The sequence below is a fragment of the Micromonospora qiuiae genome, from assembly GCF_016863555.1.
Lineage (GTDB): Bacteria > Actinomycetota > Actinomycetes > Mycobacteriales > Micromonosporaceae > Micromonospora > Micromonospora qiuiae.
Window position 1 is genome coordinate 1 of record NZ_BOPC01000028.1, and the last position, 115343, is coordinate 115343.

At 71.6% G+C, this 115343-nt stretch carries 106 protein-coding genes, 3 pseudogenes and 1 riboswitch (1 of these 110 running past the window's edge); of the genes and pseudogenes, 32 read left to right on the forward strand and 77 right to left on the reverse strand.

Going from position 1 to position 115343, the window contains the following annotated elements; genetic code table 11:
* Positions 1-409: 409 nt before the first annotated feature.
* Positions 410-1696 (reverse strand): tyrosine--tRNA ligase, encoded by a 1287-nt coding sequence (gene tyrS / locus Vqi01_RS11020; protein ID WP_204034732.1) that lies wholly within the window; start codon positions 1694-1696, stop codon positions 410-412.
* Positions 1697-1800: 104 nt separating this feature from the next.
* Here tyrS and Vqi01_RS11025 point away from each other — a divergent pair, with 104 nt between their 5' ends.
* From Vqi01_RS11025 to Vqi01_RS11075, 11 genes are all read left to right on the forward strand, one after another.
* The gene (locus tag Vqi01_RS11025; RefSeq protein ID WP_204034733.1) at positions 1801-2181 is read left to right on the forward strand and encodes a PaaI family thioesterase; all 381 of its coding nucleotides are present in this window, start codon (positions 1801-1803) and stop codon (positions 2179-2181) included.
* 178 nt (positions 2182-2359) lie between these two features.
* A complete protein-coding gene (locus tag Vqi01_RS11030) occupies positions 2360-3433 on the forward strand; it encodes a Gfo/Idh/MocA family protein (RefSeq protein WP_204034647.1) in 1074 nt (357 codons plus the stop codon).
* A gap of 67 nt (positions 3434-3500) precedes the next feature.
* Positions 3501-4466 carry an NAD-dependent epimerase/dehydratase family protein gene (locus tag Vqi01_RS11035; protein WP_204034648.1) on the forward strand — a complete coding sequence of 322 codons (966 nt, stop codon included), beginning with the start codon at positions 3501-3503 and terminating at the stop codon, positions 4464-4466.
* Positions 4467-4525: 59 nt separating this feature from the next.
* Positions 4526-5662, forward strand: a complete 1137-nt coding sequence (locus tag Vqi01_RS11040) for a DegT/DnrJ/EryC1/StrS family aminotransferase (RefSeq protein ID WP_239098318.1) — start codon at positions 4526-4528, stop codon at positions 5660-5662.
* Positions 5662-6426 carry an acetyltransferase gene (locus Vqi01_RS11045; protein WP_204034649.1) on the forward strand — a complete coding sequence of 255 codons (765 nt, stop codon included), beginning with the start codon at positions 5662-5664 and terminating at the stop codon, positions 6424-6426. The genes Vqi01_RS11040 and Vqi01_RS11045 overlap by 1 nt, the downstream gene beginning before the upstream one ends.
* Positions 6427-6428: 2 nt before the next feature.
* Entirely contained in the window at positions 6429-7550 is a 1122-nt protein-coding gene (locus Vqi01_RS11050; protein WP_204034650.1) for a DegT/DnrJ/EryC1/StrS family aminotransferase, read from the forward strand.
* Positions 7551-7617: 67 nt separating this feature from the next.
* Positions 7618-8895 (forward strand): MFS transporter, encoded by a 1278-nt coding sequence (locus tag Vqi01_RS11055; RefSeq protein ID WP_204034651.1) that lies wholly within the window; start codon positions 7618-7620, stop codon positions 8893-8895.
* A complete protein-coding gene (locus tag Vqi01_RS11060; protein ID WP_204034652.1) occupies positions 8892-9917 on the forward strand; it encodes a PD40 domain-containing protein in 1026 nt (341 codons plus the stop codon). The genes Vqi01_RS11055 and Vqi01_RS11060 overlap by 4 nt, the downstream gene beginning before the upstream one ends.
* A 47-nt stretch (positions 9918-9964) precedes the next feature.
* The gene (locus Vqi01_RS11065) at positions 9965-10846 is read left to right on the forward strand and encodes a DUF6492 family protein (RefSeq protein ID WP_204034653.1); all 882 of its coding nucleotides are present in this window, start codon (positions 9965-9967) and stop codon (positions 10844-10846) included.
* Positions 10833-12056, forward strand: coding sequence for a glycosyltransferase (locus Vqi01_RS11070; RefSeq protein ID WP_204034654.1), 1224 nt, complete (start codon positions 10833-10835; stop codon positions 12054-12056). Before Vqi01_RS11065 ends, Vqi01_RS11070 begins: the two co-directional genes overlap by 14 nt.
* Positions 12053-13384, forward strand: a complete 1332-nt coding sequence (locus tag Vqi01_RS11075) for a glycosyltransferase family 4 protein (RefSeq protein WP_204034655.1) — start codon at positions 12053-12055, stop codon at positions 13382-13384. The genes Vqi01_RS11070 and Vqi01_RS11075 overlap by 4 nt, the downstream gene beginning before the upstream one ends.
* Here Vqi01_RS11075 and Vqi01_RS11080 read toward each other — a convergent pair.
* The 6 genes from Vqi01_RS11080 to Vqi01_RS11105 all read right to left on the reverse strand — a co-directional run bounded on the left by Vqi01_RS11080 (position 13337) and on the right by Vqi01_RS11105 (position 24459).
* Positions 13337-14788, reverse strand: coding sequence for a lipopolysaccharide biosynthesis protein (locus Vqi01_RS11080; protein ID WP_204034656.1), 1452 nt, complete (start codon positions 14786-14788; stop codon positions 13337-13339). The two genes, Vqi01_RS11075 and Vqi01_RS11080, sit on opposite strands and share 48 nt — an antisense overlap.
* A gap of 54 nt (positions 14789-14842) precedes the next feature.
* Positions 14843-18505, reverse strand: a complete 3663-nt coding sequence (locus tag Vqi01_RS11085; RefSeq protein ID WP_204034657.1) for a DUF4082 domain-containing protein — start codon at positions 18503-18505, stop codon at positions 14843-14845.
* Positions 18506-18828: 323 nt separating this feature from the next.
* Positions 18829-20202, reverse strand: a complete 1374-nt coding sequence (locus tag Vqi01_RS11090; protein ID WP_204034658.1) for an O-antigen ligase family protein — start codon at positions 20200-20202, stop codon at positions 18829-18831.
* The gene (locus Vqi01_RS11095) at positions 20199-21032 is read right to left on the reverse strand and encodes a GumC domain-containing protein (protein ID WP_204034659.1); all 834 of its coding nucleotides are present in this window, start codon (positions 21030-21032) and stop codon (positions 20199-20201) included. The genes Vqi01_RS11090 and Vqi01_RS11095 overlap by 4 nt, the downstream gene beginning before the upstream one ends.
* Before the next feature lie 281 nt (positions 21033-21313).
* The gene (locus tag Vqi01_RS11100; protein ID WP_204034660.1) at positions 21314-23158 is read right to left on the reverse strand and encodes a DUF4082 domain-containing protein; all 1845 of its coding nucleotides are present in this window, start codon (positions 23156-23158) and stop codon (positions 21314-21316) included.
* 329 nt (positions 23159-23487) lie between these two features.
* Positions 23488-24459: a glycosyltransferase family 2 protein gene (locus tag Vqi01_RS11105; protein ID WP_307825071.1), complete on the reverse strand. Its 972-nt coding sequence runs from the start codon at positions 24457-24459 to the stop codon at positions 23488-23490.
* Between the two features lie 23 nt (positions 24460-24482).
* Here Vqi01_RS11105 and Vqi01_RS11110 point away from each other — a divergent pair, with 23 nt between their 5' ends.
* From Vqi01_RS11110 to Vqi01_RS11130, 5 genes are all read left to right on the forward strand, one after another.
* On the forward strand, positions 24483-25304 hold the full coding sequence (locus tag Vqi01_RS11110; protein WP_504740166.1) for a WecB/TagA/CpsF family glycosyltransferase: 822 nt from the start codon (positions 24483-24485) through the stop codon (positions 25302-25304).
* Positions 25301-26302 (forward strand): glycosyltransferase family 2 protein, encoded by a 1002-nt coding sequence (locus Vqi01_RS11115; RefSeq protein WP_204034662.1) that lies wholly within the window; start codon positions 25301-25303, stop codon positions 26300-26302. The genes Vqi01_RS11110 and Vqi01_RS11115 overlap by 4 nt, the downstream gene beginning before the upstream one ends.
* A 90-nt stretch (positions 26303-26392) precedes the next feature.
* Positions 26393-27619, forward strand: a complete 1227-nt coding sequence (locus tag Vqi01_RS11120) for an NRAMP family divalent metal transporter (protein ID WP_204034663.1) — start codon at positions 26393-26395, stop codon at positions 27617-27619.
* On the forward strand, positions 27616-27996 hold the full coding sequence (locus Vqi01_RS11125) for a hypothetical protein (RefSeq protein WP_204034664.1): 381 nt from the start codon (positions 27616-27618) through the stop codon (positions 27994-27996). Before Vqi01_RS11120 ends, Vqi01_RS11125 begins: the two co-directional genes overlap by 4 nt.
* Positions 27983-28342: a PRC-barrel domain-containing protein gene (locus Vqi01_RS11130; protein ID WP_239098320.1), complete on the forward strand. Its 360-nt coding sequence runs from the start codon at positions 27983-27985 to the stop codon at positions 28340-28342. The genes Vqi01_RS11125 and Vqi01_RS11130 overlap by 14 nt, the downstream gene beginning before the upstream one ends.
* Positions 28343-28389: 47 nt before the next feature.
* Here Vqi01_RS11130 and Vqi01_RS11135 read toward each other — a convergent pair whose 3' ends face one another.
* Entirely contained in the window at positions 28390-28869 is a 480-nt protein-coding gene (locus tag Vqi01_RS11135; protein ID WP_204034665.1) for a GNAT family N-acetyltransferase, read from the reverse strand.
* Positions 28870-29102: 233 nt separating this feature from the next.
* On the opposite strand from Vqi01_RS11135, the gene Vqi01_RS11140 reads away from it, so the two are divergent.
* The gene (locus Vqi01_RS11140) at positions 29103-29990 is read left to right on the forward strand and encodes a universal stress protein (RefSeq protein WP_204034666.1); all 888 of its coding nucleotides are present in this window, start codon (positions 29103-29105) and stop codon (positions 29988-29990) included.
* Positions 29991-30024: 34 nt separating this feature from the next.
* Positions 30025-30870, forward strand: coding sequence for a universal stress protein (locus Vqi01_RS11145; protein WP_204034667.1), 846 nt, complete (start codon positions 30025-30027; stop codon positions 30868-30870).
* Between the two features lie 18 nt (positions 30871-30888).
* Here the strand turns inward: Vqi01_RS11145 and Vqi01_RS11150 are convergent, their stop codons facing one another.
* The 4 genes from Vqi01_RS11150 to Vqi01_RS11165 form a co-directional block, all read right to left on the reverse strand.
* A complete protein-coding gene (locus tag Vqi01_RS11150; RefSeq protein ID WP_204034668.1) occupies positions 30889-31512 on the reverse strand; it encodes an FMN reductase in 624 nt (207 codons plus the stop codon).
* Positions 31509-32648, reverse strand: coding sequence for an LLM class flavin-dependent oxidoreductase (locus Vqi01_RS11155; protein ID WP_204034669.1), 1140 nt, complete (start codon positions 32646-32648; stop codon positions 31509-31511). The genes Vqi01_RS11150 and Vqi01_RS11155 overlap by 4 nt, the downstream gene beginning before the upstream one ends.
* Positions 32649-32796: 148 nt before the next feature.
* On the reverse strand, positions 32797-33378 hold the full coding sequence (locus Vqi01_RS11160; protein WP_204034670.1) for a type 1 glutamine amidotransferase domain-containing protein: 582 nt from the start codon (positions 33376-33378) through the stop codon (positions 32797-32799).
* Between the two features lie 314 nt (positions 33379-33692).
* On the reverse strand, positions 33693-34298 hold the full coding sequence (locus tag Vqi01_RS11165; protein ID WP_239098321.1) for a DNA-3-methyladenine glycosylase: 606 nt from the start codon (positions 34296-34298) through the stop codon (positions 33693-33695).
* Between the two features lie 398 nt (positions 34299-34696).
* Between Vqi01_RS11165 and Vqi01_RS11170 the strand changes: the two genes are divergently transcribed.
* Together Vqi01_RS11170 and Vqi01_RS11175 are read left to right on the forward strand one after the other, a co-directional pair.
* Positions 34697-37228, forward strand: coding sequence for a non-ribosomal peptide synthetase (locus Vqi01_RS11170; protein ID WP_204034672.1), 2532 nt, complete (start codon positions 34697-34699; stop codon positions 37226-37228).
* Positions 37225-37539, forward strand: a complete 315-nt coding sequence (locus Vqi01_RS11175) for a DNA-binding protein (RefSeq protein ID WP_204034673.1) — start codon at positions 37225-37227, stop codon at positions 37537-37539. Before Vqi01_RS11170 ends, Vqi01_RS11175 begins: the two co-directional genes overlap by 4 nt.
* 207 nt (positions 37540-37746) lie before the next feature.
* Here Vqi01_RS11175 and argH read toward each other — a convergent pair whose 3' ends face one another.
* The 17 genes and pseudogenes from argH to Vqi01_RS11260 all read right to left on the reverse strand — a co-directional run bounded on the left by argH (position 37747) and on the right by Vqi01_RS11260 (position 53801).
* Positions 37747-39210, reverse strand: a complete 1464-nt coding sequence (gene argH / locus Vqi01_RS11180) for an argininosuccinate lyase (RefSeq protein ID WP_204034736.1) — start codon at positions 39208-39210, stop codon at positions 37747-37749.
* A 61-nt stretch (positions 39211-39271) separates the two neighbouring features.
* Positions 39272-39790: an arginine repressor gene (locus Vqi01_RS11185; RefSeq protein WP_204034674.1), complete on the reverse strand. Its 519-nt coding sequence runs from the start codon at positions 39788-39790 to the stop codon at positions 39272-39274.
* A gap of 28 nt (positions 39791-39818) precedes the next feature.
* Complete coding sequence (gene argF / locus Vqi01_RS11190; protein ID WP_204034675.1) at positions 39819-40745, reverse strand: ornithine carbamoyltransferase; 927 nt, start codon at positions 40743-40745, stop codon at positions 39819-39821.
* Positions 40742-41989 carry an acetylornithine transaminase gene (locus Vqi01_RS11195; protein WP_239098322.1) on the reverse strand — a complete coding sequence of 416 codons (1248 nt, stop codon included), beginning with the start codon at positions 41987-41989 and terminating at the stop codon, positions 40742-40744. Before Vqi01_RS11195 ends, argF begins: the two co-directional genes overlap by 4 nt.
* Positions 41986-42891, reverse strand: coding sequence for an acetylglutamate kinase (gene argB / locus Vqi01_RS11200; RefSeq protein WP_204034676.1), 906 nt, complete (start codon positions 42889-42891; stop codon positions 41986-41988). Before argB ends, Vqi01_RS11195 begins: the two co-directional genes overlap by 4 nt.
* Positions 42892-43015: 124 nt before the next feature.
* Positions 43016-43165: pseudogene (locus Vqi01_RS11205) on the reverse strand (bifunctional glutamate N-acetyltransferase/amino-acid acetyltransferase ArgJ); the annotation flags it as partial.
* The gene (gene argC / locus Vqi01_RS11210; RefSeq protein WP_204034677.1) at positions 43162-44163 is read right to left on the reverse strand and encodes an N-acetyl-gamma-glutamyl-phosphate reductase; all 1002 of its coding nucleotides are present in this window, start codon (positions 44161-44163) and stop codon (positions 43162-43164) included. The pseudogene Vqi01_RS11205 and the gene argC, both read right to left, overlap by 4 nt.
* A gap of 593 nt (positions 44164-44756) precedes the next feature.
* A complete protein-coding gene (gene pheT / locus Vqi01_RS11215) occupies positions 44757-47336 on the reverse strand; it encodes a phenylalanine--tRNA ligase subunit beta (protein WP_204034678.1) in 2580 nt (859 codons plus the stop codon).
* A 39-nt stretch (positions 47337-47375) separates the two neighbouring features.
* Positions 47376-48443 carry a phenylalanine--tRNA ligase subunit alpha gene (gene pheS / locus Vqi01_RS11220; protein ID WP_204034679.1) on the reverse strand — a complete coding sequence of 356 codons (1068 nt, stop codon included), beginning with the start codon at positions 48441-48443 and terminating at the stop codon, positions 47376-47378.
* A gap of 211 nt (positions 48444-48654) precedes the next feature.
* The gene (locus Vqi01_RS11225; protein ID WP_204034680.1) at positions 48655-49452 is read right to left on the reverse strand and encodes a TrmH family RNA methyltransferase; all 798 of its coding nucleotides are present in this window, start codon (positions 49450-49452) and stop codon (positions 48655-48657) included.
* A 74-nt stretch (positions 49453-49526) separates the two neighbouring features.
* Positions 49527-49919: a 50S ribosomal protein L20 gene (gene rplT, locus Vqi01_RS11230; RefSeq protein WP_204034681.1), complete on the reverse strand. Its 393-nt coding sequence runs from the start codon at positions 49917-49919 to the stop codon at positions 49527-49529.
* A 33-nt stretch (positions 49920-49952) separates the two neighbouring features.
* Complete coding sequence (gene rpmI / locus Vqi01_RS11235; protein WP_204034682.1) at positions 49953-50147, reverse strand: 50S ribosomal protein L35; 195 nt, start codon at positions 50145-50147, stop codon at positions 49953-49955.
* A gap of 20 nt (positions 50148-50167) precedes the next feature.
* Positions 50168-50773 carry a translation initiation factor IF-3 gene (infC, locus tag Vqi01_RS11240; RefSeq protein ID WP_204034683.1) on the reverse strand — a complete coding sequence of 202 codons (606 nt, stop codon included), beginning with the start codon at positions 50771-50773 and terminating at the stop codon, positions 50168-50170.
* Between the two features lie 383 nt (positions 50774-51156).
* Positions 51157-51672, reverse strand: coding sequence for a PH domain-containing protein (locus Vqi01_RS11245; protein WP_239098323.1), 516 nt, complete (start codon positions 51670-51672; stop codon positions 51157-51159).
* The gene (locus tag Vqi01_RS11250) at positions 51669-52649 is read right to left on the reverse strand and encodes a DMT family transporter (protein ID WP_204034684.1); all 981 of its coding nucleotides are present in this window, start codon (positions 52647-52649) and stop codon (positions 51669-51671) included. Before Vqi01_RS11250 ends, Vqi01_RS11245 begins: the two co-directional genes overlap by 4 nt.
* Complete coding sequence (gene hisG / locus Vqi01_RS11255) at positions 52646-53491, reverse strand: ATP phosphoribosyltransferase (RefSeq protein WP_204034738.1); 846 nt, start codon at positions 53489-53491, stop codon at positions 52646-52648. Before hisG ends, Vqi01_RS11250 begins: the two co-directional genes overlap by 4 nt.
* Positions 53492-53537: 46 nt before the next feature.
* Positions 53538-53801, reverse strand: a complete 264-nt coding sequence (locus tag Vqi01_RS11260) for a phosphoribosyl-ATP diphosphatase (RefSeq protein WP_275408773.1) — start codon at positions 53799-53801, stop codon at positions 53538-53540.
* 139 nt (positions 53802-53940) lie between these two features.
* On the opposite strand from Vqi01_RS11260, the gene Vqi01_RS11265 reads away from it, so the two are divergent.
* The 3 genes from Vqi01_RS11265 to Vqi01_RS11275 all read left to right on the forward strand — a co-directional run bounded on the left by Vqi01_RS11265 (position 53941) and on the right by Vqi01_RS11275 (position 56389).
* The gene (locus tag Vqi01_RS11265; protein WP_204034685.1) at positions 53941-54801 is read left to right on the forward strand and encodes an ABC transporter substrate-binding protein; all 861 of its coding nucleotides are present in this window, start codon (positions 53941-53943) and stop codon (positions 54799-54801) included.
* Positions 54802-54866: 65 nt separating this feature from the next.
* A complete protein-coding gene (locus Vqi01_RS11270; RefSeq protein WP_239098331.1) occupies positions 54867-55643 on the forward strand; it encodes an amino acid ABC transporter permease in 777 nt (258 codons plus the stop codon).
* 2 nt (positions 55644-55645) lie between these two features.
* A complete protein-coding gene (locus Vqi01_RS11275) occupies positions 55646-56389 on the forward strand; it encodes an amino acid ABC transporter ATP-binding protein (protein ID WP_275408774.1) in 744 nt (247 codons plus the stop codon).
* 631 nt (positions 56390-57020) lie between these two features.
* Here the strand turns inward: Vqi01_RS11275 and ribH are convergent.
* The 7 genes from ribH to rpe form a co-directional block, all read right to left on the reverse strand.
* Entirely contained in the window at positions 57021-57518 is a 498-nt protein-coding gene (gene ribH / locus Vqi01_RS11280) for a 6,7-dimethyl-8-ribityllumazine synthase (protein ID WP_204034687.1), read from the reverse strand.
* A gap of 3 nt (positions 57519-57521) precedes the next feature.
* Entirely contained in the window at positions 57522-58790 is a 1269-nt protein-coding gene (locus Vqi01_RS11285) for a bifunctional 3,4-dihydroxy-2-butanone-4-phosphate synthase/GTP cyclohydrolase II (protein ID WP_204034688.1), read from the reverse strand.
* Complete coding sequence (gene pnuC / locus Vqi01_RS11290) at positions 58787-59482, reverse strand: nicotinamide riboside transporter PnuC (protein ID WP_204034689.1); 696 nt, start codon at positions 59480-59482, stop codon at positions 58787-58789. Before pnuC ends, Vqi01_RS11285 begins: the two co-directional genes overlap by 4 nt.
* Positions 59479-60168, reverse strand: a complete 690-nt coding sequence (locus Vqi01_RS11295) for a riboflavin synthase (protein ID WP_239098324.1) — start codon at positions 60166-60168, stop codon at positions 59479-59481. Before Vqi01_RS11295 ends, pnuC begins: the two co-directional genes overlap by 4 nt.
* Before the next feature lie 2 nt (positions 60169-60170).
* Positions 60171-61232: a bifunctional diaminohydroxyphosphoribosylaminopyrimidine deaminase/5-amino-6-(5-phosphoribosylamino)uracil reductase RibD gene (gene ribD / locus Vqi01_RS11300; protein WP_204034690.1), complete on the reverse strand. Its 1062-nt coding sequence runs from the start codon at positions 61230-61232 to the stop codon at positions 60171-60173.
* 142 nt (positions 61233-61374) lie between these two features.
* Positions 61375-61548: riboswitch (FMN riboswitch) on the reverse strand.
* A gap of 57 nt (positions 61549-61605) precedes the next feature.
* Positions 61606-62652 carry a response regulator gene (locus tag Vqi01_RS11305; protein WP_204034691.1) on the reverse strand — a complete coding sequence of 349 codons (1047 nt, stop codon included), beginning with the start codon at positions 62650-62652 and terminating at the stop codon, positions 61606-61608.
* Complete coding sequence (gene rpe / locus Vqi01_RS11310; RefSeq protein ID WP_204034692.1) at positions 62588-63268, reverse strand: ribulose-phosphate 3-epimerase; 681 nt, start codon at positions 63266-63268, stop codon at positions 62588-62590. Before rpe ends, Vqi01_RS11305 begins: the two co-directional genes overlap by 65 nt.
* 402 nt (positions 63269-63670) lie before the next feature.
* Here rpe and Vqi01_RS11315 point away from each other — a divergent pair.
* The 3 genes and pseudogenes from Vqi01_RS11315 to Vqi01_RS11325 form a co-directional block, all read left to right on the forward strand.
* Positions 63671-63854 (forward strand): annotated as a pseudogene (locus Vqi01_RS11315) (IS607 family transposase); the annotation flags it as partial.
* Between the two features lie 28 nt (positions 63855-63882).
* A complete protein-coding gene (gene tnpB, locus Vqi01_RS11320) occupies positions 63883-65262 on the forward strand; it encodes an IS607 family element RNA-guided endonuclease TnpB (RefSeq protein ID WP_204034693.1) in 1380 nt (459 codons plus the stop codon).
* Between the two features lie 16 nt (positions 65263-65278).
* Positions 65279-66166: a septum formation family protein gene (locus Vqi01_RS11325; RefSeq protein WP_204034694.1), complete on the forward strand. Its 888-nt coding sequence runs from the start codon at positions 65279-65281 to the stop codon at positions 66164-66166.
* A gap of 47 nt (positions 66167-66213) precedes the next feature.
* On the opposite strand, the gene Vqi01_RS11330 is transcribed toward Vqi01_RS11325, so the two are convergent.
* The 18 genes from Vqi01_RS11330 to pyrR all read right to left on the reverse strand — a co-directional run bounded on the left by Vqi01_RS11330 (position 66214) and on the right by pyrR (position 87207).
* Positions 66214-67674 (reverse strand): RsmB/NOP family class I SAM-dependent RNA methyltransferase, encoded by a 1461-nt coding sequence (locus tag Vqi01_RS11330; protein WP_372444346.1) that lies wholly within the window; start codon positions 67672-67674, stop codon positions 66214-66216.
* Complete coding sequence (fmt, locus tag Vqi01_RS11335) at positions 67629-68555, reverse strand: methionyl-tRNA formyltransferase (protein WP_204034695.1); 927 nt, start codon at positions 68553-68555, stop codon at positions 67629-67631. The genes Vqi01_RS11330 and fmt overlap by 46 nt, the downstream gene beginning before the upstream one ends.
* 4 nt (positions 68556-68559) lie before the next feature.
* Entirely contained in the window at positions 68560-69120 is a 561-nt protein-coding gene (gene def, locus Vqi01_RS11340; protein WP_204034696.1) for a peptide deformylase, read from the reverse strand.
* Positions 69121-69224: 104 nt separating this feature from the next.
* Positions 69225-70208 (reverse strand): AAA family ATPase, encoded by a 984-nt coding sequence (locus tag Vqi01_RS11345; protein WP_204034697.1) that lies wholly within the window; start codon positions 70206-70208, stop codon positions 69225-69227.
* A gap of 139 nt (positions 70209-70347) precedes the next feature.
* Positions 70348-72339, reverse strand: coding sequence for a primosomal protein N' (locus Vqi01_RS11350; protein WP_239098326.1), 1992 nt, complete (start codon positions 72337-72339; stop codon positions 70348-70350).
* A 65-nt stretch (positions 72340-72404) separates the two neighbouring features.
* Entirely contained in the window at positions 72405-73598 is a 1194-nt protein-coding gene (gene metK, locus Vqi01_RS11355) for a methionine adenosyltransferase (RefSeq protein ID WP_204034698.1), read from the reverse strand.
* A gap of 90 nt (positions 73599-73688) precedes the next feature.
* The gene (coaBC, locus tag Vqi01_RS11360; RefSeq protein ID WP_204034699.1) at positions 73689-74900 is read right to left on the reverse strand and encodes a bifunctional phosphopantothenoylcysteine decarboxylase/phosphopantothenate--cysteine ligase CoaBC; all 1212 of its coding nucleotides are present in this window, start codon (positions 74898-74900) and stop codon (positions 73689-73691) included.
* Positions 74901-74913: 13 nt separating this feature from the next.
* On the reverse strand, positions 74914-75177 hold the full coding sequence (gene rpoZ / locus Vqi01_RS11365) for a DNA-directed RNA polymerase subunit omega (RefSeq protein ID WP_007075826.1): 264 nt from the start codon (positions 75175-75177) through the stop codon (positions 74914-74916).
* Positions 75178-75228: 51 nt separating this feature from the next.
* Complete coding sequence (locus Vqi01_RS11370) at positions 75229-75762, reverse strand: nucleoside/nucleotide kinase family protein (protein WP_204034700.1); 534 nt, start codon at positions 75760-75762, stop codon at positions 75229-75231.
* A gap of 25 nt (positions 75763-75787) precedes the next feature.
* A complete protein-coding gene (gene mihF / locus Vqi01_RS11375) occupies positions 75788-76105 on the reverse strand; it encodes an integration host factor, actinobacterial type (RefSeq protein ID WP_088962722.1) in 318 nt (105 codons plus the stop codon).
* Between the two features lie 172 nt (positions 76106-76277).
* Complete coding sequence (pyrF, locus tag Vqi01_RS11380) at positions 76278-77114, reverse strand: orotidine-5'-phosphate decarboxylase (RefSeq protein ID WP_204034743.1); 837 nt, start codon at positions 77112-77114, stop codon at positions 76278-76280.
* 77 nt (positions 77115-77191) lie between these two features.
* Complete coding sequence (locus Vqi01_RS11385; protein WP_204034701.1) at positions 77192-78466, reverse strand: adenosylmethionine--8-amino-7-oxononanoate transaminase; 1275 nt, start codon at positions 78464-78466, stop codon at positions 77192-77194.
* 285 nt (positions 78467-78751) lie between these two features.
* Positions 78752-79786 (reverse strand): quinone-dependent dihydroorotate dehydrogenase, encoded by a 1035-nt coding sequence (locus tag Vqi01_RS11390; RefSeq protein ID WP_372444347.1) that lies wholly within the window; start codon positions 79784-79786, stop codon positions 78752-78754.
* A gap of 82 nt (positions 79787-79868) precedes the next feature.
* A complete protein-coding gene (gene carB, locus Vqi01_RS11395) occupies positions 79869-83222 on the reverse strand; it encodes a carbamoyl-phosphate synthase large subunit (RefSeq protein ID WP_204034703.1) in 3354 nt (1117 codons plus the stop codon).
* Complete coding sequence (gene carA, locus Vqi01_RS11400) at positions 83215-84375, reverse strand: glutamine-hydrolyzing carbamoyl-phosphate synthase small subunit (RefSeq protein WP_204034704.1); 1161 nt, start codon at positions 84373-84375, stop codon at positions 83215-83217. Before carA ends, carB begins: the two co-directional genes overlap by 8 nt.
* Positions 84372-85703, reverse strand: coding sequence for a dihydroorotase (locus Vqi01_RS11405; protein WP_204034705.1), 1332 nt, complete (start codon positions 85701-85703; stop codon positions 84372-84374). Before Vqi01_RS11405 ends, carA begins: the two co-directional genes overlap by 4 nt.
* On the reverse strand, positions 85700-86626 hold the full coding sequence (locus Vqi01_RS11410) for an aspartate carbamoyltransferase catalytic subunit (RefSeq protein ID WP_204034706.1): 927 nt from the start codon (positions 86624-86626) through the stop codon (positions 85700-85702). The genes Vqi01_RS11405 and Vqi01_RS11410 overlap by 4 nt, the downstream gene beginning before the upstream one ends.
* Positions 86623-87207, reverse strand: coding sequence for a bifunctional pyr operon transcriptional regulator/uracil phosphoribosyltransferase PyrR (gene pyrR, locus Vqi01_RS11415; RefSeq protein ID WP_204034707.1), 585 nt, complete (start codon positions 87205-87207; stop codon positions 86623-86625). The genes Vqi01_RS11410 and pyrR overlap by 4 nt, the downstream gene beginning before the upstream one ends.
* A 314-nt stretch (positions 87208-87521) precedes the next feature.
* Between pyrR and bldD the strand changes: the two genes are divergently transcribed.
* Positions 87522-88010 carry a transcriptional regulator BldD gene (gene bldD / locus Vqi01_RS11420; RefSeq protein ID WP_204034708.1) on the forward strand — a complete coding sequence of 163 codons (489 nt, stop codon included), beginning with the start codon at positions 87522-87524 and terminating at the stop codon, positions 88008-88010.
* A gap of 93 nt (positions 88011-88103) precedes the next feature.
* Here the strand turns inward: bldD and nusB are convergent, their stop codons facing one another.
* The 4 genes from nusB to aroB all read right to left on the reverse strand — a co-directional run bounded on the left by nusB (position 88104) and on the right by aroB (position 90712).
* Entirely contained in the window at positions 88104-88514 is a 411-nt protein-coding gene (nusB, locus tag Vqi01_RS11425) for a transcription antitermination factor NusB (protein WP_204034744.1), read from the reverse strand.
* A 23-nt stretch (positions 88515-88537) separates the two neighbouring features.
* Complete coding sequence (efp, locus tag Vqi01_RS11430) at positions 88538-89095, reverse strand: elongation factor P (RefSeq protein WP_204034709.1); 558 nt, start codon at positions 89093-89095, stop codon at positions 88538-88540.
* A 97-nt stretch (positions 89096-89192) separates the two neighbouring features.
* Entirely contained in the window at positions 89193-89621 is a 429-nt protein-coding gene (aroQ, locus tag Vqi01_RS11435; RefSeq protein ID WP_204034745.1) for a type II 3-dehydroquinate dehydratase, read from the reverse strand.
* 14 nt (positions 89622-89635) lie between these two features.
* Positions 89636-90712, reverse strand: a complete 1077-nt coding sequence (aroB, locus tag Vqi01_RS11440) for a 3-dehydroquinate synthase (RefSeq protein WP_204034710.1) — start codon at positions 90710-90712, stop codon at positions 89636-89638.
* 133 nt (positions 90713-90845) lie between these two features.
* Here aroB and Vqi01_RS11445 point away from each other — a divergent pair, with 133 nt between their 5' ends.
* Positions 90846-91394, forward strand: a complete 549-nt coding sequence (locus tag Vqi01_RS11445; RefSeq protein ID WP_204034711.1) for a DUF2243 domain-containing protein — start codon at positions 90846-90848, stop codon at positions 91392-91394.
* Positions 91391-92188, forward strand: a complete 798-nt coding sequence (locus Vqi01_RS11450) for a cytochrome c oxidase assembly protein (RefSeq protein WP_204034712.1) — start codon at positions 91391-91393, stop codon at positions 92186-92188. The genes Vqi01_RS11445 and Vqi01_RS11450 overlap by 4 nt, the downstream gene beginning before the upstream one ends.
* A gap of 331 nt (positions 92189-92519) precedes the next feature.
* Here the strand turns inward: Vqi01_RS11450 and Vqi01_RS11455 are convergent, their stop codons facing one another.
* The 3 genes from Vqi01_RS11455 to Vqi01_RS11465 form a co-directional block, all read right to left on the reverse strand.
* Positions 92520-93041 (reverse strand): shikimate kinase, encoded by a 522-nt coding sequence (locus Vqi01_RS11455; RefSeq protein ID WP_204034713.1) that lies wholly within the window; start codon positions 93039-93041, stop codon positions 92520-92522.
* Positions 93038-94216: a chorismate synthase gene (aroC, locus tag Vqi01_RS11460; protein WP_204034714.1), complete on the reverse strand. Its 1179-nt coding sequence runs from the start codon at positions 94214-94216 to the stop codon at positions 93038-93040. Before aroC ends, Vqi01_RS11455 begins: the two co-directional genes overlap by 4 nt.
* Positions 94217-94334: 118 nt before the next feature.
* Positions 94335-95207 (reverse strand): oxidoreductase, encoded by an 873-nt coding sequence (locus tag Vqi01_RS11465; RefSeq protein ID WP_275408780.1) that lies wholly within the window; start codon positions 95205-95207, stop codon positions 94335-94337.
* Between the two features lie 118 nt (positions 95208-95325).
* Between Vqi01_RS11465 and Vqi01_RS11470 the strand changes: the two genes are divergently transcribed.
* Positions 95326-95736 (forward strand): winged helix-turn-helix transcriptional regulator, encoded by a 411-nt coding sequence (locus Vqi01_RS11470; protein ID WP_204034715.1) that lies wholly within the window; start codon positions 95326-95328, stop codon positions 95734-95736.
* On the opposite strand, the gene Vqi01_RS11475 is transcribed toward Vqi01_RS11470, so the two are convergent.
* The 12 genes from Vqi01_RS11475 to Vqi01_RS11530 form a co-directional block, all read right to left on the reverse strand.
* Positions 95733-96683, reverse strand: a complete 951-nt coding sequence (locus tag Vqi01_RS11475) for a glycosyltransferase family 2 protein (RefSeq protein ID WP_204034716.1) — start codon at positions 96681-96683, stop codon at positions 95733-95735. The genes Vqi01_RS11470 and Vqi01_RS11475 overlap by 4 nt on opposite strands.
* A complete protein-coding gene (locus Vqi01_RS11480; RefSeq protein WP_239098327.1) occupies positions 96680-97294 on the reverse strand; it encodes a glycosyltransferase in 615 nt (204 codons plus the stop codon). Before Vqi01_RS11480 ends, Vqi01_RS11475 begins: the two co-directional genes overlap by 4 nt.
* Complete coding sequence (locus Vqi01_RS11485; RefSeq protein WP_204034717.1) at positions 97291-97773, reverse strand: glycosyltransferase family protein; 483 nt, start codon at positions 97771-97773, stop codon at positions 97291-97293. Before Vqi01_RS11485 ends, Vqi01_RS11480 begins: the two co-directional genes overlap by 4 nt.
* 89 nt (positions 97774-97862) lie before the next feature.
* On the reverse strand, positions 97863-99125 hold the full coding sequence (locus tag Vqi01_RS11490) for a hypothetical protein (RefSeq protein ID WP_204034718.1): 1263 nt from the start codon (positions 99123-99125) through the stop codon (positions 97863-97865).
* Positions 99122-100024 (reverse strand): sulfotransferase domain-containing protein, encoded by a 903-nt coding sequence (locus Vqi01_RS11495; protein ID WP_204034748.1) that lies wholly within the window; start codon positions 100022-100024, stop codon positions 99122-99124. Before Vqi01_RS11495 ends, Vqi01_RS11490 begins: the two co-directional genes overlap by 4 nt.
* A gap of 5 nt (positions 100025-100029) precedes the next feature.
* Positions 100030-101676: a lipopolysaccharide biosynthesis protein gene (locus tag Vqi01_RS11500; protein WP_204034719.1), complete on the reverse strand. Its 1647-nt coding sequence runs from the start codon at positions 101674-101676 to the stop codon at positions 100030-100032.
* A complete protein-coding gene (locus Vqi01_RS11505; protein ID WP_239098328.1) occupies positions 101673-103016 on the reverse strand; it encodes an O-antigen ligase family protein in 1344 nt (447 codons plus the stop codon). Before Vqi01_RS11505 ends, Vqi01_RS11500 begins: the two co-directional genes overlap by 4 nt.
* 3 nt (positions 103017-103019) lie before the next feature.
* Positions 103020-104630, reverse strand: coding sequence for a lipopolysaccharide biosynthesis protein (locus tag Vqi01_RS11510; RefSeq protein WP_204034720.1), 1611 nt, complete (start codon positions 104628-104630; stop codon positions 103020-103022).
* Positions 104631-104679: 49 nt separating this feature from the next.
* The gene (locus Vqi01_RS11515) at positions 104680-106620 is read right to left on the reverse strand and encodes a hypothetical protein (RefSeq protein ID WP_204034750.1); all 1941 of its coding nucleotides are present in this window, start codon (positions 106618-106620) and stop codon (positions 104680-104682) included.
* 189 nt (positions 106621-106809) lie between these two features.
* The gene (locus Vqi01_RS11520; protein WP_239098329.1) at positions 106810-107883 is read right to left on the reverse strand and encodes a glycoside hydrolase family 26 protein; all 1074 of its coding nucleotides are present in this window, start codon (positions 107881-107883) and stop codon (positions 106810-106812) included.
* Positions 107884-107895: 12 nt separating this feature from the next.
* On the reverse strand, positions 107896-108090 hold the full coding sequence (locus Vqi01_RS11525) for a DUF397 domain-containing protein (protein ID WP_204034751.1): 195 nt from the start codon (positions 108088-108090) through the stop codon (positions 107896-107898).
* Positions 108087-108905 carry a DUF5753 domain-containing protein gene (locus Vqi01_RS11530; protein ID WP_204034721.1) on the reverse strand — a complete coding sequence of 273 codons (819 nt, stop codon included), beginning with the start codon at positions 108903-108905 and terminating at the stop codon, positions 108087-108089. Before Vqi01_RS11530 ends, Vqi01_RS11525 begins: the two co-directional genes overlap by 4 nt.
* A gap of 234 nt (positions 108906-109139) precedes the next feature.
* Between Vqi01_RS11530 and Vqi01_RS11535 the strand changes: the two genes are divergently transcribed.
* Positions 109140-109490 (forward strand): hypothetical protein, encoded by a 351-nt coding sequence (locus tag Vqi01_RS11535; RefSeq protein ID WP_204034722.1) that lies wholly within the window; start codon positions 109140-109142, stop codon positions 109488-109490.
* 174 nt (positions 109491-109664) lie between these two features.
* Here Vqi01_RS11535 and Vqi01_RS11545 read toward each other — a convergent pair.
* A pseudogene (locus Vqi01_RS11545) lies at positions 109665-111295 on the reverse strand (ISAzo13 family transposase).
* Positions 111296-111569: 274 nt separating this feature from the next.
* Positions 111570-112442: a shikimate dehydrogenase gene (locus tag Vqi01_RS11550; protein ID WP_239098332.1), complete on the reverse strand. Its 873-nt coding sequence runs from the start codon at positions 112440-112442 to the stop codon at positions 111570-111572.
* Positions 112443-112593: 151 nt separating this feature from the next.
* On the opposite strand from Vqi01_RS11550, the gene Vqi01_RS11555 reads away from it, so the two are divergent.
* Entirely contained in the window at positions 112594-113862 is a 1269-nt protein-coding gene (locus Vqi01_RS11555) for an endo-1,4-beta-xylanase (protein WP_204034726.1), read from the forward strand.
* Positions 113863-113891: 29 nt separating this feature from the next.
* Here the strand turns inward: Vqi01_RS11555 and mltG are convergent, their stop codons facing one another.
* Together mltG and ruvX are read right to left on the reverse strand one after the other, a co-directional pair.
* A complete protein-coding gene (mltG, locus tag Vqi01_RS11560) occupies positions 113892-115088 on the reverse strand; it encodes an endolytic transglycosylase MltG (protein WP_204034727.1) in 1197 nt (398 codons plus the stop codon).
* Positions 115085-115343: the 3' portion of a Holliday junction resolvase RuvX gene (gene ruvX, locus Vqi01_RS11565; RefSeq protein ID WP_204034728.1), read on the reverse strand. It continues 203 nt past the right edge of the window; only the last 259 of its 462 coding nucleotides appear in the window; its start codon lies beyond the right edge, outside the window; it ends in the stop codon at positions 115085-115087. Before ruvX ends, mltG begins: the two co-directional genes overlap by 4 nt.

Consider the following 115343-nt stretch of genomic DNA (forward strand, 5'->3'; position numbering starts at 1 on the left):
GCTACCCGCTGGTTTTTGCCGTGTCAAACCGCCTTGTGGCGCTTTGTCGTGCTTCACACCATTTTCGGGCACCATGTCCATGAACGACTACCCGTCGCTCACATTCATGGTTTCGGCAGACCGGCCGCTGCGGTGCCCCGCAAGCGCGCCCGGCGCCCTGCCGGTCGGTAACCTTACCCGGTCGGCTCCGCTCCACCAAATCCGCCTCACGGCGAACTCAGGAGCACCGCCCGAACCGGCTCGCACCAGGCATAACCCAGGCGACCCGGAGGTCATTCCCGACGCTCCGACCGCCCAAGGCTTTCGCCCCGTTCGTCCGTTCCGTCGCCGGCAGAGAGAAAGCTACGCGCCCGGCCCGTCGAACGTCAAATCCGCCGGACGCGTCCCCGGTCACACTCTCGGCGTACCACTATCTCCGCAGCTCGACGCCGGCGAACGAGCGCTTGCCCCGGCGCAGCACCAGGTACCGGCCGTGGAGCAGGTCGGCCGCCGACACGACTGCGTCGACCTCGGTGACTCGGGTGTTGTTGACGTACGCGCCGCCCTCGGTGATGACCCGCCGGGCCTCCTTCATGCTCGGCACCAGGCCGGACTCCTTCAGCAGCCCGGCCACGTCGGGCAGCTCGTCCACGTGCACCAGGCCCGCTTCGGCGAGCGCCGCGCGTAGCGTCACCGGGGACAACTCCGCCAGGGAGCCCCGGCCGAACAATGCCTGGCTGGCCGCGACCACCTGGGCCATCTCCCGCTCGCCGTGCACCAGCGTGGTCAGCTCCTCGGCGAGGGCGCGCTGGGCCGCGCGGGCGGCTGGCCGTTCCGCGGTCTCCTTCTCCAGCCCTTCCAACTCCTCCCTTGAGCGGAAGCTGAAGTAGCGCAGGTAGCGGCTGACGTCCCGGTCGTCGACGTTGACCCAGAACTGGTAGAACGCGTACGGGCTGGTCATCTCGGGGTCGAGCCAGATCGCGCCGCCCTCGGTCTTGCCGAACTTCGAGCCGTCCGACTTGGTCACCAGTGGGGTGGTGAACGCCTGCACCGGGCCGAGCCCACGCCGACGGACGTAGTCGACGCCGGCGGTGATGTTGCCCCACTGGTCCGAGCCGCCGAACTGCAGCTGGCAGCCGTACCGACGGTGCAGCTCGAAGAAGTCGTTGGCCTGCAGGAGCTGGTAGCTGAATTCGGTGAAGCTGATCCCGCTCTCCAGCCGGGCCCGGACCACCTCCCGGGCCAGCATCCGGTTGACCGGGAAGTGCTTGCCCACGTCGCGGAGGAACTCGACCACCGACATCTCGCCGGTCCAGTCCAGGTTGTTGACCAGAAGGGCGGCGTTGTCGCCGGTGTACGAGACGAAGGGCTCGAGTTGGTCGCGGATCCGCTGGACCCAGCCGGAGACCACCTCCGGGGGGTTGAGGGTGCGCTCCGCGCTCTCCTTCGGATCACCGATCTGCCCCGTCGCGCCGCCGACCAGCAGCAGCGGACGGTGCCCGGCGAGCTGGAGGCGGCGGGCCGTGGTGACCTGCATGAGGTGACCGACGTGCAGGCTCGGCGCGGTCGGGTCGAAGCCCACATAGAAGGCGGCCCCGGGGCCGTCGAGCAGCCCGGACAACTCCTCGGGGTCGGTGGAGTCCTGGATCAGGCCGCGCCACCGCAGGTCGTCGATGAGAGAGCCCCGCCCGGTCGGCGGGAGGTTGCTGTCGGTCACGGTCACCGATTCTCCCCCATGGCCCCGGTCCCGCCCTACCGGGTTCGTCCGCAACTACGCTGACGGCGCCAAGATCGAGGAGGTTTGCCGTGGACATATCCGAGATGTCGGGTGGGTTTTTCGCCCTGCTCGGGCTGGAACTGGGCGAGGTCAGCGGTGACCGGGTGACGATCCGCTGGCGGGTTCGCCCGGAGCTGCACCAGCCGTACGGCATCCAGCACGGTGGGGTCTACTGCGCGGTGGTGGAGACGGCGGCCAGCCTGGGCGGGGGCTTTTGGCTGGGCGAGCGCGGCCGGGTGGTCGGGGTGGCCAACCAGACCGACTTTCTGCGGGCGGTACGCGACGGTGAGCTGACCGCGGTCGGCACCCCGGTGCACCGGGGGCGCAGCCAGCAACTGTGGCAGGTGGAGATCACCGACGCCGAGCGCCGGTTGGTCGCCCGCGGTCAGGTGCGCCTACAGAACCTCTATCCGGAGGCCGACTGACACCGGCGAATGGAGGTTCATTCGGAAATTGCGGGCATTCCGAATGATCGAATGCGCCGACAGTGTTGGAATTCCGTCAGTGCCCTGGCGTGTCGAATGGTGATGCCGATAGCTTGCCGGACGGGCCGGCCCCAGTGGCGGGTCAATCCGTCCTGTCCGGCCAGCGAAACGGGTGCCCGTGAACAGACTTCACGCTGCCAGTGAGGGCCCGATCGGCGTCGCCGTCATCGGTGCCGGCTACTGGGGCCCGAACCTCGTTCGCAATTTTCAAACGTCTGTCGAATTCCGGCAACATTGGCTCTGCGATCTCGACAAAGAACGGGCCGAGCAGGTGCTCGGTGATCATTCGACGGTCCGGGCCACCGACGACCTGGCCGAGGTGCTCGCCGACGAAGCGGTGCAGGCGGTGGCGGTCGCGACTCCCGCCGACACCCACCTGGACGTGGCGATGGCGGCGCTGCGGGCCGGCAAACACGTGCTCGTGGAGAAACCGCTGGCGGCCAGTTCCGCGCAGGGGCGGGCCCTGGTGGCCGAGGCGGAGCGCCGGGGTCTGTCGCTGATGTGCGACCACACCTACTGCTACACCCCCGCCGTGTTGCGCATCCGCGACCTGCTGCACAACGGGGAGTTGGGCGACCTGCAGTACCTCGACTCCGTACGGATCAATCTGGGTTTGGTGCAACGCGACATCGATGTGATGTGGGACCTCGCCCCGCACGACCTGTCGATCCTCGATTTCGTTCTTCCGGCCGGGGTGGCTCCGGTCGCCGTGGCCGCGCACGGCGCGGACCGCATCGGAACGGGCCGTGCCTGCCTCGCCTATCTCACCTTGCGGCTGGACACCGGCGCGATCGCGCATCTGCACGTCAACTGGCTGTCTCCGGTGAAGGTACGGAAAATGATCATCGGCGGCTCCAAACGCACCCTGGTCTGGGACGATCTCAACCCCGGTCAGCGGCTGTCCATCTTCGACCGCGGGGTGGACCTGGCGTCGACGGAGGAACTCGGCGACGAGCAGCGCCGGGAGGTGCTGGTGTCGTACCGCTCGGGGGACATGGTCGCTCCGGCGCTGCCGGAGCGGGAAGCGCTGCGGAGCATGGTCGAGGAGTACGCCCGGTCCATCCGCACCGGCACTCCCGCGCTCACCGACGGCCGCTCGGGTCTACGCGTGCTCGCCACCCTGGAAGCGGCGTCCCGCAGTCTCGCCGACGACGGACGGCTGGTCGAGATCGGCGAATGGACCACGAGGTGACCCGGCCAGCAAGGAAACCGGACATGGTGCCGCCCGGGGGCGGCACCGATTGGAGCGGATCGCTGTCATGAGCGCGGTGGAGATCGCCGGGGCGCGCGCCCTGGTAACCGGTGGGGCGGGCACGATCGGCTCCCATGTCGTGGACGAACTCGTCGCCGGTGGGGCGGCCGAGATCGTGGTGCTCGACAACCTCGTCCGCGGCCGGCGGGAAAACCTCGCCCGGGCCCTGCCGTACGCCGGCGTGCGGCTGGTCGAGGGCGACATCCGGGACGTCGCGCTCGTGCACGAGCTGACCCGGGGCAAGGACCTGGTCTTCCACCTCGCCGCCATCCGCATCACCCAGTGCGCCGAGGAGCCCCGGCTGGCCAACGAGGTGCTGGTCGACGGCACGTTCAACGTGCTGGAGGCGGCAAGCGCGGCCGGTGTACGCAAGGTGGTGCTCTCCTCGTCGGCCTCGGTGTACGGGCTCGCCGACGAGTTCCCGACCAACGAACGGCACCATCCGTACCACAACGACACTTTCTACGGTGCGGCGAAGGCGTTCAACGAGGCAGCGGCGCGCAGTTTCCACCGCATGTCCGGGCTGGACTACGTCGCCCTGCGCTACTTCAACGTGTACGGCCCACGGATGGACATCCACGGGCTCTACACCGAGGTCCTGATCCGGTGGATGGAACGGATCGAGGCGGGCCGGCCCCCGCTGATCCTCGGCGACGGCCTGCAGACCATGGACTTCGTCCACGTCGCCGACATCGCCCGGGCCAACATCCTGGCCGCCCGCACCGAGGTGACCGACGAGGTGTTCAACATCGCCAGCGGCACCGAGACCAGCCTGCTGGAGCTGGCCCGGGCGCTCAGCGACGTCATGAAGTGCGACCTGTCCCCCGAGTTCGGGCCCGCCCGCGCGGTCAACGGCGTCACGCGCCGGCTGGCCGACGTCACCGCCGCCGCCAGCCGGCTCGGGTTCCGCGCGGAGATCGGCCTGCACGAGGGGCTCCAGGGGCTGGTCGACTGGTGGCGGGCCGAACGGTGAACGCGCCCAGCCAGCCGTCTCCGGCGCCCCCGGCATCAACGCGCACCGGAAACGGCTCGATGAGCAGCCACCGGATCCCGGTCATGATCCCGCATCTCGGTGCGGAGGAGGCGCAGGCCGCCGCCGACGCGGTCCGGTCGGGCTGGGTCGCCCAGGGGCCCCGGGTGGCGCGCTTCGAGCAGGAGTTCGCGGCGTTCGTCGGCGCCGGTCACGGGGTGGCCGTCAGCTCCTGCACCGCCGCGCTGCACCTGGCCCTGGTGGTGCTGGAGGTCGGCCCCGGCGACGAGGTGATCGTGCCGTCGTTCTCCTTCATCGCCACCGCCAACGCGGTGCGCTACGTCGGCGCGACCCCGGTCTTCGCCGACGTGGATCTCGCCACCGGCAATCTGACGGTGGCGACGGTCGACGACGCGCGGACGGCCCGGACCCGCGCCGTCATCGCCGTGCACCAGGCCGGCGTGCCGTTCGACGTCGCCGCGCTGCGGCAGGCCGCCGACCGGTGGCGGATTCCCTTGGTCGAGGACGCCGCCTGCGCCGCCGGGTCGACCGCAAACGGGCGGCCGGTCGGCTCCGGCGCCACGATCTCGGCGTGGTCGTTCCACCCCCGCAAGCTGCTGACCACCGGCGAGGGCGGGATGGTCACCACGGACGATCCGCAGTGGGCTGCCCGGCTGCGCCGGCTGCGGGAACACGGGATGAACGTCTCGGCGGCCGACCGGCACGCCAGCACCACGCCGGTGCTGGAGTCCTACCTGGAGACCGCCTTCAACTACCGGATGACCGACGTGCAGGCCGCGATCGGGCTGGTCCAGCTCGGCCGGCTGCCGGAGCTGGTGCGGCACCGACGGGCACTCGCCGCGCGGTACCACGACCTGCTCGCCCCGATCGGCGGCCTGGAGCCGGTGCGCGACCCCGCACACGGCGAGACCAACTTCCAGTCGTACTGGGTGCGCATCGACCGGGAGTACGGGGTGGGCCGCGACGACGTGCTCGCCGAGCTGGCCGCGGCGGGTGTCTCGGCACGGCGCGGCATCATGGCCGCCCATCTGGAACCGGCGTACGCCGATGTCGTCTCCGGGCCGCTGCCGGTGACCGAGCGGCTGACCCGTGACTCGCTGATCCTGCCGCTGCACCACGCGCTGACCGAGGACGACCAGGATCACGTCGTCGCCGTGCTCCGCAAGCTGGCCGGCTGATGCGCGACCTGGTCATCGTCGGCGCCGGCGGATTCGCGCGGGAGACCGCGGCGGCGGTACGCGCCGTCAACGACCTGCGGCCGAGGTTTCGCCTGCTCGGCTTCCTCGACGACGACCCGGCTCTGCACGGCACCGAGCGGGTCGGCCTGCCCGTCCTCGGCGGAATCGACCGGCTCGCGGAGTTCGGCGACACCGAGGTCGTCGTCTGTGTCGGTAACCCGCGCAACTACCTGGCCCGGCAGCAGATCGTGCGGCGACTCGCCCTGCCGGCCGACCGGTACGCCACGGTCATCCATCCGAGCGCCCACCTCGGCACGGCCTGCTCGGTCGGGCCCGGCACAGTGCTGCTCGCCGGCGCGGTACTCACCGCGGAGGCGACCGTCGGCGAGCATGTGGCGGTCATGCCACACGTCGTGCTCACCCACGACAGCCGGGTGTCCGACCACGTCACCCTCGCCTCCGGCGTACGCCTCGGTGGCGGTGCCGCGGTGCACCTCGGCGCGTACGTCGGCGCGGGCGCGCTGATCCGTGAGGGCGTGACCATCGGCGAATGGTCGCAGGTCGGCATGGGCTCAGTGGTGCTGCGGGACGTCCCACCGGGCGAGGTGTGGGTGGGGAACCCGGCCCACCGGTTGCGGGCTGCCGAGCTGCCCACACCAGCCGCGACCGGGCCGGTGCCGCAGGTCAACGGAGCACACCCGGAGCCGGAGGTCGCGCCGACGCCGGACCAACGATGGACCATGCCAACGGTCGTGGGGAGCTGATCATGCCGGGAATTCCGCTCGTCGATCTCGCCGCCGCGCACTGCGAGATCGCGGAGGAGGTGGAGGCCGGCTTCAAGCGGGTCATCGCCGAGACCGCGTTCGTCGGCGGGGCGGAGGTCGCCGCCTTCGAACGGGAATACGCCGCGTTCAGCGGTGTGCCGCACTGCGTCGGGGTGGCCAACGGCACCGACGGCCTCGAGCTGGCGCTGCGCGCCGTGGGTGTCGGGCCCGGCACCGAGGTGATCCTGCCGGCGAACACCTTCATCGCCACCGCCGAGGCGGTCGCCCGGGCCGGCGCCCGGCCGGTGCTGGTCGACTGCGACCTCCGGTCGTACCTGATCGACGTCGACGCGGCGCTCGCCGCGATCACGCCAGCCACCCGGGCGATCGTCCCGGTGCACCTCTACGGGCAGCTCGCACCGGTGGAGCGCTTGCGGGCCGGGCTGGCCGGGCGGGACATCGCCGTCGTCGAGGACGCCGCCCAATGCCAGGGCGCGACCCGGCACGGGCGGGCCGCCGGGGCCGACGGCATCGCCGCGACGAGCTTCTACCCGGGCAAGAACCTGGGGGCGTACGGCGACGCCGGCGCGGTGGTGACCGCCGACGCCGGTCTCGCCACGGCGGTCCGCCGGCTGGGCAGCCACGGCGGGCTGCGCAGGTACGCGCACGACGTGGTCGGCGTGAACAGCCGGCTGGACGGCCTTCAGGCCGTGGTGCTGCGGGCCAAGCTGGCCCGCCTGGCCGCCTGGAACACGTCGCGTCGGGCCGCGGCGGCCCGCTACCACGCGTTGCTGGAGTCGGTCGAGGTGCTGCGCCCGACCGTCCTGCCCGGTAACGAGCACGTCTGGCACGTCTACTGCGTCCGGGTCCCCGGCGACGGCACCCCGGACCGCCGCGACCGGGTGCTGGCCCGGCTCACCGCGGCCGGTGTCGGTGCGGCGATCCACTACCCCGTGCCGGTGCACCGGACACCGGCCTTCGCCGGCCTCGGCTACGCCGAGGGAGCTTTCCCGAACGCGGAACGGATCGCGCCGGAGTTGCTCTCCCTACCGGTCTATCCGCAGCTGACCGAGAAACAGCAGGAACGGATCGTCGCCACGCTGCGGGCCGCGCTCGCCGACTGAGGCCCGCAACGCGGCGTCGGTGACGGCGGGCGGAGCGGCGGAGGAATCGGGCTGGAGTGGAGATGCCGTGTACGTGACGCTGCGGGACCGCCCGGGCGGCGCCGGCCACCGGAGGGCCGGGGGTCCACTGCGTCGCGTCTCCGGGACCGTCGTGCTGCTCGGCACGGTCAGCCTGCTCACCGATGTCTCCTCGGAGATGGTGGCGTCGGTCCTGCCGCTCTACCTGACCGCCATGGTCGGCCTCGCCCCCATCGCCTACGGCGTCCTCGACGGTCTCTACCAGGGCGTCAGCGCGATGGTGCGGATCGCGGGCGGCTACCTCGGCGACCGCGGCCAGCATCCCAAGTGGGTCGCCGTGGCCGGCTACGGCGCGTCCGCGCTGAGCAGGTTGGCGATGCTGCCCGCGGCGAGTTTCGCGGCCATCACCGCGGTGATCACGGCCGACCGGCTGGGCAAGGGGCTGCGCACCGCCCCCCGCGACGCCCTGATCGCCGCGGCGTCGCCGACCGACGTGCTCGGGCGGGCGTTCGGCGTCCATCGGGCGCTGGACACCGTCGGGGCCGCTCTCGGCCCGCTCGTCGCTTTCGCCCTGCTCCTGCTGGTGCCCGGCAGCTACGACGCCGTCTTCGTGGTCTCCTTCGCCTTCGCGGTCGCCGGACTGGCGGTGCTGGTGCTCTACGTCCCGGACCTGCCCACCGCGGCTCGCGCCGACCGCCCCGGCCCGCGACAGGTGTTCACGGAGGTCACCGGAAGCAGATTGCGGCGACCGCTGCTGGCCGCCGCGCTGCTCGGCGTGCTGACCGTCGGCGACGGTTTCCTCTACCTGGCCCTGCACAGCCGGGACGACGTGGCCGCCCGCTACTTCCCGCTGCTGTACGTGGGCACGAACATCGCCTATCTGGCGCTGGCGATTCCCCTGGGCAGGCTGGCCGACCGGGTGGGCCGGGGCCGGGTGCTGGTCGCCGGTCACCTGGCACTGCTCGGCGGTTACCTGCTCGCCGCGCTGCCCGGCGGGAACGTCGGTCTCACCCTGGCCGTCCTGCTGCTGCTCGGCACCTTCTACGCCGCCACCGACGGCGTGCTCGCGGCGCTGGTCAGTCGCCTGGTAGCGGCCGGGGCGCGGGGCAGTGGGATCGCCGCCGCCCAGACCACGGTGGCGCTGGCGCGGTTCGCCGCGTCCGTCCTCTTCGGACTTGTCTGGGGCCTCCAGGGCCCGCAGCGGGCGATGCTGCTCTTCGCCGCCCTGCTGGCCGTGGCGATGCCGCTCGCCGCGTGGCTGCTACGCGACGTCGACCGTTCCGCACCGGCATCCGACGACACCCTGATCGCGGCGGCTCCGGCATGAGTGGACTGGGGCCGCGCGCGCGGCTGGCGGTGCTGACGGTGATATTGCTGACGGCCGCCGGCGGCGCGGGCGGCTACATCTGGCGCATCCGGCAGCACCAGCCGACGCCGCCGGGCGCGGCGACCGTCGCACCCGCCCGCGCCGACCTGGCCGCGGTACGTGCCGCGCCGCACGTGGTCTTCCGCAACACCGCCGTCGGCGCCGACTACGGCCGGGTGGTGATGGTCCCGCTGGCGGAGCCGGCCGCGCCGCGGGCGGTCACCCCGGCAACCTGCGACCGGGTGTACGCGACCCGCGACGTGGGGGTCTGCGTCGCGGCGGACCGGGGACTGGTCACCACCTCCCGGGCGTACCTGCTCGGCCCGGACTGGGCCCCCCGGCGCGACCTGCCGGTCGTGGGTCTGCCGAGCCGGGCCCGGCTGTCCCGCGACGGCTCGCTGGTGGCCACCACGACCTTCGTGCACGGCGATTCCTACGCCACTCCCGGGCGGTTCTCCACCCGGACAGTGGTGACCCGGGTCAACGGCGAAGTCGTCGGTGACCTCGAGCAGTTCGACCTGGTCGTCGACGGCGACGTGGTCACCGCGGTGGACAGGAACCTGTGGGGGGTCACCTTCGCCGACGACGACCGGTTCTACGCCACCGCCGCCTCCGGCGGCACCACCTGGCTGGTCGAGGGCAGCCTCGCCGCGCGTCGGGTCACCGCACTGCGGGAGGACGTCGAATGCCCGTCGCTGTCGCCGGACGGCACCCGGCTCGCCTTCAAGCGGCGCGGCGATCTGCCGGCGGGACGCTGGCGGCTGGCGGTCTACGACCTGGCCAGCGGCACGGAGACCCGGCTCGCCGAAACCCGCAGCGTCGACGACCAGGTGGAGTGGCTGGACGACCGGACGGTCATCTACGGCCTGCCCCGGGGCCGGCCCGGTACGGCCTCCAGCGACGTCTGGTCGGTCCCGGCCGACGGTCGGGGCACTCCGGTGTTGCTGATTACCGACGCCTGGTCACCGGCGGTCGTCCGGTGACCAGGATCCGACCGTCGGGCCCCGCCCGACCGACCCCGAGGACCCGCATGCCGCGACTCGCGATCATCACCCCCAGCTATGCACCCGATTTCGAACTCTGCGCGGACCTGCACCGCTCAATCCAGGCCCACTGTGTGGGGCCGGTGCAGCAGCACATCATCGTGCCGCGGCGGGATCGGGCCCGGTTCGGTCAACTGGCCGGGGCGCTGGTGCACGACGTCACCGAGTTCCTGCCGCGCTCGATGCGGAAACTGCCCGCGGTGAACGGCTGGGTGAACCTGCGCCGGCCGTTTCCGCCGCTGCGGGGCTGGATCACCCAGCAGATCGTCAAGCTCGCCGCGGCCGCCCGCTCGGACGCCGACGTGGTGCTGCTGGTCGACTCGGACATCGAGTTCGTCCGGCCGTTCGGGGTCGACCGGTTCATCCGCGACGGCACCGTCCGCTTCTACCGCAAGCCACGGGAGATCGACGCACGACTGCCGCGTCACCTGCTGTGGCACCAGGTGGCCCGGAACCTGCTCGGACTGCCGCCGGCGAAGCCGCCGTTCACCGACTACGTCTGCTGGCCGGCGCCGTGGGATCCGCGGATCGTCCGGGCGCTACTGCGGCGGGTCGAGTCGGTGACCGGTCGACCGTGGGCCACCGCGATCGGGGCACAGCTGCACTTCTCCGAGGAGATCCTCTACGGGGTCTTCGTGGACGAGGTGCTCGGTGCGCCCGCCAACTCGTACGCCACCGACGACATGCTCTGCCTGGGCTACTCTGCGGAGGCCGCGCTCGACGAAGGTGGCCTCGCCGAGCTGCTCGACCAGGTCTCGCCGGACGACATCGCGGTGATGATCTCCGCGAAGTCGGGTACCCCGCTGCCGCTGCGCCGGGCCGTACTGGCCGCCCATTTTCCGGCGGGTGAGCGTCGTGCCGTCGACTGAGACCCGGCGCCTCGGCAACCGGGGCGACCTGCTCGTCTACTTCGCCACCACGCAGTACGACGGTCCGGCCGGCACCGATCGGCACCTGGCCGACCAGCTCAGCCGGTACGCGCCGGTCATCTTCGTCGACCCACCGGTGTCCGTGCTGACCCTGCGCAACCACCCTGACCTGCGCCGGCTCGCCGACGAACCGAAGCTGCAGGTGCTGCATCCCCGGCTGGCTCGGCTCATCCCGTGGGTGGTGCCCGGAGTCACCCGTCCCGGGTTGCACCGGCTGGTCGCGCCAATGATGCGCCGGGCTACCCGGGCCGCCGTGGCCCGACTGGCGGCACCGGCGGGGCGCGGCACGGACGCCCGGCTCGCCGCGGTGGTGTCGACCAGGATCGACGACCTGTGGTCCGCCGCACCGGCCCGCCGCACGCTCTTCTACGCCACCGACGACGTCACCGTCGGCGCCGACCTGCTCGGCATGCCACGCGGGCGGATGCTGCGGCACGAGGCACGGACCCTGCGTACCGCCGATGTCGTGGCCGCCGTCTCGCCGCCGCTGGTTCGTCGGTACACCGACGCGGGATATCCGGCGCACCTGGTGCCCACCGGCTGCGACCCGGCCGCGTACGCCGACGTCGACACCACACCCCCGGCGGCGGAGGTGCGGCTGCCCCGTCCGATCGTCGGCTTCGTCGGCCACATCAACTCCCGGATCGACCTGGCGCTACTGGAGGCGGTGGCCGCCGCCGGGCATTCGCTGCTGCTGGTCGGGCCGCGGTCCCCCGGCTACCAGCCGCAACGGTTCACCGCCCTGCTGCAGCGGCACAACGTGCAGTGGGTGGGCGCGAAGCCGTTCACCGCGCTGCCGGGATACCTACGGCTGATCGACGTGGGCCTGACACCGTACGCGCAGAGCGCCTTCAACCAGGCCAGCTTTCCCCTGAAAACCCTGGAGTACCTGGCCGCCGGACGGGCGGTGGTCGCCACCCCGCTGCCGGCCACCGAATGGCTCGGCGCGGACCTGATCCGGGTCGCGGCCGACCCGGCGCAGTTCGCGGCGCAGGTCGGCCTGGCCTTGGCCGAGCCGCGCCCGGCTGCCCTCGTGGCCCGGCGACGTGAGTTCGCCGAACGGCACAGCTGGGCGGTCCGGGCCCGCCGGATCGCCGACCTGGTCGCGCTGCCCGGCGCGACGCGTGACGCATCGGAGCCGCCGACATGACGAGCCTGAACATCCTGGTCTATCCGCACGCCATGGAGATCGGGGGCAGCCAGCTCAACGCCATCGAACTGGCCGCTGCCGTCCGCGACCTGGGCCACCGGGTGACGGTGCTGGGCGAGGACGGACCGCTGCTGGACCGGGTACGGGGACTGGGTCTGGAGCACCTGCCGTTGCCGCGGCGCCGACGCCGCCCTTCCCCCGCCGTGGCGGCCCGGCTGCGGGCCCTGATCCGTGCTCGCCGCCTCGACATCGTGCACGGCTACGAGTGGCCGCCCGGCCTGGAGTCCTACGCCGCGGCTGCGGGCGGACGCGCCGCGGTGGTCTGCACCGTCATGTCGATGGCGGTGGCGCCGTTCCTGCCCGGCTGGCTGCCGCTGGTGGTCGGGACCCGCGCGCTGCAACGGCACGTCGCGGACCGCCGTCCCGGCGCGGTGCACCTGATCGAACCGCCGGTGGACGTGGCCGAGAACGCGCCGGGGCATCCGGCGGAGGAGTTCCGCGCCCGGTACGGCCTGGACGGCTCACCCGGGCAGCCTCGACCGCTGCTGCTGGCCGTGGTGTGCCGGCTGGTGCCGGAACTGAAACTGGAGGGCGTACTGACCGCCGTGGAGGTGGTGGGACGGCTGGCCCGTGAGCATCCGGTACGACTGGCCGTGGTGGGTGACGGCCCGGCCCGAGACGTTGTCGAGGAGCGGGCGCGGCAGGCGAACGCCGAGGCCGGACTGCGTGCCGTGGTCCTCACCGGTGAGTTGCGTGATCCGCGTCCGGCGTACGCTGCCGCCGACGTGATGCTCGGCATGGGCGGTTCCGCGCTGCGGGCTCTGGCCTTCGGTCGGCCCCTGGTGGTGCAGGGTGAGCGGGGTTTCTGGCAGTTGTTGACTCCGCAGAGCTGCGCGACCTTCCTCGAACAGGGCTGGTACGGCATCGGCGACGGAACCGGCGGGGCCGACCGGCTGACCGGTTTCCTGCGCCGGCTGATCGGTGACCCGCAGCTGCGTGAGTCGCTCGGGCGGTACGGCCGGGACCTGGCCGTCGACCGGTTCAGCCTGCACCGGGCGGCACGGATCCAGGAGGGGATCTACCGCTCGGCGTTGGCTGCGCGCTACGGCGAGCCGGGGTCGCTGGTGCGCGTCGCGGACGGTCTACGCAGCGCCGGTGGGCTGGCCGCGTACAAGCTGCGTCAGCGGTACGCGCGGCTGCGCGGCACCGCGGCCCGCGACGACTTCAACTCGGCCGTTCTTGCCCAGGCGGCGATGCCGATCGGGGCGCAGCCGGTCTGCTCACTCGATTCCCTCGACGGTACGCAGTGCGCGCAGTGCGGTACGTAGACGGTAGACCAGCGCGCCGATCGCGACCGCGCTGGCGGTTCCGGCCAGTCCCAGGGCCAGCAGGTCGATCGGGACGGTGCGGGTCACCGTCCACGCGGTGAACGCCACCGCCGTGGTGCCGGCGATCGGCAGCAGCAGTCGCGCCACGAAGGCGCCCGCCGCCACGCCTACCCGGCCCAGCTCATACAGGTAGACCGGAAGCACGACGAGCAGGGCCACCGCGAACTGGGCGGCGCCGGCGCCCGGCGCGCCGCCGAACCGGGCACCGTAGTAGACCGCCGGCACCAGCGCCGCCAACCAGAGCAGTTGGATGACGAAGACCGCCCGGGTGTTGGCGAGCACCACGAAGTAGTCGTAGACGAGTTCGAAGAGGATCCGCAGCATCGCCAGCAGGCCGAGCCACGGTAGTACGCCGGCGGCCGACTGCCAGGCGGAACCGTAGACGAAACGGATCAGCGGGTCGGCCGCGGCGGCCAGTAGCACGCAAACCGGCATGGTCACCGAGGCGAGCAGCCCGGCCGTGGAGAGAAAGGTGGTCCGCATCGCCGCAGGATCGTGCTGCAACCGGGCGAGGGCGGCGGGCGCCACCGCGCGGACCGGCTGCGAGAATATCGACAGCGGCCAGTTGGACAGGTTGACGGCCAGGACGTAGACGCCGAGGGGTACCGGCCCCAGAACGGCACCGACGATCACCTTGTCGATGTTGCCGACGGCGAAGACCACGATGGCCGATCCCGCCAGCGGCACACCGAAACGCAGCAACGCGGCGGCCTTGGCCCGGTCGAACCCGAGGCGCACGGCGTGGGGAGCGAAGGCGATGAAGAGCACGGCACCGGCGAGCACACCGGCGACGTGCCCGATGGCCAGGCTCATCGCGCCGAGGCCGCCGATCGCGCAGCCGATGGAGGTCAGTGCGCTCACCCAGGTGGCGACCTGATCCGCGATCATCTTGCGGTCCTGGCGGAACTCCCGTTGCAGCATCGCGACCGGCGTGGCCACCAGACCCGAAACGATCACCGCCACGGTGATCACGCGCAGCACCGGGACCGCCGCCGGGTCGCCCATCACCGCCGCGAAGGCCGGCGCACCCAGGAAACAGCCGAGATAGATCACCACGCTGGACAGCACTGAGATGGTCGCGACGGTCGGGGCGATCTCACCGGGCGGCCCGGGCCAGCGGACGATGGCCAGGCTCACCCCCAGTTCGTTGAAGCTCAGTAGGGCGAGCAGGGCCACCATCGCCACGGCGTACGTGCCGAACTCGTCGGGCCCGAGGATCCGGGCCAGGGCGATACCGATGCCGAGGGTGCTCACCCGGCCCAGCACGGTGCTGGCGAAGCTCCAACTCAAGGCCCGGCCGGCGGTCCTCAGCAGGGTCTTCTGGCTGTGCTCGGTAGCCGTCATGGAGTCTCCCTGACCGGCGGCGCGGCGCCGTGGCGCCTCGCCGCCTAGGCGGTGTCACGAACCAGTGGGTTCAAAGAAGACATCGACCCAGTAGTTGTGGTTCGAGGACGCGTTCGGGAACCCACTCGGGCCGTACCGGTACCGGGCGCCGTTGGCCGGTACGTTGAGCGGGCCCCGCTGGACGCCGCTGGCGTGAAACGAGTTGATGGTCACCGCGTAGTGCCCCGTCGTCGTGTGGTAGGAGGCGACGTACGTCGCGCCGGCGGTGATCGGTACGGGTTCGGCGAACCGCACGTTCTGCCAGCCGGATCCAGTTTCGTTGACGAATGTTGCCGGAGTTAGTCGTTGACCCGACACGGACCAGAGCGAGGCGACGTGCGGGCCGGTGTTGCCGGGTCCCTGCCAGAAGCGGATCCCGGTCACCGCACCGTCGACGTCAGTGCTGAACGCGACGCCCACCTCGACGGCGTCCGGGTCCGGCCAGGCCGCCGCGGCCGGTGCCGCCGACCTGCCGAAGATGTTCGCCCCGGTCGGCGGGCCGACCGGCCCGCTCGGCGTCGACGACGGGGACGGCGACCGCGTCGGGGACGGGCTCGGCGTCGGGCTCGATGTCGGGCTCGGCGTCGGGGTGGGGGTCGGCGCCGGCGTGGTCGGTGACGGCGTCGGGGTGGGTGTGGGACCATCGCCGGGCTTGAACAGCGGGTCCACCCAGTAGTTGGTGTTGTGGTAGGAGTTCGTCGGGAAGCCCGGCGATCCGTAGTGGTAGACCCCGTTGCCGTTGCTCGGCGCGGTGAGCGGCCCGTTGGCCCACGGCGTGTTGAAGAAGCCCTCGTCGTAGGCGTAGTTGCCGTTGGGCGCGAAGTACGAGATGACGTACGTGGTGCCGGCGCTGACCGGGTACGGTTCGGCGAAGGCGGCGGTCTGCCAACCGAGGCCGGATTTCGGACCGAAGGTGACCTGCCGCAGTGGTGTGCCACCGGCCGACCAGAGGGTGCCGGTGTGCGCACCGGTGTTGCCGGGCCCCTGATAGAAGCGCAGCCCGATCACCGTGCCGCTGATCATCGGGGTGAATTTGACTCCCAACTCGACGGCGCCGTCGTCGTCGGGCGCCGCCGGGTGCGCCGGCACCGCGTCGGCCGCGAAGAGCCGCAGCACCGACGGGTCGAGGTCGGCGCTGAAGCTCCACTCGGTCGGCGCCTCGGTCGGGTTGCCCCGGGTGTCCTCGGCGGTCACACTCGCCGTGTAGCGCTGCGCCGGCTGCAACGGCTCGTCCGGCGTGAAGGTCGCTGTCCTGGTGGAAGCATGGTAGGAGGTGCCGCCCGACACCGGGGCTCCTGCGGCGTCACGAACCGTGAACTGGATCGAGGTGGGCGCGATCGCCTTGGAGAAGACCGCTGACAGTGGGGAGTTCAGCGGTACACCCGTCGCGTTGTCCAGCGGGCTGGTCGTCACCACCGTCGGCGCGGCGTCCTCGTTCGCCACGAACTCCACGTCCACGTAGTAGTTGATGGCCTTGTCCTCCCACGAGCGGGTCGGGAAGCCGGCGGCGTACTTGAGCACCCCGTTGGGGGCGCTGGGGTACGCGCGTGGCGCGGTGAGCGGCCCCGCAGCGTGGTCAGACAGGGAGAAGTAGTAGGCGTCGGCCGCGTAGTGCCCGTTGGGCGCGTAGTACGAGGCGACGTACGTCGTGCCGGCCGAGACGCTCACCCGCCTGCTGAGGGTCAGGGTCTGCCAGCCCTCGCTGGTCTCGTCGGTGAACGTGCCGGTCGCCAGCAGGTTGCCGCCGAGGGACCAGAGACTGCCGGTGTGCGTACCGGTGTTGCCGGGGCCCTTGTAGAAGCGGATGCCGGTGACAAAGCCGGCGACCTGTGGAACAAACCGCACCCCCAGCTCGAACGGGTCGCCGTCGGTGGTGAAGGTCCGCGGCACCCGCTGCCCGAACAGGGTGCTCGGTCCGGTCAGGTTGAACTGGCGGGTCGCCGAGGCACCGATGTTGACGCTGTCGTCGATCGCGCGTACCTGGACGGCCTGGGCACCGATGCCGGCCGTGTGCAACTCGTACTCCCAGTCGGTGGTGCCGGTGGCCGGGTGCCACGTGCCGCCGCCGTTGGTGGAGACCTCGACGCCGGCGACCTGGCCGCCCCCGGTGTCGGCGGCGGTGCCCCGCAGGGTGACCTTGGCTCCGTTGGCGACCGTGGTGGTGTCCGCCGGGGAGGTGATGGTGACCGTCGGCGCCTCGGTGTCGGTGGAGACGGTGCCGGGCACGAGGTCGGCCATCAGCGTGCCGGCCGGTACGCCCATGTCCGCCAGCAGGTTGACGGTGGCCTGTTGCATGGGCCGGCTGACCGGCGCGACGGTGCCGTCGTGGTACGTGTCCAGTCCCCAGGCCCACTGGATGGTGCCGGCGGAGAAGACCAGGGCCCCGCTGGCGGCGCGGTAGAGCGTCGCGTGGTGCGTGGTGATGCCGGGTTCCGTGGTGTTGCCGAAGTCCTGGAGGTACTCCGGGGTCTCCCCCACGGTGGTGGAGAGGCGGATCAGGCCCGGCGGCCGGAAGCCGTTGTCGAGATCCTCGTTGGACTCGTAGCCGACGATGTGCGGGGCCAGGGTGGCGGTGCCCTCGGTGGGTAGCCCGGCGTTACGCCAGAATCGGTAGCGCCCCTGCTCGGCCGGCACCTGTAGCGGCAGGTCGGTGAAGTTCGCCATGTACGCGGTGCCGATCAGCTCGTTCTCGGGGCGGCCGCCGCCCTGGGCCGGGACGCTGTACCGCGGATCCCGCCAGGTGCCCGTCCACTCCGACCGGTCCTCCTCGATCCGCTCGTACGACCAGGTCTCCTTGTAGCAGACCAGGGTGCGGTACGCGGTGTCGGTGCCGTCCACGCTCGGTTCCCAACGGGTACGCCAGTAGACGTCGTTGCCGCTGAAAAAGGCGAGGCTCACCCCGGCGTCGCGGGCCGCCTCGACATTCGCGCGTTGGGGGCCGGACCAGTACTCGTCGTGGCCGGTGGAGATGAAGACTTTGTGATTGCGGATCAAGTCGCCCCGCCGGTGGGAGTCCACCCCGGTGGTGTAACTGACGTCGTATCCGTTGCGTTCCAGGAAGCGCAGCATCGGATACTCGTTGCTGAACAGGAAGTCCCGGCCCTGCTCCTCCTTGCGGGTGGTAAACGGCCGGTTATAGCTGATCTTGTACGCCCGGCCGCGCGGCCCAGGATAGAAGTTGGCGCCCCCGTACTGGTTGTAGGCGTGCCAGGTGGTGTCGGAGGTCTGGAAGAACAGGTCCGAGGTGCTGGCGTCGTCGCGGACGACGAAGGTGATGTGGCTGGCGCCCTGGGTGTCGGTCCGGGTCAACCGGGCCACGTAGACGCCGGAAACGGCCGTGACCGGCACGTTCCAGAATGCCGAGACCGCCCAGTTGCCGCAGTCGTAGAGGTTGGTGCTCGGGTCGCTGACGCACTCCGGCTGAATCTGCGGCAGCGCGACCAGCGGGGTGACCTCGCTGGTCCAGCGCGCCCCGGCGCCGCCGTACCAGCCGAGCCGGTAGATGTCGATGCGGTAGTCCTGCGCATCCGTTGCAATCTTGAAGTCGATCCGCTCACCCACGTTGACACTGATGTCCGTGGCGAAGCCCTGGATGCTCCGGTCCCCCGATCCCTGGATGTCCCACACATCGCTGTGGGTGCCTTCCCTGCTGTTCTCGCAGACGATCGGATTGTCCATCGCATCGCACTGATCGCTGTCGGCCACCATCCGCGACGCGCCGAGCGCCACGGATCCGCCAGCCCACACGACCGCCGCCGAGCAGGCTGCTACGATTCGCCGGAATCGATCAGTCTGACCTCCACGCATGATTCACTCCCGCCGTCGCCCCAGACACGACCAGGCATTTTGGCCGAGCTAACTGAGAGTGACGGTAGCGAGACAATTCCTCGGGCTGCTCCGCCAAACGGATCGTACCGCCGGGGAGAACGACGAGTCCGTTCGCTGCCCGGGCTAACTCGTGGATTATGCAATCAGCAATTCGCGTGTCGGGCTGTCGCCTATCAGGCCGCATACCACCGGGCGGTTGAGGTACGCACCGCCCGTCGTGGGTGGGTGAAGCGCCACACCGCTCCGGTCGCCCCCATCATCAGCGGCAGCAGCGTGGCGAAGGTGGTGAAGCTCAGGGAGTCGAACGTGAACCCGACAGCGATTGCGATGATCTGCGTCGAGATGAGCGCCGCGCAGAGATGTCGGTCCTCCGGCCGGCTGGCCCGACGCAGGGCGACCATCGCCAGCGCGATCGAGACCAGATGCAGCGCCGCGAGCACGGCGACGCCGACCAGCCCGCCGGCGAGCGCCTGGGCGAACCACTGGTTGTCGAGATACTGGTACTGCGGCCAGACCCAGGTGCCGATCCCCCGGCCGAGCCAGGGTCGCTCGACGAAGTAGCTCTGCACCATGTCGTACCGATCGGTGCGGGAGGTCACGCTCGGATCCTCGGCGGCGCCGGTGAAGAGTTCGACCACCGTGTTGATGAGGCCAGGCTTGAGAAACATCAGGGCGGCCAGCAGTCCGGCCCCGATCATTGCCATGTTGTACCGCATCCGCCAACTCCAGACCGGCACCATGACCAGCAGCATCAGGCCCGCTGCCAGGAAACCGGTCCGGGAGACCGTGGTGGGAATCGCCGCCGCGATGACCAGGGCGAGAATCACGAAACGCTGCCGATCCTTCCGCTCGGGAGAGAACCGGGCGAAATGGATCGCGAACGGCAGGGCCATCGCCATCACCGCGCTGAATTCGATGTAGTGCAGGGTGGTGCTGGCCACCCGGATACCGGCGCCCCGTATCTCGAAGCCGGGCACGAAGCCTTTCGGCTCGAGCCCGGGCACCATCAGATAGACGGTGACATCGGTCCAGAGGACGAACTGCAACAGCCCCACCAGGGCCATGAACGCGGCACACCAGACGAACACCCGGAAGACCAGCCGGAACCGTTCCCAGTTGGGTAGGCCGTCGGCCACGACGAGCACCACGCCGGCGAACGCCGCGACGTAGAGCATCGCCCGGTCAGCGCTGTTGGCCTCCATCGTGGTCAGGCCACGCAGGAATCCCACCGCGTAGGACAGGATCGCCCAGAGCAGGTAGAGCAGCACCACCCACCGCAACGGCTGTGGCCCCACCATGGGCAGTCGTGGATCGAACCGGACCAGGACCCACCAGGCCGACAGCAACACGGCGATGATGAGCGCCGGCCGCCCCAGGTCGGTCATGTTGGGCACGATGAGCTTCGCCGGAATGAGCATGAGCAGGCAGAGCATCAGGCTGAGCAGCACGGCGGCGTCCACCCGGGCGTACCGGCGCCGGGAGGCGTACACACCTCTTGCGACGCTGGCCGGTTCGAGGTCCGCCGGGTGCAGGAGGGACGCGGTCAACGGTGGTTACCCTCGACGCCCGGCGGCGGCCACTCCGTGCGCGGCACGATGATCGTGGCGTCGGCGGGGACCGGTTCGAGCGCTGCGGAACGGTCATCCACGCCGGTCTGGGCCGAGTTCCGGTCGGCCCATGCGGTCCGCTGGTTCACCGGTGGGGCGGCGGGCGGCGGCGCGTCGCGTCCCGGGCCGTGCGCGGCTCGGGATGCCGCCACCCGTCGCGCTCGCCGGCGCCGGATCACGGCGTCCAGCAGCACGGTCAGTGCCGTGGTGAGGAGTACGCCGATCCCGGCGATGGCGACCAGCGCCCGCTTGACCTTCGAGGTCGACTCGGTCACGTTCTCCCCGACGGTCAACCGGAGCGTGGTGATCGTCTGCTCGGCGGCGGCGCCGTAGTCGGCCTGAAGGGCGGTCACGCTCTCGCCGAAGCGCCGGACCAGTTCCTGGGTGGTCGCCGTCGCCTGCTCCTTGGTGGACGCGATGACCTCGAAGGTGACGATCGGCAGCATCTGGTCCAGGGTGAGGGTGAAGGCATCGGTGTACCCGGCGTCCTTGAGCGCCTCCACCACCTTCTGGTCCTGCACGGTGAGGATGGCCGCCTTGCCGAGCGAGGCGAGACCGAGATCGAGCCACGGATTGCGTGGTCGCGGCGCGCGGCCGTCGTCCTCCTTCGGAGTGACCGAGGGCGGGACGAGTTGGACGTAGCTGGTCGCCACGTAATTCGGTTCTATCTTGACCGCGGCGAGAACGGTCGCGGCGACCGTCAGCAACAGCAACGGACCGGCGATGTACCACCGCCGGACCAGAAGTTTGGTCAGGTCCCAGAAATCCACTACGTCCGTTACCCCCCCAGGTATGAGGGCCGACGTTTTCCGGACGTGACCCACCCACGCCGCCCATGCGTTCGCCAGCCCAGTGTCCAATCGGTATGCCCCTGGGTGCAAGGAGGCAGCCGCCGCGCGGAGCGGGAATCGACTTCGTCGTCCATCTCAGCGGGGGTCGCGATCGTGGCCAGTCAGGAATACGACAGTCAATTGCTGCGGACTGGTTTCGTGATTGCGACAGTCCGGTGCCGCCGAAGGTGGCACCGGACTACCCACCGAAGGGCTGCCGATCAGGCAGTCGGTATGATCTTGTAGATGTGGTACGAGTGCTCGCTGGCGAAGTTGTCGGTGATCATGCCTCCGCTGATCGGCACCGTCCGGTTCTCGAAGAGCACCTGAGCCTGGTTGGCGGTCAGGCCCGGCGGCAACGTGAGCCCCTGGGTGCCGGTGCCACCGGTGCGGCCCGGCATCGCGAAGAGGTAGTACGAGCCGGCGTACTCCTTGAGCATGGTGTCGAGGCGGCGGTTGAAGGTCCAGGCGTACGACTGGGTGTTGAGCACCGGCGCCAGGCCGATGATCCGCTTGTTCAACTCGGTCACCGTCGGCCGCACCGCCGCCCCGCACGCGTCCCGCAGCACATGCTGGGTGATGCACGGTCCGCCGAAGTTGTGGTTGAAGTAGATGATGCCGCGAGCCTCGTTGATCAGCGAGTTCATCACGGCCCCGGCGATCTGGGGCGCGGTGATGGTCGGTGCCGAATCCTCGGAAGCCGGATGGCCCAGTTCGACGAAGGCCCAGATCGGCTGACGTTTGCCGTCCAGCCCGTCGACCTGGCGCATCCGCTGCATCGTCAGGCCGTAGTTGGCGGCGCGGCGGCAGGTGCTCGCGGTAACTCCGATGCTGGGGCCCTCCGAGGAGGAGAGGCAGACGTTCGGGTCGGTGTACCAGTAGATGTCACTGGAGAACAGCGACGTGTAGCCGTTGACGAACCGGCTGGAGTCGCTGTCGGTTTCCCAGAACATCACTCCCTTGCCGAAGTTCGCGTAGCGCATCCGGCCGTCGCCGGTGGGCAGCTCCGCGGAAAGCCGTCGCAGCACCTCGAAGCCGCAGTCGAGCTTGCCGCCGACACAGATCTGCCCCTCGCCCGGATAGTTTCCGGTCCAGGCGCTGGCGCCAGGTCCAGCCCACATGTCGACCTCGTCGTTGAGCCACCAGGCCGTCGTCTCGGCTCCCTGGCCCGGAACGTCGGTGTCGACGACGGCGAACATGCCGTTGCGCCGAACCAGGGACAGATCGGAGTTCGAGGTCAGCATGACGTAGGTGTTGAGCCCGGCAGTGCGATCCAGGTCGACGTCGTGCTGGGTGAGCACCGACTCGTACCACACGCCGATCGGGAAGAAGTTGTGGTTGGTCCAACCCGCAGCGTTGGCCACCGGGAAGCTGGCGTAGTAGGACGGACCGCCCTCCCAGGCGACCCGGGGCAGGTTCAGTGCCGGACGAACCGGCGGGCTGGCCGTGGGTGCCCCCGTCGGTGGCGGTGAAGTCACCGACGGCGTGGTGGTTGTTGGCGTGGTGGGCGGTGTGGTCGGGGCAACCGGCGCGGGCGCGAAGACCACATCCACCCAGTAGTTGCTCGCCCGGTAGGTCTCGGTGGGGAAGCTCGACTCGCCGTACGCGTAGACACCCGCATCGGAGGTGGTCGTCAGCGGACCCGAACTGGCCTTCGCGGTGAAGTAGTTCTCCGACACCCGGTACCGCGTCGTGTGGTACGAGACCACGTAGACCTCACCGGCCTTGATCGTGACCGGCGTCGGCAGCCGCACCTCCTGCCATCCGGAACTCGTCTCGTTGGTCGAGGTCGCCGTGGCCAGTCGCCGACCTGCGGTCCACACGCTCACCGGGTGGGTGTTGCCGGAACCCTCCGCCTTGAGGAATCGGACGGCGGTCAGCGTGCCGTCGCGGGACGAGGTGAAGCGCAGGCCCACCTCGACGGGGACGAAGTCCGGATCGGTCGGCACGCGAGAGACGTCGAGGTCGGCGAAGAACGAGTAGGTGGTGGTCACTGCGGCTCTGCCCCAGGCGCCCAGCGCCGACGTGAGCACGATGACCAAAGCCGCCGCGACTGTGGCGGTCACCCGGCCGCGCCGCGATCGACGGGTCGGCAACGCAGGCTGTGGGTACGCGAGGCGAAGTGGAGCAACGGGAGAATTCGGGCTTTCCACGAAAAGACGCCTTTCCGATCAGGTACGCGCTGCCGCCGGCGTACGGTCGGCGTGAAGCCGCGATCGAGCCGGGCTCGCCGAATACGAGCGGCGGCCGCGTTCTCGCTCGTCATTGCTGTGATTTCTAACGACGCCCGACGAGCCGCCGAGATGTTCGCCCGACAGAATTAAGCGGTACTTAACGAGTATCCTGCCAACCCGTATCGCCCCATCAACGGCAGAAAGACGACATTGTCTCGGGGCTACCGTCGCGCGCGCACCGACTCCGGTCGCCCCCAACCGGACCGCGCACTCCAACCCGGTGAGCGGCGCTTTGCCTCGGCCAACAGGATGATCGCGATGTAGCAGAGCGCCGCGGGCAGCAGCCCGGGCGACCGGAGCAGCACCTGTCGCAGCCAGGACCAGGACCGCGGGCCGGGCACCGGGTCCGCCACCACGCCGTACTCGGGCGGCGCGGCCCGGAGGAATCGCCAGAACTCCGCGTTTCCCTCCCGCGCCCGGGCCACCCGGCGAATGAGATCCCCGGTACGTCGTGGCACCCGCACCTGGACCACCGCCGGTATCTCCACCTTCTCGTCGGCGCCGACGACCGCGTCGAGGAACATGTCGTCCGCGATAAGGTCGGGAAAGTCCGCGAAGCGGGACCGCGCCTCGGCGGAGAGCGCGATGACCCCCCGGCCGAACAATCGGTTGCGGAAGACGGGCAGTCGGGCGTTCACCGCGTAGTACGCGCGGACCGGCCAGGCGCTGCCCGAGGTGTCGATCACCGGCCGGGGCACCGCCGCGGCGATCCCGGGCCGCCCGACGGCAGCGGCGAGATCGTGTAACAATTCGACCGTGATCGGTGCGTCAGCGTCCGCGTAGATCCGCACATCGCCGTCGACCACCTGCTCAGCAGCGTTCATCGCCGCAGTTTTGGATGGCGTCGGTATTTCCAGAACTTGTACGCCGAATGAACGTGCAACCTCCGCTGTGTCGTCGGTGCAGCCATTGGCGACGACAACAATCTTCACATCATTGCTCAATTGTGAAGAACTCGATAGCCGACGTAGCGTGCCGGCGATTCCCGCAGCCTCATTGAAGGCCGGCATGATGACATCTATTCGCACTCTCCGATAGTGCCGGTCCGCACTGTGGACAGACAAGATGTCAAACAGCCAGGACCCGGGCCAGAGACCGAAATACGACACTGGTTGACCGCGTTGCCGCAGCATAAGCCTCGCTAGGATCCCTTTTCGTGTCGTCCGATGGGAACGGTTCCGGCTCCGGGAACCGGATCAAACTGTACGGTATTGACTTTGATCCTTTTCACGAGAAAGACGTGGTCCGGCACGTCGTCGCCGAGATCACCGCGGGCCGGGGCGGACAGATCGTCACCCCGAACGTGGACATTCTTCGTCGCGCCCGCCGGAATCAGGAGGCCCGCGCCCACGTGGAATCAGCGAGCGTGGTCGTGGCGGACGGAAAACCGTTGATCTGGGCCAGCCAGCTAGCCGGAAATCCGCTACCGGCCCGGGTTCCCGGCGCAGACCTGATCTGGAGCCTGTCAGCGGCGATGGCCGAGCAGAACCGCTCCGTCTACCTGTTCGGCGGCGCACCGGGCACCGCCAGCCGGGCGGAGCAGGCCATGCGATCCCGGTTTCCCCGGCTGCGCATCGCCGGGCATCTCAGCCCGCCGTTCGGGTTCGACGCCCGACCCGACCAGTTCGAGGCCGCCTGCGCCACCGTGGCGGCGGCCGCGCCGGACGTCGTCTACGTCGGGCTCGGCTTCCCCAAGCAGGAACGGGTGATCGCCCGGCTCCGCGCCCTGCTGCCCAGCACCTGGTTCCTGGGCTGCGGCGCGGCGATCGGGTTCGTGGCCGGCATCCACCGGCGGGCACCGCTGTGGATGCAGCAAACCGGCCTCGAGTGGGCGCACCGCCTGGCCAACGAACCGGCCCGACTCGCCCGCCGCTACCTGGTCCACGACGTTCCGTTCGCGCTGGAGCTGCTGGCGGTCACCGCGCTGCGCCGGCTGCATCGCCGCCGCGGCGGCATTCCCCGAGGAGGACGGCCGTGAACCGTCCCGACGTCTGCGTCGTGATCGTCTCGTACAACACCCGCGACCTGACCCTGCGCTGCCTGCGGGAACTCGAGGACAGCCGCACCCCGGACGTCCGGTTCGACATCGTCGTCGTCGACAACGCCTCGACCGACGGTTCGGCGGACGCGATCGCCGAACACTTCCCCGAGGTGCGGCTGGTACGACTGACCGAGAACGTCGGCTGGGGCCGAGGGGTGAACCGGGGGGCGGTCGCCGGCGACAGCGACTACCTCCTGCTGATCAACCCGGACACCGTACCGGTCGGCCAACCGGTCACCGAACTCGTGACGTTCGCCCGGCACCGGCCGCAGCATCGCGTCTACACCGGACGGACCCTGCGCGCCGACGGCACAGACGACGGCTACTCCTGCTGGGGGCTGCCGAGCCTGTGGAGTCAGTTCACCTTCGCCACCGGCCTCTCGACGGCCTTCCCGCGCCGCCACTGGGCCAACCCGGAGGGTCTGCCACGGTACGACCGGCGCACGGTACGTGAGGTGCCGGCGGTCTCCGGCTGTTTCCTGCTCATCGAACGTGCGCTCTTCGACCGGCTCGGCGGATTCGACCCACGGTTCTTCCTCTACAGCGACGACATCGACCTCTGCGCCCGGGCGGCGGCACAGGGCGCGCGGCCGGTGCTCCACCCCGGCGCGGCCGTGGTGCACGTGGGCGGCGCGTCGTCGACCTCCGACGGGCAGCGGCTGAAGATCCTCCGGGGCAAGGTGACCTACCTACGGCGGCACTGGTCACCGCTACGGTCCCGGCTCGGCGTGGGCCTGCTCGTCGCCGGTGTCGGACTGCGGGCCGCCGGCCGGCTCCTCCTCGGCGCCGACCGGTCGCGCGGAATCGACTGGGTGCTGCTCTGGCGGCAGCGCCACGCCTGGACCGCCGGCTGGCCACCGGTCGACGAGCCCCGGCCGCCGTACGACCCGGACGGCCCTCGCAACGTGTCAGCCGGCGCCAGATCGACCGGGTGAGCCCTCCGGCTCACTCTCGCCGCCAGTTCGCCCTGTATCGGGGCATATCGGCGATATGGTCTGATCGATGACCAGGTCCGCGACGCCGACATGAGGAAACTCCTCGCCGCCACGCTCGGGATCCTCTCCGCGGTCGGCGGTTTCGTGGACATCGGCGACCTGGTCGCCGCCAGCCAGGCCGGCGCCCGGTTCGGCATGGCGCACAGCTGGGTCCTGCTGCTCGGCGTGGTGGCGATCTGCGCGTACGCCGAGATGGCCGGACGGATCGCGGCGGTGACCGGGCGGGCCGTGTTCGACCTGATCCGGGAACGGCTCGGCGCCCGGGTGGCGCTGCTCAACCTGGTGGCGTCGTACGTGGTCACCGTGGTCACCCTGGCCGCCGAACTCGGCGGGGTGGCGCTGGCCGTGCGGCTGGCCACCGGCGTGCCGTACCTGATCTGGGTCCCGGTGGCCGGAGCGGCGGTCTGGCTGGTGCTGTGGCGGATGCGGTTCCCGGTGATGGAGCGGCTGTTCGGGCTGGCCGGCCTGGCGCTGGTGGTCTTCGCCGTGGCGCTGTTCTGGCTGCCCACCGACTGGGCTGCCCTCGGCCGCAGCGCGGTGAGCATCGAGGAGGCCGGGCAGGGATGGGGCACGTACTGGTTCGTCGCGGTGGCCCTGTTCGCCTCCACGGTCAGCCCGTACGAGGTCTTCTTCTTCTCCTCCGGCGGCGTGGAGGAACACTGGGGTGCCGCCGACCTGGCCGACGCCCGCTTCAGCGTGCTGGTCGGGTTCCCGATCGGCGGGTTCCTCGCGCTGGCCCTGATCGCCACCGCGACCGTGGTGCTGCGCCCCGCCGGCCTGGCGGTCACCGGCCTCGAACAGGTCGCCCATCCGGTCGTGCTGGCCTTCGGCGGACTCGGCCTGGCGATCGCGGCGTTGGCCTTCTTCGCGGTCACCTTCGGCGCCGCGCTGGAGACCGGCCTGTCCGCCGCGTACGCCGCCGCGCAGTACTTCGGCTGGCAGTGGGGCAAGCGGGTCAGCCCGCGTGAGGCGGCCCGATTTCACACCGTGCTGCTGATCAGCGTGCTGCTCGGAGTGCTCCTGCTGCTCACCGCGATCGACCCGGTGGCGCTCACCGAGTACATGTTGATCATCAGCGCGGTGGCGTTGCCGCTGACGTACCTGCCGATCCTGGTGGTCGCCAACGACCGCACGTACCTCGGCGACCGGGTCAACGGACCGTGGCTCAACACGCTGGCCGCCGCGCTGCTGCTGGTCATCCTGACCGCGTCGATCGTCGCCGTACCGCTGGCCATCGGCACCAGAATGGGGCAGTGAGAATCGAGGTGAGCCGCCAGTTGCTCGACCGCCAACTCGTCGACGTGCAGGGCCGGCTGGTCGGCAAAGTCGACGACGTGGAGTTCGCGATCGACACCGAGGGCAGGCCGTATCTGCTGACGCTGCTCACCGGGCCGGGCGCGCTCGCGCTGCGGGTCGGCGGCCGGCTCGGCCGGATGATGGCGCTGGCGGCCGAGCGGTTCGTCACGGACCGGCCGATGGCGCCGCTGCGCATCCCGTACCCGCTGGTCGCGCGGATCGACAGCGCCGTGTGGCTGCGGGTACGCGCCGAGGAACTACCCACCGCACCCGTGGAGCAGTGGCTGCGCCGTCGGCTGATCGACCGTATCCCGGGGGCTGGCCGTGCGAGCGGGTGAACTGCTGGGCCGCACCGCGTACGACGAGCGGGGACGACGGCTGGGTCGGGTGGTGGACCTGGTGGTCCGCGGTACGCCCGACGGACCGCTGCACCTGACCGACCTGGTCGTCACCCGACACTGGTACGGCCGGTTGAGCGGGCGGCTGATCGGCCCGGAGCGGCACCCCTCCGGCCCGTGGGCACTACGCGCCGCGGCCCGGCTGCTCGGCCGCAGCACCATCCAGGTGCCGATGCACCGGATCCGGCTCGATCCGCCGCTGCCCGAGCGCCCCGAGCCGCCGCCCAATCCGCCCAGGTCCGACTCGCCGACCGACCCGCCCAGGTCCGACTTCCCGCCGGCGTAGCGGTGCCTATGCCCACTCGCCGCGGCGGTGAATCCTCTCCGGATCGGTCAGTGCGGCAGTTCGAGAAGATACTCGTCGATCTCGTGGCCGCGACCCGGGGCGTACGCCCGGTCGGTGCCACGCACCACGAACCCGCACCTGTGCAGCACCGCCAACGAGGCGGCGTTGTCGACCGCCGTCCGCGCGTACAACGGCCGACGGGTCACCTCGCGCAGCAGGGCGGCCAGCGAACGGCTGGCGTACCCACGGCCCCACCGGGACCGGTCGATCCAGTAGCTGACCTCGGTCCGACCGGCTGCGGGAAACGCCAGCACGTGCCCGACCACCTCGCCGTCCACGGTCACGGTGCGAGCCACGATCTGCGGATCGGTCAGGATGCGCGCCCAGTGCGCGGCGAACGCCCGCCGGTCGGTCGGGTCCGGCGCGCCGAAGGCGGCCATCCGGTTGGCCACCGGGTCGAGCTGATGAGCGAAGAACTCCGGCAGGTCGTCCTCGCCGACCGGGCGCAGCCGGAGGTCGTCGGTCACCGCCCGACCATACGTGTCCGCCGGTGGGGACCAGTGGCCCGTCCCGAATCGGCTTTCGGCCGTCGCCTCTTCAGTGCGCTCCAGCGAGCACGCGATCGGTAGTCCTACCTTGCGGTGGGCGCCCTGCCGGGGCTGCTCCTAGGGTTGACCAGGCGGTTCACAGACCGGAAACGGCGGTGCGCGTCCGTGGCACCGCCCGGTGGTACAGGCTGACAGCGGACGAGGAGGATGCGATGACCAGCGACACGGCTGCCCCTGTCGTGGTGGGTGTGGACGGTTCCGAGATCGCCCTGCAGGCCGTACGGGCCGCCGCACGCGAGGCCGCCAACCGGCACCGCCCGCTGCGGATCGTGCACGCGTTCATCTGGCCGTTGATGCGGGTGCCGTTGGGCCCGGCGCCCGGGGCGCCCGCCGGTGCTGGCCTGCGCAACCAGGCGCAGCGGTACGTCGACGAGGCGGTGGCCGAGGCGGGCGAGGCGACGCCGGAGGTGGCCGTCGAGGGGGCGGTGGTCGAGGGCGCGGCCAGCGGCGTCCTGCTCGCGGAGTCCCGCGCCGCCGCGCTGGTCGTGCTCGGCAGCCGGGGCCTGGGCGGATTCGCCGGCCTCCTGCTCGGCTCGGCGGCCGTGCAGGTCAGCGCCCACGCCGACTGCCCGGTTCTGGTGGTACGCGGTGAGCCGCCGACGAACGGTCCGGTGGTGGTCGGTGTCGACGGCTCGGAACTGTCCCGACAGGCGGTCGGTTTCGCGTTCGAGGAGGCGGCCCGGCGTGACACGGAGCTGATCGCGGTGCACGCCTGGCTCTATCCGACCCCGGCCGGCCCCGGCGACATCCTGCCGCTGGTCTACGACCTGGACGCCTTCCAGGAACAGGAGGAGCGCGTCCTCGCCGAATCCGTGGCCGAGTGGTCCGGGCGCTATCCGGAGGTGACCGTGCAGCAACGGCTGGTCCGCGGCTCGCCGGGCCGGGCGTTGGTCGAGCAGTCCCGCACCGCGCAGCTGGTGGTGGTCGGTGCGCGCGGGCGGGGACCGCTGGGCGGGCTGCTGCTCGGCTCAGTCAGCCACGCGGTGCTGCACCACGCCGAGTCACCGGTGGCGATCGTCCGGAAGCCGCGTACGGTCTGAGGCAACGTGTGAGACGGATCTCTGGGAGAGGCCGATGAACCGACCCGTCGTGGTGGGAGTGGACGGATCACCACCGAGCCTGGTCGCCGCCGAACACGCCGCGCAGGCGGCGGTGTGGCGGTCCCGCCCGCTGCACCTGGTGCACGGCTATCTGCATCCGCTCGGCTACGGGGTGCCGATCAATCCGTACGACGTGGGGTTGCCGGCGCCCTCGGAGGACGGCCGCAAGATGCTCGAACAGACCGCCGCCGAGCTGGTCGACCGGTGGCCGGGGCTGAGCGTCGAGGTGCGGCAGGTGGCCGGTGGACCGGGCGCCACCCTGGTCGAGGAGTCCCGGCGGGCGGAGCTGGTCGTGGTGGGCAGCCGGGGCCTGGGCGGTTTCGCCGGCCTGCTGCTCGGCTCGGTCGGCACCCAGGTGGCCGCACACGCCCACTGCCCGGTGCTGGTGATCCGGCCGCCCGACGGCCCGATCCCCACCGAGGGGCCGGTCCTGGTCGCAGTGGACGGATCGGAACCGGCGGAACTCGCCGTCGGGTACGGCGCGGACGAGGCCACCCGGCGCGGCACCGAGCTGCTGCTGATGCACGTCACCGACGAGCGCAACACCGACGAGCGCAGCGCGGGCGGGGCATTGCTGGCCACGGCGGCTGCCGCCGCCCGCGGCAGCCACCCGAACCTGACCGTGACCGAACGCCTGGTCACTGCGGCAAAACCCGACCAGGCGCTGATCGAGGCGTCCGGACAGGCCGCGCTGCTGGTGGCCGGTTCCCGTGGCCGGGGCGGCTTCACCGGCCTGCTGCTCGGCTCGGTCAGTCAGGCGCTGGTGCAGCACGCCCGCTGTCCGGTGCTCGTCGCCCACCCGCACGGGCACGCGGCCTGATACGGCGGGGGTGCCGAATCAGGTTTCCCCGCCCCGGAGCAGCTGCTCGAAGTCGGTGGTGAGGGCGAACGGATCGGCCGGCCCGCTGGATGCCGGTCGCCGGTGGATCTGCTCGGCCAGTTCCCGGCCGGCACGGCCGATCCGGGTCCGCAGCGCGCCCCCCACCGTGCCGCCGGACCAGTCCTCGGGCGCGGCGAAGACCGCCGTCGGCGCCACCACCGCCCGCAGATAGGTGAACATCGGGCGGACGGCGTGCTCCAGGGCGAGGGAGTGGCGGGCGGTGCCGCCGGTCGCGGCGATCAGCACCGGCCGGCCGCCCAACGCCTCGGCGTCGACCAGGTCGAAGAACGACTTGAACAGCCCGCTGTACGAGGCGTTGAAGATCGGGGTGACGACGATCAGCCCGTCAGCGCCGGTGACCTGATCCAGCGCCTGCCGCAGCGGCTCCGACGGGAAACCGGTGAGCAGGTGGTTGACGATGTCGTGGGCGTGCTCGCGCAGCTCGACCGGGCGCAGCTCGACCGTGTCGCCGAGCCCGACCAGCTCGTCGCGGGTGGCCACGGCGAGTTGGTCGGCGAGCAGCCGGGTCGACGAGGGCTGACTGAGACCTGCCGAGACCACGGCGAGGGTGCGCAGGGTCATCGGGCCGTCTCCGGCGCCCGACCGGTGACGTCGTCGACGGCGTGGACGGTGCTGTCCTTGCCACCACCGGCGGCGGCCCGCAGCGACGCGTGCGTCGGCGCCGGCGGCACGTGGGCCGGGCGCAGCGAGTCGAACTCCTTGCGCAGCACCGGCACGACCTCCTCGCCGAGGAGGTCGAGCTGCTCCAGCACGGTCTTCAGCGGCAGCCCGGCGTGGTCGATGAGGAACAGCTGGCGCTGGTAGTCGCCGACGTAGTCGCGGAAGCCGAGGGTCCGGTCGATGACCTGCTGCGGGCTGCCGACGGTCAGCGGGGTCTGCGCGGTGAATTCCTCCAGCGACGGGCCGTGCCCGTAGACCGGCGCGTTGTCGAAGTACGGACGGAACTCGCGTACCGCGTCCTGGGAGTTGCGCCGCATGAACACCTGCCCGCCGAGGCCGACGATGGCCTGGTCGGCGGAGCCGTGGCCGTAGTGCTCGAAGCGCTGCCGGTACAGGCCCACCATCCGGCGGGTGTGCTCGGCGGGCCAGAAGATGTGGTTGGCGAAGAAGCCGTCGCCGTAGTATGCGGCCTGCTCGGCGATCTCCGGGCTGCGGATCGAGCCGTGCCACACGAACGGCGGGACGCCGTCGAGCGGGCGCGGTGTCGAGGTGAACGACTGCAGCGGGGTGCGGAAGCGGCCCTTCCAGTCGACCACGTCCTCGCGCCAGAGCCGGCGCAGCAGGTCGTAGTTCTCGATGGCGAGCGGGATGCCGTTGCGGATGTCCTGGCCGAACCAGGGGTAGACCGGCCCGGTGTTGCCCCGACCCATCATCAGGTCGACCCGGCCGTCGGCCAGATGCTGCAGCATTGCGTAGTCCTCGGCGATCTTCACCGGGTCGTTCGTGGTGATCAGCGTGGTCGCGGTGGACAGCAGCAGCCGCTCGGTACGGGCGGCGATCCAGCCCAGCATCGTGGTGGGCGAGGATGGCACGAACGGCGGGTTGTGGTGCTCGCCGGTGGCGAAGACATCGAGACCGACCTCCTCGGCCTTGAGCGCGATGGTCACCATCGCCTTGATCCGCTCGCCCTCGGTCGGCTCCCGACCGTTGGTCGGGTCGACCGTGACGTCGCCGACGGTGAAGACACCGAACTGCATGAGGCCCTCCTTGGGTGGCGGCCGGAACCTCGGCTGGCCCGGACGACCCGCACAACATACTTGACGAGTCAACTATTCCGGTGCCGGCACCTGGAGTGATTCGTGCGGCGGGGCCGGGGGAGGACCCGGCCCCGCGCACCTCAACCGGTCACACGCTGGCCAACTGCCCCGCGTGGCGGCCCTCAACGAACTCCTCGACCAACTTGTCGCAGAACGCCGGCAGGTCGTCGGGCTTGCGGCTGGTCACCAGGCCGTTGTCGACCTGGACCGGCTGGTCGACCCAGTTCCCACCGGCGTTGCGGATGTCGGTCCGCAGGCTCGGGAACGAGGTGACGGTGCGGCCCTTGACCATCCCGGTCTCCACCAACGACCACGGGCCGTGGCAGATCGCCGCCACCGGCTTCTCCTGCTGGAAGAACGCCGTGACGAACGCCATCGCGGTGGGGTTCATCCGGAGCCGGTCCGGATTGACCGTGCCGCCCGGCAGCACGAGGCCGTCGTACTCGCTCGCGTCGGCCTGGTCCACCGTGCGGTCCACCGGATACTTTCCGGCGGGGCTGATGTCGTGGTTCATGGCCTGGATCTCGCCCGGCTTGAGGGAGATCAGGTGGACCTCGGCACCCGCCTGTTCCGCGGCGGATCGCGACTTGCTGTACTCGATCTCCTCAACCCCGTCGGTGGCGAGGATCGCGACCCGCTTACCGGTCAGTGGTTGCTGGGTGTCAGCCATGATTCGGCTCCCTTCCCGGCACCGCCCCTGTCTGCGGCGCACTGGCTCGGTGCAGTTCGCGTACCCGATGCCACTTCCGGCAAACCGTCGCACGTCGCCCGCCTGGTGAGAGACAATCCCGCGATCGGGCCTGTCGAGCCGACTCCGCACTGCCCCTTTGCGCCAGTCCGGGCTGCACGCTCGTCGCACGGCGCTGCTTGGCAGGGCACGCCCTGTCGAGCTGAGAGCGTCAACGAATCACGACCTTTCGCCGACGGATACGCATAACCCTCACGTGATGGCACCAACGGTTCAGCTCGACAGCGACAGCCACATCAGCGCCGCCGCCGTGGAACGTGGCGGCGGTAGCTGCTGACCGTCGGGTCTCCGGTGATCCAGAACCGCCACGGCACGTCGTGGGCGGCGGCCACGCCGACGCGCGGGCCGGCGGAGACGGCAGCCGGCGCGACCGGGCGGGTGGGCGGAGTCAGCAGCAGCGGGCCGCTGCCGTCGAGCATCGACGTGCCGTTCGCCGTAGCGTCGATGCCGAGCGCGACCACCAGCCGAGCGGGTCCGCGAGCCAGGTCCCGGTCGGGCACCTCGCCGCGGCGCTTGCGGGCGAGGTCCAGGCCGTCGACCACTTCACCGGCGCGCAGCAGGACCGCCGCCGCCTCCCCCTCGCCCCCGCAGACGAGATTGAGACACCAGTGCACACCGAAGACGAAGTAGGTGTAGGCGTGCCCCGGAGGCCCGAACATGACCTTCGTACGCGGGGTTGGCCCACGATGGGCGTGCGAGGCAGGATCTTCCCCGGTGCCGGCGTACGCCTCGACCTCGGTCAGCCGGATCCGGACGCCGTTGGCCGAGATCTCCCAGCCGAGCAGGGTACGGGCGGTTTCGGCGACATCGGCGGCGGGGGCACTGAGCCAGGGGTGATTCACTCGTCCAGGTAACCCGGCCCGCGCGCGACCGGCAACCCACACCGTCCTTCCGTATGCCGGCTCGCGCCAGCGCATCTGCTTGATCCCAGGTGGTCCGGGATGTCATCGCGCCGATCGGCGCGTCGACAGGCGGCATTTCGAGGTATCTCCACGAACCTGTCCGAACCGTAGAATGAAGAAGCGATTTGCCAAGCTCAAGAGGACCTTGATGGTTCGAACTTCCACTGCCGCGGTTCATCACCCGCCAGCGTGCGCGCCGCACGCCCAGCGAGGCCGTGACGGAAGCCAGCGGATCGGCCTGGTCGCATGGCCGGGGCTTCCGCCTGCCGCGCCAGTACAGCCCTAGGAGACCGCCCGGCGCCAGGGATTAGGGCAGGCTTACCTTAGAGTGTCCCTTCGTGGCGTCCCCCCTCTCCTTGCTCCCAGCCGTCGAGGCGGTGCCGTTCGTCCGCGATCTGGCCGCCCATGGTGACCGTCCCGCGATCCTGACCAAGGACGGGCAGATTTCCTACGCCGACCTCGCCGGGCGGGTCGCGCGGACCGCCGAGCGGCTCGGCGTCGGCCGCCGGCTGGTGCTGGTGGTCGGCGCGAACACGGTCGACTCGCTGGTGGCGTACCTGGCCGCGCTGCACGCCGGCCACCCGGTCCTGCTGGTGCCGGACGGGCACGACACGGCCGTCGCCAGCCTGGTCGAGGCGTACGACCCGGACGTGGTGATCGGTCCGGCCGGGGGCTGGCGCGTCGAGCACCGCCGAGCCGGCTCCGCCCACGACCTGCACCCAGACCTGGCGCTACTGCTGTCCACCTCCGGCTCGACCGGCTCCCCGAAGCTGGTCCGGCTGTCACGCACCAATGTGCAGGCCAACGCCGAGGCGATCGGCGAGTACCTGGGCATCCGGGACACCGACCGGGCGGCCACCAGCCTGCCGATGCACTACTGCTACGGCCTGTCGGTGGTCAACAGCCACCTGGCCCGGGGCGCCGCGCTGGTACTGACCGACCTGTCGGTCGCCGACGCCTGCTTCTGGGAGTTGTTCCGCCAGACCCGGGCCACCACGTTCGCCGGAGTGCCGTACACCTTCGACCTGCTGGACCGGGTCGGCTTCGCCGCCATGGACCTGCCGCACCTGCGGTACGTCACCCAGGCTGGCGGCCGGCTCGCCCCCGAGCGGGTGCGCCGCTACGCCGAGTTGGGTCGGCACGCCGGCTGGGACCTGTTCGTGATGTACGGGCAGACCGAGGCGACCGCGCGGATGGCGTACCTCCCACCGGGCCTTGCGGCCCACCACCCGGCGGCGATCGGCGTGCCGGTGCCCGGCGGCGCGTTCCGGCTGGCGCCGGTGCCCGACCACCCGGATCCGGCGGTCGGCGAGCTGGTCTACGCGGGCCCGAACGTGATGCTCGGCTACGCCGAGACCCCCGCCGACCTGGCCCTGGGCCGCGCCGTCGAGGAGCTGCACACCGGGGACCTGGCCCGGCGCACCCCGGCCGGGCTGTACGAGATCGTCGGCCGGCGCAGCCGGTTCGCGAAGATCCTCGGGCTGCGGGTCGACCCGGAGCAGGTCGAGGCGCTGTTGGCCGCGCACGAGGTCACCGCCACCTGCGTCGGCGGCGACGACGAGCTGATCGTGGCGGTGGTCGCCGCCGCTGATCCGCGCCGCGTCCGCCGGCTAGTCGCCGACGAGGTGGGGCTGCCGCCGCGAGCGGTGCGGGTGCTCGCCCTGACCGAGCTGCCCCGGCTGGCCAGCGGCAAACCCGACCTGGCCGGGCTGCGCGCGCTGGCCACCGCGCCGCGCACCACCGCCACGCCGGCCGGCGACGAGCCGTCACCCACGGCACCGGTCGGCGACCTGTGCCGGCTGTACGCGGAGGTGCTCGACCGCGACGACGTGCGCCCCGAGCTGAGCTTCGTCGAACTGGGTGGCGACTCGTTGTCGTACGTCGAGATGTCGGTCCGGCTGGAGCAGGAACTCGGCCACCTGCCGGCGAACTGGCACACCCTGCCGATCGCGGCGTTGCGCGCACCGCGGCGGCCCGGTGGTCGGCGACGATCGCTGGAGACCAGTGTGGCGCTGCGGACCGCGGCGATCGTGCTGATCGTCGGCTCGCACATACCGCTGTTCACGCTCACCGGCGGGGCGCACCTGCTGCTCGCGGTGGCCGGGTTCAACTTCGCCCGGTTCCAGCTCACCACCGCCGGGCGGCGCGACCGGCTGCGACAGATCGGGGCCGGCCTGGCCCGGATCGTGCTGCCGACGGTGGCCTGGATCGGCGCGGTGATGCTGGTCACCGACCAGTACCGGCCCAGCACCCTGCTGCTGGTGCACAGCATCGTCGGCCCCGGCGACGCCACCGGGTGGCACTTCTGGTTCGTCGAAGCGCTGGTCTACCTGCTGGTGGCGCTGGCCGCGCTGCTCGCGCTGCGGCCCGTCGACCGGTTGGAACGCCGGTACCCGTTCGCCCTGCCGCTGGGCCTGACCGTGCTCGGTCTGCTCGGCCGGTACGACGTGTTCGGCTTCGACGCCCGCCACGACCTGCCGGCCGCGCTGGTCGCCGGTTGGCTGTTCACCCTCGGTTGGGCCGCCGCCCGCGCCGACAACGTCGGACGGCGGCTGCTGGTGACCGTCGCGGCGGCGCTGACCGTGCCCGGCTTCTTCGGCCAACCGGCCCGGGAGGCGCTGATCGTGGCCGGCCTCGCCCTGCTGGTCTGGCTGCCCACCGTGCCCAGCCTCGGTCTGGTCAACCGGATCGCCGGGGTGCTGGCCGGCAGTTCGCTCTACATCTATCTGACCCACTGGCAGGTCTACCCCCACCTGCGGGACTGGCCGCTGGTGGCGCTGGCCGCGTCGCTGGTCGTCGGTATCGGCTACGCCGTCCTCGCCGGGCGGGTGGGACGTTGGCTCACCCACCGCTTTTCAACATTACGTTGAGCCGGCGGCACACCAACCCCTACGCCGCCGACCCGTACGAGGCGATCGCCGTGGTGCTGGCGCTGGCCGCCGGAGCCGCCGCGCCGACGCCCGGCGAGAAGCCGGTCGACGAAACCGACCTGCTCGCCGCGCTCGCCCTCTTCCCGCATCTGCGCGCCGAGATCGACACCCTGGAGGCGGGTCTGTTCGACCTCGCCCGCAGCCGTGGCCTGACCTGGCAGGCGATCGGGCACGGGCTGGGCCTGCGCAGCGCCCAGGCCGCCAAGCAGCGCTACGAACGGCTCTCCGCCCGCACCTCCCCCACCCCCTGACCCCGCACACCCCGGCAACCGCCAGCCGGCAACGACGACCGCGACCGGCAGCAACTTCGGGGAAGATGCTGCCTCATCGGACCGGGAGGCAGCATTTTCCCCGAAGTTGCGCAGTCCCCGGCAGGTGCGGGGTTCCCCCCGGCAGGTGCGGGGTTCCCCCCGGTAGGGTGCGGGCGGTCCTGAGGGGACGTTGCTACAGGGGGTTGCTCAGCGGGGGACCACCTGCTCCGCGGCCCACTCCCGCCAGGTGGCGAGCTTGTCGGCGGCGGCGGCGAGCTGGTCGGCGACCGGGCCGGGGCCGGTCGAGCCGGGGGTGGTCCGGGCCGCGAGGGCCGAACGGACCGACAGCACGTCGCGCACGCTCGGGTCGAGGTGCTCGCTGACGGTGGCGAGGTCGTCGTCGGAAACCTCGTCGAGGGCGCAGTCCCGGGCCGCGCAGAGCGCCACCAACTTGCCGGTGATCTCGTGCGCGTCACGGAACGGCACACCCTTGCGCACCAGCCAGTCGGCCACCTCGGTGGCCAGAGAGAAGCCCACCGGCGCGGCGGCGACCAGCCGGTCGACGCGTACCGTCATGGTGGAGATCATCCCGGCCAGGGCCGGCAGCAGCAGCTCCAGGGTGTCGACCGCGTCGAAGACCGGCTCCTTGTCCTCCTGCATGTCCCGGTCGTACGTCATGGGCAGGCCCTTGAGCATGGTCAGCACAGCGACCAGCCCGCCGACCAGCCGGCCGGACTTGCCCCGGGCCAGCTCGGCGATGTCCGCGTTCTTCTTCTGCGGCATGATCGACGACCCGGTGGCGAAGGCGTCGTCCAGCTCCACCCAGCCGAACTCCTGCGACGTCCAGAGCACCACCTCTTCACCGAGGCGGGACAGGTGCACCCCGACCATCGCGGTGATGAAGAGGAACTCGGCGACGAAGTCGCGGTCGGCGACGGCGTCCATTGAGTTGGCGAAGGAGGTCCGGAAGCCCAACTCCTTGGAGACCGCCACCGGGTCCAGCGGCAGCCCCGACCCGGCCAGCGCGCCCGCGCCGAGCGGGCTGACCGCCGTACGGTGGTCCCAGTCCCGCAGCCGCTCCAGGTCCCGCAGCAACGGCTGGACGTGGGCGAGCAGCCAGTGGCCGAAGGTGACCGGCTGGGCGTGCTGCAGGTGGGTCATGCCGGGCGCGGCGGTCTCCACGTGCCGCTCGGCCTGCTCGACCAGCGCCTCGGCCAGCTCGACCAGCCGGGCGGCCACGCCCCGGGCATGGTCGCGCAAATAGAGCCGCAGGTCGGTGGCGACCTGGTCGTTGCGGGACCGGCCGGCGCGCAGCTTGCCGCCGAGGCTGCCGAGCCGTTCCAGCAGCCCGCGTTCCAGGGCGGTGTGCACGTCCTCGTCGTCGACGGTCGGGCGGAACGCCCCGGAGGCGCAGGCGGCCTCCAGGTCGTCCAGGGCGGCGAGGATGCGGCCCAGTTCCTCCGGGTCGAGCAGGCCGGCTCGGGCCAGCACCCGGGCGTGCGCCCGGGACCCGGCGATGTCGTACGGGGCCAGTCGCCAGTCGAACTGAACGCTCACCGACAGCCGCGCGAGCGCCTCCGACGGGCCGCCGGCGAACCGGCCGCCCCACAGGCTCGTCCGGTTCGCGGGGGCGTTGTTCTCGGTCAGGCTCTTGTCATCCACCCCGCCAATTCTGATGGTCAAGGCTTCACCCCACCCAACCGGGCGGCCGTTGAGCTTTCCCACTGCACGGTCATGGCGTCGTGCTCTCCCCTTCACCGTTGTCTTCCCGGCGGGCCCAGCGGGCGAGCCGTTCGCCGAGCGCCGCCCCGCCGTCCGGATCGCGGGCCACGACGAAGATCGTGTCGTCGCCGGCGATGGTGCCGACGACCTCCGTCAGGCCCGCCCGGTCCACCGCGCTAGCCAGGTAGTGGGCGGCGCCGGGCGGAGTGCGCAGCACTGCGATGTTGCCGCTGGAGTCGACCTCGTTGAGCAACTCGCGCAGCAGCCGCACGAGGCGGGCCGGTGCCGCCTCGGCGTCGCGCAGCGGCCGGTGGCCGTCCTCCGGAATGACGTAGACGGCCCGGCCGTCACCGCCCCGGGCGGTGACCGCGCCGAGTTCCTTCAGGTCCCGCGAGAGCGTGGCCTGGGTGACCTGGACGCCCTCGTCGGCGAGCAGCTCGGCCAGCTCGGTCTGCGAACGGATCTCCCGGTCGCGAATCAGCTCGACGATGCGGGCGTGCCGGGCGGTGCGGGTCAACGATGCGGCCACCGATCCTCCTCGTTCACGACTGCGCGGCTCACGGTGACTGCGCGAGCAGGAACGCCAGCAGCGCCTTCTGGGCGTGCAGCCGATTCTCCGCCTGGTCGAACACGGCGCTGCGCGGGCCGTCGAGCATCTCGTCGGTGATCTCCTCGCCGCGGTGCGCGGGCAGGCAGTGCAGCACGATCGCCTCCGGCGCGGCGTGCCCGAGCAGCGCCTTGTTGACCTGGTACGGCAGGAACGGGGTGATCCGGTCCAGGCCGTCGGCCTCCTGGCCCATCGAGGTCCAGGCGTCCGTGGCGACCACGTCGGCGTCGCGGACCGCGGCGACCGGGTCGGTGAGTACCCGCACCGACCCGCCGGTGCCGGCGGCGATCGCCTCGGCCCGGGCCACCACGTCGGCGTCGGGCTGGAAGCCCGCCGGGCCGGCGACCCGCACGTGCATCCCGGCGGTCGCGCCGGCCAGCAGATAGGACTGGGCCATGTTGTTCGCCGCGTCACCGACGTACGCCAGTTTCCGGCCGGCGGTGCCACCGCACCACTCACGCACGGTGAGCAGGTCGGCCAGCAGCTGGCAGGGGTGGAAGCCGTCGGTCAGCGCGTTGACCACCGGCACGGTGGCCTCGGCGGCCACCTCCGCGATCCGGTCGTCGCCGTGGGTGCGCAGCACGATCGCGGCCACGTAGCGGGACAGCACCCGACCGGCGTCGCCGAGGGCCTCGCCCCGACCGAAGTGGGTGACCTGGGTGTCCACCACGAGGGGATGGCCGCCGAGTTCGGCGATGCCGGCGTCGAACGAGATCCGGGTCCGCAGGCTCTGCTTGTCGAAGAGCACGGCCACCGAGCGGGGCCCGGCCAGCGGACGGTACGCGAACCGGTCGACCTTCATCCGTGCCGCCAGATCGAGCACGGCGGACTGCTCGGCCGGTGACAGGTCGTCGTCCCGCAAAAAGTGCCGGGTCATGCGGGTGCCTCCGTGGTGACGTCGCTGGAAATCCTGGTACGGACCGGCCCCTGCGCGGGCTCTGCCGGATGAGAATCCGCAGTGGCCGCGGAGAGGGCGGTGGGTAGGGCCGCGAGGAAGGCATCGGCCTGGGCGGCGGTCAGGATCAGGGGTGGGGCGAGGCGCAGGACATCCGGCTGCACCGGATTGACCAGGAAGCCGGCCGCGCGCAGCGCCTCGGCGGCGGCGGCCGACACCGGCGCGGTGAGGGCCACACCGAGCAGCAGACCGGCACCCCGGACACCGGCGACGAGCGGATGGTCGAGCGCCTCAACCCCCCGGCGCAGCCGTTCGCCGACCCGCTTGACGTGGTCGAGCAGCCCTTCGTGGGAGATGGTGGAGAGCACCGCCAGGGCGGCGGCGCAGCTGACCGGGTTGCCGCCGAAGGTGCTGCCGTGCAGACCGGGGGCCAGCAGGTCGGCGGCCGGGCCGAAGGCGAGGGCCGCGCCGATGGGCAGCCCGCCGCCGAGCCCCTTGGCCAGGGTCACCACGTCCGGCTCCACACCGTCGGCCTGGTGGGCGAACCAGTGCCCGGTGCGGCCGATACCGGTCTGCACCTCGTCGAGCACCAGCAGCGCCCCGTGGCGGGCGGTGATCTGCCGCGCGGCGGCGAGGTAGCCGGCCGGCGGGACGACCACACCGTTCTCGCCCTGGATGGGCTCCAGGATCACCATGGCCGTGGCGTCGGTGACCGCCGCCTCCAGGGCGGCCACATCGCCGTACGGAATGTGGTCGACGTCGCCCGGTAGCGGGCGGAACGGGTCGGCCTTGGTCGGCTGGCCGGTCAGGGCCAGGGCCCCCATCGTACGGCCGTGGAAACCGCCGATGGTGGCGACCACGTGGCTGCGACCGGTGCGCCGGGACAGCTTGAAAGCCGCTTCGTTCGCCTCCGCCCCGGAGTTGGCGAAGAAGACCCGCCCGGGACGGCCGGCCAGCGCCAGCAGCAGCTCTGCCAGAGCCACCGGCGGTTCGGCGACGAACAGGTTGGACACGTGCCCGAGGGTGGCGACCTGCTTGGACACGGCGGCCACCACGGCCGGGTGGGCGTGGCCGAGGGCGTTGACGGCGATGCCGCCGAGCAGGTCGACGTACTCCCGGCCGGCGTCGTCGACCACGACGGCGCCGGAGCCGGAGACCAGCGCCAGCGGCGGCGTGCCGTAGTTGTTCATCATCGACTGCTGCCACCGCTGGGTCAGCGCGCTCATGCCGGTTCTCCGTTCCGCGACGGGATCACCATGGTTCCGAAGCCTTCCGAGGTGAACACTTCCAGCAGCGTGGAGTGGGCGACCCGGCCGTCCACGACGTGCGCGGCGGGCACTCCCCCACGGACGGCCCGCAGGCAGGCCTCCATCTTGGGCACCATGCCCGACTCCAGCGACGGCAGCAGCCGCGCCAGGTCGTCCGTGGTGATCTCGCTGACCAGGCTCGACGTGTCCGGCCAGTTGGCGTACAGGCCCGGCACGTCGGTGAGAACGACGAGCTTGCGTGCCCGCAGGGCGACGGCGAGCGCGGCGGCGGCGGTGTCGGCGTTGAGGTTGTGCAGCACCCCGTCCACGTCCGGTGCCACGGTGGAGATCACCGGGATCCGGCCGGCCGCGATCAGGTCGGCCACCGCCGAGACGTCCACCGACTCGACGTCGCCGACCTGCCCGACGTCGACCGGCTGCCCGTTGACGTACGCGGGCCGCCGCACGGCGGTGAACAGTCCGGCGTCCTCGCCGGAGAGGCCGACCGCGTACGGGCCGTGCGCGTTGATCAGCCCGACCAGTTCCCGGCCGACCTGACCGACGAGCACCATCCGGACCACGTCCATCGCCTCCGGGGTGGTCACGCGCAGGCCGCCCCGGAACTCGCTGTCGATGCCGAGCCGGCCGAGCATCGCCGAGATCTGCGGGCCGCCGCCGTGCACCACCACCGGCTTGAGACCGGCGTAGCGCAGGAACACCATGTCGGCGGCGAAGGCCCGTTGCAGTTCGGGGTCGACCATGGCGTTGCCGCCGTACTTGAGCACGACGGTGGCACCGGCGAAGCGGGCCAGCCAGGGCAGCGCCTCGATCAGCGTGGCGGCCTTGGCCTGGGCGCGAGTGAGGTCGGAGGAGAGGTTCACCGGGCCGGCCTTTCGTTCACGGCTGCGGGACTCCGCTGCGCTGCGCTCCTCGCGCTCACCGGACCGGCCTTTCGGTCGCGACTGCGGGACTCCGCTGCGCTGCGTTCCTCGCGCTCAGGTCGAATGAGGCCTTGGCCCGGTTGCTGGTGAAGACCCCGGCGACCCCGGCGTCGGAGCCGTCGTTGACCACGAGGGCCACGTCGAGCACGCCGCCGGCGTTGAGGCCGGCGGCCACCCCGGCCGCCCGGAAGCCCCGGGGCACGGTGACGGTCACGGCGCCGTGCCCCAGACGGACAGGCCCGTGGTCTCGGGCAGGCCGAACATGAGGTTGGCGTTCTGCACCGCCTGCCCGGCGGCGCCCTTGCCGAGGTTGTCGAGGGCGGCGACCACGATCAGCCGGCCGGAGTCGATGTCGACGCCCGCCTGCAGGTGGCAGGAGTTGGCGCCGAGGGTGGCGGCGGTGTGCGGCCAGCGGCCCTCGGGCAGCACGTGCACGAACGGGCTGTCCGCGTACGCCTGCGCCAGCACCGACCGTGGGTCCTCCTCGGCGGCGGGCAGGGCGGTCACCGTGGCCAGGATGCCGCGCGGCATGGGCGCGAGCACCGGCGTGAACGACAGCCCGGTCGCGCCGGTGGCCTGCTTGATCTCGGGCACGTGCTGGTGGGCGCCGACCTTGTACGGCGACAGGTCACCCATCACCTCGCTGCCCAGCAGATGCGCCTTGGCGGCCCGGCCCGCGCCGGAGGTGCCGGAGGCGGCGACGACCACCACGTCAGCGGGCTGGGCGACACCGGCGGCGATCAGCGGCGCGAGGGCAAGAATGGTGGCCGCGGCGTAGCAACCGGTGTTGGCGACCCGGGTCGCCGCAGCGATCCGCTCCCGCTGGCCGGGCAGCTCGGGCAGGCCGTAGGTCCAGGTGCCGGCGTGCGGGCCACCGTAGTAGCTGGCCCAGGCGGCGCTGTCGGCGAGCCGGTGGTCCGCGCCGAGGTCGACGACCCGGGCCCCGGCGGGCAACTGCGCCGCGATGGCAGCGGACTCGCCGTGCGGTAGGGCGAGGAAGACCAGGTCGGCGTCGGCCAGTACGTCCGGCGTGGTCTCCGCGAGCGTCAGGTCCAGCCCGGTGAGATGGGGGTGGACCGCGTCGACGCGCTGGCCGGCCTGGCTGTGCGCGGTCGCAGCGACCAGGTCGAACTCGGGATGCCCGGCGAGCAGGCGAAGCAACTCGCCCCCGGCGTAGCCGCTCGCCCCGGCGACGGCGATCCGAATTCCCATACCCACCTCCGCATGACTATGCAGCGAAGGCTAGCAGCGACAAGACTGACGATGCAAGGTCATACGGCCAACCGTATGGAAATAACATCTGCGAAGGAAGATGCCTTGCCGGGTGCACGCCGCCCTCGGCTCGACGGCGAGATCCGCTTTGACCGCACGAGAGCGAAAGATTACTACCAGCGATAGCCGTTTGCACCTCATCGGTGCCGGCCCCTGGCGCACCCGTACATGCAGCAACTCCTGTCGCTGAAGCTACCGACCAACGACTACGCCATAGCGGGTAGCGGATTCAGCTTTCGACGGGCGGGTGGAAATCCTGGACGGCTGGTTCCCAGAGGTGTGGGCGGTGGACGCCGTCACCGACGAGGCAGATGTCATTGATGGGATCCGGTTCGTTCGACTGTCAGTTATGGCGGCCACCAAGATGAGACCGCGCCGGGACCGCGATCTTGAGCACTCAAGATCATGAAAGAACACGGCTGCCGGCTTTAGCCAGGGTCGCCTGGAAGAGGCAGCCCGGCTCGAGTCCGACGAGTGTTAAAAAGGGCCCCTTCCTATACACCAGGCGTTAAGAAGGGGCCCTTCCTTACACCTCAGGTGCCGCGGAGGGTGGCGTTGAAGCGGTCGGCGGCGCGGGCCACGGCGGCGTCGCGGGCAGCGACGGCCTCCTCGCCGGTGAGGGTGCGATCCGGGGCGCGGAAGGTGAGCTTGTACGCCAGCGACTTGCGCCCGGCACCCAGCTGCGCCGAGGCGTACACGTCGAACAGACGCACCGACTCCAGCAGCTCGCCGGCCCCCTCGGCGAGGGCCTGCTGCACCGACTGTGCGGGAACCGAGTCGTCCACCACCAGTGCCACGTCGATCAACGCGGGCGGGAAGCCGGAGACCATGGGCGCGGGCGTCACCGGAGGCACCGGCAGCGCGTCCAGGTCCAGCTCCATCGCGCTGGTCCGCCGGGGCACCTCCAACGCCGCCAGCACCGCCGGGTGCAGCTCGCCGGCGTGGCCGACCACCGTCCCGTCGACCAGCAGTTCGGCACAGCGGCCGGGGTGCCAGGGGGCGTACTCGGCGGCCCGCACCTGCACCCGCTCCTGCGGCACGCCGGCGGCGGCGAGCACCTCCCGGCCCGCCTCGATGGCGTCCGCCCAGCCGGCCGGCCGGCCGGCGCCCCACCAGCCGGCCGGCTCGAGGTCGCCGGTCAACACGACGGCGACGTGCCGGGGCTGGTGCGGGACCACCGCGTCGGCGGCGGCGAACTCCGCGTCGGTGGGCCGTCGGTCGACGCCCATCGCCGGCGGGCGGCCCGCGCCCGGACGCGGCTGGAAAACCGCGCCGATCTCGTAGAGGGCCAGGTCGCGCAGCCCACGACCGAGGTTGCGCTGCACGATGCCGAGCAGCGGGCCGAGCAGCGTGGTGCGCAGCAGCGGCTCCTCCTCCGACAGCGGATTGGCCAGCCGCACCGCCTGCCGGCGCGGGTCGTCGGCGGGCAGGCCGAACTGGTCGGCCAGCTCCGTGGAGACGAACGGGTGCGCCAGGACCTCGACGTAGCCCCGCTCGGCCAGCGACCGCGACACCGCCCGGTTGCGCCGCTGCTGCAAGGTCAGGCCCCGGCCGGGCGGCGCGGTCGGCAGCAGCGACGGCACCTGGTCGTACCCGTCGAGGCGGACCACCTCCTCGACCAGATCGGCCGGGTCGGCCAGGTCGGGCCGCCAGGTCGGCGGGGTGACGCTGAGCGTCTCGCCACCACCGGCGGCCACCGCCACCTCGCCCGGGTCCTCCGCCAGCCGGTCGGTGCCCCGCGCCACGGTGCAGCCGACCTGCTCGAGCAGGGCGACCACCCGGGCCGGCGGGTAGTCCACGCCGACCCGCCGGCTGGGCAGGTCGGCCGGCATCGTGACCGGGGTGACCGGCCGGACGTGGTCGATGTCCAGCACCTCGTCGCCGACGGTGCCACCCGCGTACTCGGTGAGCAGCGCCACCGCCCGGTCCAGGGCGACCAGCGGCAGGGCCGGGTCCACCCCCCGCTCCCAACGCTTCGCCGCCTCGCTGAACAGCTTGTGCCGGCGGGCAGTACGCCCCACCATCGTCGGATCCCAGTGCGCGGCCTCGAAGAGCACGTTGACGGTGCTCGGCAGGACCTCGCTGGTTTCGCCGCCCATCACGGCGGCGAGCGAGATCGGCACGCCCTCGCCGTCACCGGCGAGCGGGTTCGGCAGCCCGGTGTCGCAGATGACCATGTCCTCCGGCGCGAGCGCGCGGGTCACCCCGTCGAGCGTGGTCAGCTTCTCCCCCGGTACCGCCCGCCGGATCACCAGCGGGCCGGCGATCCGGTCGGCGTCGAAGGCGTGCATCGGCTGGCCGAGTTCGAGCATCACGTAGTTGGTGATGTCGACCGGCAGCGAGATGCTGCGGATGCCGGCGATGGTGAGCCGCCGCTGCATCCACTCCGGCGTCTGCGCCGTCGGGTCGACGCCGCGCACCATCCGGGCCGCGTACCGGTCGCAGCCGACCGGGTCGCGCACCTCGACCGGGTACGCCGGTTCGGCCGTGCCGGCCGTCGCGGGTACCCGACCCCGGTCGGCGTAGTCGATGCCGAAGGCGTGCGCCAGTTCGCGGGCCAGCCCCCGCAGCGACATCTGGTAGCCCCGGTCCGGGGTGATCTCCACCTCGACGATGATGTCGTCGAGCCCGACCACCGGACGCGCGTCGTCGCCGGGCTCGGCGACGACGTGCTCGGGCAGCACCAGGATGCCGGAGTGGTCGTCGCCCAGCCCCAGTTCCTTCGCCGAGCAGATCATGCCGTTGGAGTTGCGCCCGTACGTCTTGCGCGCGCCGATGGCGAAGCCGCCCGGCAGCACCCCACCGGGCAGGATCACCACGACCCGGTCACCGGGGGCGAAGTTACGCGCCCCGCAGACGATCTCCTGCGGCTCGCCGGTGCCGTTGGCGGCGCCCACATTCACCCGGCAGAACCGGATCGGCTTCTTGAAGCCGGTCAGCTCCTCGATCTCCAGGACCTCGCCGACCACCAGCTGCCCGGTGACCGTGCCGGACAGGTCCACGATGGACTCGACCTCGATGCCGAGGTCGACCAGGGCCCGCTCCAACTCGTTGACGGGCAGGTTGGCCGGGATGTCCACGTACTCCCGCAGCCAACTGAGAGAAACTCGCATGACTTTGATCCACCGTCTCCGTGACTCGTACCCGTCGCCCTACAGCCCGGCCCCGAACGCGCGGGTGAACCGCGCGTCCCCCTCGGCCATGTCGCGCATGTCGCTGACCCCGTGCCGGAACATCACCGTCCGGTCGATGCCCATACCGAAGGCGAAGCCGGAGTAGACCTCCGGGTCGATGCCGCAGGCCCGCAGCACCCGCGGGTTCACCATGCCGCAGCCACCCCACTCCACCCAGCGCGGGCCGTCGCGGTGCTCCGGGAACCAGACGTCGAACTCGGCCGAGGGCTCGGTGAACGGGAAGTAGTGCGGCCGGAAACGGGTCCGCGCCCCCTCGCCGAACATCGCCCGCGCGAAGTGGTCCAGCGTGCCGCGCAGGTGCGCCATCGTGATGCCCCGGTCCACCACCAGGCCCTCGACCTGGTGGAAGACCGGCGCGTGGGTGGCGTCCAGCTCGTCGGTGCGGTAGACCCGCCCCGGCACGATCACGTAGATCGGCGGCTTGCGGGACAGCATGGTGCGCGCCTGCACCGGCGAGGTGTGCGTACGCAGCACCAGCCCCGAGTCCTCGGGTGCGATGTGGAAGGTGTCCATCAGCCCGCGCGCCGGGTGGTCCGGCGGGATGTTCAGCGCGTCGAAGTTGGTCCACTCCAACTCGACCTCGGGCCCCTCGGCCACCTCGTAGCCCATGCCGATGAACAGGTCACTGATCTGCTCCATCAGCACGGTGATCGGGTGCCGGGAGCCGCGCGGCCGCCGGGCGTAGGGCAGCGTCACATCGACGCGCTCCTCCACCAGGACCCGCTCGGCCTGCTCGCGCTCCAACACCTCGGCGCGGGCGGCGTACGCCTGCTCGATCGCGCGGCGGGCCTCGTTGACCCGCTTGCCGGCGTCGGCCTTCGCGGCCGGCGGCAGCGCGCCGATCTCCCGACGGGCCAGCGAGACCGGGGCCCGGTCGCCGAGGTGCGCCGGTCGCACCGTGGCCAGCGCGTCGGGGTCACCGGCGGCGGCGAACGCCTTCCCGGCCTCGGTCACGGCCTCGGCCAGAGCGGCCGGGTCGAGCAGGGCGACCTGCTTCGGGTCGTACGGATCGTTGCGGTAACTCATGGCGTACGGGCACTCCCTCACGGCGGCGCCGGCCCTTCACGGGCGGCGAAGCGAGTCTACGGACGCACGGCTGTGCCGCAGCCCGCCGGTGGGAGTCGCGCGGAGAGCAGGTCAGGCCCGCCGCCCGCCGACACCGGCGGGCTGGCTAAACGAACGCCCTGCTGCGTTCACCATGGAGCCGTTCTCCTCGTGCTCTGCGCCTGACCTCGGGTCAGCGCTGCGCTCTCGCTGAAGCGTACAGGCAGACCGCCGCGGCCGCAGCCAGGTTGAGGCTCTCGGCCCGCCCGTGCAGCGGCACCCGGACCCGGAGGTCGGCGGCCTCGACCAGATCACCGGGCAGGCCGTGCGCCTCGGATCCGAACAGCCAGGCGGTGGGTGCGGCGAGCCGGCCGGTGTCGGCCAGGTCGTCGAGGTCGTCCTCGCCGTGTCCGGTGGCGGCGAGCACGGCCAGGCCCGCGGACCGCGCGGCCGCGACCACGGCCGCCGGGTCACGCTCACGGACCACGTCGACGTGGAACAGACTGCCGGCCGAGGAGCGTACGCACTTGCCGTTGTACGGATCGACCGCGTCCCCGGCGAAGACCACCGTGGCGGCGCCGGCGGCATCGGCGGTGCGCAGCACGGTGCCAGCGTTGCCCGGGTCGCGGATCCCGGCGAGCACGGCGACCAGCCGGGGGGCGCGGGCCAGCGCGGTGGCCAGGGGCACGTCGAGGTGCCAGCAGACGGCGACCAGGCCCTGCGGGGCGACGGTCTCGGCCAGCGCCGCGAGCGCCTCGTCGGTCACCTCGGAGACGGGTACGTCGGTGCCTGCGGCGGCTGCCGCCAGGTCGGCGTACCGGTCGAGGGCCTCGGGGGTGCCGAACAGTTCGACCACGGTGCGCGGTCGGGCCAGCGCCTCGCGGACGGCCTGCGGCCCTTCGGCCAGGAACCGGCCGGTGGCCTCGCGTTCCCGGCGGCGCTGGAGCCGGCGGGCGGCCATCACCCGGGGCGTACGCGGTGTGAAGGGCATGATGTCCTCACCGCACACACACGCGAGGCGTCCCCCGCCGGAGGGAGGGGACGCCTCGCGGCGCGGTGCGGGGATCAGGCGGCCTGGGCCGCCGCGCCGCCGGTGCCCTCGGCCTGCACCGCGGCCCGAGCCAGCTCGACGATCGCCGCGAACGCGGCGGCGTCGTTGACGGCCAGGTCGGCCAGGATCTTGCGGTCGACCTCGATGCCGGCGAGGCGCAGGCCCTGGATCAGCCGGTTGTAGGTCATCCCGTTGGCGCGGGCACCCGCGTTGATCCGCTGGATCCACAGTTGCCGGAAGTCGCCCTTGCGGTCGCGGCGGTCCCGGTAGGCGTACTGCATCGAGTGCAGCATCTGCTCCTTGGCCTTGCGGTACAGCCGGGAGCGTTGACCGCGGTAACCGCTCGCGGTCTCCAGCAGGGTACGGCGCTTCTTCTGGGCGTTCACAGCCCGCTTGACGCGTGCCATCTCAACTCCTTGCTTTGGCTCAGGTGGCGCGCGTCAGCGGCCGAGCAGCTTCTTGATGCGCTTGACGTCGGACTTGGCGACCTCGACCACGCCCGACAGCCGGCGGGTACGGGTGGAGGGCTTCTTCTCCAGGTTGTGGCGCATGCCGGCCTGCTGCTTCATGATCTTGCCCTTGCCGGTCACCCGGACGCGCTTGCCCGTCCCCGTGTGGCTCTTCATCTTCGGCATGTGGAACGTCTTCTCCCCTGCTACTCGCCGGTGGTCCCGGCGGGTCCGGCCGCCTCGGCCGGCGGCGCCTCGGTGGCGTCGGTCTCCCGCTCGCGCGGCGCGCCGCCGCGGGCCGCCGTGGCAGCGGCCTTGGTGGCGCGGTGCGGCGCGAGCACCATGATCATGTTTCGGCCGTCCTGCTTCGGAGCGGACTCGACATATCCCAGTTCCGTGATCTCGGACTCGAGCCGACGCAGGAGCCGGTAGCCCAGCTCCGGGCGGCTCTGCTCGCGGCCGCGGAACATGATCGTCACCTTGACCTTGTCGCCGGCCTTGAGGAACCGCACCACGTGACCCTTCTTGGTCTCGTAGTCGTGCGGATCGATCTTGGGCCGGAGCTTCATCTCCTTGATGACGGTCTGCTGCTGGTTACGCCGCGCTTCGCGCGCCTTCAGTGCGCTCTCGTACTTGAACTTGCCGAAGTCCATGAGCTTGCACACCGGCGGGCGCGCCATCGGCGCAACCTCGACCAGGTCCAGTTCGACGTCCGCGGCCAGCTGAAGGGCGCGCTCCAGCGGGACGATGCCCACCTGCTCACCCTCGGGGCCGACCAGTCGGACCTCACGTGCCCGGATCTGCTCGTTCACGCGTGGTTCGACGCTGATGGGGCCTCCTCGAGTCGGTTCTTCACATGGGTGGCCGACCCGTGCGGCTCCCGGCGGGAACCGGCCCGGAAAGCAGAAGGCCCCGGCGCATGCCAGGGCCCGCTCGACCGGTCGGCACGATCACAGGATCGCGCACCCGGAACCGGGACGTGCCCGGAACCGTAGACCGGACCCGGCCACCGAGGGCGGCGACTCGGGTGGGAGCAGGCGCTCCACTTTCATGACCATCCGCGCAGCTTCTTAGCAAGTGACGCCGTGCGGACAGCCTGGTCGACTCGGTAACACTACACCCTCGGTAACCGAGAGCCCAAACCGGTCTCCTCCGGGCGCGGACGTTCAGTCCGGAATTGGAGGGTGGGGGAAGGTCAGCGACCCGAGGCGCGCTCGGCGAGGGTGGCCAGGTGCGCCTGGTGCAGCCGGCGCAGGGCGCGGACCCCGTCGACGGCGAGCTGCTTGTCGGCGGCCTGGAGCGCGACCACCGGCAGCAGGTCGTCGTCGTACAGCTCCAGGGCGGCCCACGGGGCGCCTCGGTCGAACCGGATGCCCCGGACGACCTCCCAGGGCAGCTCGTACGAGCCGATCACGTTGCGAACCCGGATGCCGCGCGCGTCCGCCTTTACGCGGGGACGGGTGAAGAGCAGGACGCCGAGGGCGAAGAGGACACCGAGCCCGGCCATGGCGAACTGGTCACCACGCTGGAAGGTGCCGAAGCCGTTGCCGGTGGGCCCGGTCAGTGTGGTGGCGATCACCGCGAACAGGACCACCAGCACGACCGCCGAGATCCAGCAGACCCGCCGGATGCGTCGGGGTCGAAGACTGATCACGTCGGCGCCGACCGCTGGGCCGGCCCCCTGCCGCACTGCCTCCTGCCGCTCGCTCATGGCACCAGTCTGTCATCCCGCGCCGGCGCGGCGTCCCGCGCCACACGGAGGCCGACGTCGGGCGGGGCCGGGCGGGACCGGCGGCCGGTGATCAGCACCGCGAGCAGGGTGAGCAGCGCGCCGGCCAGCACCGGCAGCCGGGCTCCCGGCCCGTCTGGCAGCAGCACGTCCAGCAGCAGCGCGCCGGCGAGCTGCCCGCCGACGAGGGCGAGGCCGGTACGCAGCACGCCGGCCGCGCGTACCCCCAGCACCAGGCTGGCCACGATGCCGACGCCGAGCAGTCCGCCGAGGTAGAGGTGCCAGCCGGTCGGCCAGCTCACCGGCGGGCCGGTGAAGGCGCCGGCGAGCGCCGCGACCAGCAGCACCGCAGGCGTGGCGACGGCGAAGTTCACCGCGACGCCGGCGGCGGCCGAGCCGGCCGCGGAGATCCGCCCGTTGAGCGCGGTCTGCAACGCCACACCGATCCCGGCGGCCACCGTGAGCAGGAGCACGCCGACGGCCAGGTCACCGACGGGCTGGCCGACCTGGGCCAGGGCCACGGCGGCCATCCCGAGCAGCGCCCCGGCCACCCTGGGCGTGCTGAGCGGCAGCCGGCCCACCGGGGCGAGGCCGGCCCGGTCCGACGCCAGACCGCCGAGACCATTGCCGGCGACCTGGGCGATGGTGAACACCGCGACCCCTAGCACCGGGACGGCGTACGCGGCGAGCAGCACGATGCCCGCCCCGCCCAACCCGCCCAGGTACGACCACCACGGCAGCCGGGCCCGCCGCAGCGCGGCCAGCCCGGTCCGCATCGACGGCAGCACCAGCAGCCCGACCAGGACCAGCAGGGTTCCGCCGAGGTTGTTGACGACCGCGCCCAGGGTGGCGTTGCCGACCCGCTGCCCGAGTTCGGCGTTGATCGCGGCCTGCGCGGCCGAGGCGGCTCCGCCGACGGCGACCAGGATGAGCGCGGCCGCGGCCGGCGGTCGCCTCACAGCCGACAGGCGTGGATGTTGGTGACCAGGATCGCCCGGGCGCCGAGTTCGTAGAGCTCGTCCATGATCCGGTGCACGTCGTCGCGGAGCACCATCGCCTGCACCGCCACCCAGCCCTCGCGGTGCAGCGGGGAGACCGTCGGCGACTCGATGCCGGGGGTCAGCGAGCTGGCCCGGTCCAGCAGGCCGGCCGGCACGTCGTAGGCGAGCATCACGTAGCGGCGGGCCACCAGCACCCCGTGCAGCCGGCGCAGCAACTGCGCCGCCTGCGGGTGGGGCGTCGCGCCGATGCGGCGTACCAGCACCGCCGAGGAGCGCAGCAGCGGCTCACCGAAGACCACCAGACCCGCCTGGCGCAGGGTGGCCCCGGTCTCCACCACGTCGGCGACCACGTCGGCCACGCCGAGGCGGATGGCGTTCTCCACCGCGCCGTCGAGCCGGATCACGTCGGCTTTGACGCCCAGCTCGGCGAGGTGGCGTTCGACCAGCCCCGGGTAGGCGGTGGCGATCCGGTGCCCGCCGAGCGCCCGTACGTCGTCGACGTCCTCGGGGCGGGCGGCGAACCGGAAGGTGGCCCGGCCGAAGTTCAGGTCGACCACCTCCTCGGCCGGGGCGCCGGAATCGATCAGCAGATCGCGGCCGGTGATGCCGACGTCCAGGTCACCGGAGCCGACGTAGGTGGCGATGTCCTTCGGTCGCAGGTAGAAGAATTCGACGTCGTTGGGCTCGTCCCGGCAGACCAGGTCCTTCGGGTCGGTGCGCTGGCGGTAGCCCGCCTCGCACAGCATCTGGGCGGCCGACTCGGCCAGGGCGCCCTTGTTGGGTACGGCGACACGCAGCATGACGGAGTGCTCCATTCGATCGGTGTGAGGTCGACGGCGGGGGCACTCAGAGATGTCGGTAGACGTCGGCGAGGTCGAGACCGCTGGCGAGCATCAGCACCTGGACGTGATAGAGCAGCTGGGAGATCTCCTCGGCGGCGCGCTCAGGCCCCTCGTGCTCGGCGGCCATCCACGACTCGGCCGCCTCCTCGACCACCTTCTTGCCGATGAAGTGCACCCCCTTCTCCAGCGCGGCGACCGTGCCCGAGCCGGGGGTGCCGGCGGCGGCCTTGGCCTGCAGCTCGGCGAACAACTCCTCGAACGTCTTCACGGATCCGAATTCTCGCAGTCGCCCTCGGTCGCCATGTGCACCGGGTCCGGTAACAACCGATGAGCGGGACCGGCATTCCCTACCGCCATGGTGGGACACCTCTTCGACGCCCACCGATGCTGGCCGTACGCTGTCCGCCATGGTCAGCACCTCACGCATCCTCAGGCTCGCCACCGCCGCTGGCATTCTGCTCGCGGTCGGCGCCTGCTCCCCGCAGGCGACCCCCGCCCCCATGCCCACCGTGGGCGCGCCTTGCGACAAGGAGAGCCTGCCCACCCGGACAGCGGGCAAGCTCACCATCGCCACCGACCAACCGGCCTACCAGCCGTGGTTCGTCGACGACAAACCCGACAACGGCGAGGGCTTCGAGTCCGCGGTCGCCTACGCGGTGGCCGAGAAGCTCGGCTACGCCCGCGAGGAGGTCGTCTGGACCCGGGTGCGGTTCGACGCCGCCATCGCGCCCGGCCCGAAGGAGTTCGATTTCGACATCAACCAGTTCTCCATCACCGAGGAGCGCAAGCAGGCGGTGGACTTCTCCGCCCCCTACTACCTGGTGCGGCAGACCGTCATCGCGCCGAAGTCCTCCAAGATCGCCGACAAGACCGCGCTGGCCGATCTCCGCGGCGCCAAGCTCGGCGCCCAGGTCGGCACGACCAGCTACCAGGCGATCACCGACGTGATCAAGCCGACGGTCGAGCCGCAGGTCTACAACAGCAACGACGACGCCAAGAAGGCACTGCAGAACGGCCAGCTCGACGGTCTGGTGGTGGACCTGCCCACCGCCTTCCAGATCACCAGCGCGGAGATCGACGACGCGGTGATCGTCGGCCAGCTGCCCCAGGTGGGCACCCCGGAGGCGTTCGGCCTGCTGCTGGACAAGGACTCCCCGCTCACCGGATGTGTCAGCGGCGCGGTGGGGAAGCTCTCCGCCGACGGGGTGCTCACGCAGTTGGAGCAGCAGTGGCTCGCCCGGGACGCGGGAGCACCCGAACTCACGTGAGCACCAGCGCGCATCTCCTCTCGCCCGCGCAGCGGGCCCGGGTCGCGTACCGACGCCGGCAAACCATGCTGAGCGTGCTGATCGCCGCCGCCTCCACGGCGGCGGTCGGCACGCTGCTGGCGGTGGCGGTGACCGGGGCACCCGGCTGGGAGCGGGTACGCCAGACGTTCCTCGACCCGCAGATCGCCCGGGACGCGCTGCCCCGGGTGTTGACCGGGCTCTGGCTCAACGTCCGGTTGCTGGTCTGCTGCGCGGTCGCCGCGCTGCTGCTCGGGCTGCTGATCGCGGTCCTGCGCACGCTGCGCGGGCCGGTCTTCTTCCCGATCCGGGCTCTGGCGGCCGGCTACACGTACGTCTTCCGCGGCCTGCCGCTGATCATCGTGCTCTACGTGCTCACCCTCGGCGCACCCGGTCTGCGGTTGCAGGGCATGCCGTCGGTCCTGGTGCTGGGCGGGGCGGCGCTGGTGCTCACCTACAGCGGCTACCTCGCAGAGGTGTTCCGCGCCGGCATCGAGTCGGTGCACCCCAGTCAGCTCGCGGCGGCCCGGTCGCTGGGGCTGACCCACCGGCAGACCATGCGGCACGTGGTGCTGCCCCAGGCCGTCCGCCGGGTGGCCCCGCCGCTGCTCAACGACATCGTGGCGTTGCAGAAGGACGTCGGCCTGGTCGCCCTGGCCGGCCCGATCGACGCGGTCCGGGCCGCGCAGATCGCCACCGCACAGACCTTCAACTACACGCCGTACATCGTGGCCGGGGTGCTCTTCGTCCTGCTCGCCATCCCGCTGATCGCCGTCACCGATCGGGTGACGCTGCGGGCGGCTCGACGCCAGTCCGGAGGCTGACCGTGGACGTGTTGCGCTGCCGTGGCCTGCGCAAGGAGTTCGGCGGGCAGGTCGTCCTCGACGGGCTCGACCTGACCGTGGCCGAGCACCACGTGGTGGCGCTGATCGGGGCCTCCGGGTCGGGCAAGTCGACCCTGCTGCGCTGCGTCAACCTGCTGGAGGAGTTGCACGACGGGACCATCGAGCTGGACGGCGACGAGATCTCCGCGCCGGGCGTCGACCCCGACAAGGTACGCCGCCGCATCGGGATGGTCTTTCAGTCGTACAACCTGTTTCCGCACCTGAGCGTGCTGGACAACGTCACCCTCGCGCCGCGCCGGGTGCACCGGCGTTCCCGGACCGAAGCCGAGGCGCACGCCCGCGAGCTGCTCGATCGGATGGGGCTCGGGGCGAAGGCCGACGCTTTCCCGGACCGGCTCTCCGGCGGCCAGCAGCAGCGGGTGGCGATCGTGCGGGCGCTGGCCAACTCGCCTCGGCTGCTGCTGCTCGACGAGGTCACCTCGGCACTCGACCCGGAGCTGGTCGGCGAGGTGCTCACCATGATCCGCGACCTCAAGGCCGAGGGATTGACGATGGTCCTGGCCACCCACGAGATGAGCTTCGCCCGCGACGTCGCCGACCAGGTCTGCTTCCTCGACGGCGGGCGGGTGATCGAGGCCGGACCGCCGGAGCAGGTCCTCGGCGAGCCGACCCACCCCCGCACCCGCCAGTTCCTGGCCCGCATCATCGAGGCCGGCCGCCTCTGACCGACCCATCGGTAGGGGTGGCAGCAGCTCCTCGCGTGGGGAGATTGGAGAGAGCGTGAGTGCTGAGAGCGTCGCCATGGAACTGCTCGCGTCGCTGTGGCGGTAAAAGGCCTCGGCTCGCCGAGGCCCTGGAGACCGCTCCACGGCACCGTCCGCACCCGCACCACCGCACAAGACGCCGCAACTCGCGGCCCTGCGCACAGGACACCGCAACTCGCGGTCTCAATCGGCCCGGAAACCCCAACATGCCGCAACCCGCGCCGTCAACATCCCCAGGCACAGCGGCCATTACGTCTTGACACCGTCCGGACCTCACTAGTGTCGGGTTCGGCCAGTGTCGAGCTGAGTCACGCACGCTCTCGCAGGCCCGGTCGACCGATCGGCAGGTCGACCATTGGCGCGAAGCACCCACCGACGACCGGCCAGGGCCTCGAAGCCTTGCACCGACGACCGTCAGGGTCTCGACGCGTTGCACCGACGACCGATCACCGCGAGCCGTTGATGCACTCAGCTCGACAGCGCCCACATCCGACATGACAACCCTCGGACCACCACCACCACCGCAACACACCACCGGACGCCGACGGCAACAGCCGGTATGCCTGCGGGTCGACGGTGGGTGGACGTCCACCTAGGCGAAGCCGACCCGGTGGGTGGCAGCGGCGGTGACCGTGCGGATCGCCAGGGCGGCGTCCAGAGCGGCCACGGTGGCGGACCAGCCCTTGTCCTCGGTGGAGTCGGGCAGGCCGGCGCGGTCGCGGGCCTGGTCGATGGTGTCGACGGTGAGCACGCCGTGGGCGACCGGCTTGCCCTCGTCCAGAGCGACCCGGGTCAGCCCGTCGGTGACGGAGCGGCAGACGTAGTCGAAGTGGGCGGTGGCGCCGCGTACCACCACGCCGAGCGCGACCACCACGTCGCAGCGGCGGGCCATGGCCTGCGCCACCACGGGCAGCTCGACCGAGCCGGCCACCCGCGCCACCGACGTCCGCGCGCCGCACGCCTGCGCGGCGGCCACCGCCCGGTCGAGCATGTGGTCGGTCAGCTCGCCGTGCCACCGCGCGGCGACCACGCCCACGGTCAACCCGGTCGCGTCGATCGGGGCCGTGCCCGGCTCACCGAAACCCGCCATCGCCTACGCTCCGATCTCGTCGCCGGGGACCGGGCGGCCCATCGGGGCCTCGGTCACCTCGTCCAGTTGGTCAAGCAGGTGTCCCATCCGGTCCCGCTTGGTGCGCAGGTAGCGCACGTTCTCCGGGTGCGGCCGTACCGGCAGACCCTCCCGGCCGGTGACGGTCAGCCCGTAGCCCTCCAGCCCGGCCCGCTTGGCCGGGTTGTTGGTCAGCAGCCGCATCGAGCGCACCCCGAGGTCGTAGAGGATCTGCGCGCCGGTGCCGTAGTCGCGTGCGTCGGCCGGCAGCCCGAGGTCGAGGTTCGCGTCGACCGTGTCGCGGCCCTGGTCCTGCAACTGGTACGCCCGCAGCTTGTGCAGCAGCCCGATGCCCCGCCCCTCGTGGCCGCGTACGTAGAGCACCACGCCCCGGCCCTCCCTGGCGACCCGGTCCAGCGCGGCGTTGAGCTGCGGGCCGCAGTCGCACCGCACGGAGGAGAACACGTCGCCGGTCAGGCACTCGGAGTGCACCCGCACCAGCACGTCCCGGCCGTCACCGAGCTCGCCCATCACCAGGGCCACGTGCTCGGCCGAGTCGAACTCGCTGCGGTAGCCCAGCGCCCGGAACACTCCGTGCTCGGTGGGCATCCGGGCGTCGGCGACCAGTTCCACCTGCTTTTCGGTACGTCGCCGGTAGGCGATCAGGTCGGCGATGGTGATCAACGCCAGCGAGTGCTCCGCGCGGAACTTCTCCAGGTCGGGCAGCCGCATCATGGTGCCGTCGTCGTTGACCAGCTCGCAGAGCACGCCGGCCGGCCGCAGCCCGGCCAGCTGGGCCAGGTCGACGGCCGCCTCGGTGTGCCCGGGGCGCCGCAGCACCCCGCCCGGACGGGCGCGCAGCGGCACCACGTGCCCGGGCCGGGCCAGGTCGGCCGGGCCGGTACGCGGATCGGCGAGCAGCCGGATGGTGTGCGCCCGGTCGGCGGCCGAGATGCCGGTGCTCACCCCTTCCCGCGCGTCCACCGTCACCGTGTACGCGGTCTGCCGGCGGTCCTGGTTGGTGTGGTGCATGGGCGGCAGGTCGAGCCGGTCGCACTCGGCCTCGGGCAGCGGTACGCAGATGAACCCCGAGGTGTGCCGCACGGTGAAGGCCAGCAGCTCCGGCGTGGCCAGCTCGGCGGCGAAGATCAGGTCGCCCTCGTTCTCCCGGTCGGGGTCGTCGACCACGATGACGGGCCGGCCGGCGGCCATGTCCGCCACCGCCTGCTCGATGCTGTCGAAGGAACCCGTCATGCCGCGGCCTCCGCGTAGGTCGGAATCGGGGCGGCCGGGCGGGTGCGCCGCGAGGTGCGCCACCAGCTGACCAGACCCCACACACACAACGCGCCGTAGCCGAGGTACATGGCCGCCGACGGGTAGAAACCGCCGCGCAGCAGCAGCGGTACGCCGACCGCGTCCACGGCGATCCAGATCAGCCAGAAATCCACCCAGCCGCGGGCCATCCCGTACGTGGCCAGCAGGCTGCCGGTGAGGATCCAGGCGTCGGGCAGCGGGCCCCAGGAGCCGAGCGCGGCCAGCACCGGGTACGCCAGCGCGGTGCCCACGACCGCAGCGGCGAGCAGCCCCAGCCGCTCGGCGCCGGTGGCCCACCGGGGGGCGACCGCCGCGCCGCCGGTGGCGGTGCCGAGGCGGCGGGTACGCGTCCAGCGCCACCAGCCGTAGAGGCTGACGCCGAAGAAGAACACCTGCCGGCCCGCCTGCCCGTACAGGTCGTGGGCCTGCGGGGTGGCGAAGGCGCCGCCGAGGAAGACGGTGAACAGCAGCGCGTTGCCGATCATGCCCAGCGGCCACGCCCAGACCAGCCGGCGCAGGCCGAGCAGCGCCGAGCCGAGCCCGAAGACGTTGCCGACGATCTCCCGCACCAGCACCGGCGAGCCGGCGATGTGCACCTCGGCGGTGAGCAGCCAGCCGAGTGCGCCCGTCACGACGTCACCGGCCCGGGTGCGGTGCCGCCGGGCAGGCCGACCGGAGGCTCGGTGTCTGCGCCGCCGGGAAAGGCGCCCGGGGGCGCGGCGCCCGCGCGGGCGCCGAGCAGCCGCTCGACGTACTTGGCCAGCACGTCGACCTCCAGGTTGACCGGGTCGCCGACGGCCCGGGCACCGAGCGTGGTCAGCGACAGCGTGGTGGGGATCAGGCCGACGGCGAACCAGTCGTCGCCGACCTCGGCCACGGTCAACGAGACCCCGTCCACAGTGATCGAGCCCTTCTCCACCACGTACCGGGACAGGGCGGCGGGCAGCCGGAACCGGACGGTCTCCCAGCGCGGCGCGGGCTCACGCGAGAGCACCTGCCCCACCCCGTCGACGTGGCCCTGCACCAGGTGACCGCCGAGGCGGCTGCCGAGCGCGGCGGCGCGTTCCAGGTTGACCCGGTCGCCGGCGCGCAGCGCGCCCAACGCCGACCGGCGCAGCGTCTCGCCCATCACGTCGGCGGTGAACACCCCGCCGTCGACGTCGACCACGGTCAGGCAGACGCCGTTGACCGCGATCGAGTCGCCGTGCCGGGCGTCGGAGGCGACCAGTGGGCCACGGATCGCCACCAGCGATGAGTCCTCCGCGGTCGGGGTCATCTCGACGACCTCGCCCAGTTCCTCGACAATGCCTGTGAACATGCCTAGCCCTCCCTCTTGCGGGGCAACGCGGCGATCCGCAGGTCGGGACCGATCTGCGTGACGTCCGTGACCTCCAGGTCGATGGCCTCGGCGATGGTGCTCACGCCCGCGTCGACCAGGGCGGCGGGTCCGGCGCCGAGCAGCCGGGGAGCGAGGTAGCCGACGACCCGGTCGACCAGGCCGGCCGCGAGGAACGCCCCGGCCAGTCGCGGGCCGCCTTCCAGCAGCACGGCCCGCACCCCGCGCACCTGCAGGGCCGCCATCAGCGCGGGCAGGTCCACGCCGCCGTCCGGGCCGGTGCCCACCTCGGCGGCGGTGGCGATCCAGGTGGCGGCGGCGCCGTCGCGGACCTGGGCATCGGCCGGGGTACGTCCGGCCGAGTCGACCACCACCCGCAGCGGCTGTCGGATGGCCAGGCTGCCGTCGCGCAGGTTGCGCACGGTGAGTCGGGGATCGTCGGCGAGCACCGTGCCCACGCCGACGACCACCGCGTCGACGGTGGCGCGCAGCGCGTGCACGTCCATCCGGGCCGCCTCGGACGTGATCCACATGCTGGTGCCATCGGCCGCCGCCGATCGCCCGTCGAGCGTCGCGGCGAACTTCCAGATCACGTACGGCCAGCCCCGGCGCATGGCGGTCAGCCAGGCCACGTTTCCGTTCTCCGCCTCGGCGCCGCGTACCCCCAGGTCGACCTGGATGCCAGCGGCGCGCAGGGTCGCGGCGCCACCGGTGGCGACCGGGTTGGGGTCGGGTACCGCGATGACGACCCGGGCCACTCCCGCCTGCACCAGCGCGAGGCTGCAGGGGCCGGTGCGGCCAGTGTGGTCACAGGGTTCCAGGGTCACCACGGCGGTGCCGCCCTTCGCGCGGTGACCGGCCTGGGCCAGCGCCACGATCTCGGCGTGCGGCCCGCCGGCGTACGCGTGGAAGCCCTCGCCGACCACCTCGCCGTCGGCGTCGAGCAGCACACAGCCGACCACGGGGTTGGGACTGGTCGTGCCGAGCCCGCGCGCCGCGAGTTCGATCGCGCGACGCATCGCCTCGTCGACGGAGACGCTCGCCATCGCCTGGCCCCTGCCCTCTCGCTCTGCTCGCGCGGGCGGGGCAGGGGAGTCGGACGGGCAGGCGGAATCCGGGCGCGGCGACCGCCGCCCCGGTGGGCGATGCGCATGCCGGAACCCGGCGAGCACACGACCCTTCCGTCCCGCGCGCTGTCTCCCATCCGGACTGTCTGGGCGCGGCCGAAGCCGCCCCCAACCGTCGGCCCCGGAATCTCACCAGGTCCACCGGGCGGACGAGCCGCTCCCGGGTCGCGGGCTTACCACGGTCGGGCCGTGGATCACCGCCGGTTCGGAATTACACCGAGTCCCGCCAGCGCGTGGTGGGTACTGATGGAAGTCTTACACGCCGACCGGGGTGTTCGGCTACTCCGGCGAGCTACTTCACATGACGGTGGTTCGGATCGGCGACGCCGCGACGACGGTCCACCGCCACGTACGAGCCAGGTTGGCTCTTGGCCACCGTCTTCATCTCTGAGGCGATCGTCATCGCGTCGAGGGGGTCGGTGAGGCGCTTGTCGGCGTCGGAGACGGAGACCCCGATGGAGAGAGTGACCAGCGCGGCCCGGCGGATGTTGCCCCGCCGGTCCTTCAGCTCGACGTAGCCGCGCTCCCGGTCGGTGGGGTCGTAGAGCGCGTCCGCGGCCCTCTCGAAGTCCGCCGACACCTGTGAGGTGAGCGGCAGCACCTGCTCCGGGGTGCAGACGAAGATGAAGTCGTCACCGCCCACGTGACCGAGGAAGGCCGGCGGCAGCGCCACCGAGATCACCGCCCGGTGCAGGCTGCGCGCCAGCGCGGTGATGAAGTCGTCACCCCGGACGAAACCGTACCGGTCGTTGACGCTCTTGAACCGGTCGATGTCGATGTAGCCGACCGCGTAGTCGGTGCCGCTGCGGACCCGGTCGGCGATCTCCCGCCGGATGCGGCTGTTGCCCGGCAGGCCGGTCAGCGGGGAGACCTCGCGGAACTCCTTGTTACGTCGCAGGGTCGAGGTCACCCGGGCCAGCAGTTCCAGGGTGTCGAACGGCTTGACCAGGTAGTCGTCGGCCCCGGCGCTGAGCCCGTTGACCTTGTCCTGGGTCATCCCCTTGGCGGTCAACATGATCACCGGCAGCGCGGCGGTCATCGGGTCGGCGCGCAGCCGCCGGGTCAACTCCAGGCCGTCCACGCGCGGCATCATCAGGTCGACCACGGCGAGGTCGGGCCGCTGTCGTCCGACGAGGTCGAGCGCTTCCTGACCGTCCGCGGCGATGACCACCTCGAAACCGTGCAGCCGCAGGTTGAACTCGACGAAGCGGGCGATGTCCTCGTCGTCGTCGACGACGAGGATCACGTCCTTACGATCGCCGTCGGGCTCCACGTCACGCCCCGGTCGCCGCGCGCTCCGCCAGCCCGCGCAGCCGGCGTACCGCCTCGGCCGGATCATCGGCGCCGTAGACGGCGGTGCCGGCGACGAAGGCGTCGGCGCCCGCCGCAGCCGCCTGCTCGATGGTGTCGGCGGCGATCCCGCCGTCGACCTCGATGCGCAGTTCGAGGTGACCGGCGTCGACGTGCTGGCGCGCGGTGCGGACCTTCTCCAGCATGTCAGGGATGAACCGCTGCCCGCCGAACCCGGCCTTGATCGTCATGATCAGCAGCGTGTCGAAGCTCGGCAGCAGGTCGAGGTACGGCTCGACCGGGGTGTCCCGGTCGATCGCCAGCCCCGCCTTGGCGCCCGCCGCGCGCAGGTCCTTGGCCAGCGCCACCGGGTCGTCGCACGCCTCGGCGTGGAAGGTCACGTTGTACGCCCCGGCGTCGGCGTAGCCGGGCGCCCAGCGCCGCGGATCCTCGATCATCAGGTGCACGTCGAAGGGCAGTTCGGTGGCGGCCCGCAGGCTCTGCACCACCGGCAGCCCGATGGTCAGGTTCGGCACGAAGTGGTTGTCCATCACATCCACGTGCAACCAGTCCGCCGCAGTTTCGACGGCGCGGACCTCTTCGGCGAGACGGGCGAAATCGGCGGCGAGGATACTTGGCGCGATGATCGGCGGCGGTACGGTCACAGGGCCAGTGTACGAACGCGGTCATCCGCCGTCGGCAACACGGCACCAACCGGAACACCCCGTGACCCGACGGCTACCGATGGTGCAGAATGGCCCCCTTCGGGCCGATGCGGCGCAACCGATGCGGCGCCCGACTGGCCAGACGGCCACGAGGGCGGCGACACTCCATCGGGGACGGTGACCCGTAAGGTGCAGGCCGGTGGGCGCGGGAGCCGACAGCCGGGCGGCGGCTCCCGGGAGGGGGTGACAACTGCTGGCGTGTCGGTCGTCAATAGTGCTCAATAGTGCGTTGTAGTTGGCATTGTCAATCTGAAGGAGTGGGCAGTGGCGACGGGTATTTCGTACGCGACCGCGCGTCGGCGATACGAGTCCGGGACGCTGCCTGTTCCCGCGTACCGGCTTAACCGGCTGATTAGCTTCGGCGTTGAGTACGTCGAGGCTGCCCTGACCGCGCAGGTCCGGCGTTTGCTGGTGGTCGGCCCGGCAGAGGTCGATGACGACCTGGTCCGGGAGGTGACCGAGATCCTGACATCGCTGTGCGCCCGTCTGCACGCTTCGCCGGGCAGCGGCGAAGCGTGCCCGCCGTGGGTCGAGGCCGCGATTGAGGGTTCGGTGTGAAGACGATCCAGGCGTACCGATTTGCGCTCGACCTCACCGCAGGCCAGGAGCGGGACGTCCTGGCGCACGCCGGGGCCGCCCGGGTCGCGCACAACTGGGCGCTCGCGAAGGTCAAAGCCGTGATGGACCAGCGCACGGCCGAGCGTTCGTACGGCGTGCCGGACGAGCGACTGACACCGTCGCTGTCGTGGTCCCTCGCGGGCCTGCGCAAGGCGTGGAACGCCGCCAAGCCCGACGTTGCGCCGTGGTGGGCTGAGGTGTCCAAGGAGGCGTTCAACACTGGCCTCGACGCCCTCGCACGCGGCTTGAAGAACTGGGCCGATTCCCGCACGGGGAAACGCGCCGGACGGCCGGTGGGGTTTCCTCGGTTCAAGTCCCGCCGCCGCACCACAGCATCGGTGCGGTTCACCACCGGCGCGATCCGCGTCGAGCCCGACCGGATGCACGTCGTCCTGCCGCGGCTGGGGCGGTTGAAGCTGCACGAGTCAGCACGCAAACTCGGTCGCCGCCTCGAAGCAGGCGCGGCGCGGATCATGTCCGCCACGGTGCGACGCGACGGCGGGCGCTGGCACGTGTCGTTCACCGTCGAGGTCGAACGCGCCGAACGCGGCCCGGCACGGCCGGGCGTCGTGGTCGGCGTCGACGTCGGGATCACGCACCTCGCCGTGCTGTCAACCGGAGAGATGGTCGGCAACCCGCGCCACCTCGTGGCCGCGCAGCGGCGCATGCGGGCACTCGGCCGGGCGCTGTCTCGCAAGGCTGGCCCAGACCGGCGCACCGGCCAACGCGCGTCGAAGCGATGGGAGCGGGCAGCGGCCCGGCTCGGCCGCGCGCACGCCCGGGTGGCGAACCTACGCCGTGACGGCCTGCACAAGCTCACCACCCGACTCGCCACGACGTACGGCACGATCGTGGTCGAAGACCTGAACGTGACCGGCATGCTCGCCAACCGCAAGCTCGCCCGGCACATCGCTGACGCCGGATTCGCCGAGATCCGCCGCCAGTTGGCATACAAGACCACCTGGAACGGCGCAGGGCTCCTCGTGGCCGACCGCTGGTATCCGTCCTCGAAGACCTGCTCGGGCTGCGGCGCGGTGAAAACCAAGCTCGCCCTGCACGAGCGTGAGTTCGCCTGTGAGATGTGCGGTCTGGTCATCGACCGGGACCGCAACGCCGCACTGAACCTGGCCGCCCTGGCGGCGCAGTTCGACACCGCCGGGAGTGGCCCGGTCGCAGCACGTGGAGCCGACCAGAAGACCCGCGTACGCGGGCAGGTGGCCACGAAACGTGAACCCGGCACCGCATCAGCGGGTCAGACCGGGACCGTCCCGCCGCAAGGCAGGACTATCGATCGTGCGCTCACCAAAGCGCACTGAAAGGTAACGGCGAACGATGCGACGGTGGCTCGCGGCGCTGGCGCTGGCTGGCGTGACAGCGCTCCTGCTCTCCGGCTGCGTGCGGCCGGGCGGGACGGACGGGAATCTCACCAACGACTGGCCCGCGCTGCGCGCGCCGACGATGTTCGTGCCGGCCACCGACGCCTGTCTGCCCCGGGTCACCGCGATCGTGCAGGCGAGCACCTACGAGACCGTGGACTGCGCCCGCAACCACCTGGCTGAGACGGTGCACGTGGGCACGTTCGTCGGCCGGGCGGCGAAGGGTCCACGACCCGAACCGGGTTCGTCGGCACTGCGTGCCGCCCGGGCCGAATGCGACCAGCGCGCCCGGCTGGTGCTCGGTGGGGACTGGCACATCGCCCGGCTGACGCTCAACATCGCCCTGCCGTCGGTGGCGGCCTGGAACGGCGGCGCCCGGTGGTTCCGCTGCGATCTGAGCGAGACCGACAGCATCGACAACACCCGACCGGTGAACCGCACCGGCAGCCTGCGCGGGGCGCTGATCGGCGACTCACCGCTGGTCCACCGCTGCTTCGACCCGAAGCTGATCGGCAACAGCCTGAACTACATGGCCCCCGTGCTGTGCACCGAACCGCACGGCGCCGAGTTCGTCGGGGTGTACACCGAAGAGGACATGAGCTGGGAGGAGTTCAACAACTCGGCCGGCCAGGCGCACCAGCGCTGCATGGAACTGATCGCCGCCTTCGCCGACGTGCCCAACAATCCCGAGTTGCCCTACCGCGCCGGCTCCATCTTCTACCCGCCGTCGCAGCGGGAATGGGAGGAGGGCGACCGCGGGGTGCGCTGTATCTTGTGGAGCGATGACCGCAAGCTCACCGGTTCGATGCGCGGCGTCGGTCCGCAGGGGCTGCCCGTGACCTGACCGACGCGCCCGCCGGGACGATCGCGGGCCGGGTCGACGAAGGGGTCTCAGCCTCGGCGCAGCAGGGCGAGGAACATGGCGTCGGTGCCGTGCCGGTGTGGCCACAGTTGCACCGTCGGTCCGTCGCCGAGCCCCGGCATGCCCGTCGGCAGCGCCGAGCGGGCGTCGACGAAATCGACCGGCGTGCCGCTGCGGCGAGCCGCTTCGGTCACCGACACGTGGGTCTCCACGGTGTGCGGTGAACAGGTCACGTAGGCCAGCACGCCGCCGGGACGGACCGCGCGCAGACCGGCGGCGAGCAGCTCACGCTGCAACCGGGTCAGGGCGGGCAGGTCCGACGGCTGGCGCCGCCAGCGCGCCTCGGGCCGGCGACGCAGCGAGCCCAGACCGGTGCAGGGCGCATCGACCAGCACCCGGTCGAAGTGCCTCTCCGGCAGCTTCGGCTCGGCGCCGACCAGCCGGCCGTCGGTGTTCAGCACGGTGACCGGTAGGCCCCGGGTGGCGTTCGCGACCAGCCGCGCCCGGTGTTCGGCCACCTCCACCGCGGTCAACCGCGCGCCGCGCTGCGCGGCGATGGCACCGAGCAGCCCCGATTTGCCGCCGGGCCCGGCGCACAGGTCGAGCCAGCGGCCGTCCGGGCCGTCCACCGGCGCGACGGCCAGGGCGGTCGCGACCAGTTGCGAACCCTCGTCCTGGACGTGGGCCCGCCCGTCGGCCACCGCCGCCAGGTCACCGGGGGAGCCACCACCGTCGAGATAGACCGCGTACGGCGAGAAGGCACCCGGTGTGCCGCCGGTCTCGTCGGCCAACTCGACCGGGTCGGCGAGGCCCGGCCGGGCGCACAGGTGCACCGGCGGGCGTTCGTTGTCCTCGATCAGCAGCCGGGTGGTCTCACCGAGGTCGCCACCGAGCGCCTCGGCGAACGCCCGGACGATCCACTGCGGATGGCTGTAGGCCAGCGCGAGGTGCCCGATCGGGTCGGTCTCCAGCGGCGGCGCCAGCCGTGACACCCACTCGTCTAGATCGCGCCCGGCGACCTCGCGCAGCACCGCGTTGGCGAAGCCGGTGGCACCCTGACCGACCGTGCGCACCAGGTCGACCGTCGAGGAGACGGCCGCGTGCGCGGGCACCCGGGTGTGCAGCAACTGGTACGCGCCGAGCCGCAGCGCGTCGCGTACCGGCGGGTCGATCCGCTGCACGTCCCGGCCCGCGGCAGACGTGAGGATCGCGTCGAGGGTGCCGAGGCGCCGCAGGGTGCCGTAGGTCAGCTCGGTGGCGAAAGCCGCGTCCCGGCCGATCAGCCCCTGCTCACGCAGGATCGCCGGCAGCACCAGGTTGGCGTACGCGTCGTCGCGGTTGACCGCCGCGACGGCCTCGTACGCGGCGTGCCGCGGCTGGTCCACCGGTGGCCGCCCGGAGCGCGGCCCCCGGCGGTCCGTGCCCCGACGCGGAGCGGTGTCCCTCACGCGAACTCCTCCCCGGCGCTGACCCGGGCACCGCGCGCCCAATCGGGCGCCGACATGGCCCGCTTGCCCGCCGCCCGCACCTCGCCGAGCCGGACCGGCACGGTGGCCGTGCCGGCCAGCACCTGCGCCTTCTCCACCCGCAGCTCGCCGGGCTTCAGATCGGGGGCGTCGGGGGCCGGGGTGACCGGGCCCAGCTTGACCCGCTCGCCGCGGAAGGTCGTCCACGGGCCGGGCGCCGGGGTGCAGGCGCGGATGCGCCGGTCCACCGCGAAGGCGGGGTCGGACCAGCGGACGCGGGCGTCCTCGACGGTCAACTTCGGCGCCAGGGAGACCCCGTCGGCGGGCTGCGGCTCGGCTCGCGCCGTGCCGTCCTCCAGCGCGTCCAGCACCGCCACCAGCAGCCCGGCGCCGGTGTGGGCCAACCGCTCCAGCAGGTCGCCGGAGGTGTCGGTGGGCCGGATCTCGTCGGTGAGGGTGCCGTAGACCGGCCCGGTGTCCAGCCCCTCCTCCAACTGGAAGACGCTGGCGCCGGTCAGCTCGTCGCCGTGCAGCACGGCGTGCTGCACGGGTGCCGCGCCGCGCCAGGCGGGCAGCAGCGAGAAGTGCAGGTTCACCCAGCCCTGCCGGGGGATCTCCAGCGCCACCGGCGGCACCAGCGCGCCGTAGGCCACCACCGGAACACAGTCCGGGGCCAGCTCACGCAGCCGGTCCAGGAACTCGGGCTCGCGCGGGCGGGCCGGGGTGAGCACCTCGATGCCGCGCTCGTCGGCCCAGGCGCCGACCGGGGAACGATGCAGGCCCCGACCACGCCCGGCGGGCGCGTCCGGACGGGTGACCACGGCGACCAGCTCGTGCCGGGAGTCGGCCACGGCGGCGAGGGCGGGGACGGCGACGGCCGGCGTACCGGCGAAGATCACACGCATCGGTTCACCGCCCCAGGCCGAACGGGCTGCCGGCGCCGTGCGGGCTCAGCTTCACGGTGGGCGGCGCGGCGGGGTCGTACCACTCGGCCTGGCGAATCGCCTTCATCGCCTCCTTGCGGCCGGCCGGGTCCAGCCGGTCGACGAACAGCACGCCGTCGAGGTGGTCGGTCTCGTGTTGCAGGCAGCGCGCCATCAGGCCGGTGCCGACGATCTGCACCGGGTCGCCGTGGCCGGTGAAGCCCTTGGCGATCACGTTCTGCCGGCGCTTGGTGTCGAAATACAGCCCGGGAATGGACAGGCAGCCCTCCGGGCCGTCCTGCTCCTCGGCGTCGGGAAATTCCAGGACCGGGTTGACCAGGTGACCGAGCACGTCGTCGACGTGGAAGGTGAACACCCGCAGACCCACGCCGATCTGCGGCGCGGCGAGACCGGCGCCGCTCTGCTCACGCATGGTGTCGGTCAGGTCGGCGACGAGCTTGCGCAGCTCGGCGTCGAAGTCGACCACCGGATCGGCCGGCGTGCGCAGCACCGGGTCCCCGAACAGACGGATGGGCTGGACGGTCACGCGGGTTGGCTCCTTGATCAGTGGGACGGCGAATGCCGTACCAGTCTACGGACCTGCCCGCAGTGGTCCCGGCCGGAGCCCGCCGCCGGCGGCCCGGCGGACACTCAGCCGGCGCTGCCGGGCTCCCCCGCCAACACCGCGTCACCGCCGAGCAGGGCGTGCTCCGGCAACGGCAGGCGGATCTCGTGGGCCGCCTCCCAGTCGTGGATCAGGCTGGGCCGGGTCTGCGCGGCGAAGTAGTCGATGGCGCTGATGTCACCGACCACCGGCTCGTCGACCTCGGCGACGAGCCGGCCGGGCACCAGCCGGAACCCGTTGCGCAGGGCGGCGCTGAGCCGGCGGTGCCCGTCGACCACGAAGAAGTACTCGCCGGTGTAGCCGATCTCCAGCGGCTCCAGGCCCGTCCCGCCCGCCGCGGCGACCTCGTCGACGAAGGTCGAGTCCCAGAGCCCGCGCAGGCTCGCGACGTCCTCGGTCGGGTAGATCCGGGCCGGATCGAGCAGCAGCAGCGGCGGTCCACCGCTCAGCACCTCGGGGGCGAGGCGCCCCTCGTACACGTCGATGATGCGCTCGATCACCTCGTCGGCCGGGGCCCGGGTGGTGTCGCAGATCAGGTCGTAGTTGCGCAGCCGGGCCTTGTCCACGCCGTAGCGGACCAGAAACCGGCCGCGCTCGCTCTCGCTGCGCTCCCGGAGCTTGATCTTGGCCTCTTCCAGCGAGGTGTAGCTCTCGGCCGGGCCGGAGGGGCGCAGCAGCACCCGCCGGGCCGCCTCACCCGCCTCGGTGATCATGTGCACCTTGAGCGCGTCGGTGAAGAAGTGCCAGGCCAGCCGCGAGTCCATGACCAGGCTCTCGCCGGAGGCGGCGATGTCGCGCTGCAACTGGTCGACATAGCCGTCGACGGCCTGGTCCAGCTCGGCGTGCAGGTTGAGCTGGAGCGCGGTCATCTGCCGCTCCTGGGCCATCTGCCGGTAGAGGTCACCGACGCTGACCCGACGCAGCCCGAGCCGCTCGGCGATCACCACCGAGACGGTGCTCTTGCCGCTGCCGAGGTCACCGTTGAAGACGATCGACTGACGAACGGTCACGACTGGTACACCCCTGATCACCGGCTGATAGAGATCATTGATACCGCGCCGGACCGACGCGGGCCCGCCGTCGTGGGCATGACGGGCGATGCTACCACCGCGCCGGCGCACCCCCGAACACCACCCACCGTGACCACCGTCAGAACATTGCGAGCGGGTCGATCTCGAGGCGCACCGGGTCGGGCGCCTTACGGGCGCTGCGCACCGCGGCTGCCGCGTGCAACGCCTCGGCCAACACCGCGGCCCGTGCCCGCGGCACCCGCACCAGCATCCGCTCCCGCTCACCGTCGGCCGGTACCGGGCCGAGCAGTTCCGCCCCGTCGGGCAGCCGCGCCTGCGCCAGCAGATCGGCCACGGCCGCGGGCGAACCGGTGACGCTGGCCATCCGCACCGCCGGCGGGAAGCCCAACTCCCGCCGCTCGGCCAGTTCCCGAGCGGCGAACCAGGGCGCGTCCCAGCGCAGCAGCGCCTGCACCGGCGCGAGCCCACCGTCGGCGACCACCACCACCCGGCCACCGGCGGCGGCCGGTCGGGCCAACGCGGCGGCCGCGCTCCACCGGCGCAGCGCCTCCTCGCCGGCGCGCAGGTCGGCCCGGGTGAGCAACGCCCAGGTGTCCAGCAGCAGCACCGCGCCGTAGCCACCGGTCGCGACCGGTTCGGCGCCGGGCGTCGCGATCACCAGGCCGCCGCCGCCGGGCACCTCCACCAGCACCTCCTCCCGCCCCGAGGTGCGCACCGGCACCCCGGGAAAGGCCCGGCCCAGTTCCTCGGCGGTGCGCCGGGCCCCGACGACGGAGGCCCGGAGCCGCCGCCCACCGCAGTGCGGACAGGCGTACGCCGCGGCGACCCGGGCGCACCAGCGGCAGCCGGGCGCCCCGCCGGCCGACGGCAACGCCAGCGGCCCGGCGCAGTGCGGGCAGCGGGCCGGGGCCCGGCACTCGGCGCAGGCCACCGAAGGCAGGTAGCCGCGCCGCGGCACCTGCACCAGGACCGGCAGGTCCACCCGGAGGGCTTCCCGGGCAGCGGCCCAGGCCAGGCTCGGCAGCCGGGCGGTGGCCGCGGCCGGGTCACGGGCCAGTTGCGGGTCGTCGCCGGTCGGCGCGACGGCGGGGGTACGCGCCCGCAGCACCGCGCGGTCGGCGACCACCTCGCGCGCCCAACCGGTCTCCACCAGCAGTTGCGCCTCGGCGGTACGGGCGTAGCCGCCGACCAGCGCCGCGGCCTGTTCGAGCTGGGCCCGGGTGAGCAGCACCTCACGAGCGTGCGGATACGGGGCCCGAGGCTCGGCGTGCAGGTCGTCGCCGTCGTCCCAGATTCCCACCAGCCCGAGCCGGGCCACCGGGGCGAACATGGCCGCCCGGGTGCCGATCACCACCGGCGCGTCGGCCCGGCGGGCGGTGAGGAAGGCACGGTAGCGCCGCGCTGGTCCGAGCGCGGCGGAGAGGCACACATGTCGGTCCGGGCCGAGCGTCGCCGTCAGCGCCGCGTCGAGCCGGTCCAGGTCGCGCCCGTCGGCGACCACCACCAGGGCACCCCGGCCGCCAGCCACGGTGGCGGCGATCGCCTCGGCGTAGCGGGCCGCCCAGTCCTCCCCCGGCAACGCCGACCACACGGCCCGGGGTGCGCTGCCCGCGGCGAGCGCGCGCAGCAGCGCCGGCCCCGCCGGATAGTCCCGCCACCCGCCCGGCTCCGGCACGCCGAGCGCGCCGGGTCGGGCGGCCGGGTGTTGCGCGGCCACGGCCGTGGACTGTTCGGACGCCGCGGCGGTGAGCTCCTGCGGCGGCGCGACCGTGGGCTTGTCCGGAGCCGCCGAGGCGATGATCTCCTTCTCCACCCGGGCGTGCCGTGGCGGCACCGCGAGGCGCAGCACGTCGGCCAGGCTGCCGGCGTAGCGGTCGCCGACGGCGCGGGCCAGCCGGGCCACCTCGGGAGCGAGCACCGGCACCGGCGAGACCACCTTCTCCAGGTACGCCAGCCGGGGATGGTCGGAGCGCTCGACCCGTTCCAGCAGCCACCCACCGACCAGCTGACCGGCGAAGCGGACCTTCACCCGCACGCCGGGCAGCGCGTCGGCGGCCAACTCCTGCGGGACCAGATAGTCGAACGGCCGGTCCAGGTGCGCCAGCGGCACGTCGACGCAGACACGAGCGACCGGCGACCCGTCGGCAGGTCGCCGGTCGTCCCGCCGGGCGCCGGTCAGGCTCCTGCGGCCGACTTAAGGTCGGCGGCCCGGTCGGTGCTCTCCCAGGTCAGGTCCGGCAACTCCCGGCCGAAGTGGCCGTACGCGGCGGTCTGCTGGTAGATCGGACGCAGCAGGTGCAGATCCCGGATGATGGCGGCCGGACGCAGGTCGAAGATCTCGTTGACCGCCTTCTCGATCGAGGCCACCGACACGGTCTCGGTGCCGAACGTCTCGATGAAGAGGCTGACCGGGTGCGCCTTGCCGATCGCGTACGCGACCTGCACCTCGCAGCGCTCGGCGAGGCCGGCGGCGACCACGTTCTTGGCCACCCACCGCATCGCGTACGCGGCGGACCGGTCGACCTTCGACGGGTCCTTGCCCGAGAAGGCACCACCGCCGTGGCGGGCGTAGCCGCCGTAGGTGTCGACGATGATCTTCCGCCCGGTCAGGCCGGCGTCACCCATCGGACCGCCGATCTCGAACCGGCCGGTCGGGTTGACCAGCAGCCGGTACCCCTCGGTGTCCAGGTCGAGGCTCTCCAGCTCCGGCGCGATGACGTGGTCGCGCACGTCCGGGGTGAGCAGCGAGTCCAGCGAGATGTCCGCGGCGTGCTGGCTGGAGACGACAACGGTGTTGAGCCGCACCGGCCGCAGCCCGTCGTACTCGATGGTGACCTGGGTCTTGCCGTCCGGCCGCAGGTACGGGACGATGCCGTCCTTGCGGACCGTGGCCAGGCGGCGGGCCAGCCGGTGCGCCAGCGCGATCGGCAGCGGCATCAGCTCGGGCGTCTCCGAGCAGGCGAAGCCGAACATCATGCCCTGGTCACCGGCGCCCTGCGCGTCCAGCGCGCTCTCCGACGCCCCGGTACGCAACTCGAAGGCGTTGTCGACGCCCTGGGCGATGTCCGGGGACTGGGAGCCGATCGAGACGCTGACGCCGCACGACGCCCCGTCGAAGCCTTTCTTCGACGAGTCGTAGCCGATACCGAGAATTGTCTCTCGGACGATCGTCGGGATGTCGGCGTACGCCTTGGTGGTCACCTCGCCGGCGACGTGGACCTGACCGGTGGTAATCAGGGTCTCGACGGCCACCCGGCTGTGCGGGTCCTGGCTGAGAAGGGCGTCGAGGATGCCATCACTGATCTGATCGGCGATCTTGTCCGGGTGGCCTTCCGTGACCGATTCGGACGTGAAGAGGCGGCGTGTCACGGCACTCCTAGATTTTTTTGGATGTCGTTGTGCGGCAGTGTAATCAGCAGCCGTCAGTAGCTCGGTCCGCGGTTGTCCACGATCCAGCGATCAGGAGAGGCCGTCCGTGAACCGAGCGACCACCAGATCCCACACGCCGTCGGCCAACTCTTCCTTGGACCGCTCGGGCATCCGGATGACCGAACCGTCCACACCGATGACGGTGGCCGCGTTGGTCTCGGCGCCGAAGACCTTGTCCGGACCGACCTCGTTGATCACGATGAGATCGGCCCGCTTGCGGGCGAGCTTGGCCCGCCCGTTGGCTTCGGCGTCGCCGGTCTCGGCGGCGAACACCACCAGCACCTGCTCCGGTCGGCGGCGCTGGCCCAGTTCAGCGGCGATATCCGGGTTGGTCACGAGGTCGATGGTGGGCGCCGCGCCGTCGTCCGACTTCTTGATTTTGCCAGGCGAGTACGTCGCCGGCCGGAAATCGGCTGGAGCCGCCGCCATCACCACCGCGTCGGCGTCCGTCGCCGCCTTCAGCGTCGCCTCGCGCAGCTCGAGTGTGCTGCCCACCCGGATCACATCCGCCCCGGCCGGATCCGGCAGTGCCACGTTGGCCGAGATCAAGGTGACTCGGGCACCGCGGGCCACGGCGGAGCGGACGAACGCGTAGCCCTGCTTGCCGGAGGAACGGTTGCCGAGGAACCGCACCGGGTCCAGCGGCTCCCGGGTGCCGCCCGCGGTGATCACCACGTGCCGGCCGGCCAGGTCGGCCGGGTCGGCGGCCCCGCGGGCGAGCGCCCGCCGGGCGACGGCGAAGATCTCCGCCGGATCGGGCAGCCGCCCCTTGCCGGTGTCGGCGCCGGTGAGCCGCCCGACGGCGGGTTCGATCACCCGCACGCCCCGGGCCCGCAGCGTGGCGACGTTGGCGACGGTGGCCGGGTGCTCCCACATCTCGGTGTGCATGGCCGGCGCGAGCAGCACCGGGCAGCGGGCGGTGAGCAGGGTGTTGGTGAGCAGGTCGTCGGCGAGGCCGTGGGCGGCCTTGGCCAGCAGGTCGGCGGTGGCGGGCGCGACCACCACCAGATCGGCCTGCTGGCCGAGGCGGACGTGCGGCACCTCGTGCACGTCGGACCAGACGTCCTCGGCGACCGGCTGACCGGAGAGCGCCGCCCAGGTCGGCGGACCGACGAACCGCAACGCGGCGGCGGTCGGCACGACCCGCACCGAATGACCCGACTCGGTGAACAGTCGCAGCAGCTCGCACGCCTTGTAGGCGGCGATCCCGCCGCCGACGCCGAGGATGATCCGGGCGCTCATCGACGCGCGGGGATTACGGCTGGTCAGTCGGCTCGGCGGTGAGCAGGCCTGCGTTGATCTCGCGCATCGCGATCGAGAGCGGCTTCTCCTGAGGGGTGGTCTCGACCAGCGGGCCGACGTACTCCAGCAGGCCCTCGCCGAGCTGGCTGTAGTAGGCGTTGACCTGACGGGCGCGCTTGGCCGCGAAGATGACCAGCGCGTACTTCGACGTCGTCTTCTCCAGGAGCTCGTCGATCGGCGGGTTGGTGATGCCTTCAGGGTTGGCGATGGATCCCACGGGTGAACCTCTGCGTCTTTCGCACGGACCGCGTAACCGCGGTGCCGGCGCTCAACCGCGCGGACGCGGTCGGGCCGGAGCCAGGAAGGAAGAACCGATAAAGCCTACCAGCTCGTTTACCACGCGCTCGGTACGGTCGTGCGACAGACGGCGGTCGAAGGCCACCGCCACGGCAATCTCCGGAAGTCGTCCGGGCGGATGGAGTAGGACGAATCCCGCCTCGGGCCACGCGGCCCGGACCAGCGGCGCCCCGTCGAGATCCAGCGGCAGCAGGACCGGCTGTCCGGCGGCCACCCGGCGGCGCAGCGGGGCGATCTCGGTGCCCCGGCGGTGCGCCCCGAACCAGCTCCACTCCAACAGTTCGCCGGCGGCCACCCGGCGGTCGAACTCCGCCGGCGCGACGAAGTGTCGATGGACGCCGTCCAACTCCCCCTCCCGGCGAGGCCGGGTGGTGAGCGTGATCGGCGTCCACACTGACGGAGAACGCGCCCGGACCGACTCGACGACACTCTCCCTGCCGGCACCGGATGGGCTGACCAGGACAGTGAGCCGAGCCGCCGGGCGCGCCTCGTCATCCAAGCTCACTGCTTGTTTCTACACGCAGCCGTGCTCAGTTGGCGGCGAACTCCCCAAGCAGGGCCTTGCGCTGCTGCTCGCCGAGGCCACGCAGGCGACGGCTGTCGGCGATCTTGAGCTTCTCCATGATCTGGGTGGCCCGGATCTTGCCGATGCCCGGCATCGCCTGCAGCACGGCCGACACCTTGAGCTTGCCGACGACATCGTCGGACTCGGCCCGCTCAAGAACGGCAGCGAGGGTGGTCTTGCCCTGCTTGAGCTGCTCCTTCAGCTCTGCACGGGCTTTGCGGATCTCCGCAGCCTTCTCCAGCGCGGCTGCGCGCTGCTCGGGGGTCAGTGACGGGAGCGGCACCAGTTCTCCTCAGGTCCCTATCGCGACGGGCGGGACGCTCCGCCGCATCTGTGAAACGTGGTGTCGCTGTGAACCCGAGGGGTTCCCAGCGCGGGGAAAACTAGCGGCCAACGGAGCTTTCGGCAACGTGGGCACGCGACCATCGCCACAAAGTGACCGACCCGTCAGTCAGTCATGACATCGCCAGAGCGGCCCGGCAGTCGCCCACTGCGCGGTCCGCCGCGGCCCGCAACGCCGCCGGGTCCGGCCCCGCGCCCAACACCTCCCGGGAGTACGAGGGCAGCACCGCGGGCAGCGCCGAGCCGAACACCGTACGCAGATCCGCCGCCGTGGCGCCCTGCGCTCCGAGGCCCGGTGCGAGCAGTGGACCGTTCACCGCCGACAGGTCGCAGCCGGTCTCGCCGACCGTCGCACCGACCACCAGCCCGATGCTTCCGAGTGGCTGCGCACCTGCATTGAGCTGGGAAACCTCGTCGATCACCAGCTGCGCGACGCTCCGCCCGTCGGCGCCGCGAGCCCGCTGCACGGAGGCGCCCTCGGGATTGGAGGTGAGCGCCAGGACGAAGACTCCGCCCCCGTGCGTGGCGGCCAGTTCGAACATCGGAGCGAGCGAACCGACTCCCAGGAAGGGGCTCGCGGTAACCGCGTCGACATACATGGGGCTGGATGGTTCAAGGTACGCCGAGGCGTACGCGCGGACGGTGGAGCCGATGTCGCCGCGCTTGACGTCAAGCAGAACGAGCGCGCCGCGTTCGCGCAACTGTCGGATAGTTGACTCAAGGACGGCCAATCCTTGGGACCCGAATCGCTCGAAGAACGCCGACTGTGGCTTGATCACCGCAACCCGGTCACCGAGGACGTTGACGACGGTCCGGGCGAACCGTCTCAGCCCGTCGACGTCGTCGGTGAGGCCCCAGCGGGCCAACAGCGCCGGATGCGGATCGATCCCGACGCAGAGCGGCCCCCGCTCGCTGACGGCCCGGTGCAGCCGGGCGCCGAAGCTCTCCATTTCGTCAGTGCTTCCTCTCATGCTCAACCTGGGCTGTCCGCCTACTCAATCCGGGTCGAGCGGCGCCGCAGGACTACTCAACCCGCCTTGACCGCCGCCGTGACCCCCGCCACGATCAGCGCCAGGTCGGCGTCGTCGGTGACGTACGGCGGCATCGTGTAGACCAGATCCCGGAACGGGCGCAACCACACCCCCTGCGCCACTGCGGCGGCCGTGGCGGCCGTGAGGTCCACCTCGTGGTCGAGTTGCACCACACCGATCCCGCCGAGCACCCGCACGTCCACCACGCCTGGCATCGCCCGCAGCGGCTCCAGCCCGGCCCACAGGCCGCGCTCGAGCCTCGACACCTGTGCGGCCCAGTCCCCGGCCCGCAGCAGCCCCAGCGAGGCGTTGGCGACCGCGCAGGCGAGCGGATTGCCCATGAACGTCGGCCCGTGCGCCAACACACCACCGGCGCTGATCTCCCGCGCGATCTCGGCGGTGCACAGCGCGGCGGCGAGGGTGAGATAGCCCCCGGTGAGCGCCTTGCCGACGCACATCACGTCCGGGGCGACCCCGGCGTGCTCGGCGGCGAACATCCTGCCGGTGCGGCCGAAGCCGGTGGCGATCTCGTCGAAGATCAGCAGTACGCCGTGGGCACGGGTCACCTCGCGCAGCACCCGCAGGTAGTGCGGGTGGTGGAACCGCATCCCGCCGGCCCCCTGCACCACCGGCTCGACGATCACCGCGGCCAGTTCGTCGGCGTGCCGTTCGACTGCCTGAACCAGCGCCGCCTCGTACGCCGGGTCGGGCGGAGAGGAGAAACCACCGGGCGGCATCGGAGCGAACACCTGCCGGGGCAACACGTCGCCCCAGAGGTGGTGCATGCCGCCCTCCGGGTCGCAGACGCTCATCGGGTGGAAGGTGTCGCCGTGGTAGCCGCCCCGCCAGGTGCCCAGCCGGCGGCGCTGCGGCCGGCCGACGGCGAGCTGGTACTGCAGGCACATCTTGACCGCGACCTCGACGCTGACCGAACCGGAGTCGGCCAGGAAGACGTGCTCCAGCCCGTCCGGTGCCAGCTCGACCAGGGTGCGGGCCAGCTCCACGGCGGGCGCGTGGGTCAGTCCGCCGAACATGACGTGGCTCATCCGGCCCAGTTGGTCGGTGACCGCCGCGTCCAGCACCGGATGCCGGTAGCCGTGGATCGCCGCCCACCAGGACGACATGCCGTCGACCAGCTCACGCCCGTCGGCCAGGCGCAGCCGGACCCCCTCGGCGCTCTCCACCAGATAGGGCGGCACAGCCGGCGGCAGCGTGGCGTACGGATGCCAGACGTGCGCGGCGTCGGCGGCGAGGATCTCCTCCGGGGTCATCGGCGCTCAGTCACCTCCCCGGTGCCCCGCTGAGCGTGGCTGGCGGCCTGCATCCCGCCGGGACGCCCGCCGGCGGTGTCCAGTCCCTTCTCCGCAGCCTTTGCTCTGCTTCACCGGACGCACCGGTTCTGCGCCAGATCCGTTGCGTGGGTTGAAGCAGAGCAAAGGGCGGAAGGAAGGGGGAAGGTGCTCCGGCCGGAGCCGCTGGTCGGACCAGGCCTGGCGCGGCCAGGCCGGCTGTTCGCGGTCGGGCGGGCCGGCGTGATCGGCGGTCGCGGGGAGGCCTCATCCGGTGCTGGCCGGCAGCGCGGCGCCCGCCGCGGCGCGGGCGACCGCGCGGGGCAGGGCCGGGCCACGGTAGATGAAGCCGGTGTAGAGCTGCACCAGGCTGGCGCCGGCGTCGAACATCCGGGCGGCGCCGTCGGGGTCGACGATGCCGCCGACGCCGATGATCGGCAGCCGCCCGCCGGTCTCGGCGTGGACGAAGGCGACCACCTGCCGGGCCCGGTCGGCCAGCGGGCGGCCGGACAGGCCCCCCGCCTCGCCGGCACGCCCCCGGTCGGCCGGGGCGAGCCCGTCCCGGCTCAGCGTGGTGTTCGTGGCGATCACCCCGGCCGCGCCCCGGGCCAGACACACCTCCAGCAGTTCGGCGATCGCCGGTTCGGTCAGGTCCGGCGCGATCTTCACCAGCACCGGCTTCTCCCCCACCAATGTGGCGAGCAACGCGTCCAGGTGCTCGCGGTCCTGCAGGGCGCGCAGCCCGGGCGTGTTCGGTGACGAGACGTTGACCGCGAAGTAGTCCCCGTGCCCGCGCAGCGCCCGGTAGGACGCACGGTAGTCCTCCACCGCGTCATCCAGCGCCGTCACCTTGGACTTGCCGAGCGAGATCCCCAGCGGTACGCCGAGCGGGCGGGACAGCGCCGCCAGCCGCGCCGCCAGCGCCGCCGCGCCGGCGTTGTTGAAGCCCATCCGGTTGATCACCGCTTCGCTGTCCGGCAACCGGAACAGCCGCGGTCGGGGGTTGCCCGGCTGGGGGTGAGCCGTCACTGTGCCCACCTCGACGAAGCCGAAGCCCAGCGCCGGCCACGCCGGCAGCGCCACGCCGTCCTTGTCCATCCCGGCGGCCAGCCCGACCGGGTTCGGGAAGCGCACCCCGAACACCGTGCGCGGTGCCGCCACGGCGTACCGGCCCCGCAACGCCGCCAACGCCACCGGGCGCTCGGACAGCGCCGACAACCGCCGCAGCGTCCACTCGTGCGCGGCCTCGGCGTCGCCACGCCCGATCCGAAACAACCCCCGCCGCACCACCCGCTCAAACACGCTCACCCTCCCCCTCCCCTGTCTGACCTAGGTAGATCACGAGGTTGACGGCGACGTCGATCTTCTGCCGCTAACCTCATGATCAACGCGGGTGGGGTGGGGGGCGAAGGGCGCTGTGGAGGTCCTGGAGAGGGCGGACCTGCATGTCGCCGCGGATGAGGGCCTCGATGCCCATCACCGCGGCGGCGGCGCCGGGAACGGTGGTGACGCAGGGGATGTCCGCCGTCACGGCGGCGCTGCGGATCTCGTAGCCGTCGGAACGGGCGCTGGCCCCGGAACCCTGCGGAGTGTTGATCACCAAGGCGACCTGGCCGGAGCGGATCAGCGACACCGCGTCGTCGTCGGAGCCGGCCTCGTAGTGCTTGGGGGCAAGCTCGCAGGCGATGCCGTGGCGACGCAGCACCTCGGCGGTGCCGCTGGTCGCGACGATCTCGAAGCCCAGGTCGGCCAGACGCTTGATCGGGAAGATCATGCCGCGCTTGTCGCGGTTGGCCACCGAGACGAAGATCCGGCCCGAGGTCGGCAGCGAGCCGTACGCCGCCGACTGCGACTTGGCGAAGGCGTGCCCGAAGGCGGTGTCGATGCCCATCACCTCGCCGGTCGACTTCATCTCCGGGCCGAGCAACGAATCCACCCCCTTACCGGCGGGCGTGCGGAACCGCTTGAACGGCAGCACCGCCTCCTTGACCGCGATCGGCGCGTCCGGCGGCAGCGTGCCGCCGTCCCCGCTGGCCGGCAGCAAACCCTCGTCACGCAGTTCGGCGACGGTCGCGCCGAGCGCGATCCGGGCCGCCGCCTTGGCCAGCGGCACCGCCGTGGCCTTGGAGACGAACGGCACGGTACGCGAGGCACGCGGGTTGGCCTCCAGCACGTACAGCGCGTCGTCCTTCAACGCGTACTGCACGTTGAGCAGACCGCGTACGCCGATGCCGCGGGCGATCGCCTCGGTGTACCGGCGGACCTGGGCCACGTGCGAGCTGGCCAGGGTGATCGGCGGCAACGCGCAGGAGGAGTCGCCGGAGTGGATTCCCGCCTCCTCGATGTGCTCCATGATCCCGCCGAGGTAGACCTCGCCGTCGGCGTCGCAGAGCGCGTCCACGTCGATCTCGATGGCGTCGTCGAGGAACCGGTCCACCAGCACCGGATGGTTCGGGGAGATGTCGGTGGCCCGACCGATGTAGTCACGCAACGTCACATCGTCGTAGATGATCTCCATCCCGCGCCCGCCCAGCACGTACGAGGGGCGGACCAGCACCGGGTAGCCGATCTCGTCGGCGATCTCCTTCGCCTCCTCGTAGGAGGTGGCGGTGCCGTGGGCCGGAGCCCGCAGGCCCGCCCGGGCCAGCAGCGACCCGAAGGCACCCCGCTCCTCGGCCAGGTGGATCGACTCGGGGGAGGTGCCGACCACCGGCACACCGGCGTCCTTGAGCCGCTGCGCCAGCCCGAGCGGGGTCTGCCCACCGAGCTGCACGATCACCCCGATCACGCCCGGCCCGCCGGCGGCGCGGCCGGAGGAGTCCTCGGCGTGCCAGACCTCCAGTACGTCCTCGAAGGTCAGCGGCTCGAAGTAGAGCCGGTCGGCGGTGTCGTAGTCGGTGGACACCGTCTCCGGGTTGCAGTTGACCATGACGGTCTCGTACGTCCCCCGCAGCGCCTGGACCGCGTGCACACAGGAGTAGTCGAACTCGATGCCCTGCCCGATCCGGTTCGGCCCGGAGCCGAGGATCAGCACCTTGGGCCGGTCCGAGCCGATCACCTCGGTCTCGGCGTCGTAGGAGGAGTAGTGGTACGGCGTGACGGCCTCGAACTCGGCGGCGCAGGTGTCCACGGTCTTGTAGACCGGCCGGATGCCCAGCCGGTGCCGCAGCGTCCGCACGCCGTCCTCGGCGGCCAGTTCGGGACGCAGCGCGGCCAACTGCCGGTCGGACAGGCCGGCCCGCTTGGCCCGACGCAGCAGGTCGACGTCGAGCACCGGGGCGGCCACGATCTCGGCGCGCAGCTCGACCAGAGCGGCGATCTGGTCCAGGAACCACGGGTCGATCCCGCCCGAAGCCACGGCGACCTCACCGATCGAGGCGCCCAGCCGCAGCGCCCGCTCCACCGTGTAGAGCCGCCCGTCGTGCGGCGTACGCAGCGCGGCGAGGGTGTTCTCCTTGGTCGCCCCCGGCGGGTCCGCGACGGTCCAGAACCCGGCCGCCTTGGTCTCCATCGAGCGCATCGCCTTGTTCAGCGCCTCGCTGAAGTTGCGCCCCAGGCTCATCGCCTCGCCGACCGACTTCATCGTGGTGGTCAACTCCGGGTCCGCGCCGGGGAACTTCTCGAACGCGAACCGGGGAATCTTCACCGCCACGTAGTCCAGCGTCGGCTCGAACGCGGCCGGCGTCTTGCGGGTGATGTCGTTGGGGATCTCGTCCAGGGTGTAGCCGATGGCCAGCTTCGCGGCGATCTTCGCGATCGGGAAACCGGTCGCCTTGGAGGCCAGCGCCGAGGAGCGGGACACCCGCGGGTTCATCTCGATGACGACGATCCGCCCGTCGGCCGGGTTGACCGCGAACTGGATGTTGCAGCCACCGGTGTCCACCCCGACCTCGCGCAGCACCGCGATGCCCAGGTCACGCAGGCGCTGGTACTCCCGGTCGGTGAGCGTCATGGCCGGGGCCACGGTCACGCTGTCGCCGGTGTGCACGCCCATCGGGTCGACGTTCTCGATCGAGCAGACCACCACCACGTTGTCGTTGCGGTCCCGCATGAGTTCGAGCTCGTACTCCTTCCAGCCGAGCACGCTCTCCTCGATCAGCACCTCGTGCACCGGGCTCGCGGCCAGCCCGGCGCCGGCGATGCGCTCCAGGTCGGCGTCGCTGTGCGCCATGCCCGACCCGAGGCCGCCCATGGTGAACGACGGCCGGATCACCACCGGCAGCCCCAGCTCGCCGACGGTCTGGCGGACCTCGTCCATGGAGTGGCAGACCCGGGAACGGGGCACCAGCGCGGCCGGGTCCTCGACGCCGATCCGGACCCCCGCCTTGGCGACGATGTCCTTGAACAGCTGCCGGTCCTCGCCGCGACGAATCGCGTCGATGTTGGCACCGATCAGCTCGACGCCGTACTTGTCCAGCACCCCGGCCTCGTGCAGCGCGACCGCGGTGTTCAGCGCGGTCTGCCCGCCGAGGGTGGGCAGCACCGCGTCCGGCCGCTCCTTGGCGATGACCAGCTCGACGAACTCCGGGGTGATCGGCTCGACGTAGGTGGCGTCGGCGAACTCGGGGTCCGTCATGATCGTGGCCGGGTTCGAGTTGACCAGGCTGACCCGGATCCCCTCGTTGCGCAGCACCCGGCACGCCTGGGTGCCGGAATAGTCGAACTCGCACGCCTGCCCGATGACGATCGGCCCGGAGCCGATCACCAGGATGTGCTTGAGATCGGTCCGTTTAGGCATTCGTGCGCCCCTCGCTGTGGGTCCGGCCCTCGATCAACTCGGCGAACCGGTCGAAGAGGTAGTCCGCGTCGTGCGGACCGGCCGCCGCCTCCGGGTGGTACTGAACGGTGAACGCGGGCACATCGCGCGCCCGCAGCCCCTCGACCACGTTGTCGTTGAGGCAGACATGCGAAACCTGAACCCCACCGAACTCGGTCTCGATCACCTGGTCGGGCACCACCGCACCGGGCTGCACGCCGGGCACCTGCACGGCGAAACCGTGGTTGTGGCTGGTCACCTCGACCTTGCCGGTGGCCAGGTCGATGACCGGCTGGTTGGTGCCCCGGTGGCCGTAGCCGAGCTTGTACGTGCCGAAGCCGAGCGCCCGGCCGAGGATCTGACTGCCGAAGCAGATGCCGAACAGCGGCACCCGCCGGCGCATCAACTCCCGGGCCAGCGCGACCGGCCGGTCGGCGGTGGACGGGTCACCCGGGCCGGGTGAGAAGAAGATCGCGTCGGCACCGGTGGCCAGCAGTTCCTCGATGCTCGAGTTCGCCGGCAGGACGTGGGTGGCCACGCCGCGGGCGGCGAGCCGACGCGGCACGTTGCGCTTGATGCCCAGGTCGAGGGCGGCGACGGTGAACCGGTGCTCGCCCTCGGCGGCCACCACGTACGGCGCCGCGGTGGTCACCTCGGCGGAGAGGTCCGCGCCGAGCATCTGCGGTGACTGGCGTACCCGGGCCAGCAGCGCACGGGGGTCGTCGTCGACGCTGGAGATGCCGACCCGCATCGCGCCGCGCTCGCGCAGGTGCCGGGTCAGCGCCCGGGTGTCCACCCCGCTGATGCCGACGATCCCCTCGGTGGCCAGCCGGTCCTCCAGACTGCCGGTGGCCCGCCAGTTCGAACTCACCCGGGCCGGGTCACGCACCACGTAACCGGCCACCCAGATCCGTCGCGACTCGTCGTCCTCGCTGTTGACGCCGGTGTTGCCGATGTGCGGGGCGGTCTGCACCACCACCTGACGGTGGTACGACGGGTCGGTCAGCGTCTCCTGGTAGCCGGTCATCCCGGTGTTGAAGACCGCCTCGCCGAAGCTCTCCCCGACGCTGCCGTACGCCTCGCCGTGGAACGTGCGCCCGTCCTCTAGGACGAGGGTCGCATTCCTGCGTTTCACTTAACAGCCTTTCCGTCCAGGACCGTCGCCTCGCCACGCAGGAAGGTCGCCACGATGCGACCCGGCAGCGTCATCCGGGCGTACGGAGTGTTGCGGCTGCGACTGGCCGACTCCGCCGGGTCGATCACCCGGCGGGCCGCCGGGTCGACCAGGGTGAGGTTGGCCGGCACGCCGGGGGCGGGATCGTGGCCGTGCTCGGTCAGCCCGGCGATCCGGGCCGGGGTGCGCGACATCCGCTCGGCGATCAGGTCCCACTCCGGGCCGAGCACGTCGAGCGCGATCGACAGCGCCGTCTCCAGCCCGAGCATGCCCGGCCGGGCGTACGCCCACTCGCATTCCTTGTCCTCCATCGCGTGCGGGGCGTGGTCGGTGGCGATGATGTCGATCACCCCGTCGACCAGCGCGGCGCGCAGGGCGGCGATGTCGGTGGCGGTCCGCAGCGGCGGGTTGACCTTGTAGACCGGGTCGTACGCTCCGGCCGGGCTCCAGTTGCTCGCGAGTGCGGGGCTCGCAAGCTCACTCCTCCCGCTCACGAGGGCGTCGGTGAGCAGCAGGTGGTGCGGGGTCACCTCGGCGGTGACGCGTACGCCCCGGGCCTTTGCCTGACGCAGCACCTCGACGCTGCCGGCACAGGAGACGTGGCAGACGTGCAGCCGGCTGCCGACGTGCTCGGCCAGCAGCACGTCCCGCGCGATGATCGCCTCCTCGGCCACCGCCGGCCAGCCGGTCAGGCCCAGCCGGGCGGAAACCTCGCCCTCGTGCATCTGCGCGCCCTCGGTCAGCCGGGGCTCCTCGGCGTGCTGGGCGATGATCCCGTCGAACGCCTTGACGTACTCCAGCGCCCGGCGCATCAGCCGCGGATCGGCGACGCAGTGCCCGTCGTCGGAAAAGATCCGCACCCGGGCGGCCGAGTCGGCCATTGCGCCCAGCTCGGCCAGGCGCTCGCCGGCCAGCCCGACGGTGACCGCGCCGATCGGCTGCACGTCGACCAGCCCGGCCTCCCGGCCGAGCCGCCAGACCTGCTCGACCACGCCGGCGGTGTCCGCCACCGGCGAGGTGTTCGCCATCGCGCAGACCGCCGTGTAGCCGCCCAGCGCCGCCGCCCGGGAACCGGTCTCGACGGTCTCGGCGTCCTCCCGGCCCGGCTCGCGCAGGTGGGTGTGCAGGTCGACCAGGCCGGGCAGGGCGACCAGCCCGTCGGCGTCGACCACGCCGGCGCCCGGCGCGGACAGCCCCGGACCGGCCTCGGCGACGACGCCGTCGCGCAGCAGCAGGTCGGTCGGCGCGGCGCCGAGCACGCTGACGTTCCTGATCAGGTACGAGTTCACCGGTTGTTCCCCCCGAGCAGCAGGTAGAGGACGGCCATCCGGACGGAGACCCCGTTGGCGACCTGTTCGACGATGGTGGAGCGGGGCGAGTCGGCGACCTCCGGCGTGATCTCCATCCCCCGGTTCATCGGGCCGGGGTGCATCACGATCGCGTGGCCCGGCATCCGGCGCATCCGCGCGCCGTCCAGGCCGTAGCGGCGGGCGTACTCGCGGGCGGACGGAAAGTAGGAATCGTTCATCCGTTCCCGCTGCACCCGCAGCATCATCACCACGTCCGCCGACGGCAGCACCGCGTCCAGGTCGTAGCAGACGTCGGTACCCGACGCGAGGGCCGCGGCGATGTCGACCGGAATGAGGGTGGGCGGCCCGACCAGGGTCACCTTGGCACCGAGCGTGGACAGCAGCAGCACGTTGGAGCGGGCCACCCGGGAGTGCAGCACGTCGCCGACCACCACGACCGACAGACCGGCCAGCCGGCCCAGTCGGGAGCGCATGGTGTACGCGTCGAGCAGCGCCTGGGTGGGATGCTCGTGGGTGCCGTCGCCGGCGTTGATCACCGAACCGTCGACCCAGTCGGCGAGCCGGTGCGGGGCGCCGGAGGCGGCATGCCGGACGACGACCGCGTCGGCACCCATCGCCTGAAGGGTCAACGCGGTGTCCTTCAGGCTCTCGCCCTTGGCGACGCTGGACCCCTTCGCGGAAAAGTTGATCACGTCGGCGGAGAGCCGCTTGGCCGCCGCCTCGAAGGAGATCCGGGTGCGGGTGGAGTCCTCGTAGAAGAGGTTGACCACCGTACGGCCGCGCAGCGCGGGCAACTTCTTGATCTCGCGGCCAGCCACCGCCGCCATCTCCGCGGCGGTGTCCAGGATCTGGGTGGCGGTGTCGGCGTCGAGGTCGGCGCCGGAGAGCAGATGCCTGATCAAGGGAGGGTCCCTCCGTAGAGGCGGACCTCGTCGGTGCCGTCGGTCTCGGCCAGCGTCACCTTCACGTTCTCGGCGAGCGCGGTCGGGATGTTCTTGCCGACATAGTCGGCCCGGATCGGCAACTGCCGGTGGCCGCGGTCGACCAGCACGGCGAGCTGCACGGACGCCGGCCGCCCGAGGTCGCCCAGTGCGTCGAGGGCGGCGCGTACCGTCCGCCCGGAGAAGAGCACGTCGTCGACGAGGACCACCCGCTGGCCGTCGATGCCACCGGCGGGCAGCTGGGTCGGGCCGACCGCCCGGGTGGCGTTGCGGCGCAGGTCATCGCGGTAGAGGGTGATGTCGAGCACACCGACCGGCACGGCGACACCCTCGAAGGCGCTGATCCGGGCGGCGAGCCGCCGGGCGAGGGGGGCACCGCGAGTCGGGATGCCGAGCAGCACGGTGTCGGCGGCGCCCTGGGTCTTCTCGAGGATCTGGTGGGCGATCCGGTCGACGACGCGCTGCACGTCAGCGCTGGTCAGAATCACCTTCACCGAGGGTTGTCGCGGCGGCGACGAGTGGGCAGCCGATGGCTGAGCCACGGCGGACCTCCTTTCCCGCCTCACGGGACGGGTCGTTAAAGGATGTCGGATCCTCCGGGCCGGTCGCTGGACGGCCGGCGGAAGCTGCGGCCACGTTACCAGCGATCGGCATCGCCACCAGGGGCGGGACCGAGTGGCCCTGACCACGCCGAAGCGTCACCGGACAGCGTATCGATTCAGCTGTCGAAACGGGACAACTCACGCGAGGCGCCAACGGGAAGGTCATCACCACTTGACCAGGTCTGCGAATCCCCGTACCGTCACGCTCCGTAGCGATCGCTGGGAGAACCCCGAGCAGCACTGGGAGTGTCCGAATGCCCTCTGAATACGCCAAGTCTCTGGGCGCCCGCCTGCGCTCCATCCGCCAGCAGCAGGGCCTGTCCCTGCAGGGTGTGGAGGAGAAGTCAAACGGGCGGTGGAAGGCGGTGGTGGTCGGCTCGTACGAGCGCGGCGACCGCGCCGTCACGGTGTCCCGCCTGGCCGATCTGGCCGAGTTCTACCGCGTTCCCGTCTCGGAGCTGCTGCCCGACGGCAGCGGCGTGCGGCACGAGCCCACCAGCAAGATCGTGCTGGACCTGGAGCGGCTCTACGACGAGGCCAGCGAGGAGCTCGCCTACGTGGCCCGGTACGCCCGCGCCATCCAGCAGCAGCGGGGTGACTACAACGGCCGGGTCCTCTCGATCCGCGCCGACGACCTGCGCGCCCTCGCGATCGTCTACGACGCCTCGCCCTCCGGACTGATCGAGCGGCTGACCGAGCACGGCGTGCTGGTCGCCGACCCGCGGGCGTTCTTCGCCAGCTGAGCACCGAACGGAAAGGGCCCGTGCCGGGGACGGCACGGGCCCTTTCGTTTCGTTCGCGTCACTCGGCCGAGTGGCTCCGCCGTCGCCGATGCCTCAGCGGGTGGCGTACTCGGCGATGCGGCCGAGCAGCCCGTTGAGGAAGCGGGGCGAGTCGTCGGTCGACATCTGCCGGGCCAGCTCGACCGCCTCGCTGATCGCCACCGCGTCGTCGACCTCGTCGACGTACAGCAACTCGTAGACCGCGATCCGAGCCAGGTTGCGGTCGACCACCGGCATCCGGTCCAGCGTCCAACCTTCGGCGTAGCTGGCGATCAACTCGTCGATCCGGTTTAGGTGCTCGGCCACGCCCTCGACCAGACCGACCGCGTAGCCCAGGTGTTCGGGGCGCGGCACGGCGATCCGCTCGACATAGCCGGCGAGCACCTCGACGGGCGGGCGATCCCGCAGGTCGGCCTCGAAGAGCACGTCCAGCGCCCGCTTGCGCGCCTTGCGGCGCGCCGGCATCTGCTGCTTCGGACCCTCGGCCATCAGGCGCGGCCGAGGTAACGGCCGTCGCGGGTGTCGACCTTGATCTTCTCGCCGGTGGTGATGAAGAGCGGCACCTGCACGGTCGCACCGGTTTCCAGGGTCGCCGGCTTGTTGCCGCCGGTGGACCGGTCGCCCTGCAGCCCCGGCTCGGTGTACGTGACCTCCAGCACGACGGAGGCCTGCATCTCGACGTAGAGCGGCAGACCCTCGTGCGTGGCCACGATGACCTCGGCCTCGGGCAGCAGGTAGTTGGCCGCCTCGCCGACCGTCCCGCCGGGCACCGTGATCTGGTCGTACGTCTCCAGATCCATGAAGACGTAATCCTCGCCGTCGGCGTAGAGGTACTGCATCGTGCGCTTGTCCACGGTCGCGGTGTCGACCTTGGTGCCCGCGTTGAAGGTCTTGTCGACCACCTTGCCGGAGAGCACGTTCTTCAACGTGGTACGCACGAACGCACCACCCTTACCGGGCTTGACGTGCTGGAACTCGACGACGGACCAGAGCTCTCCGTCGAGGTTGAGCACCAGGCCGTTCTTCAGGTCGTTGGTGGTGGCCATTTCCTGCCTTGATCATAATTTGGCGGACAGACCTGCCAAGTCTACTCGCCGCCCCCACAGCCCACCGCCACCCACCACCCGCCCCGGTGGGGGCGGGTCAACGGCGGACGGCGAGGTGCTGCAGGGCGAGGCGGTAGCCGTCGACACCGAGCCCGCAGATCACCCCGGTGGCCACCGCCGAGACGACCGAGTGGTGCCGGAACTCCTCCCGGGCGTGGATGTTGGAGATGTGCACCTCGACCAGCGGGCCACGCAGCAGCGCGCAGGCGTCCCGCACAGCGATCGAGTAGTGCGACCAGGCTGCCGGGTTGAGCACCACCGCAGCCTGCTCGTCCGCCGCGTCGTGCAGCCAGCCGATCAGCTCGTGCTCGGCGTCGGTCTGCCGCACCGTGACCTCCAGGCCGAGCTCCCGGCCGGTCGACTCGCAGAGTGCGACCAGATCGGCGTAGCTGGTCACGCCGTACACGTCGACCTGGCGGGTGCCCAGCCGGCCCAGGTTCGGCCCGTTGAGCACGTACACCTTCATGCCGCTCCTCACGCTCACCGGGCCACCGCGCCGTAGGCGGCGTGCAGCAGGTCGTCGTCGGGGCCGGTCAGGATCGCCGGCCGGGCCAGCCCGTCGAGCACCACGAAACGCAACGTGCTGCCGCGGGCCTTCTTGTCGACCCGCATCGCGGCCAGCAGCCGGGGCCAGGCGTCGGCCGGATAGTCGGTGGGCAGGCCGAGCGCGGTGACCACGTCGCGGTGCCGGCGGGCGGCGGCGACGTCCAGCCGGCCAGCGAGGCGCGACAGCTCGGCGGCGTACACCAGGCCGACCGCGACCGCGTGACCGTGCCGCCAGCGGTACTCCTCCACCTTCTCGATCGCGTGGGCGAGGGTGTGCCCGTAGTTGAGCACCTCCCGTACGCCCGACTCGCGCAGGTCACCACCGACCACGTCGGCCTTCACGCGGATCGCCCGTTCGATCAGTTCCCGGCCCACCGGCCCGGACGGGTCGGTGGCCGCTGCCGGGTCCCGCTCGACCAGGTCGAGGATGGCCGGGTCGGCGATGAAACCGCACTTGACCACCTCGGCCAGGCCGGCGGTCAGGTCCGCCGGGGGCAGGGAGTCCAGCGTGGCGAGGTCGGCCAGCACCCCGACCGGCGGGTGGAACGCGCCCACCAGGTTCTTGCCGGCCGCGGTGTTGATTCCGGTCTTGCCACCCACCGCCGCGTCGACCATGCCGAGCAGCGAGGTGGCCACCGGCACCCAGCGCACCCCGCGCAGCCAGCAGGCGGCCACGAACCCGGCCAGGTCGGTCACCGCGCCGCCGCCCAGCCCGACCACCGCGTCGGTACGGGTGAACCCGGCCGCACCGAGCCGGTCCCAGCACTGCGCCGCCACGTCGACGTGCTTGCCGGCCTCCGCATCGGGCACCTCGATCGGCAGCGGCGTCATCCCGGCCGCGGCCAGCCGGGCGCCGATGGCGTCGGCCCGTTCCTTCAGCGGCGGCGCGTGCAGCACCGCCACCCGGGTGGCGTCCGGCAGCAGGCCGGGCAGCGTGTCAAGCAGGTCGCGTCCGACCAGCACGTCGTACGGCTGCTCGCCGCCGACGCGGATCCGGGTCACCTCGTCCATCGCCGGGAGCCTAGCCCACCGGCCGCGCTCCCGGCCGTTCCCGCCCACCGCGTGCCGAAGGCTGGAACGACGTTTACCACGTCGTGGAGCGGGCACCGGCAGCCACGACCACCGGGATGAACCAGGAGGCGGGATGGCGCAGCGGACGATCGACGGCGCCGACATCCGGCTGCCGGCCACCATCCTCGGCGTGGGTCTCGGCGGCTTCGTCGACGGCATCCTGCTGCACCAGGTCTTCCAGTGGCACCACATGCTCAGCAACACCGGCAACGACAACATCGGGGTCCGCGACTACCCGGTCGACACCGTCTCCGGATTGCAGATGAACACCGTCTGGGACGGGCTGTTCCACGTGCTGACCTGGGTGGCGGTGCTGATCGGGCTGGCGATGCTGTACTCCCGGGTGACCCGCTCCCGGGGCCGGCTGTGGCGCTCACCCATGCTGTGGGGCTGGGCGCTGATCGGGTGGGGGCTGTTCAACCTGGTCGAAGGCATCATCGACCACCACATCCTGGCCATCCACCACGTCCGGTCCGGGGAGTACCAACTCTGGTGGGATCTCGGTTTCCTCGCGCTGGGCGTGGTGCTGATCGTCGTGGGCTGGCTGGTGCAGCGCCGTGCCACCGCCGTGGACGTCTGCGCCGACCAGCGGCCGACGTCGACCCGCAACCGGCGCGGATGAGCCCGGTGGTTTCGGCGCACGGCACCGGGCACGCCACGACCGTCGGGCCGGCGCTGCTCGTACCGCTGCTGGTCGGCTGGCTCTACCTGGCGGCGGCGCTGCGGCAACGCGCACCGGGCCGAGCCGGCTGGAGCCACTGGCGCACGGCGGCCTTCGCCGTCGGGTGCGCCCTGCTCGCCGTCGCCCTGCTGCTGCCGGTGGAGGGCTTCGCCGCACACATGTGGCAGCACCTTTTGATCGGCATGTTGGCTCCGCTGGGGCTGGTGCTCGGCGCGCCGGGCGCCCTGGCGTTACGGACCGTCGACCGGCGGGCCGGTCGGGCCGCGCTGCGGGCGCTGCGCCATCCGGCGGCGCGAACGCTCACCCACCCGGTCACCGGGCTGCTGCTCACCGCCGGCGGGCTGTGGCTGCTCCACCTCACGCCGCTGTACCGGGCCACCCTCGCCAGCCCGCCGCTGCACGACCTGGTCAACCTGCACTTCCTGCTCAGCGGGTTGTTGTTCACCTGGTCGATCGCCGGCCCGGAGCCCGCCGGGCACCGCTCCGGGGTCCCGGTGCGGCTGGTGGTGCTCGGGGTCGCGGTGGCCGCCCACGCCAGCCTGGCCCAACTCCTGTACGCGGGACTGCTCGTCGACGTGCCGGCCCCGCCGGACCAGCTCCGCGCCGGCGCCACGATCATGTACTACGGTGGCGACCTCGCCGAGATCCTGCTCGCGCTCGCGCTCCTGGTCAGCTGGCGCCCGCAGCCCCGCCGACGCCCCGCGCCCGCCGCAGCGCTCACCGGCAGCCGTTAAGAATTGGTGGTGGTGGCGAGATCCGTTCCTGGTGGCCGAGCACACGGACTAGTCACGCGGCACCGGGCGAAAGTGGGTGGCTGCCGACGAGGTTCTCAGCTGTGTTTGTTGTGGCCGCTTTGCTCTGCTTCAACCCACGCACCGGTTGCTGTCGAAACCGTTGCATGGGTTGAAGCAGAGCAAAGGAGCAGCGGAGGGGGTGGGTGGGCGCTGGACACCATAAAATCGAGTGAACCTTGATCGTTGGCAGTTCAGCAGCACCGATAACCGGCGTGTCGCGCTGCTGAGCTGCCAACGATCGAGAAGGTCGGGATCCTCGTCCGCCGGGAACCTATTTATTCGTGGGCAGCAACTGCGCGATCTCGGCGGCGATGTCTTCGGGCGTGCGGCCGTCGGTGTGCACGGTGAGGGTGGCGACCTCGGCGTAGAGCGGGCGGCGCTGGTCCATCAGGTGCTTGAGGGTGGCCCGGGGGTTGATCGCCAGCAGCGGCCGGCCGACGCCGAGACCGACCCGCTTCACCGCGTCGGGCAGCTCGACCTGCAGGTGCACCACCCGGTGCCCGACCAGGGCGGCCCGGTTCTCCTCGGCCAGGACCGCGCCGCCGCCGAGGGCCAGCACCCCGGTGCAGGAGGCCAGCGCCGCCGCCACCGCCGCCCTTTCGAGGGTACGGAAGTGTGCCTCCCCCTCGTCGATGAAGATCTCCGGGATCGGCTTGCCGGCGAGGCGCTCGATGTCGACGTCGGTGTCCCGGAACTCGACGCCCAACGTCTGCGCCAGGATCTCGCCGATGGTGGTCTTGCCCGAGCCGGGCGCCCCGACCAGGACGCAGACCGGGCGGGTGGCACCGCTCACCGGATCACCAGCGCGTCGAGGTAGCCGGCCAGGTTGCGGCGCATCTCGGCGATCGAGTCACCGCCGAACTTCTCCACCGCCGCTTCGGCCAGCACCAACGCCACCATCGCCTCGGCGACGACGGCTGCGGCGGGCACCGCGCAGACGTCGGAGCGCTGGTTGATCGCGGTGGCCGGCTCGCCCGTGGTGACATCCACGGTGGCGAGGGCACGGTTCAGCGAGGAGATCGGCTTCATCGCGGCCTTGACCCGCAGCGGCTCGCCGGTGGTGATGCCGCCCTCCAGGCCACCGGCCCGGTCGGTGACCCGGCGGACCCCGGTGGCGGTGGGCATGATCTCGTCGTGCGCCTCGGAGCCCCGGGACCGGGCCTGCTGCCAGCCGTCGCCGATCTCCACACCCTTGATCGCCTGAATCGACATCAACGCGGTGGCCAGCCGGGCGTCGAGCTTGCGGTCCCACTGCACGTGACTGCCCAGACCCGGCGGGACGCCGTACGCCAGCACCTCGACCACGCCGCCCAGGGTGTCGGCGGCCTTCTTCGCGGCGTCGACCTCGGCGACCATCCGGGCGCTGGCCTCCGGGTCGAGGCAGCGCAGCGGGTCGGCGTCGATCCGCTCGGCGTCCTCCGGGCGGGGCCGCAGCCCCGGTTTGGCGGCGACCGGTCCCAGCTCCACCACGTGCGAGACGATCTCGACGCCGAGCGCCTGGCGCAACAGCGCCTTGGCCACCGTGCCGACGGCGACCCGGGCGGCGGTCTCCCGCGCGCTGGCCCGCTCCAGGATCGGCCGGGCGTCGGTGTGGCCGTACTTCTGCATGCCGGCCAGGTCGGCGTGGCCGGGCCGGGGCCGAGTGAGCGGCGCGTTGCGGGCCTGCCCGGCCAACTCCTCCGGATCCACCGGGTCGGCGGCCATCACGGTGCGCCACTTGGGCCACTCGGAGTTGCCGACCCGGATGGCGACCGGGCTGCCCAGCGTCACGCCGTGCCGCAGGCCGCCGATGATCTCGATCTCGTCCTGCTCAAAGGCCATCCGGGCGCCCCGGCCGTAGCCGAGCCGGCGGCGGGCCAACTCCCCGGCGATCTCGGTGGAGGTCACCTCGATCCCGGCCGGCACCCCCTCCAGCAACGCGACGAGGGCGGGTCCATGCGATTCCCCTGCGGTCAACCAGCGCAACACAGCGGCCAGTCTGTCACGCCCGGTGCCCGCCGCCCCACGCCGCCCGCCCCGTCCCGCCCTGCGGACTTTCTCCTCGATCCGCCGATCGACGATCGGGGGAAGGGGTGCCCTGGCTCGCTCAGCCGGCGATCCCGTTCAGCTCGTCGAGGTCTTCGGCACGGAGTTCGAGGCCGGCGCCGGCGATGTTCTCGCGGAGATGCGCCACCGAGGACGTGCCGGCGATGAGGAGAATGTTCGGCGATCGGCGCAACAGCCAGGCCAGCGCGACGGACATCGGTGTCGTTCCGAGCCGGGCCGCGACAGCGGTGAGGGCCTCCGACTGCAGCGGGCTGAAGCCGCCGAGCGGGAAGAACGGCACGTACGCGACGCCCTCGGCGGCGAGCCGATCGATCAGGGCGTCGTCGTGTCGAACGGCGAGGTTGTACATGTTCTGCACGGAGACGATCGGGACGATGCGCTGAGCCTCCGCGACCTGCTCGCTAGTGGCGTTGCTGACGCCGAGGTGCCGGATGACGCCCTGCTGCCGCAGGTCGGCGAGAGCCTCCAACGCCGCACCGATGGGCTCGGGGACGGGACCCTGCGCGTTGCCGAGGCGCAGGTGCACCAGGTCGAGCACGTCGACGCCGAGGGTCTCCAGGTTGTCGGCGATCTGCCGGCGAAGCTCGTCCGGCTTCCGCGCGGTAGGCCATCCGCCCCGGGCGTCACGGCGCCCGCCGACCTTGGTGGCGATGAAGAGGTCTCCGGGGTACGGATGCAGTGCCTCTCGGACCAGCTCGTTGACGACGCGGGGCCCGTAGGTCTCGGCGGTGTCGATGTGGGTGATGCCGAGGTCGACCGCTTCCCGCAGAACCGCGAGGGCGGCGTCGTGGTCCTTCGGCGGTCCCATGACCCCGGGGCCGGCGAGTTGCATCGCGCCGTAACCGAAGCGAGTGACCGTGGTGTCACCAAGGGTCCAGGTGCCACCGGGCAGGTCGAGTGTGGTCGTGGTCATGACAAAGCCTTTCGATGCAGCTTGCGAACCGGACGGTCGCGGACCAGTTTCCGCCAGCTGCTATCCATCCGGAAGTAGTTACTTTAAAGTGAGTTGCTACCTGGCAAAAGGAGGGCACGTGACAACCATGACCGCCGCGCAGCGGAAGGCCGAGGCCAAGGCGCAGTACAACGCGTTCCTGGCGGTGTGCCCGAGCCACCAGATCCTCGGACGGATCTCTGGAAAGTGGGTGATCCTCGTCCTCTCCGCCCTCGGCAGCGGTCCGCACTGTGACGGTGATCCGCGCCCCATGCGGTATTCGGAGCTCGCCCGGCTGCTCGCCGGGGTGAGCCCGAAGATGCTCTCGCAGACGCTCAAATCTCTGGAGCGAGACGGGCTGGTGTCCCGGGCAGCGACGGCGACGGTCCCCGTGACCGTCTCGTACGAACTCACCGAACTCGGACTCTCGCTGCACCGCACGGTGCGTCAGCTCAAACTCTGGGCTGAGCGGCACCGGGACGACGTGGCCGCGAATCAAGACCGGTTCTAGATGCCCCGGCCCTGGCGGTGCAGGGTGCGCAGTACGGCGTCGGCGCGGACCACCCGCCCGGCCACCGCCAGGGCCAGGTAGGCCCGGGGTTCGCGCGGGTTGCGGCGAAGGGTGCGGCGCGCCCAGCGCAGCGCCCCGCGCCGATCGCCACGGGCCGCGCGGGCGAACGCGATCTGCCCGGCGATCCGGGCCTGGCCCGCCGGCTGGGTGGCGAACTCGGGATGGCGCTCCAGCAGCCACTGCAACGCATCGGCGATGGTGTCCCAGCGCTGGGCGAAGTACGACCGCCGGTGCCAGCGCACAAGCACGTACGCGGCGGGCAGGTTGACCAGCGGGGCGGTGCGGGCGGCCCGGAGCAGGAAGTCGTAGTCCTCGGCGTAGCCGCCCGGGATCTTCTCGTCAACCAGTCCGATGCCGTCGCGCAGCGCGGTGGCCCGGATGAGGAAGGTCGACGGGTGCAGTTCGGTCATCCGGTCCCGCAGCAGGTCGGCCAGGGTGATCGAGTCGCGGTCCAGCACCCGCTCGACGGTGTGCCCGTCGTAGCTGATCCGGATGCCGCAGGTGACGAAGGCCGCGCCGGATGCGGCCAGGGCGTCGACCTGGGCGCGCAGCTTGCCGGGCAGCCACTCGTCGTCGTCGTCGCAGAAGGCGACCAGCTCGCCGGTGGCGGCCAGGGTGCCGGTGTTGCGGGCACCGGCCAGGCCCGGGGTGCGGGTGTTGCTGAGCACCCGCACCGACCGGTGTGGTGCGGGGAGCGCGGGCGGCGCCGCTGTCGACGGATCGCACGCAGCCGGGGCCCGAGCGTCCGGCTCGCACTGGTCGTACACCACGATGACCTCGACCGGCGCGGGGTAGTCCTGCGTCACGGCCGCCCGGACTGCGGCGGACAGCAGTTCCGGGCGGTCCCGGGTGGGTATCACGACGCTCACCGGCGGGTATCGGGTCACGGTTGTCCTCCCTCGTCGCGTCCCGGTCCCCGCCACGGCGGCCACCAGGGGCGGTGCCGGCGCTGCGCGGCGGTGGCGATCAGATCGTCGACGATCAGTCCCACCCGGTGTGCCGCGGCCTGTTGCCGGTCGACCGACTCGGGGTCCGCCGCCACGGTGAACCGCGACCGGTCGGACAGGCCGGCGGCGAGCGCGTCCCGCAGATCCTGCCGGGACTCGCAGAGCGCGATCAGCCCGGCCGCGCCGAGCCGGCGGGCGAAACGCTGCTGGTGGTCGTCGACGTGCTCGCCGTGTGCCGGGTCCCGGGGCACCACGATCGGCAGGTGCCCGTGCCGGCGGGCCTCCAGGATGCTGGCCGGCCCGCCGTGGCAGACCACCAGGTCCGCCTGGTCCATCGCCTTCTGCAACTCGGCGTGCCCGAGGAACGGCACCGCGTCCGGCAGGTCCGCGACCGGGGTGTAGCCGTGCTGCACGGTCAGGATGACCTCACCGGCCACCTCGGCGTACCACTGTCGCAGCCAGTCGACCAGCCGGACGAAGGGATGCCGGTCGGCGCCCACGGTCACCAGCACCTGTGGTCGGGCGTCGACGGGCGGCAGGACACCGCTCACAGCAACGTCCCGACGACGGTCGCCTCCGGGTACTGGCGGCGCTGCTCCTCCCACTGCACGAGCATCACGGACAGGAACGGGCGGCACAGCCGGGCGGTGAGCGTCGGCGTGTCGATCCGGTCGTAGACCTCGATGTAGACGGTCGGGATGCCGCGCAGCCGGGCGAGCACGACGAACGGAACGGCCACGCCCGCCCCGGTGGTGACCACCGCGGCGACCCGCCGGTGGCGCAGCACCCGGGCCGCCAGCACCCCGTTGCGCAGCAGGTTGCGCAGGTTCCGGGTGGTCGGATGGTGGGCCAGGACCATCTCCTCGCCGGCGAGCAGCGACACCGCGTCCGGCGTGTCGAACGTGACGAAGCAGCGCCGCCATTTCTCGTACCAGGGCCGCAGCGCCAGCAGCTGGGCGAGGTGTCCACCGCTGGAGCCGACGAGCAGCAGCAGCGGCGGTTGGCCGGTTTTCCGGTTCTTCGCGTCCACGCGACTCCCCACAAAGTTCGCTTGGATTCCGTCAGGCCATCGATACTTATCGCATTCAAGGCGTCCTTTCCACCATTCGCCGCCGCCGATCAGTTGCCGGGTGACTGTTCGACGATGTCCAGCAGGGCGGGATGCAGTCGCCGGTTCCAGCCGGCACCGGCATCGGCCAGGCGCCAGGTGCGCAGCCACAGCTCCAGCAGGTACGCGTCGGCCACCAGCCGCTGCCGCCGCTGGTCCAGGCCCAGGCACGCGCCGTGCCGGGCCAGTCCCGCCGTCATCGCGGCGACCGCGGAGGCGACCGGCTCACCACGCAGCAGCAGTGCGCGGTGGAAGGCGTCGTGGGCCAGGTCGAAGCCGACCGGCACGTCGGGCCCGCTGTGTTCCCAGTCCCAGGCGAACAGGTCACCGGCCTGCCGGCCGAGGTTCCACGGCACCCAGTCGCCGTGCCAGTGCCCGAACTCGACCGCGACGTCGCCGTGTCGGCGGGCCAGCGCGGCGACCGCCCGCACCGCCCGGGACCCGCCGGGGGTCGTGGCGGCGGCCCGCCGTGCCTCGGCGGTCAGCCGGCTCAGGAAGGGTGAGCCGGCCAGCGGTCGGGGTTCGGCCGGTGGCCGGTGCCGGCGGGCCACCGCGAGCAGCGCCACCGGATCGGGTGCCGCGCCCGCCGGCACCCGTCGTACCTGCGGCGGCAGCGGTTCGACCACCGCGACCGCCCGCCCGTCCCAGTCGGCCTCGGCGAGCAGCCGGGGCACCCGGGGATGACCGGCGATTCCGGCCACCCCGGACAGCTCCCGCAGCGCCGTCGCCTCCGCCGCGACGAGCCCCCGGGTCGCCGGATTCCACCCGATCTTCGCGTACCCGCGTGGCTGCCCGGCACGGTCGAACAGTTGCAGGGTGGGTTTGTGGTTCGGGTCCGGCGGGCGGACGCCGCACGCCGCGTACCGCGCACCGCCGCCAAGGAGGGCGGCGAGCCGGTCGGCGAGGAGCACCTCGGCCGGGTCGAGCCCGGCGGGTAGGGCGACGGTCAGGGCCGAAAAGGGCGCCCGGTCCACCGCGCCGACGCGGGCGGCGACGCCGAGCACGGCGCGCATCGGGCGGATCGTGGCCGGCCGCAGCGCGTTGTACGCCAGCAGCGCCGCCGCCGTGGCCCGGGGCGCCCCGAGCGGCAGCAGGAAACGCGCCCGGGCGACCGACGGCACGATCGCGTACCGCGCCGCGACGGCGTACCCGGCCGGCGGCGCGACGCCCACGGTCAACGCGATCCGCTCGTCGCCGAAGACCGCCCGGCTCACCCAGCCCAGCCCGTCGGCCCGGCACCGGGGGTCGGTCGAGGCGCTGCCGGCCACCCTCACGCCACCCGGTCCGGCCAGTCGAGGGCCAGCCCCAGCCGCTGGCGTAGCGCCTCGTTGTGCGGGCGGTAGTACTCGGTCAGCTCAGCCCGCAACGCCGGGTCCAATGGCGTGGAGCGGGTGCGATTGTGGACCGTGAAGTCGGGCAGTTCGACCGGGGGCAGGCCGAGGAAGTCCAGGGTCCGCCGGAAGGCCGCCCGCGCGTCGCGGTAGAGGTCCTCGCTGGGCAGGAAGAGGAACTGGGAGCGGTCGAAGCGTTCCAGCCACGGCGTCAGGTGTTCCAGGTAGCGGCCCCGGGCCCGGTAGGTGTACCAGTCGTAGGGGGCGCTGACGTGTTCCGGCTCGGCGATCAGCCGTTCCCGCTCCCCCGCCGTACGCTCCGGCTCTGCGGCCAGCGCGGCGGCGAAGTCCAACGGCTCGACGCCGTTGGCGCGCCGTTCCTTCCAGTGCGAGTACGCCCGTTCCACCGGGTCGCGCAACAGCACGATCAGCCGCACCGACGGCATCAGCGCGGCGACCCGCGCCGCGGCGAGGGGGTGGAACATGTACAGCGGGGCCGCCTCGCCGACCCGCACCGGGCCGCCGTGGCGACCCTCCAGCGCCTCCCGCTGCCGCACGGTCGGAAAGTGCGAGCGGTACCACGCCTCGCCGCGGTGCCAGTTCTCCTCGAAGTAGTGCGACGACTTGGTGTTCCAGGCGGGAAAGAGCCGGGGCACCAGCGGATGCCGGATGAGGTAGTTCCACAGCGAGGTGGTGCCGCCCCGTTTGGTGCCGATGATGAGGAAGTCCGGCAGCGGCCGGCGGTCGCTGGTGCGTACGCCGTAGTCGACCAGACTTTCCCGTACCCGGTTCGTCACCTGGCGGGGAATCACCTGCTTCACCCGGTCCCGCAGCGGCGGCACGAGCCTCACCTGCCCTTCGTTGACGGCTCTGGCGCGGCGGCAGGCCCACCCGGCTCGCGCTCACGAATCTGTGCCAGGGCGGCGCCGACGCGGGCGCGCACCCGGGGCAGTGCCAACAGGCCGAGGCAGCCGGCGGCCGGCAGACCCACCGCCACCGCTAGGCCGACCGGGCCATCTCCCAGCGCCAGCAGGCCGAGCAGCGCCGCGCCCCCCACCGCGAGGACGACCAGCCCGGCGACGCGAACCAGCGCGGCGTCGACGAGCGGCTGGCCGACCACCATCCGGGCACAGCGGTACGCGACGAGGTTCTCCACCACGATCCCCGCCGCCCAGGCCAGCGCCGCACCCGTCGCACCCCGACCGGGGATCGTCAGCAGGCCGAGCGAGACGGTGACCAGCAGCCCGGCCGAGGTCGAGGCCAGGTGCAGTCCGCTGCGCCCGCTCATCAGCAGCAGGCTCTGCACGTTGCCCACCCCGGTGTTCACCAGCATCGCGGCGGCGAGCACCGCCATGGCGGTGGTGCCGGCGGCGGCGAAGTCCGCCCCGAAGACCGCCAGGAACGTCGCGCCGTGCAGCGCCAGCAGCAGGTAGACCGGCCAGCAGAGCAGCACGGCGAGGGCGGTCATCTGCCGGTGCACGGCCGCCGCCGTGGCCCGCCGCCCCTGGCCGAGCAGTCGGGACAGTTGGGGCGACACCGCCACCCGCAGCCCGTGCATGGCCAACTGGCCGGCGAGGATGTAGCGGCCGACCGCGCCGAAGACGCCCGCCTCGGCCGGCCCGGCGAGCACCGAGGTGAGCAGCACGCCCACCCAGACGGCACCGGTGTCCATCGCCGCCGAGGCGGCCCGGGGCAGCGCGAAGCGCCAGAACGTACGCCAATCTTCCGGTGCCGGTCGGAGCGCGGCGCCCCGGCCGACGCCGAGCGGGCCGGCGACCAGGGCCAGGCAGAGCAGGAGGGCCAGCGCCGCCGGCACCAGCCAGCCGGCCAGCCCGGCCACCAGCCCCCAGCCGGCCAGCACCGCCAGGCCGACCAGCGCGGGACGGGCCAGCGGGAGCAGCACCGACTGCACGGCGAGGTAGGCGCGCAGCGGCCGTACGCAGCGCACGGCGGCCAGCAGCAGCGTCATGGCCACCACCACGGGGATCGCGGCGCAGCTCAGCGCGACGAGTACGGCGCCGTCGCCGGCGGAGGTGTCCAGCAGCCGGGCGGCGACCGGCGCTGCCCCGAGCGCCCCGACGACACCGACCAGGACGGCGACCGACAGCGGCGGAATCAGCGCCACCGGCAGCAGCCGCGCCGCGTCGCCCGCCGCGCCGGTACGCCGTTGCGGCAGCATCCAGATCAGCCCGGTCTCCGCGCCCAGGGTGCAGAGGGCGGCGGCCACCGTCACCACTCCGATCGCCGCGAAGAACGCCCCCGACCCGCTGGCGCCGTAGCCACGGGTGATGACCACCACCAGGACGAAGCCGAGGAGCCCGTTGACCGCCGCGCCGAGCAGACCGGCCGAGGCGGCGCGCGCGCTGCGCCGGGTCTCCCCCGCGGCCTCGACGGCGGACCGGTCGGGTGCCGACCCGTGGTCGCCGGGTGCCGACGCGGCGTCGTCGGCCCGGTTCGGCGTCACGCCAGCGGCTGGCCACGACGGGGTGATCATCCGGGCACCGCCACCGCGTCGGTGGGCGTCCGTGTGCGCGCCTGGCGCGCGACGAGCGCCATCGACAGGGCGACGGCGAAGCAGGCCACGGAGATGGTCGGGCTCGCCATGCCGTAGAACGGAATCTGCGCCAGACAGATCACCGGCACCACGGCGAGCCACTGCCCGGCGGCGCAGACCGCCCGGGCGCAGATCACGGTGGCCGCCACGAACCAGGCGAGGAAGCAGACCAGCGCCGGTACGCCGTGACTGAACAGCACCATCCAGAGCTGGCCCTGGGTGCCGACCGGCACCTGCGCGGTGACGGTGTCCGAGCTGACCGGCGCGCCGTAGCCGAGCCACGGCGAGTGGCCGATCCGGCGTACCACCTCGGCGTAGAGCGCGAACCGGTCGGCGTTGGTGTCGCTGGCCGCGACCCGATCACCGATCAACGTGGCGACCGGAATGAACAGGGCGGTGAGCAGCGCGGCGCACAGCACGCCCAGCACGGAGAAACCCACCCGCGAGTTGCCGCGCAGCGCGGCCCGAACGCCGAGCACCGCAAGGCCCACCCCGAGGCTGGCGAACATCACCCGGTTCAGGGTGAGGAAGGCCGGCGCCAGCGACAACGGCAGCGACGCCAGCACCGTCCAGCGCAGCGCGCCCCGGCGGCGCAGCATGGTGAACGCCACCACGCAGGGCAGCGTCATCGCGTACGCGCTGCCGTAGTTGTTGGTGTACGGGAAGGGCGCCGCCGGCCGGTAGACCGGATCCGCCGCCCGCAGGCTGTACTCGGTGGCCGTGACGTGCACCAGGTCCCGGAGGTAGTCGTTGCCGGCCAGCCCGGCGGGCAGCAGCAGCTCCACCGGGGTGGTGAGGGCGAACCGCGGGGCCAGCACACCCAGCCAGCCCAGCGCGACCAGACCGAACCAGAACGCGCAGAGCGGCAGGAGCACCTGCGCGGGGTCGGTGCTTTCCCGGGCCCGGGTGTACACGTAGACGCCGACCACCAGGGCGGTGACGTAGAAGCCCAGCCGCAGTCCGAACGGAGCCAGCGCGACCGGTGCCGGCAGGCGGGTGGCGCTGATCGCGACGAGTGCCAGGAAGAGCAGCCAGAGCCCGGTGGCCGGCGGCAGCGGTACGCGCCCCCGCACCAGCAGCAGCGCGAGCAGCACCGCGCCGAGCAGCGACCAGCCGAGGTAGAAGGCGCCGAGCAACCACCAGAGCGGCACCAGACCGAACATCAGCATCAGCGGCCAGCCGGGCAGCCGGGGCGTCGGACCGGGCGGGTCCGACCAGGCGGGTTCCGGCGGCCCGTCGCCGAGCGGATCGGTCGCCGCTGGCGCGCGGGTGGCGGGCACGGATCAGACCCGCCCGTCGCGGGTCAACACCATGCCCAGCGTGTTCACCCCGGCGGCACGCAGTCGCTCGACCAGCCGGCGCAGTTCGCTCTGTCGGGTCCGGTGCCGTTCCACCACCACCACCGCGCTGCCCTGGCGGGCCGCCGCGACCCCCCGCTCATCGGAATCAGCCGGCGGCGCGTTGAACAGCAGCAGGGGGTGGCGAGCCCCGTGCTGGAACGTGCCGAGCAGTACCCGTCCGGCGCCCACCCGCAGCCCGTCGTCGCGGGCGGCCCGCCCGTTCGGCCCGCCCTCGGCGGTCGCCCGGGGCAGGGTGAGGGTGGCGTCCGGGTCGGCCGGGGTGCGCGTACCGACCGGGTAGGGCGACGGACGGCGACGCACGGGCCCGATCCGTTCGGTGATCGGATCGGTGTCGGTCGGCGGACGCGGTCTCGGCAAGCGCTGCCGCGTCGGGTCCACGTACGCCGGCAGCCGCTCCCGGTCGGCGAGCACCGCGTCGCGGAGGCGGTCCAGACGCCCGCTGTCGTCGGCGACGAAGACCTCCCGACCGGCGACCGCGAGCGCGACGGCCAGCCGGGCGGTGATCGGGGTGGGGTCCTCTCCGGCGCTCAACACGGTGACCCGGGCCGGCTGGTGAACCCGCTCCGCGATCGCCATGGCGACGTATCTGATGTCGGCGTCGTCCGCGCTTCGGCGCCCGGCGATACCGCCCCCACCACGAACCGTGCCGAGCAGGGGCAGACCACTCACCCGCCGGGCGTCGTCGGCCGAGCGGACCCGCCGGTCCACCGATTCCCAGGCGTACGCGAGCACCCCGCCGACGAGCGCTCCGGCGAGCAGACCGGCCAGCAGGAGCAGCGCCTGCCGGCCGCCGCCGGAAGAGGTCATCTCCGGCTCGGCGGCCCGGGTGACCCAGCCCGGGTTCACGTCCACCGCCGCGATCTCGGTACGCGCGGAGTTCAGTTGGGTCAGCTGACTGTTGATCCCGGTGAGTTCGGCCGCCGCCGCGTCGCCGCCACCCGGGCCGGCGTTGGCCAGCCGCTTGCGCACCGCCGCCTGCTGCGCGGCCACCTTGGCGATGCTCTCGTCGTACGAGCGGAGCATCTCGGTGCGCTGCCGCTCGTACATCGTCCGGCGGATGTCCAGGTAGGACTCGGCGGCCAGGTTGACGCTGCGCACCGCCTCGTCCAGCGAACGCGCCCGATAGGTGAAGCGCAGGATCTGTCCACCGGTCGGCACCTCGACGTCGAGGGCGTCCCGCACGTCCCGTTGGTCCTGCCCGTTGCGCTCGGCCAGCCGGCGCACCACCTCGGTGCCGGTGGCGATGCCGCTCTCCACGTTCATGTTCACCGCCCGGTCGGCGGCGGCCCCGCTGGGGCTGAAGGCGTCGGTGACGACCGGACGGACCGCCACCACCGCGCTCGCGGTGTACCGGCCCGGCACCAGGAGCAGATATCCGAACGCCACGACGAGGCCCACCGCGGTGGCCGCCGCCACCAGTCCGATGCGGTGCAGCGGTACGCGGATCAGGTCGCCCAGGGTCAGCGTCCGCTCCGCCGCGCCCTCGCCGGCGGACGGCGCGGCGGGCCAGGGACCGTGCGAGGCGTCAGTCATCCGGCTTCACCGTCGGTCAGGTCTTTCGATGCGGGGTCTGCGTCGCTGGTCACTGCACCGAGAAGAACATCGATGGGGTGGACCAGCTTAACCCCGAGCTTCCGGTGCTGAGTACCGTGCTCTGCGTACCGTTGACCACCGCTGCCGGTGCGGCGGTCGGGTCGAAGGGGACGCTGCGCAGCGAACCGCCGGTGCCACCGTGGACGATCCGCCCGCCGACCCAGGCCATGCCCCGCACCGACGACCAGGTGACGCCGGTGGTGGGCAGGCTGAACTCGGTGGCGCCGAGGTAGTTGCCGTCCGGCTCGAAGTACCGGTAATAGAGCTGGTTCGCCCCGCTGCGGGTGTAGTAGAGACGCCCGTCGAGGTAGAAGGCGCCGGTCATCTGTGCCGGGTTGAACCAGGCGTTGTAGCCGGAGGACTCCCACGGCACCCCGATGGCGCCGCCGTTGAACATCGAGATGTCGATCCGGCTACCAGTCGGTGTGCCCGCCACCCGGTGCGACCAGTAGATCCGGTCGTCCACCCGCCAGGTGGCGCCCGCCTGGGTGTAGTTCGGCTGGCTGACGGTGGTGGCGGCGCCGAGCGTCGTACCGTTGAACGGCACCTTCGCGAGCAGTCCCTCGCCCACGCTCAGGTAGAGGTGACCGGTGGTCGCGGTGGGTGGGTTCCGCAGCACGAGGTCGCGCCCGCCGGCCAGAGGGAAGACACCGAGCCGGCCGTGGTATTCGTTGCCCATCCCGTCGGAGTTGTGCCCGAAGTAGAGGCCGCCGCTGCCCCGCCAGAGCACCGGCACCGCCGAGCCCCAGTTGCTGGCACCCGCCGGCAGCGAGCTGCCGCCCCGGCGGCCCGGGTTCCAGTTCACCGGCATGCCGGTGGCCGGGGTGACCGCGGCGATGCCGAGCCGGTCGACGGCGCCCGGACCGGCCGCGTCGCTGGCGTTGGGGTTGTTCAGCCAGCGGAAGTGCCCGCCGAGGTAGATGACGTTGTCCGCCACCTCCACCGAGGTGATCGTGTCGTTGCCGGTGTAGTTGACCCAGGTGCCCAGCTGGTTGGCGCCGCGGGCGGCGGTCTCGAAGCGAACCAGCGCGTCGCAGTACGCCGCCGGCCAGCCGGCGCCGCCGTTGGTGCCGACCACGAACCAGCTGCCGTCCCCGCCGAAGCGGACGTCCTGCACGTAGTGCGTGAACGTCTCCGGGGCGGCGCACGGCGGCGCGAACTTCTCACTGCTCCAGTCGATCACGCTCGGCGTCCCGGTGAGGGAGATGAGCGCCAGCTGGTTGCGGGCCAGGCCGCCGACGTACTGGAAGTTGCCCCCGGCGACCAGGGTGCGGCCGTCCGGGGTGATGTCGATGGTCCAGGCGTACGACCCGGTGCCGTGCCGGCCGACGGTCGCGTCAACGGCGAAGGCCGGGTCGACGGCGCCGGTCGTGGCGTCGAGCCGGGCCAGTCCGGAGTGGGCGGTGCCGTTGATCCAGTTGAAGGCACCGGCCAGGTAGAGGTGATTCTGGTGTAGCACCATGTCGCGGATCATCCCGCCGTCCGAGCGGCCGACCCAGCTGGCGACAGTCGCACCGGTGACGGGATCGAGCGCCACCAGGTTGCGCCGGGCGACCCCGTTGACGTTCTTGAAGGCCCCGCCGACGATCAACGTCCCGCCGGGCCCGGCGACGAGCGCGTTGACCGCGCCGTCCAGCGCCGGCAGGAAGGCCGTGGAGATCGCCCCGGTGGAGCGGTGGTACGCGAACAGGTAGGCCCGGGCGAGCCACGGCGAGCTGGCGGTCTGCCGGATCTGGGTGAAGTTGCCGCCGACGAAGACCATCTCGCCCACCTGCGCGAAGGCACGGGCCTCACCGTCGCGAGCGTGCGGGGTGTGGTCGGCGGGATTCGTCGACACCAGAGTGCCCGACGTCGGCACCGGCACCACGGCCGCCGCGGCTGTCGCGGTGGACACGGCCAGCACGGCCGCCACGGTCACCAACGCGACCAGTCCGGCTCGGAACCGGGCCGGACGCCACGGGAAGGAGATTCTGGGCACGCTACGCCTCCAGAGTGGACGACTATTCACGTAGCGTCCCCCGTCAGGCACGGAGGGCAATATCAGCCGATTGGTCGTTTAGCGGATCCGGAATCAGACACCAAGGGTCGGGCCTCCATCCGGTCCACGTCACGCGCCCGGTCAGCGCCCCTTCCTGGGCTGCCGCAGATAGCTGTCGCGCCCGGCGGCGGCGAACCCGGCCAGCGCCGCCGCGTCATGGTTCATGGTCATGTCACAGGTGCTCGTCGTCCGGGTCACGCCCGGCGAATTGAAATAGATCGCGGCCTTGACCTTGGGATGGGCACGCAGCGCCGCCGGGAACTGCTCGAACCAGCGCCGCTTGGCCCTCGGGTCACCCGCGTCGAAGTTCGTGCCGAACTCGGCCAGCATCCGCGGCTTACCCGCACCGATGCCGTGCTCGTCGAGCCATCGATAGAACGGGCCGATGGTCTCGCTCGGGCTCTTCCAGGTCGGATTGCCGGTGCAGGCGTGGAAGTTGTACGGGTCCCAGGCCACCCAGTCCACGTATCGATCACCGGGGTAGAGCCCGGCGTACCGATGGTAGTGGCCGGACCAGCCCATCACCGTCCACACCCAGACCGCGTTGCCGACCCCGGCCGCAGTGAACCGATCATGCACGTGCCGCCAGGCCCGGACGAAGTCCGCGTCGCTCCCCTTGGCCGGCTCGTCCTCCGGCTCGTGGTCGAAGCCCAGGAAGACCGGCACACCGGCGGCCCGGATCCGCTCGGCGACCGCGTCGATCGTGGCGTCGTACCGGCCGCTGTGGACGTCCCGCCAGGTCAGCACCGTGCCCGAGGAGAAGATCCGGGTCTCCCAGGCGAAGAACATGATCCGTCCTTCGCGCATCTGCCGCTGCTGGTAGGCGTCGGGAAAGGCGCCGTTGCTGCCGGCGTTGGAGAAGTCGTGGTAGCGGTGCACGATGTCGAAGCGCCGCCCGACCTGTGCCTCGACGTCGGTAATCGCCCGACCGTGGTCCCAGGTCGCCGGGTCGGTCCGCGAGTACATCCCCCACCAGGCACCGCACGAGGGCACCAGCTTCGCCGAGACACCCCCGCACCGCCCCGGCCCCAGCCGAGGTGCTCCGGCGGGGCCGGTCGGCTGGGCATCGCGCAGCGACATCATGGTCGCCGCCAGCCCGAGCATCGCGCCGACGACGCCGAGGACCATGGCGGTACGCCGAGGGCCCGCTCTCACCGCCTGTGCGGGTCAGCCCGTCGGACCGATTCGCTTCGCCAGGTCGACGAAGGACCGCCAGGAGCCTGGCGTGAACGCAAGGGTGCCGCCGTCGCGGTCCTTGGTGTCGCGCACCAGCACCGCGCCGGGCAGGTTGTCGGCAACCTCGACGCAGGATCCGCCGTTGCTGCCCGAGTAGGTCGACGTGCGCCAGTTGGCGCCGGTCATGTCCATGTCTGCGCCACTTCCTTGATCAGCTCGAGTGACTGCCTGCGCGGGAGGGCCTCGCTCCGGACCGCCTCCCAGGTCCGCTGGAGAGTAGCAAGGTCATCGGTCTGGCTGACCACCTGCGCGCGCACCTGGTGATCGAGGTGTGCCACCAGTGAGCCGTCGCTCAGGGTCGCCACGATGAAACCGCCCTGCAAGCCAGGGTAAAGTCCCGCCTCCTCGGGCACCACGAGTATCCGGACGTGCGGCAACTCGGACATCTTGACCAGGTGTTCGAGCTGTTCCCGCATCATGTCGGGCTGCCCGTTGACCGGGCGGCGGAGCGCCATCACGTCGATGATCACCACCAGCGGCACCGGCGCGTCGCGGGTGAGGATGGCCTGCCGCTCCAGGCGGGAAGCCACCAACTGGTCTATCTCGCCGGGCAGATACAGGTTGCCGCTCATGGTGGTCCGCGCATACGCCTCCGTTTGGAGGACGCCGGGCAGAAACGCGGGCTCGTACCAGCGCAGGAGCGCTGCCTCGCGTTCCAGCTCAATCCACTCACGCAGCCAGGCGGGCGTCTGCTCCAGTTTCGACAGTTCCCGCAGCATCCGGGTGAAGCGTCCCTCCCCAGCCTCCGCATCGAAGGCCGGGTCGTGGGCACGATCGACGGAGAGCATGTAATCCCTGGTGGGCGGTCGACCACCGGTCTCGACCGAGCTGACGTGCGACCCGGAATAGCCGATGCCGCGACCGAAGTCGTCCTGACTCAACCTGAGATGCACTCGCAGCAGCCGCAGTTCCTCGCGGACGTAATCGACAGCGCTCCCCATCGATCTCCACCCCTGCCCTTCTCCATTCGGCGATTCGCCAGCTCCGCCCGGTTGTCCCTGATACATGCGCAGATGTCACGCGCACCTACCGACAGTAAGACGTCCTATCCAGACTGTCACGCAGCGGAGCCGCTCCTATCCAGGGAGGGACGGGGTGGTTCCTGCTTCGGGGCCGTCCGTGAACTTCCCCCGTGCCCGGACGGCCCCACCAAGACGCCGATTGGGAGGCCGACTATGGCGGACGCACCGAGGCCAACAGTGATCACGACCCGACTGTCGCCGCCGGATCGCGGCCCCCACCCCGAGCGCCCGAGCGCCACCGGCAGCGGGGTGCCGCACACCCCGCTGCGGCCGATGTGGTGCTGCCGGGCCGACGGACAGCCCTGGCCCTGCGGCGAGGCTCGACTGCTGCTGCGAGTGGAGTACGACGGCAACCCCATCGGCCTGTCGATCTACCTCGCCGGCTTGATGTACGAGGCCATGCGCGACCTCTACCACCTCAACCCACACGACGCCCCCGACCCGGCCGCCCTCTTCACCCGATTCCTCGCCTGGTCCCGCCACACCAATCTCGAGCCCCGATGAAGCGACCGGCAATAGGGCGGCGATAGGGCCGAGGCGGGCAAAGCCAGAGCCAGTTGATCGACTCCGTTTCGTCGGTACGGCCATGTCCAAGCGGCCGGGACACCGCCATTACGGCGGAGCGGCGATCTAAGTGTCAATCTTGGACAGTTTCCGCTAGCCGGGGCTTGTGGGTTTTTAACTCGCAGGTTTGATCTTGGTGGGTGGGGTGATGCCGTGTGCGGCTGCGTAGGCGAAGAAGGCGTCGAGGGTGGTGAGTCGTTGCGGGGTGGTGGGGATGGTGCGTCCGGCTCGTTGGAGTAGTCGCCGGGTGTTTTGGATCCAGTGGTTGAGGTTTTCGACGTTTATGTCGGCCAGGGCGGCGAGTTTGATCTGGGATAGCCGGAATCGGTGGTGCAGGGTGGTGATCAGGAGTCGGTCGGCGGTAGTGAGTTTTGGGGCGGGGCCGCGTCGGGCGGGTTGGTGTTCCAGGGCGGTGAGGATGGTGATGAGGTCGTTCCAGTCGGTGTGGGTGTGGCCGGTCATGGTGGGGTGGTGGAGCCAGGTCAGGTCGGGGTGTGGTGGTGTGGTGGTTGTGGTGGTGTGGGGGGTTGGTCGGTTGGTGGGGGTTGCAGGGTGTAGTTCCAGTCCGGGTGCCAGTGGTGGGGGTGTAGTGGGAGTGCGGCTAGTTGTTGGTTGGTGACGGTCCCGCCGAGGTCGTAGGTGTTGGTGTCGAGTTGGGCGTGGACGCGCAGTCCGGTGCGGGTGGTGGTCGCGGCGATGCACGCGACGACGACTTCGTGGCTGGTCAGGGGCCGGCCGCGCCAGTTCTGGGTGATGTGGGAGAAGAGACGGTGCTCGATTTTGTTCCATTTCGAGGTGCCGGGTGGGAAGTGGCAGACGGTGATGGTCAGGCCGGTTTGGGCGGCCAGGGTGGCTAGTTCGGTTTTCCAGGTGCGGTTGCGGTAGCTGTTGGAGCCGCCGGCGTCGGCGGTGATCAGTAGCCGGCGGGCGTGTGGGTAGTCGTGGCGGCCGCGGCTGGTCCACCAGCGGCGGATCGACTCGACGGCGAACGTGGCGGTGTCGTGGTCGGTGCCGACGTTGACCCATCCGGTGTTGCCGGTCAGGTCGTAGATGCCATAGGGCACCGCCCTGCCGGTGTCCGGCTCGGGAAAGTCGTGGCTACGCGTGGCGGTCGGCTGCCCACGGGGGCGCCACTGTCGGCCGGGGTTGGCGTATTCGCCGAGTTGTTCCTTCTTCTTGGTGTCCACGCTGATCACCGGATCGGTCGTGTCCTGATGCTGTTTGACCTGCTCGTTGAGGTAACGGAACTGCTCGTCGCGGTCCGGGTGCCGGCGGCCCTCCAAGACCTTCGCGTTGGCCTGCACGCTGAACCCCTGCTCCCGTAACAAGCCCCCGACGGTGCCCGCGCTGACCCGATGCCCTTGCCGGGTCAACGCCTCGGCGAGGCTCCGGGTCGATACGGTTGTCCACCGTAACGGCGACATCGGATCTCCCCGCTCGTCCGGCTCGACCAACGCCATCAACGCGGACAGCAAACCCGGATCCCTTTCCACGGCCCGTTTCCGGCCACCGCCGAGCCGGCGAACCCGACCCAACACAGGCGCGCCCGCTTCCAACTCGTCGATCCCCGCCGAGACGGTCGCTTCCCGGACCCCAACGGCCCGCGCCACCACACGGATCCCGCCATGCCCCAACGATCGGGCCTCCGCCGCCAGCAACAGACGACGCTGCCGCTCATCCAGATGCGGCAGGATCACCTCAAGCTTCACCGCGAGCATCCGCTGGACCTCAACCGTGATCGACATACCAGATCAACGAGGAAAAATACGTGAAGCTACTACTTATTTCTCCGCGAGCCCCCGTCGCACGGAAACTGTCCAAGATCTCGGATCGGCCGCCCGCAGCGCGCCGCCGCCAGCGTTCGGCTCAGTGCGGCGATGGAGCCTCCGCTGCTCGGCTCATGACCAGGACGGACAGCTGACTGGCGCTGGTCGGCCTCCAGGTCGGCATAGAAGAGGGTCTCCCGGAGACACGCTTCAGCAGCGCATCCGCGCGGACGACCGCTCGATCCGAACTGGGTCAGCCGGCGCGGGCGGCGGCGAGGGCGGCGGACATGGCGGCGCGGGGAGCGGCGACGCCGGTGAACTGTTCGAACTGGCCGATGGCCTGGGCCAGCAGCAGGTCCAGGCCGGAGACGATCCGGCAGCCGGCCGCGCCCGCCGAGGCGGCCAGCGGGGTCGGCCAGGGGTCGTAGATCGCGTCGAAGAGCACCGTGCCCGGCCGCCAGCGCACCGTGCCGGCGAACTCGTCGGCGGCACCCTTCGGCACCGTGTCCGCGAACTCGTCGGCGGCACCCTTCGGCACCGCGCCCGCGAGGTCGTCGGCGGCGCCCTTCGGCACGGTGGAGATCACCACGTCGGCGTTGAGGAGGGTCGACGCCTCGGACCAGGGGGCGGCGGTCATGGCCAGCCCCAGGATGTCGGCCACCGGGGCCAGTTCGGCGACCGCCGCCGGCCGGCGAGCCACCACGGCCACCGCCGACGCGTGCAGCCGGGCCGCCGCCGCCAGCGCCGCCCGCGCGGTGCCGCCAGCGCCCAGCACGGTCACGGTGGCGCCGGGGCGTACGCCCGCCTCGGTCAGCACCTCGACCATGCCGCTGACGTCGGTGTTGTCGGCGTACCAGGAACCGTCGGGACGGCGTACCAACGTGTTGGCCGCACCCACCGCGGCGGCGACCGGCGAAACCTCGGCGGCCACCGCGAGCGCCGCCTCCTTGCCCGGCATGGTCACCGACAGCCCGGCCCACTCCGGCCCCAAGCCCGCGACCAGGCCCGGCAACTCCGCCGCCGCGCACTCGATCCGGGTGTACGACCACCCGGTCAACCCGGCGGCGGCGTAGCCGGCGTTATGGATCACCGGGGAGAGCGAGTGCGCGATCGGTTTGCCCACCACCGCCGCCCTGTGCACCGACACAGCCAACGTTCCTCCCCAGCCGTAGTGCCAACCGTCAACGGTATTCAACCCCGAATGGGCCGCTGCGACAGGTCCCCCGGCATACGGGATCATGAACGTCGCTCACCACCAGGCCGGGCGAAGGAGAGGCATGTCTGACACCAGCCTGCGGCATCGCAGAGGAAAGACCACGCTCACGGTACGAGGGCCCGGGGGGCAGCCGCTCGCCGAGCAGATGGTGACGGTCGCCCAGCAGCGGCACGCCTTCGGCTTCGGGAACATCGGCTTCGACTTCGTCGACCTCGTCGGTGGCCCCCGCCCCGAGGCGGACGGCCAGTCTTTCGGCGGTACGGACCAGGTGGACCTGGACCTGCTGGGCGAGCTGTGGCTCAACCTGTTCAACACCGCGACCCTGCCGTTCTACTGGGGCAGATACGAGCCGCAGCGCGGCGTCCCCGACACCGAACGCCTGACGAAGACGGCGCAGTGGCTGGCCGAGCGCGGCGTGACGGTCAAGGGCCATCCGCTCGTCTGGCACACCGTGCAGCCGCCGTGGCTGCTCGGCCTCGACCTCGACGAGGTCGAACGGCTGCAACGGGCCCGCATCCGTGACCTGGTCGGCGGGTTCGCCGGCCTGATCGACACCTGGGACGCGATCAACGAAGCGGTGATCATGCCCGTCTTCGCCAACGGCGACAACGCGATCACCCCCCTGGCGCGGGCCCGGGGCCGTATCCACATGGTGCGGCTGGCGTTCGAGGAGGCTCGCGCGGCCAACCCGAGCGCCACACTGCTGCTCAACGACTTCGACCTCAGCTCGGCGTACGAGTGCCTGATCGAGGGCGTCCTCGAAGCCGGGATCCGGATCGACGCGATCGGGCTGCAGACCCACATGCACCAGGGGTATCGGGGCGAGGAAGAGATGCAGCAGATGCTCGACCGGTTCGCCCGGTACGGCCTGCCGCTGCACCTGACCGAGACCACGCTGGTCTCCGGCCACCTCATGCCGCCCGAGATCGTGGACCTCAACGACTACCAGATCCCGGAGTGGCCGAGCACCCCCGAGGGCGAGGCCCGGCAGGCCGACGAAATCGCCCGGCACTACCGGTCCCTACTCGCCCACCCCGCAGTCGAGTCGATCAACTACTGGGGGCTCACCGACCAGGGCGCGTGGCTGGGTGCCCCCGCCGGTCTGGTCCGCGCCGACGGCAGCCGCAAACCGTCGTACGACGCCTTGGAAGCCCTCATCAAGGGCGAGTGGTGGCTGCCGCCCACCACCATGCGCACCGACGCGGACGGCACCGTCACCGTCGAGGGTTTCCTCGGCGATTACACGGTCACCGCCGGTGACCGCACCGCACGCTTCACCATCGACCCCACCGACACCACCGGCACCACGGCGACCGTCGACCTGACCTGAGCACGACACGGGCCGCAGGGGGCCGGATATCACAGGACGCCGGCCTCCTTGGCCTTGTCAATGTTCTTCAAGTGCTCGTTGTAGTCCTTGGTGAAGGCGGAGTTGCCCGCCTTGTCGATGGCCACGAAGAAGAGCCAGTTCCCGTTCGGCGGAGCCATGGCGCCCTCGAGGGCTTCCTTGCCAGGATTGTTGATCGGGGTGGGGACCATGCCGCGCAGCTTCCGGCTGTACGGGTTGTTGGTGTCGAGCAGTTCGTCCCTCGACATCTCAGCCGACGTCTTGGTCTTCTGCCCCGTCATCTCCAGGTAGTAGTTGACCGTGACGTCCATTTCCAGGCAGCCGCAGTTGAAGGTTCCCGAGTACACCCGGTTGTAGGCGACCCGGGCGACCTTGCCGAGGTCCTTCTTGGTGCCGGCCTCGGCCTGCGCGAGGGAGGCGACGATCAACGCCTCGTACGGGCTGATCCCGCCGCGTTCCTTCTCCACCCGGTCGGCGAACTCCATCTGCCCGGTGACGGTGAGGAAGTGGTCCACCATCTGCTTGAGGATGGTCTCGGCGGTGGCGTCCGGCGGAATCTCGTAGGTGTCCGGGAAGAGAAAACCCTCGATCGACTTCTTGGACTTCTTGCCGTCGGTGCGCTTGAACCACCAGTCTGGCACGCCGAGCTTCTCCGGGTCCTTCGCGGCGGCCTCGAACTCCTTGACCGGAATGTCGGTGTGCTTGCTGAGCAACTTGAAGATGTTCTTCGCGGTGCGCCCCTCAGGGATGGTGATCCCGTTGACGATCCGGTTGGCCGGGTCGAGCATCGCGGCCAGGGCGCTCTCGCCGCTCATCTGCTTGCGCAACTTGTACGTGCCGGGCTGGATGTTGCGGCTGCGCGAGTTGTCGTTGGCCGCGTTGATGAACGCCTTGGTGCTCTTGACCACGTCGGCTTCGTAGAGCACCACGGCCATGTCGGCCAGGAACGCGCCCTGCGGAATCTGGACCGTCACCTCCTCGGTGCCGGCGCCGTCGTAGTCCGGGGTGGTGAGGAAGTTCTGGATCCGGTCGAAGCCGTAGAAGGCACCACCACCGATGCCGCCGAGCAGCACCAGCGCCAGCAACAGGGCGAAGATCGTCTTGCCCCGGCCACCACCGGATCGGCCGTTGCGCTTACGACCGCGTCGGTGCTTGCCCTTGTCACCCCTCTCGCGCTCGTCGAACCCGAGATCCAGCTCGTCCATCATGGCGTCCGCCTCCGCTGCGCATCCAGCCAGCTCTGCAGAATCTCTACCGCAGCGGCCTGGTCGACCACCGCGCGTTGTTTTTTCCCCCGGACACCCCGCTCGGCAAGTCTGCGACTCGCCACGACCGTGGACATCCTCTCGTCGGTCAGCGTCACCGGTACCGGCGATATCACACCAGCCAGAAGTCGAGCGTACGCCTTTACATGCTCCGCCGCGGGTCCATGCTTGCCGGCGAGGTTGACCGGAAGGCCCACC

Bases quoted from the DNA above. Each gene is read 5' to 3' on its own strand.
- Vqi01_RS11025 (WP_204034733.1), top strand. From the start codon at position 1,801: ATGTCGGGTGGGTTTTTCGCCCTGCTCGGGCTGGAACTGGGCGAGGTC.
- Vqi01_RS11035 (WP_204034648.1), top strand. From the start codon at position 3,501: ATGAGCGCGGTGGAGATCGCCGGGGCGCGCGCCCTGGTAACCGGTGGG.
- Vqi01_RS11040 (WP_239098318.1), top strand. From the start codon at position 4,526: ATGAGCAGCCACCGGATCCCGGTCATGATCCCGCATCTCGGTGCGGAG.
- Vqi01_RS11045 (WP_204034649.1), top strand. From the start codon at position 5,662: ATGCGCGACCTGGTCATCGTCGGCGCCGGCGGATTCGCGCGGGAGACC.
- Vqi01_RS11050 (WP_204034650.1), top strand. From the start codon at position 6,429: ATGCCGGGAATTCCGCTCGTCGATCTCGCCGCCGCGCACTGCGAGATC.
- Vqi01_RS11060 (WP_204034652.1), top strand. From the start codon at position 8,892: ATGAGTGGACTGGGGCCGCGCGCGCGGCTGGCGGTGCTGACGGTGATA.
- Vqi01_RS11065 (WP_204034653.1), top strand. From the start codon at position 9,965: ATGCCGCGACTCGCGATCATCACCCCCAGCTATGCACCCGATTTCGAA.
- Vqi01_RS11075 (WP_204034655.1), top strand. From the start codon at position 12,053: ATGACGAGCCTGAACATCCTGGTCTATCCGCACGCCATGGAGATCGGG.
- Vqi01_RS11080 (WP_204034656.1), bottom strand. From the start codon at position 14,788: ATGACGGCTACCGAGCACAGCCAGAAGACCCTGCTGAGGACCGCCGGC.
- Vqi01_RS11085 (WP_204034657.1), bottom strand. From the start codon at position 18,505: ATGGACAATCCGATCGTCTGCGAGAACAGCAGGGAAGGCACCCACAGC.
- Vqi01_RS11105 (WP_307825071.1), bottom strand. From the start codon at position 24,459: ATGCTGCGGCAACGCGGTCAACCAGTGTCGTATTTCGGTCTCTGGCCC.
- Vqi01_RS11120 (WP_204034663.1), top strand. From the start codon at position 26,393: ATGAGGAAACTCCTCGCCGCCACGCTCGGGATCCTCTCCGCGGTCGGC.
- Vqi01_RS11140 (WP_204034666.1), top strand. From the start codon at position 29,103: ATGACCAGCGACACGGCTGCCCCTGTCGTGGTGGGTGTGGACGGTTCC.
- Vqi01_RS11145 (WP_204034667.1), top strand. From the start codon at position 30,025: ATGAACCGACCCGTCGTGGTGGGAGTGGACGGATCACCACCGAGCCTG.
- Vqi01_RS11150 (WP_204034668.1), bottom strand. From the start codon at position 31,512: ATGACCCTGCGCACCCTCGCCGTGGTCTCGGCAGGTCTCAGTCAGCCC.
- Vqi01_RS11155 (WP_204034669.1), bottom strand. From the start codon at position 32,648: ATGCAGTTCGGTGTCTTCACCGTCGGCGACGTCACGGTCGACCCGACC.
- Vqi01_RS11160 (WP_204034670.1), bottom strand. From the start codon at position 33,378: ATGGCTGACACCCAGCAACCACTGACCGGTAAGCGGGTCGCGATCCTC.
- argF (WP_204034675.1), bottom strand. From the start codon at position 40,745: ATGACCCGGCACTTTTTGCGGGACGACGACCTGTCACCGGCCGAGCAG.
- Vqi01_RS11195 (WP_239098322.1), bottom strand. From the start codon at position 41,989: ATGAGCGCGCTGACCCAGCGGTGGCAGCAGTCGATGATGAACAACTAC.
- argC (WP_204034677.1), bottom strand. From the start codon at position 44,163: ATGGGAATTCGGATCGCCGTCGCCGGGGCGAGCGGCTACGCCGGGGGC.
- pheT (WP_204034678.1), bottom strand. From the start codon at position 47,336: ATGCGAGTTTCTCTCAGTTGGCTGCGGGAGTACGTGGACATCCCGGCC.
- pheS (WP_204034679.1), bottom strand. From the start codon at position 48,443: ATGAGTTACCGCAACGATCCGTACGACCCGAAGCAGGTCGCCCTGCTC.
- Vqi01_RS11225 (WP_204034680.1), bottom strand. From the start codon at position 49,452: ATGCCCTTCACACCGCGTACGCCCCGGGTGATGGCCGCCCGCCGGCTC.
- rplT (WP_204034681.1), bottom strand. From the start codon at position 49,919: ATGGCACGCGTCAAGCGGGCTGTGAACGCCCAGAAGAAGCGCCGTACC.
- rpmI (WP_204034682.1), bottom strand. From the start codon at position 50,147: ATGCCGAAGATGAAGAGCCACACGGGGACGGGCAAGCGCGTCCGGGTG.
- Vqi01_RS11245 (WP_239098323.1), bottom strand. From the start codon at position 51,672: ATGAGCGAGCGGCAGGAGGCAGTGCGGCAGGGGGCCGGCCCAGCGGTC.
- hisG (WP_204034738.1), bottom strand. From the start codon at position 53,491: ATGCTGCGTGTCGCCGTACCCAACAAGGGCGCCCTGGCCGAGTCGGCC.
- Vqi01_RS11265 (WP_204034685.1), top strand. From the start codon at position 53,941: ATGGTCAGCACCTCACGCATCCTCAGGCTCGCCACCGCCGCTGGCATT.
- Vqi01_RS11270 (WP_239098331.1), top strand. From the start codon at position 54,867: ATGCTGAGCGTGCTGATCGCCGCCGCCTCCACGGCGGCGGTCGGCACG.
- ribH (WP_204034687.1), bottom strand. From the start codon at position 57,518: ATGGCGGGTTTCGGTGAGCCGGGCACGGCCCCGATCGACGCGACCGGG.
- Vqi01_RS11285 (WP_204034688.1), bottom strand. From the start codon at position 58,790: ATGACGGGTTCCTTCGACAGCATCGAGCAGGCGGTGGCGGACATGGCC.
- Vqi01_RS11295 (WP_239098324.1), bottom strand. From the start codon at position 60,168: ATGTTCACAGGCATTGTCGAGGAACTGGGCGAGGTCGTCGAGATGACC.
- ribD (WP_204034690.1), bottom strand. From the start codon at position 61,232: ATGGCGAGCGTCTCCGTCGACGAGGCGATGCGTCGCGCGATCGAACTC.
- Vqi01_RS11305 (WP_204034691.1), bottom strand. From the start codon at position 62,652: ATGATCCGGCCGAGGCGGTACGCCGGCTGCGCGGGCTGGCGGAGCGCG.
- Vqi01_RS11325 (WP_204034694.1), top strand. From the start codon at position 65,279: ATGCGACGGTGGCTCGCGGCGCTGGCGCTGGCTGGCGTGACAGCGCTC.
- fmt (WP_204034695.1), bottom strand. From the start codon at position 68,555: ATGCGTGTGATCTTCGCCGGTACGCCGGCCGTCGCCGTCCCCGCCCTC.
- coaBC (WP_204034699.1), bottom strand. From the start codon at position 74,900: ATGAGCGCCCGGATCATCCTCGGCGTCGGCGGCGGGATCGCCGCCTAC.
- pyrF (WP_204034743.1), bottom strand. From the start codon at position 77,114: ATGGAGAGCTTCGGCGCCCGGCTGCACCGGGCCGTCAGCGAGCGGGGG.
- Vqi01_RS11385 (WP_204034701.1), bottom strand. From the start codon at position 78,466: ATGACCCCGGAGGAGATCCTCGCCGCCGACGCCGCGCACGTCTGGCAT.
- carB (WP_204034703.1), bottom strand. From the start codon at position 83,222: ATGCCTAAACGGACCGATCTCAAGCACATCCTGGTGATCGGCTCCGGG.
- bldD (WP_204034708.1), top strand. From the start codon at position 87,522: ATGCCCTCTGAATACGCCAAGTCTCTGGGCGCCCGCCTGCGCTCCATC.
- nusB (WP_204034744.1), bottom strand. From the start codon at position 88,514: ATGCCGGCGCGCCGCAAGGCGCGCAAGCGGGCGCTGGACGTGCTCTTC.
- efp (WP_204034709.1), bottom strand. From the start codon at position 89,095: ATGGCCACCACCAACGACCTGAAGAACGGCCTGGTGCTCAACCTCGAC.
- aroQ (WP_204034745.1), bottom strand. From the start codon at position 89,621: ATGAAGGTGTACGTGCTCAACGGGCCGAACCTGGGCCGGCTGGGCACC.
- aroB (WP_204034710.1), bottom strand. From the start codon at position 90,712: ATGGACGAGGTGACCCGGATCCGCGTCGGCGGCGAGCAGCCGTACGAC.
- Vqi01_RS11445 (WP_204034711.1), top strand. From the start codon at position 90,846: ATGGCGCAGCGGACGATCGACGGCGCCGACATCCGGCTGCCGGCCACC.
- Vqi01_RS11450 (WP_204034712.1), top strand. From the start codon at position 91,391: ATGAGCCCGGTGGTTTCGGCGCACGGCACCGGGCACGCCACGACCGTC.
- Vqi01_RS11465 (WP_275408780.1), bottom strand. From the start codon at position 95,207: ATGACCACGACCACACTCGACCTGCCCGGTGGCACCTGGACCCTTGGT.
- Vqi01_RS11500 (WP_204034719.1), bottom strand. From the start codon at position 101,676: ATGATCACCCCGTCGTGGCCAGCCGCTGGCGTGACGCCGAACCGGGCC.
- Vqi01_RS11510 (WP_204034720.1), bottom strand. From the start codon at position 104,630: ATGACTGACGCCTCGCACGGTCCCTGGCCCGCCGCGCCGTCCGCCGGC.
- Vqi01_RS11525 (WP_204034751.1), bottom strand. From the start codon at position 108,090: ATGACCGGCGCCAACTGGCGCACGTCGACCTACTCGGGCAGCAACGGC.
- Vqi01_RS11530 (WP_204034721.1), bottom strand. From the start codon at position 108,905: ATGGGGAGCGCTGTCGATTACGTCCGCGAGGAACTGCGGCTGCTGCGA.
- Vqi01_RS11535 (WP_204034722.1), top strand. From the start codon at position 109,140: ATGGCGGACGCACCGAGGCCAACAGTGATCACGACCCGACTGTCGCCG.
- Vqi01_RS11555 (WP_204034726.1), top strand. From the start codon at position 112,594: ATGTCTGACACCAGCCTGCGGCATCGCAGAGGAAAGACCACGCTCACG.
- mltG (WP_204034727.1), bottom strand. From the start codon at position 115,088: ATGATGGACGAGCTGGATCTCGGGTTCGACGAGCGCGAGAGGGGTGAC.